Annotated in this window: 101 protein-coding genes (2 of these 101 only partly in view); 56 read left to right on the top strand and 45 right to left on the bottom strand. The window is 67.3% G+C overall.

The features are described 5' to 3' along the window. The 4 genes from J7643_13755 to nadB form a co-directional block, all read right to left on the bottom strand. A protein-coding gene (locus J7643_13755; protein ID MBO9541648.1) for an ABC transporter substrate-binding protein crosses the window boundary here: on the bottom strand, window positions 1-597 show its 5' portion. It extends 969 nt beyond the left edge of the window; only the first 597 of its 1,566 coding nucleotides appear in the window; its start codon is at window positions 595-597; its stop codon lies off the left edge, out of view. A gap of 34 nt (window positions 598-631) precedes the next feature. Continuing rightward, on the bottom strand, window positions 632-1,492 hold the full coding sequence (locus J7643_13760) for a HAMP domain-containing histidine kinase (protein ID MBO9541649.1): 861 nt from the start codon (window positions 1,490-1,492) through the stop codon (window positions 632-634). 80 nt (window positions 1,493-1,572) lie between these two features. Then, window positions 1,573-2,403 carry a carboxylating nicotinate-nucleotide diphosphorylase gene (gene nadC / locus J7643_13765; GenBank protein MBO9541650.1) on the bottom strand — a complete coding sequence of 277 codons (831 nt, stop codon included), beginning with the start codon at window positions 2,401-2,403 and terminating at the stop codon, window positions 1,573-1,575. Beyond that, window positions 2,400-4,001 carry an L-aspartate oxidase gene (gene nadB / locus J7643_13770; GenBank protein ID MBO9541651.1) on the bottom strand — a complete coding sequence of 534 codons (1,602 nt, stop codon included), beginning with the start codon at window positions 3,999-4,001 and terminating at the stop codon, window positions 2,400-2,402. The genes nadC and nadB overlap by 4 nt, the downstream gene beginning before the upstream one ends. A gap of 275 nt (window positions 4,002-4,276) precedes the next feature. Between nadB and J7643_13775 the strand changes: the two genes are divergently transcribed. Together J7643_13775 and J7643_13780 are read left to right on the top strand one after the other, a co-directional pair. Continuing rightward, entirely contained in the window at window positions 4,277-4,495 is a 219-nt protein-coding gene (locus J7643_13775; GenBank protein ID MBO9541652.1) for a hypothetical protein, read from the top strand. Window positions 4,496-4,499: 4 nt separating this feature from the next. Continuing rightward, window positions 4,500-4,937: a hypothetical protein gene (locus J7643_13780; protein MBO9541653.1), complete on the top strand. Its 438-nt coding sequence runs from the start codon at window positions 4,500-4,502 to the stop codon at window positions 4,935-4,937. Here the strand turns inward: J7643_13780 and J7643_13785 are convergent. The 13 genes from J7643_13785 to J7643_13845 form a co-directional block, all read right to left on the bottom strand. Beyond that, window positions 4,934-6,529, bottom strand: coding sequence for a hypothetical protein (locus J7643_13785; protein MBO9541654.1), 1,596 nt, complete (start codon window positions 6,527-6,529; stop codon window positions 4,934-4,936). The genes J7643_13780 and J7643_13785 overlap by 4 nt on opposite strands. Before the next feature lie 105 nt (window positions 6,530-6,634). Beyond that, window positions 6,635-7,765, bottom strand: a complete 1,131-nt coding sequence (gene hemW, locus J7643_13790) for a radical SAM family heme chaperone HemW (protein ID MBO9541655.1) — start codon at window positions 7,763-7,765, stop codon at window positions 6,635-6,637. 25 nt (window positions 7,766-7,790) lie between these two features. Then, window positions 7,791-8,327, bottom strand: coding sequence for a GNAT family N-acetyltransferase (locus J7643_13795; protein ID MBO9541656.1), 537 nt, complete (start codon window positions 8,325-8,327; stop codon window positions 7,791-7,793). Between the two features lie 6 nt (window positions 8,328-8,333). Continuing rightward, window positions 8,334-8,780 carry a hypothetical protein gene (locus J7643_13800; GenBank protein ID MBO9541657.1) on the bottom strand — a complete coding sequence of 149 codons (447 nt, stop codon included), beginning with the start codon at window positions 8,778-8,780 and terminating at the stop codon, window positions 8,334-8,336. 79 nt (window positions 8,781-8,859) lie between these two features. Continuing rightward, on the bottom strand, window positions 8,860-9,489 hold the full coding sequence (locus J7643_13805; protein ID MBO9541658.1) for a PRC-barrel domain-containing protein: 630 nt from the start codon (window positions 9,487-9,489) through the stop codon (window positions 8,860-8,862). 106 nt (window positions 9,490-9,595) lie between these two features. Further along, on the bottom strand, window positions 9,596-9,835 hold the full coding sequence (locus J7643_13810; protein ID MBO9541659.1) for a hypothetical protein: 240 nt from the start codon (window positions 9,833-9,835) through the stop codon (window positions 9,596-9,598). After that, window positions 9,832-10,809: a hypothetical protein gene (locus J7643_13815; GenBank protein ID MBO9541660.1), complete on the bottom strand. Its 978-nt coding sequence runs from the start codon at window positions 10,807-10,809 to the stop codon at window positions 9,832-9,834. The genes J7643_13810 and J7643_13815 overlap by 4 nt, the downstream gene beginning before the upstream one ends. Window positions 10,810-10,946: 137 nt before the next feature. Next, window positions 10,947-11,840 (bottom strand): ABC transporter permease, encoded by an 894-nt coding sequence (locus tag J7643_13820; protein MBO9541661.1) that lies wholly within the window; start codon window positions 11,838-11,840, stop codon window positions 10,947-10,949. A gap of 23 nt (window positions 11,841-11,863) precedes the next feature. Beyond that, window positions 11,864-12,817, bottom strand: coding sequence for an ABC transporter permease (locus tag J7643_13825; GenBank protein MBO9541662.1), 954 nt, complete (start codon window positions 12,815-12,817; stop codon window positions 11,864-11,866). Then, entirely contained in the window at window positions 12,814-14,436 is a 1,623-nt protein-coding gene (locus J7643_13830) for a peptide ABC transporter substrate-binding protein (protein MBO9541663.1), read from the bottom strand. Before J7643_13830 ends, J7643_13825 begins: the two co-directional genes overlap by 4 nt. Window positions 14,437-14,481: 45 nt before the next feature. After that, complete coding sequence (locus J7643_13835) at window positions 14,482-15,507, bottom strand: dipeptide ABC transporter ATP-binding protein (protein MBO9541664.1); 1,026 nt, start codon at window positions 15,505-15,507, stop codon at window positions 14,482-14,484. 3 nt (window positions 15,508-15,510) lie between these two features. Next, entirely contained in the window at window positions 15,511-16,485 is a 975-nt protein-coding gene (locus J7643_13840; GenBank protein MBO9541665.1) for an ABC transporter ATP-binding protein, read from the bottom strand. 124 nt (window positions 16,486-16,609) lie between these two features. Beyond that, on the bottom strand, window positions 16,610-17,188 hold the full coding sequence (locus tag J7643_13845) for a WYL domain-containing protein (protein ID MBO9541666.1): 579 nt from the start codon (window positions 17,186-17,188) through the stop codon (window positions 16,610-16,612). Window positions 17,189-17,348: 160 nt separating this feature from the next. Between J7643_13845 and J7643_13850 the strand changes: the two genes are divergently transcribed. Next, a complete protein-coding gene (locus J7643_13850) occupies window positions 17,349-19,136 on the top strand; it encodes a hypothetical protein (GenBank protein ID MBO9541667.1) in 1,788 nt (595 codons plus the stop codon). Window positions 19,137-19,217: 81 nt separating this feature from the next. Here J7643_13850 and J7643_13855 read toward each other — a convergent pair whose 3' ends face one another. Then, a complete protein-coding gene (locus J7643_13855; protein MBO9541668.1) occupies window positions 19,218-22,196 on the bottom strand; it encodes a PD40 domain-containing protein in 2,979 nt (992 codons plus the stop codon). A gap of 147 nt (window positions 22,197-22,343) precedes the next feature. Between J7643_13855 and J7643_13860 the strand changes: the two genes are divergently transcribed. After that, the gene (locus J7643_13860) at window positions 22,344-23,387 is read left to right on the top strand and encodes a peptidoglycan-binding protein (protein ID MBO9541669.1); all 1,044 of its coding nucleotides are present in this window, start codon (window positions 22,344-22,346) and stop codon (window positions 23,385-23,387) included. A 188-nt stretch (window positions 23,388-23,575) separates the two neighbouring features. Beyond that, window positions 23,576-25,144, top strand: coding sequence for a peptidoglycan-binding protein (locus tag J7643_13865; protein MBO9541670.1), 1,569 nt, complete (start codon window positions 23,576-23,578; stop codon window positions 25,142-25,144). An 81-nt stretch (window positions 25,145-25,225) separates the two neighbouring features. Here J7643_13865 and J7643_13870 read toward each other — a convergent pair whose 3' ends face one another. Further along, window positions 25,226-26,659, bottom strand: coding sequence for a CCA tRNA nucleotidyltransferase (locus tag J7643_13870; GenBank protein ID MBO9541671.1), 1,434 nt, complete (start codon window positions 26,657-26,659; stop codon window positions 25,226-25,228). A 94-nt stretch (window positions 26,660-26,753) separates the two neighbouring features. On the opposite strand from J7643_13870, the gene J7643_13875 reads away from it, so the two are divergent. The 6 genes from J7643_13875 (at window position 26,754) to J7643_13900 (ending at window position 35,619) form a co-directional block, all read left to right on the top strand. Then, window positions 26,754-28,019 (top strand): Glu/Leu/Phe/Val dehydrogenase, encoded by a 1,266-nt coding sequence (locus tag J7643_13875; GenBank protein ID MBO9541672.1) that lies wholly within the window; start codon window positions 26,754-26,756, stop codon window positions 28,017-28,019. Window positions 28,020-28,186: 167 nt separating this feature from the next. After that, on the top strand, window positions 28,187-28,543 hold the full coding sequence (locus J7643_13880; GenBank protein MBO9541673.1) for a DUF5335 family protein: 357 nt from the start codon (window positions 28,187-28,189) through the stop codon (window positions 28,541-28,543). Window positions 28,544-28,547: 4 nt separating this feature from the next. Beyond that, window positions 28,548-29,507 carry an ROK family protein gene (locus J7643_13885; GenBank protein ID MBO9541674.1) on the top strand — a complete coding sequence of 320 codons (960 nt, stop codon included), beginning with the start codon at window positions 28,548-28,550 and terminating at the stop codon, window positions 29,505-29,507. Window positions 29,508-29,520: 13 nt separating this feature from the next. Continuing rightward, entirely contained in the window at window positions 29,521-30,474 is a 954-nt protein-coding gene (gene pfkB, locus J7643_13890; GenBank protein ID MBO9541675.1) for a 1-phosphofructokinase, read from the top strand. A gap of 27 nt (window positions 30,475-30,501) precedes the next feature. Then, a complete protein-coding gene (locus tag J7643_13895; protein ID MBO9541676.1) occupies window positions 30,502-30,783 on the top strand; it encodes a heavy-metal-associated domain-containing protein in 282 nt (93 codons plus the stop codon). A 96-nt stretch (window positions 30,784-30,879) separates the two neighbouring features. Beyond that, entirely contained in the window at window positions 30,880-35,619 is a 4,740-nt protein-coding gene (locus J7643_13900) for a diguanylate cyclase (GenBank protein ID MBO9541677.1), read from the top strand. A 33-nt stretch (window positions 35,620-35,652) separates the two neighbouring features. Here J7643_13900 and J7643_13905 read toward each other — a convergent pair whose 3' ends face one another. Both J7643_13905 and J7643_13910 read right to left on the bottom strand, forming a co-directional pair. Then, a complete protein-coding gene (locus J7643_13905) occupies window positions 35,653-36,618 on the bottom strand; it encodes a hypothetical protein (protein ID MBO9541678.1) in 966 nt (321 codons plus the stop codon). Window positions 36,619-36,698: 80 nt separating this feature from the next. Continuing rightward, the gene (locus tag J7643_13910; GenBank protein ID MBO9541679.1) at window positions 36,699-36,947 is read right to left on the bottom strand and encodes a hypothetical protein; all 249 of its coding nucleotides are present in this window, start codon (window positions 36,945-36,947) and stop codon (window positions 36,699-36,701) included. 175 nt (window positions 36,948-37,122) lie between these two features. On the opposite strand from J7643_13910, the gene preA reads away from it, so the two are divergent. The 3 genes from preA to J7643_13925 all read left to right on the top strand — a co-directional run bounded on the left by preA (window position 37,123) and on the right by J7643_13925 (window position 40,089). After that, window positions 37,123-38,397, top strand: coding sequence for an NAD-dependent dihydropyrimidine dehydrogenase subunit PreA (gene preA / locus J7643_13915; GenBank protein ID MBO9541680.1), 1,275 nt, complete (start codon window positions 37,123-37,125; stop codon window positions 38,395-38,397). Between the two features lie 132 nt (window positions 38,398-38,529). Beyond that, on the top strand, window positions 38,530-39,111 hold the full coding sequence (locus tag J7643_13920; protein MBO9541681.1) for a hypothetical protein: 582 nt from the start codon (window positions 38,530-38,532) through the stop codon (window positions 39,109-39,111). A gap of 12 nt (window positions 39,112-39,123) precedes the next feature. Next, on the top strand, window positions 39,124-40,089 hold the full coding sequence (locus tag J7643_13925; protein MBO9541682.1) for a hypothetical protein: 966 nt from the start codon (window positions 39,124-39,126) through the stop codon (window positions 40,087-40,089). 34 nt (window positions 40,090-40,123) lie between these two features. On the opposite strand, the gene J7643_13930 is transcribed toward J7643_13925, so the two are convergent. Together J7643_13930 and hydA are read right to left on the bottom strand one after the other, a co-directional pair. Then, on the bottom strand, window positions 40,124-40,993 hold the full coding sequence (locus J7643_13930) for an HDOD domain-containing protein (GenBank protein MBO9541683.1): 870 nt from the start codon (window positions 40,991-40,993) through the stop codon (window positions 40,124-40,126). A gap of 62 nt (window positions 40,994-41,055) precedes the next feature. After that, window positions 41,056-42,480, bottom strand: a complete 1,425-nt coding sequence (hydA, locus tag J7643_13935) for a dihydropyrimidinase (GenBank protein MBO9541684.1) — start codon at window positions 42,478-42,480, stop codon at window positions 41,056-41,058. 120 nt (window positions 42,481-42,600) lie between these two features. On the opposite strand from hydA, the gene J7643_13940 reads away from it, so the two are divergent. Beyond that, complete coding sequence (locus tag J7643_13940; GenBank protein MBO9541685.1) at window positions 42,601-42,984, top strand: hypothetical protein; 384 nt, start codon at window positions 42,601-42,603, stop codon at window positions 42,982-42,984. A 142-nt stretch (window positions 42,985-43,126) separates the two neighbouring features. After that, the gene (locus J7643_13945) at window positions 43,127-43,654 is read left to right on the top strand and encodes a hypothetical protein (GenBank protein ID MBO9541686.1); all 528 of its coding nucleotides are present in this window, start codon (window positions 43,127-43,129) and stop codon (window positions 43,652-43,654) included. A 1-nt stretch (window position 43,655) separates the two neighbouring features. Here J7643_13945 and J7643_13950 read toward each other — a convergent pair whose 3' ends face one another. The 3 genes from J7643_13950 to J7643_13960 form a co-directional block, all read right to left on the bottom strand. Continuing rightward, window positions 43,656-44,921, bottom strand: a complete 1,266-nt coding sequence (locus J7643_13950) for a phosphatidylserine/phosphatidylglycerophosphate/cardiolipin synthase family protein (protein ID MBO9541687.1) — start codon at window positions 44,919-44,921, stop codon at window positions 43,656-43,658. 123 nt (window positions 44,922-45,044) lie between these two features. Then, complete coding sequence (locus J7643_13955) at window positions 45,045-47,486, bottom strand: HAMP domain-containing protein (GenBank protein ID MBO9541688.1); 2,442 nt, start codon at window positions 47,484-47,486, stop codon at window positions 45,045-45,047. 19 nt (window positions 47,487-47,505) lie between these two features. Beyond that, complete coding sequence (locus J7643_13960; protein MBO9541689.1) at window positions 47,506-48,297, bottom strand: hypothetical protein; 792 nt, start codon at window positions 48,295-48,297, stop codon at window positions 47,506-47,508. Window positions 48,298-48,521: 224 nt separating this feature from the next. Between J7643_13960 and ligA the strand changes: the two genes are divergently transcribed. Next, window positions 48,522-50,546 carry an NAD-dependent DNA ligase LigA gene (gene ligA / locus J7643_13965; protein MBO9541690.1) on the top strand — a complete coding sequence of 675 codons (2,025 nt, stop codon included), beginning with the start codon at window positions 48,522-48,524 and terminating at the stop codon, window positions 50,544-50,546. Between the two features lie 79 nt (window positions 50,547-50,625). Here ligA and J7643_13970 read toward each other — a convergent pair whose 3' ends face one another. Then, window positions 50,626-50,892, bottom strand: coding sequence for a hypothetical protein (locus J7643_13970; GenBank protein ID MBO9541691.1), 267 nt, complete (start codon window positions 50,890-50,892; stop codon window positions 50,626-50,628). Between the two features lie 259 nt (window positions 50,893-51,151). On the opposite strand from J7643_13970, the gene J7643_13975 reads away from it, so the two are divergent. Together J7643_13975 and ftsH are read left to right on the top strand one after the other, a co-directional pair. Further along, window positions 51,152-52,252 (top strand): trypsin-like peptidase domain-containing protein, encoded by a 1,101-nt coding sequence (locus J7643_13975; protein MBO9541692.1) that lies wholly within the window; start codon window positions 51,152-51,154, stop codon window positions 52,250-52,252. A gap of 110 nt (window positions 52,253-52,362) precedes the next feature. Continuing rightward, window positions 52,363-54,198, top strand: a complete 1,836-nt coding sequence (gene ftsH / locus J7643_13980; protein MBO9541693.1) for an ATP-dependent zinc metalloprotease FtsH — start codon at window positions 52,363-52,365, stop codon at window positions 54,196-54,198. A gap of 8 nt (window positions 54,199-54,206) precedes the next feature. On the opposite strand, the gene J7643_13985 is transcribed toward ftsH, so the two are convergent. The 3 genes from J7643_13985 to J7643_13995 form a co-directional block, all read right to left on the bottom strand. Next, window positions 54,207-54,821 carry a hypothetical protein gene (locus tag J7643_13985; GenBank protein MBO9541694.1) on the bottom strand — a complete coding sequence of 205 codons (615 nt, stop codon included), beginning with the start codon at window positions 54,819-54,821 and terminating at the stop codon, window positions 54,207-54,209. 98 nt (window positions 54,822-54,919) lie between these two features. Next, complete coding sequence (locus tag J7643_13990; GenBank protein ID MBO9541695.1) at window positions 54,920-56,344, bottom strand: PD40 domain-containing protein; 1,425 nt, start codon at window positions 56,342-56,344, stop codon at window positions 54,920-54,922. Between the two features lie 28 nt (window positions 56,345-56,372). Further along, the gene (locus J7643_13995; protein MBO9541696.1) at window positions 56,373-57,056 is read right to left on the bottom strand and encodes a class II aldolase/adducin family protein; all 684 of its coding nucleotides are present in this window, start codon (window positions 57,054-57,056) and stop codon (window positions 56,373-56,375) included. A 126-nt stretch (window positions 57,057-57,182) separates the two neighbouring features. On the opposite strand from J7643_13995, the gene J7643_14000 reads away from it, so the two are divergent. Next, window positions 57,183-58,091 (top strand): GNAT family N-acetyltransferase, encoded by a 909-nt coding sequence (locus J7643_14000; protein ID MBO9541697.1) that lies wholly within the window; start codon window positions 57,183-57,185, stop codon window positions 58,089-58,091. A gap of 262 nt (window positions 58,092-58,353) precedes the next feature. Then, window positions 58,354-59,580 (top strand): S8 family serine peptidase, encoded by a 1,227-nt coding sequence (locus J7643_14005; protein MBO9541698.1) that lies wholly within the window; start codon window positions 58,354-58,356, stop codon window positions 59,578-59,580. Between the two features lie 33 nt (window positions 59,581-59,613). Here J7643_14005 and J7643_14010 read toward each other — a convergent pair whose 3' ends face one another. The 3 genes from J7643_14010 to J7643_14020 are packed head-to-tail and all read right to left on the bottom strand — an operon-like array spanning window position 59,614 to window position 61,496. Then, the gene (locus J7643_14010; GenBank protein MBO9541699.1) at window positions 59,614-60,405 is read right to left on the bottom strand and encodes a GNAT family N-acetyltransferase; all 792 of its coding nucleotides are present in this window, start codon (window positions 60,403-60,405) and stop codon (window positions 59,614-59,616) included. Continuing rightward, window positions 60,390-60,803 carry a zf-TFIIB domain-containing protein gene (locus tag J7643_14015; protein ID MBO9541700.1) on the bottom strand — a complete coding sequence of 138 codons (414 nt, stop codon included), beginning with the start codon at window positions 60,801-60,803 and terminating at the stop codon, window positions 60,390-60,392. Before J7643_14015 ends, J7643_14010 begins: the two co-directional genes overlap by 16 nt. A gap of 9 nt (window positions 60,804-60,812) precedes the next feature. Next, a complete protein-coding gene (locus J7643_14020) occupies window positions 60,813-61,496 on the bottom strand; it encodes a deoxyribose-phosphate aldolase (protein MBO9541701.1) in 684 nt (227 codons plus the stop codon). Between the two features lie 477 nt (window positions 61,497-61,973). Between J7643_14020 and J7643_14025 the strand changes: the two genes are divergently transcribed. The 6 genes from J7643_14025 (at window position 61,974) to J7643_14050 (ending at window position 71,806) form a co-directional block, all read left to right on the top strand. Next, window positions 61,974-64,883 (top strand): IPT/TIG domain-containing protein, encoded by a 2,910-nt coding sequence (locus J7643_14025; protein ID MBO9541702.1) that lies wholly within the window; start codon window positions 61,974-61,976, stop codon window positions 64,881-64,883. A gap of 9 nt (window positions 64,884-64,892) precedes the next feature. Next, entirely contained in the window at window positions 64,893-65,843 is a 951-nt protein-coding gene (locus tag J7643_14030) for an IPT/TIG domain-containing protein (protein MBO9541703.1), read from the top strand. Between the two features lie 26 nt (window positions 65,844-65,869). After that, window positions 65,870-68,779: an IPT/TIG domain-containing protein gene (locus tag J7643_14035; GenBank protein ID MBO9541704.1), complete on the top strand. Its 2,910-nt coding sequence runs from the start codon at window positions 65,870-65,872 to the stop codon at window positions 68,777-68,779. A gap of 12 nt (window positions 68,780-68,791) precedes the next feature. Then, entirely contained in the window at window positions 68,792-69,484 is a 693-nt protein-coding gene (locus tag J7643_14040) for an Ig-like domain-containing protein (GenBank protein MBO9541705.1), read from the top strand. A gap of 10 nt (window positions 69,485-69,494) precedes the next feature. Continuing rightward, complete coding sequence (locus J7643_14045) at window positions 69,495-70,523, top strand: hypothetical protein (protein ID MBO9541706.1); 1,029 nt, start codon at window positions 69,495-69,497, stop codon at window positions 70,521-70,523. A 128-nt stretch (window positions 70,524-70,651) separates the two neighbouring features. Beyond that, window positions 70,652-71,806, top strand: a complete 1,155-nt coding sequence (locus tag J7643_14050; GenBank protein ID MBO9541707.1) for a hypothetical protein — start codon at window positions 70,652-70,654, stop codon at window positions 71,804-71,806. 69 nt (window positions 71,807-71,875) lie between these two features. On the opposite strand, the gene xerD is transcribed toward J7643_14050, so the two are convergent. Beyond that, window positions 71,876-72,757: a site-specific tyrosine recombinase XerD gene (xerD, locus tag J7643_14055; GenBank protein MBO9541708.1), complete on the bottom strand. Its 882-nt coding sequence runs from the start codon at window positions 72,755-72,757 to the stop codon at window positions 71,876-71,878. A gap of 263 nt (window positions 72,758-73,020) precedes the next feature. Between xerD and flhB the strand changes: the two genes are divergently transcribed. Next, on the top strand, window positions 73,021-74,211 hold the full coding sequence (gene flhB, locus J7643_14060) for a flagellar biosynthesis protein FlhB (GenBank protein MBO9541709.1): 1,191 nt from the start codon (window positions 73,021-73,023) through the stop codon (window positions 74,209-74,211). On the opposite strand, the gene J7643_14065 is transcribed toward flhB, so the two are convergent. After that, complete coding sequence (locus J7643_14065; GenBank protein ID MBO9541710.1) at window positions 74,208-74,870, bottom strand: hypothetical protein; 663 nt, start codon at window positions 74,868-74,870, stop codon at window positions 74,208-74,210. The genes flhB and J7643_14065 overlap by 4 nt on opposite strands. Window positions 74,871-75,166: 296 nt before the next feature. On the opposite strand from J7643_14065, the gene J7643_14070 reads away from it, so the two are divergent. The 24 genes from J7643_14070 (at window position 75,167) to J7643_14185 (ending at window position 98,810) form a co-directional block, all read left to right on the top strand. Further along, window positions 75,167-78,613 carry an SBBP repeat-containing protein gene (locus J7643_14070; protein ID MBO9541711.1) on the top strand — a complete coding sequence of 1,149 codons (3,447 nt, stop codon included), beginning with the start codon at window positions 75,167-75,169 and terminating at the stop codon, window positions 78,611-78,613. Beyond that, entirely contained in the window at window positions 78,613-79,203 is a 591-nt protein-coding gene (locus J7643_14075; GenBank protein ID MBO9541712.1) for a hypothetical protein, read from the top strand. Before J7643_14070 ends, J7643_14075 begins: the two co-directional genes overlap by 1 nt. A 14-nt stretch (window positions 79,204-79,217) precedes the next feature. Further along, window positions 79,218-80,159: a hypothetical protein gene (locus J7643_14080; GenBank protein ID MBO9541713.1), complete on the top strand. Its 942-nt coding sequence runs from the start codon at window positions 79,218-79,220 to the stop codon at window positions 80,157-80,159. Between the two features lie 126 nt (window positions 80,160-80,285). After that, complete coding sequence (locus tag J7643_14085) at window positions 80,286-82,313, top strand: MCP four helix bundle domain-containing protein (protein ID MBO9541714.1); 2,028 nt, start codon at window positions 80,286-80,288, stop codon at window positions 82,311-82,313. Window positions 82,314-82,469: 156 nt separating this feature from the next. Next, the gene (locus J7643_14090) at window positions 82,470-82,652 is read left to right on the top strand and encodes an AtpZ/AtpI family protein (GenBank protein MBO9541715.1); all 183 of its coding nucleotides are present in this window, start codon (window positions 82,470-82,472) and stop codon (window positions 82,650-82,652) included. Beyond that, complete coding sequence (locus tag J7643_14095) at window positions 82,649-83,026, top strand: hypothetical protein (GenBank protein ID MBO9541716.1); 378 nt, start codon at window positions 82,649-82,651, stop codon at window positions 83,024-83,026. Before J7643_14090 ends, J7643_14095 begins: the two co-directional genes overlap by 4 nt. Window positions 83,027-83,039: 13 nt before the next feature. Then, complete coding sequence (gene atpB / locus J7643_14100) at window positions 83,040-83,906, top strand: F0F1 ATP synthase subunit A (GenBank protein ID MBO9541717.1); 867 nt, start codon at window positions 83,040-83,042, stop codon at window positions 83,904-83,906. Window positions 83,907-84,004: 98 nt separating this feature from the next. Next, the gene (gene atpE / locus J7643_14105) at window positions 84,005-84,286 is read left to right on the top strand and encodes an ATP synthase F0 subunit C (protein MBO9541718.1); all 282 of its coding nucleotides are present in this window, start codon (window positions 84,005-84,007) and stop codon (window positions 84,284-84,286) included. A gap of 81 nt (window positions 84,287-84,367) precedes the next feature. Continuing rightward, window positions 84,368-84,817, top strand: coding sequence for a hypothetical protein (locus tag J7643_14110; GenBank protein ID MBO9541719.1), 450 nt, complete (start codon window positions 84,368-84,370; stop codon window positions 84,815-84,817). Beyond that, window positions 84,814-85,305, top strand: coding sequence for an ATP synthase F0 subunit B (locus J7643_14115; protein ID MBO9541720.1), 492 nt, complete (start codon window positions 84,814-84,816; stop codon window positions 85,303-85,305). Before J7643_14110 ends, J7643_14115 begins: the two co-directional genes overlap by 4 nt. Next, complete coding sequence (locus J7643_14120) at window positions 85,287-85,820, top strand: F0F1 ATP synthase subunit delta (GenBank protein MBO9541721.1); 534 nt, start codon at window positions 85,287-85,289, stop codon at window positions 85,818-85,820. Before J7643_14115 ends, J7643_14120 begins: the two co-directional genes overlap by 19 nt. Window positions 85,821-85,851: 31 nt before the next feature. Continuing rightward, on the top strand, window positions 85,852-87,369 hold the full coding sequence (locus tag J7643_14125; GenBank protein MBO9541722.1) for a F0F1 ATP synthase subunit alpha: 1,518 nt from the start codon (window positions 85,852-85,854) through the stop codon (window positions 87,367-87,369). Window positions 87,370-87,381: 12 nt separating this feature from the next. Further along, the gene (gene atpG, locus J7643_14130; protein MBO9541723.1) at window positions 87,382-88,260 is read left to right on the top strand and encodes an ATP synthase F1 subunit gamma; all 879 of its coding nucleotides are present in this window, start codon (window positions 87,382-87,384) and stop codon (window positions 88,258-88,260) included. Window positions 88,261-88,277: 17 nt separating this feature from the next. Further along, window positions 88,278-89,708 (top strand): F0F1 ATP synthase subunit beta, encoded by a 1,431-nt coding sequence (gene atpD / locus J7643_14135; protein ID MBO9541724.1) that lies wholly within the window; start codon window positions 88,278-88,280, stop codon window positions 89,706-89,708. 3 nt (window positions 89,709-89,711) lie between these two features. Then, a complete protein-coding gene (locus J7643_14140) occupies window positions 89,712-90,119 on the top strand; it encodes a F0F1 ATP synthase subunit epsilon (protein ID MBO9541725.1) in 408 nt (135 codons plus the stop codon). Between the two features lie 49 nt (window positions 90,120-90,168). After that, window positions 90,169-91,836: a 5'-nucleotidase C-terminal domain-containing protein gene (locus tag J7643_14145; GenBank protein MBO9541726.1), complete on the top strand. Its 1,668-nt coding sequence runs from the start codon at window positions 90,169-90,171 to the stop codon at window positions 91,834-91,836. Window positions 91,837-92,075: 239 nt separating this feature from the next. Next, window positions 92,076-93,086 (top strand): hypothetical protein, encoded by a 1,011-nt coding sequence (locus J7643_14150; GenBank protein MBO9541727.1) that lies wholly within the window; start codon window positions 92,076-92,078, stop codon window positions 93,084-93,086. 27 nt (window positions 93,087-93,113) lie between these two features. Next, entirely contained in the window at window positions 93,114-94,403 is a 1,290-nt protein-coding gene (locus tag J7643_14155) for a hypothetical protein (protein ID MBO9541728.1), read from the top strand. A 157-nt stretch (window positions 94,404-94,560) separates the two neighbouring features. Next, window positions 94,561-94,875, top strand: coding sequence for a winged helix-turn-helix transcriptional regulator (locus J7643_14160; GenBank protein ID MBO9541729.1), 315 nt, complete (start codon window positions 94,561-94,563; stop codon window positions 94,873-94,875). Further along, window positions 94,865-95,548, top strand: a complete 684-nt coding sequence (locus tag J7643_14165) for an SdpI family protein (protein MBO9541730.1) — start codon at window positions 94,865-94,867, stop codon at window positions 95,546-95,548. The genes J7643_14160 and J7643_14165 overlap by 11 nt, the downstream gene beginning before the upstream one ends. A gap of 14 nt (window positions 95,549-95,562) precedes the next feature. Further along, the gene (locus tag J7643_14170) at window positions 95,563-96,789 is read left to right on the top strand and encodes an ABC transporter permease (GenBank protein ID MBO9541731.1); all 1,227 of its coding nucleotides are present in this window, start codon (window positions 95,563-95,565) and stop codon (window positions 96,787-96,789) included. A 23-nt stretch (window positions 96,790-96,812) separates the two neighbouring features. Further along, complete coding sequence (locus tag J7643_14175; GenBank protein ID MBO9541732.1) at window positions 96,813-97,502, top strand: ABC transporter ATP-binding protein; 690 nt, start codon at window positions 96,813-96,815, stop codon at window positions 97,500-97,502. Between the two features lie 15 nt (window positions 97,503-97,517). Further along, the gene (locus tag J7643_14180; protein MBO9541733.1) at window positions 97,518-97,772 is read left to right on the top strand and encodes a hypothetical protein; all 255 of its coding nucleotides are present in this window, start codon (window positions 97,518-97,520) and stop codon (window positions 97,770-97,772) included. Window positions 97,773-97,859: 87 nt separating this feature from the next. Next, window positions 97,860-98,810, top strand: a complete 951-nt coding sequence (locus tag J7643_14185) for an EamA family transporter (GenBank protein MBO9541734.1) — start codon at window positions 97,860-97,862, stop codon at window positions 98,808-98,810. Between the two features lie 68 nt (window positions 98,811-98,878). Here the strand turns inward: J7643_14185 and J7643_14190 are convergent, their stop codons facing one another. The 3 genes from J7643_14190 to J7643_14200 form a co-directional block, all read right to left on the bottom strand. After that, window positions 98,879-99,220: a c-type cytochrome gene (locus J7643_14190; protein ID MBO9541735.1), complete on the bottom strand. Its 342-nt coding sequence runs from the start codon at window positions 99,218-99,220 to the stop codon at window positions 98,879-98,881. A gap of 120 nt (window positions 99,221-99,340) precedes the next feature. Continuing rightward, entirely contained in the window at window positions 99,341-100,300 is a 960-nt protein-coding gene (locus J7643_14195) for a L,D-transpeptidase family protein (protein MBO9541736.1), read from the bottom strand. A 62-nt stretch (window positions 100,301-100,362) separates the two neighbouring features. Then, the gene (locus J7643_14200) at window positions 100,363-101,280 is read right to left on the bottom strand and encodes a DUF882 domain-containing protein (GenBank protein MBO9541737.1); all 918 of its coding nucleotides are present in this window, start codon (window positions 101,278-101,280) and stop codon (window positions 100,363-100,365) included. Between the two features lie 191 nt (window positions 101,281-101,471). Between J7643_14200 and J7643_14205 the strand changes: the two genes are divergently transcribed. Then, window positions 101,472-103,076, top strand: a complete 1,605-nt coding sequence (locus J7643_14205; protein MBO9541738.1) for a diguanylate cyclase — start codon at window positions 101,472-101,474, stop codon at window positions 103,074-103,076. Between the two features lie 186 nt (window positions 103,077-103,262). Continuing rightward, on the top strand, window positions 103,263-105,800 hold the full coding sequence (locus tag J7643_14210; protein MBO9541739.1) for a hypothetical protein: 2,538 nt from the start codon (window positions 103,263-103,265) through the stop codon (window positions 105,798-105,800). 90 nt (window positions 105,801-105,890) lie between these two features. Here the strand turns inward: J7643_14210 and J7643_14215 are convergent, their stop codons facing one another. Next, window positions 105,891-107,096: a DUF4097 family beta strand repeat protein gene (locus J7643_14215; GenBank protein MBO9541740.1), complete on the bottom strand. Its 1,206-nt coding sequence runs from the start codon at window positions 107,094-107,096 to the stop codon at window positions 105,891-105,893. Further along, entirely contained in the window at window positions 107,093-107,476 is a 384-nt protein-coding gene (locus tag J7643_14220; GenBank protein MBO9541741.1) for a DUF2089 domain-containing protein, read from the bottom strand. The genes J7643_14215 and J7643_14220 overlap by 4 nt, the downstream gene beginning before the upstream one ends. A gap of 107 nt (window positions 107,477-107,583) precedes the next feature. Here J7643_14220 and J7643_14225 point away from each other — a divergent pair, with 107 nt between their 5' ends. Further along, the gene (locus J7643_14225) at window positions 107,584-108,336 is read left to right on the top strand and encodes a calcium-binding protein (GenBank protein ID MBO9541742.1); all 753 of its coding nucleotides are present in this window, start codon (window positions 107,584-107,586) and stop codon (window positions 108,334-108,336) included. Between the two features lie 41 nt (window positions 108,337-108,377). Here the strand turns inward: J7643_14225 and rpoD are convergent, their stop codons facing one another. The 4 genes from rpoD to J7643_14245 form a co-directional block, all read right to left on the bottom strand. Next, window positions 108,378-109,406 carry an RNA polymerase sigma factor RpoD gene (gene rpoD / locus J7643_14230; GenBank protein ID MBO9541743.1) on the bottom strand — a complete coding sequence of 343 codons (1,029 nt, stop codon included), beginning with the start codon at window positions 109,404-109,406 and terminating at the stop codon, window positions 108,378-108,380. Between the two features lie 86 nt (window positions 109,407-109,492). Continuing rightward, window positions 109,493-111,328: a DNA primase gene (locus J7643_14235; GenBank protein ID MBO9541744.1), complete on the bottom strand. Its 1,836-nt coding sequence runs from the start codon at window positions 111,326-111,328 to the stop codon at window positions 109,493-109,495. Between the two features lie 7 nt (window positions 111,329-111,335). Then, the gene (locus J7643_14240) at window positions 111,336-112,337 is read right to left on the bottom strand and encodes a deoxyguanosinetriphosphate triphosphohydrolase (protein ID MBO9541745.1); all 1,002 of its coding nucleotides are present in this window, start codon (window positions 112,335-112,337) and stop codon (window positions 111,336-111,338) included. A 44-nt stretch (window positions 112,338-112,381) separates the two neighbouring features. Beyond that, entirely contained in the window at window positions 112,382-113,110 is a 729-nt protein-coding gene (locus J7643_14245) for a MerR family transcriptional regulator (GenBank protein MBO9541746.1), read from the bottom strand. Between the two features lie 109 nt (window positions 113,111-113,219). Here J7643_14245 and J7643_14250 point away from each other — a divergent pair, with 109 nt between their 5' ends. Then, complete coding sequence (locus tag J7643_14250) at window positions 113,220-114,644, top strand: carotenoid oxygenase family protein (GenBank protein ID MBO9541747.1); 1,425 nt, start codon at window positions 113,220-113,222, stop codon at window positions 114,642-114,644. Window positions 114,645-114,713: 69 nt separating this feature from the next. Here J7643_14250 and J7643_14255 read toward each other — a convergent pair whose 3' ends face one another. Then, window positions 114,714-114,855, bottom strand: partial view of a hypothetical protein gene (locus tag J7643_14255; GenBank protein MBO9541748.1) — the final stretch only. The gene runs 1,220 nt beyond the window's last position; the window shows 142 of its 1,362 coding nt (coding positions 1,221-1,362); its start codon lies off the right edge, out of view; the stop codon is at window positions 114,714-114,716.

Below are 114,855 nucleotides of genomic sequence, written 5' to 3' on the forward strand. Positions count from 1 at the left end.
CACCCACTTCACGAAGCGGAAGGGCCCGGTGCCCACCGGGTGGCGCGCCACGTCCACCCCCCATTTTTCGAGGGCCTTGGGCGAGATGATGGCCATGGAGGCGATCGCCAGGTTGCGCAAGAAGGTGGCATCAGGGGTCTTGAGCCTCAGGCGCACCGTCTTGGGGTCGAGCACCTGCACGTCCCGGATGGTGGGGGCGAAGAAGTTGGCCCAGTACTCGAAGACCTGGCCCGGCTGGGGGTGGGCCTGGCGGTCGAAGGAGATCTTGACCGCGCGGGCGTCGAAGGGGGTGCCGTCGTGGAAGCGCACGCCCTCTCGCAGGTGGAAGGTGTAGGTCTTGCCGTCGGGCGAGATTTCCCAGTGGGTGGCGAGCGCCGGCTCGATCTCGGTCGAGTCCTGCTTGAAGCGCACCAGACCGTTGAAGAGGTTCTCGGTGACGGTGGCGCTCTCGGCCTCGTTGATGTCCGCCGGATCCAGGCGGGTGGCGTCCTTGCCCTTGGCGTAGATCAAGACCCCGCCGTAGCGCGGCTTTTCCGCGCGCGCGGTGGGCTTGGGGCCCGAGCAGCCCCCGAGGGCCACGAGGAGGCCGAGGGCCAGGGCGAGAAAGGCGGATCGTCGGGGTTTCACCGGCTTATTTTAGCACCTCGTCCGATTCCTGCCAGACCGGGAGGGTGAAGCCGAAGGTGCTGCCCTCGCCCGGGATGCTCTGGGCCCAGATGTGGCCACCTTGCAGCTCGATCAGGTTCTTGGAGAGCGAAAGCCCGAGGCCCAGGCCGCCGAATGCCCGGGTGGCGCTCGGGTCGGCCTGGAAGAAGCTGGTGAAGAGCATGGGCAACTGCTCCGGGTTGATCCCGATCCCGGAGTCCGTTACTTCGACCCGAACCATCGGGCGGCCGTCAGCCGGCTCGAGTCTGGCGCTCAGGGTGACGGTGCCGCCGACCGGCGTGAACTTGAGGGCGTTGGTCAATAGGTGGCCGAGGACCTGGAAGGCCCGCGAGGGATCGGCGTACACGTAGGGCAGGGGGTTTTCGACCATGCAGCTCAGGAGGATCTCCTTGGGGGAGGCGAGCTTGCGATACTGCTCGCAGACCTGCTGCACCAAGAGTTCCAGTGAGAGCGGCTGGCGATCCAGCTCCAGGGTGCCGGTCGCCAGTTGGCTCATGTCGAGCATCGTGTTGATCAGATCCCGCAGGTGGTAGCCCTCGCTCAGGATCTGGTGCATGAAGCTGCGCTGCTCGTCGTTCAGACGCTCGTTCAGCTCTTCTTCGAGCAGTTCCCCGTAGCCCAGGATCCCCGAGAGCGGGGTGCGCAGCTCGTGGGCCACGTTGGAGAGCAGGTTGCGCCGCAGCTGCTCGAGGGCTCTGAGTTGCTGCTCGATGGGGATCGCCCCGTTGGGCTCGTGCTGGGCATTGCGGCAGTAGGTGTGCAGGGCGGCTCGTTGCCGCACCAATGCGCTCAGGCGGCTCAGTTTCGAGCAGAACTGCGACCTCACGGCGCCTCCCTCCGGCCTGGCTTGCGGCTGCGGGCCCAGTCTACCACCGGGTCGGAAGGGGGGCTAGAAGCGAGGAATAGTTAGGTCAGGCGGTGGATGTCCAGCGAGATGTCCAGGCTGCCCGCGCTGTGGGTCAGCGCACCCACCGAGATGTAGTCCACGCCGGTCTCGGCCGCGCGGCGGACCGTCTCGAGCGAGATCCCGCCCGAGGCCTCCACCTTGGCGCGGCCCGCGATGAGCGCGACGGCCTCGGTCATGACGCTGGGGGCCATGTTGTCGAGCATGATGATGTCGGCGCCCGCGTCGAGGGCCTCCTGGACCATTTCGAGCGACTCGGTCTCGACCTCGACCATGGTGGTCGAGGCGCTGCCGCGGCGGGCGCGGCGGACCGCCTCGGCGATGGAGCCTGCCATCTCGATGTGGTTGTCCTTGATCATGATGGCGTCGGCGAGGCCGAAGCGGTGGTTGCGGGCTCCGCCCGTGCGCACCGCGTACTTCTCGAGCACACGCAGGCCCGGGGTGGTCTTGCGGGTGTCGAGGATCTGGGCCTTGGTGCCTTCCACGGCCGCCACGTAGGTCGACGCCAGGGTGGCGATCGCGCTCATGCGCTGCATGAGGTTCAGGGCGACCCGCTCGCCCATCAGGATGGAGCGGGCGTCGCCCTCGACCACGGCGGCGACGGTGCCCTTCTCGACCCGCGCGCCTTCCGGGACCTTGGCGGTGAAGCTCAGGCTGGGATCGACCCGCTGCCACAGGCGGCGGATCACTTCCAGGCCGCAGACCACGCCGGGAGCCTTGTAGAGGAAGTCGGCTCGGGCGCGCTCGCCCTCGCTCACGACGGTCTGGGTGCTGAGGTCGCCCCAGCCCCAGTCTTCGCGCAGGGCGGCGTCGAGGATGGGATCCAGGATCAGCGGGTGGAGCTGGTCTCCAACACCTGCAGGGATTGCGTGAAGTGCTTCAGCCAACGGGAATCGTCCTTTGCGGCAAAATCGGTGCGGAAGTGGGTGCCCCGGCTCTCCTCGCGCCACAGGGCGGCGCGGGCCACCAGCTCGCCGACCTGCAAGAGGTTGCGCAGCTCGTGGAGGGAGCGATCGGTCGAGACGAGGGCGGCCTCCTCGACCTGGACGCGCCAGGGCTCGATGCGCTCGAGGGCGCGAACGAGGCCCGCGCGGGTGCGCAGGAGCCCGGCGTCCTGCCACATCTCGGCCTGGAAGGCCGTGCGCAGCGCCGCCACGTCGACCGAGGGGGCTTCGGGGGCCGGGTAGTGGGTGATCGCCTCGCCGATGGGGCGGAGGTTGGGCGTGGGCTCCTGGGCGATCGCCTCGGCGGCGCGGCGGCCGAAGACCACCGCCTCCAAGAGCGAGTTGCTCGCCAGGCGGTTGGACCCGTGGACGCCGGTGCTCGCGGCCTCGCCGACGGCGTACAGGCCGCTCACCGAGGTCCGGCCCCAGAGGTCCGTGCGGGCCCCGCCGATGAAGTAGTGGGCCGCCGGCGCCACCGGCAACATGTCGGTGGGCGGGTTGATCCCGTGCTTGCGGCAGAAGGCCACGATGGTCGGGAAGCGGCTCTCGACCAGCTCGGGGGCCATGTGGCGCAGATCGAGCAGGACGTGGTCCTTGCCGTCCTTCTCCATCTCGGCGGCGATGGCACGGGCCACCACGTCGCGGGGCGCGAGCTCCAGCTTGGGATGGTAGCGCGCCATGAAGGCCTCGCCCGCCGCGTTGCGGAGGATGGCCCCCTCGCCGCGCACGGCCTCGGAGACCAAAAACGAGTCGCCCCCCGGCACCACCAGGGCCGTCGGGTGGAACTGCATGAACTCCATGTCCGAGATCTCGGCGCCGGCGCGGTACGCCAGCGCGATCCCGTCGCCGGTGGCGGTGGCGGGGTTGGTCGTGTGGCTCCAGGCGCGGCCGACGCCGCCCGCGGCGAGCACCACGGCCCGCGCGGCGATGAAGCGCACCTGCTTGTCGGCGTCGAGCACCACCGCCCCGCGGCAGCGGCCGTCCTGGACGACCAGCTCGAGGGCGAAGGCGTGCTCGAGGATGTCGATGGCGGGCGTCTGGCGGGCGCGCTCGACCAGCGCGCGCTCGATCTCGTAGCCGGTGGCGTCGCCCAGGGCGTGCACGACCCGGCGGCGCGAGTGGGCGGCCTCCAGGGTGGTGGCCAAGCTACCATCCGCCTCCCGGTCGAAGCGCACGCCGGCGGCGATCAGGGCGTTGAGCTGGGCGGGGCCCTCGTCGGTCAGGACCCGCACGGGCTCTTCGTCGCACAGGCCCGCTCCCGCCTCGAGGGTGTCGTGGAAGTGGAGCTCGGGGTTGTCGTCACTCGCGATCGCCGCGGCGATGCCGCCCTGGGCGTAGCGGGTGTTGGAGTCCATCAGGTTCTGCTTGGTGACGAGCACCACGCGCTCGCCCTGCTCGACCAGCTCCAGGGAGGTCCACAGGCCGCTGATGCCGCTTCCGATCACCAGCACGGGCAGAGGATGGGAGTAAGGGATGGGGCGATTCATGGCGTTCGATCCAATCTCCCGGCGTGCTCGCCGGGCCGATTGCCAGCGCGGTTCGAGCGTCCGACAAGACCGTGCCATCAAGCCGCCACGCGGCCAAACCCGACACATGCCTGGGTTTGTTGGATGCTCTTCGTGTGACGCGTGATTATACCACGGAGCGCGTAATAACGCTTGCCCGCGTGCCACATAGCGGGCGGACCTTCGTGATCGATGCCCTGCAAGAAAGCGGCAAGCAAGGTATCATGGGGGTGCAAGAGAGCGGGAGGATGCGTGGCATGGCCGTCGAACTAGCGACCCCTGAGGTGGAGACCCCCTTCGAACCGATCGAGTGCGAGTACCTCGACGGCGAGAACGTCGGTTGGGCCAAGCGCTACATCGAGCAGTGCCAGGGCAAGCTGGAGGTCGCCGAGCAGGAAGATCCGCGCTTCGCCTCCTACCTCAAGACCGAGATTGCGGCCTGGCAGGAGCTGCTCCAGCGCTACGGGAAGGCCTAGAACCATGAGGCCGCTGCTGGTCGCTCTCCTCGCCGGGACCCTGCTGACGCTCGCCGCACCGCGCGCCGAGGCCGCTTACGGCTCGGCCCAGATCTCGCCCTACCTCGTCTCGGCCCGCCTGCGCCTCGCGCTCGATCAACTGCGCGCCGCCGAGGACCACCTGATGGCCATGCGCGGCGGGGCGGAGGTCGTCTCGCCCTACTACGCGAGCACCCGGCAGAACCTCGCGGATGCCGCCGACCAGCTGGCCTACGCCCGGATGGCGACCATGGACGAGGGTCAGATCCGGCGCATGGACGCCATCCTCGCGGGTCTCGACGAGGTGCGCGAGCTCATGGACACCTCCCTGCTCAAAGCACCCGAGCGCGTGCGGCGCCTCGAGGGCGAGACCCTCGCGCTCGATCGCGCGGTGCGCGCCCAGATTACCCGCCGCGTGCCCTAGGCGGGCGTCGGCGGGTGCAGGGGCAGCGTGAACCAGAAGGTGCTCCCCTCGCCCACCTTGCTCTGAACGCCGATCGTGCCGCCGTGCGCCTCCACGATGCTCTTGGCGATGCTGAGCCCGAGGCCGGTCCCACCCTTTTGCTTACCGCTCTCGAGCTGCGAGAAGCGCTGGAACAGCTTGGGGACGTCCTCAGGGGCGATGCCCGGTCCCTGGTCCACCACCTCGCAGCGTAGGCCATCCCCGTCGAGCCGGGCCCGCACCGTGATCACGCCGTCGGGCGGGCTGAACTTGAGGGCGTTGGTGAGCAGGTTGCTGAGCACTCGTTCGATCCGCTGCGAATCCATGGGGACCGTGAGGGGTGCTTCCGGCAGGTCCATCATGATCGTCAGGTGCCGCTCCGCGGCTTGAGGGGCGAGACTCTCGACCACCTCTTTCACCTTGCACGAAAAGTCGGCTTCCTCGTACTGCAGCTGGAAGGTGCCCGCCTCGATCCGGGCCGTGTCCAGCAGGTCGCTGACCAGGTGCTCCAGGCGCTCGGTGCTGCGCTCGATCTGAACGACGAACTCGCGCTGCTCGGGCGAGAGGGGGCCGGCGAGCTCATCCTCCAGGAATTCCACGTACCCCTTGATCGAGGTGAGCGGGGTGCGCAGGTCGTGGGAGACCGAGTTCACGAACTGGTCCTTGAGCCGGTCGAGCTCCTTGAGCGCCTCGTACTGGGTCTTGAGGACCGCATCCAGTCGCCGCCGCTCGGCTTCCGCGCGATTGAGCGTCCAGGCGTTCCACCAGAGCAGGCCCACCGCGATGACGATGGTTCCCATCGCCATCGCGGCGATCCCCTGGGTCGCGTTGAAGAAGCCGCCCCCCTCGCCCACCAGCCGAAGCAGGCCGAGCACGATCGGCAGGAAGACGAGCACCGGCAGCAGACGCCGAAGCAGCCCACCACCGGGGGCCTTACTCGAAAGGATGCCCATCAGCCCACGATCGGGGCGGGCGCAGAGGATGCCCGCCCCGACGAAGATCAGGCCCACGGCTGTCGTCAGGGCCATGGGGTAGTGCGTGGGCGCGATGATGGAGGCGAGGTTGTAGAGGTAGGCGATGAGGCCGTGCAGGGCGACGGCGACGACCGAGAGGCCGAGCGCCTCCGAAGCCACCGCCCCCACCCCGGTCCGTCGATCCATGAGCAGCAGGGCCCCGCCCAGCATGACGAAGCACAGGGCTGTGCTCAGCGCCATGTGGTCAGGGGGCTGGATGGCGAGCAGCTTTTCCCGGAAAAGGAGTAGATCCAGGTGGAAGCGAGTATCCAGCAGCCGATCGCTGAGGGTGGCGAGGCCGATCGCGCCGACGACGAGCGCCAGGCCCCGGCTGCCCGCGCGCCGATCGAGCGCGAGCAGGAGCGAGAGCCCCCCGGCGATCAGGCAGGCTGCGGTCATGGGGTTGATGACGGTGAAGCCGGGAAGCACTCGCAGGAGGACGACGTGGTCGAGGCCCCAGGCGGCCAGGCCGACGACGCCCGTCAGCATGGCCGCCAAGCTCGCGATCAGGGCGGCGAGCCGGTAAGTCCGTATCGCCGCCGGGTCGGTTTCCTCGTGCATCCCGGGCTCCTGGGCCCGCCTGGTGGCGGGTGATTCGCCTGGCGGCTTCGCCAGGTCCGTCGTGGTGCTATGGTAGCACCTGCTCAGGAAGAAGCGAGCGCCCGATTAGCCGAGGAAGGCCGCGAAGACCTCGTTGGAGAGCCAGATCCCACGGGGGGTGAGGCGGTAGCGATCGCCTGCGTCCTCGACGAGGCCGGCTTCTACCAGCCCCTCGAACACCCCGGGGAAGCTCTCATGCGCACCCTCGCCGAAGCGCGACGCGTAGCGGGCCTTGTCCAGCCCTTCGCGGGTCATGCGCAGGCCCAGGAAGACCGACTCCTCTTGCTCGCTTCGTCGGTCGAGGACCGGCGCCTCGGGCCAGGTGGGCACCGGGTGCTGGATGAAGGCCTGGATGCCGCGGGGGTTCTCGAAGCGGCGGCCCTGCCAGTACGAGTGGGCGCCCGTTCCCAGCCCGATGTAGGGGGCGTTGATCCAGTAGAGGCGGTTGTGGACCGCCTCGAAGCCGGGCTTCGACCAGCTCGAAATCTCGTAGCGCCCGTAGCCTTCGGCTTCCATCCGCTCGGCGAGCCGGTCGCCCATGGCCACTTCCAGGTCCTCGGGCGACAGCGAAAGCTTGCCTTGCCGGTGCCAGGCGCCGAAGACCGTCCGCTCCTCCAGGATCAGGCCGTAGACCGAGAAGTGGGAAGGATCGAGCTTGAAGGCCTCATCCATGGTGGCCTCCCAGTCCGCCATGGTCTGGCCCGGCAGGGCGTAGATGAGATCCAGGCTGACGTTGTCGATCCCGGCCTCCCGGATGGCGCCGTAGGTCCGATGGACGTCCTCCACCGCGTGGTCGCGCCCGATGGCCTTGAGCAGGCGATCGTCGAAGCTCTGGACCCCGAGGCTCAGGCGGGTGAAGCCGAGGGTGCGGGCGGCCTCCCAGAGGTCGGGCCCGCCGGTGCCGGGGTTGACCTCCATGGTGCGCTCGATGCAGGCGCTCGCGTCGAAGTGGGCCTCGATGGCCCGGGTCAGGCGCGTCAGCTGGGGGGCGGCCAGGATCGACGGGGTCCCGCCCCCCAGGTAGATGGTCTGGATGGGCAGGCCCTTGGGGTAGGCCTTGAGCTCGGCTTCGAGCGCGTCCAGGTACGCCTCTACGTGGCGCTCCTGCCCGGCGTAGCAGGCGAAGTCGCAGTAGTGGCACTTCTTGACGCAGAAGGGGATGTGGACGTAGAGGCCGACAGGCGCGTGAGTGGTCATGCGCCCCATGATAGCAAAGGCGCGCCTACGACCGGGAGAACTCCCGGCTCAACAGGCCCATGACCAGGAAGTCGTGGAACTTGCCGCCGTAGAAGCGATGCTCGCGCAGCCGCCCCTCCTCGACGAAGCCCAGCTTGCGGTAGACCGCGATCGCCGCTTCGTTCTCGCAGGCCACGTACAGCCGAGCCTTGTGCAGCCCCAGCTCGTCGAAGAGGTAGCGGCAGAGGGTGCCGAGGGCGTCGGTGCCGTGGCCCTGGCCGCGGTGCTCGGCGTCGCCCAAGTACAGGCCGACCGTGGCCTGGCGATCGCCCGCCTCGTAGGTGCCGTACCAGACGGTCCCGACCAGGCTGCCCTTCGCGTCGTCGATGGCGAAGGTACGTCCCTCTTGGGGGCTGCCCTTGTCCAGCTCCCCTTCGAACCACTGCTCCAGCTCCTCGCTGCCCGAGATGCGGGTGCGCGAGCCGATGAGGGTCCAGAGGGCGGGGTCGTTCCACCAGGTGAAGAGGGAATCCAGGTCGTCGCGCTCCAGGGCGCGCAGGCGGGTGCGGTGGCCGGCAATCATGAAGGGTTAGGAGACCTCGTATCCGAGGGCCTTGGCGCCAGCGTGCACCAGGGCCTGCATGTCGGGGTGGCGGGCCGAGACCTTGAGGGCCTTGGCGAGAGAGGCGCGGGCCTCGTCGGGGCAGCCCTCGCTGTGGGCGACGGCGGCAATCTTGATCAGGCTCGGCGCGTCGATGGCGCTGGCGACGGCGCGCTGCAGGCTGGTGAGGACCTTGGCCCGGTTGCCTTCGAGGGCGAAGGTGCCCACCTTCTCGAGATGGCGGAAGGTGAAGGTCGGCAGCGGCGCGCGCACCACGCTCGCGGGCATCATGTAGGTGACGCCCCGATAGAAGAGCGGCTGTAGCTCGATCTCTGCCAAAGGAGCGGTCGGCGCGTGCGGCGTGACCTGCAGGACCAGCGGAGCGGTTCCGCGCGAGGCGGCGAGCGGCATTTGCTTGCGTGTGGTCGTGCCCATGGACGAAGCCCTCCTCACCAGACGACGGGGACTGATCCGTTTATACCCCAAAGCTTATGAACCCTCAGAGCCGCGGGCGTTATCGCGGGAAGTTTTCGGCCAGCTCCTCGACCTGTTCGGCGGTCATCTTGAGGTGGATGCCGTCCGCCTCGACGTGGTCGATCCAGCCCATGGGGATGGCCACGTCCCGCGCGAAGAGAAAGCCGCGCCTCACCACGAAGCCCAGGGCCTTCTCGGTGTCGGGGTCGAAGAGCAGATCGGCCACGTGGCCGCACTGCTTGTCGGTGCAGAAGACCCGGTCCCCGGCCGAGACGATCGCCTCGTCGGGCGGCACGTTGACGTGCTCGATGGGCAGCGGCCCCGGCGAGATGTTCCAGGACAGGGTCTGGGCGTAGTGGCTCGGCCAGAGGATGTCGGCGTGCTTGTAGCCCGTGGGCGGCCCCCACTCGGCCGAGGGCAGCGAGAAGTCGGTCTCGGAGTAGGGGGGGAACGCCTTGAGCGTCGGGCAATCCACCCCCAGGTGGATCCAGTCCTCGTGCGCCTCGGCGATGGCGGTGCTGGGGACGACCTTGCGCTCGCCGTCGTGCAGACGGATGACCAGGTGCGTCACCATGCGGTGCGCCGGATCGATCACGACCCTGTCGATGTGCCCACAGTCCTCGCCGTCGCACTTGACCTCGGCGTTCATGCGGATCCGCGCTGCCTCCATCGGGGGCCCTCCTCTCCGTCATGCGGGGCCGTGCATGGCGATGATACGCCGGATCGGCGAGTAAAAGCGCCCAAAAAAAAGCGCCCCTTTTGAGGGGCGCTGCCGATTAGGAGTTTTCCATCATCTCTTGGAGGTGGGGGGCCGCCCCCATCAAGCCGCTCGCGGTCTCTTCGAGGCCGTCCGCGAGGATCAGGCCGCTGATCCGCGTCAGGTCCTCCATGCTGAAGGGCCCCTGCGGCATCACGCCGAGCCTCAGGGCCGCGGCGTTCAGGCGCCGTTCGGCCTCCTTGGGTTCCACGACCGAGGCGAACCGTGAAAGAAGGTCCGCGCGGGTGATCTGCTTCATACCAGTCCTCCTGCGCACAGAGCGGGTTGTGGCCCGAACGAGCCGATGGGGACGAAGGCGTCCTTGAGGCCCTCGAACTTCAGGCCGAGGCCCTTGAGGGCCCCGTTCCAGAGGCCGGCGGCCTTGTCGGCGACCTTGGAACCGACGTCTTTGACCTTGTCCCAGTTGTCCACGACGATCTGGGCGCCCGTCAGGCCCAGCGAAACGCCCTTGAGGCCGGCGGCGATCGCGAGCGACGTGCCGCCCGTGGCGGGCGCGAGCATCGTCATGACGTTGGCGGTGAGGCTGGTGGCGTGCGCGAGGGTGCCGAGCACATCGCTGGCGCTCGCCTTGCCGTCGGTCAGCCTGCCGAAGTCACCCACCAGGCCTGACACGTCGGCGATGGACCCCATGATCCCCGGGATCTTGCCGGCAACCGGCGAGTTCTTGACCAGTTCGAGCACGCCGAGCATGCCCTTTGCCATGCCGCCCCCGTTACTGATGAGCTCGCTGACGAACTCGGGATCCTTGAGCTTCTTGGGATCGCTCGTCAGCTCCTTGGCCTGGTCGAACAGCTTGCTGGCCGCCATGACCCCCTGGACGGTGTCGAAGACGCGGGCGAGTTTACCAGCCTTGGTCAGGTCTTTGATCTGCTCGGGGGTGAAGTCCTTGGTCTTGAGCTGTTCGACGATCCCGCCGATCTCGCCGTGGACGTCCTTGATGTCCTTGCCCGAGATGGCGAGCTGCAGGGCCTCGCCCATCAACTTGGATGAGGGGTTGTTGGATTCTGCGAGGTTGTCGGCGACCGGGCGCAGCAGCTCGGTCAGGCCACTCGCTGCGGTGCTCTTGACCTCCGAGTGATCCGTCGCGGCCGGCGCGTTGGCCTTGGCGCCACCCTGCTTGTTCGCGGGGGTGGTCGGCGGATGAGCAAGAGGTCCGGTGGGGGGCTTGAGCGGATTGGTGGGGCGGCGCGGACCGCCCATTTCGATGTTCATCGAGACTCCTCCTGCTTGGATCGGGAATGGCTCTCTTTCGATATGCCGGAGCGCAGGTGGCTCGATTCGTCTTTTACCCGAAACCAAACAGAGATTTGACGAACGGGGTTAGTTTTTTATGGATTTTTAACAAAAGGCTAGCGCTTGAGTTTGGGATCGAGGGCGTCCCGCAGGCCGTCGCCCACGAAGTTGATGCTCGCGACCGTCAGGAAGATGAGCAGGCCCGGGTAGAAGGCGAGCCAGGGGGTCATGATGAGGTACTGCTGGGCATCGGTGAGCAAGTTGCCCCACGAGGGCGTGGGCGGCTGGATTCCGACCCCCAGGAAGGAGAGGGCCGACTCGAGGGTGATGGCGTCGGCGACCCCGAGGGTGGCCGCGACGAAGACCGGCGCCAGCGCGTTCGGGATCAGGTGCCTGAAGATGAGGCCCAGGTGCCCCACCCCCACGGCCCTCGCGGCCTCGACGAACTCTTGCTGCTTGAGGCTGAGGATCTCGGCTCGCACCAGGCGCGCCACCCCGGTCCACGAAGTCAGGGCGATGACGGGCACGATGACGCTCAGGTCGCGGCCCAGGAAGGCCACGAGCACCATCAGGAGCATCAGGAGCGGCACGCTCTGGATCACGTCCACCAGGCGCATGGCGATCGCGTCCACCCAGGAGCCGAAGTAGCCGGCGAAGGCCCCCACCAGGGTGCCGATCACCACCCCGATCAGCGCGACCAGGATCCCCACGGTCATGGAGATTCGCCCGGCGTACAGCAGGCGGGTCAGCACGTCGCGGCCCAGCTCGTCGGTGCCGAGCCAGTGGGCTACACTCGGCTGCCACTGGCCGGTGCGCGAGAGGTCGTTGGCATCGAAGGCGTAGGGGCTCACGAGCGGGCCGACGTAGACCGCGATCGCAAGCAGCAGTAGGACACCAAGGCCCAGGACGGCGAGACGGTGCTTGGCGAAGCGCCTTGCGACCGAGCGCCACTGGGCTTCGGGCTTGGGGGCCTCCGGGGCCTGGGCCTTTTCGGTCGTGGACGGCGGCATGGTGGTCGGCATATCAAGCGCTCCTAATCGAGCTGGATGCGGGGGTCGACCATGGCGTAGAGGAGGTCGGCCAGGAGGTTGAAGAGCACCACCAGCCCCGCCGAGATGAGCAGGATGCCCATCATGACCGGGTAGTCGCTCTTGCCCATGCTGTCGAAGAAGAGCCGGCCGATGCCGGGCCAGCTGAAGATGGTCTCGGTCATCACCGCCCCGCCGAAGAGGGTGGGCATGGCCATCATGACGACCGTCACCACCGGGATGAGGGCGTTACGCAGGGCGTGCCGCGCGATGACCAGGCGCTCGCCGAGCCCCTTGGCGCGGGCGGTGCGGATGTAGTCCATCCTGAGCACTTCGAGCATCGACGAGCGCATGAAGCGGCTCCAGGACGCCACGCTCACGATGGAGAGCACCGTCACGGGCAGGACCAGGTAGGGAATGCCGTCGAGCCAGCTGCCTTCTTGCCCGAGCGAGTGCATGCCCCCGGCGGGCAGCCAGTGGAGGTTGGCCGCGAACACCATCATCAGCATGATCCCGAACCAGAAGGTCGGCAGCGAGTAGCCGAGGAACGACAGGGTGGTCGCGGTGTAGTCGAACTTGGAGTAGGGCTTGAGGGCGGAGAACACCCCGAGCGCGAGGCCGAAGGCGAGGCTCACCACCGTCGAGATGCCCATCAGGACCAGGGTGTTGGGGGTGCGCTCGGCGATCATCTCGAGCACCGGCCGGCCGGTGAAGAGCGAGTTGCCCAGATCCCCGGTGAACGCCGAGCCGAGCCACTTCAGGTACTGGACGTGCAGGGGCAGGTCCAGGCCCATGGCCTGGATGAGGCGCGCGCGGTCGGCCGGGGTGATGTGCGGGTTCATCCCGTACACCGCCATGGGGCCGCCCGGCACCTTCTGCATCAGCACGAAGAGCAGGGCCGAGATCCCGATGAGCAGAGGGATGGAGGTCAGCAGGCGGCGGAGGATGAAGCGCGTCATTCGATGGTCCAGTCCTTCACGTTCCAGACGAAGCGGCTGCTGGTGGGGTTGCCCTTGAAGCCCTTGAGCTGGCGGTTCACCCCGTGCATCTCGGTCCAGTAGGCCAGGGGGATGGTCGGGACCTCGCGGCCAAGGATCTCGGTCATCCGCCAGTAGAGGGGCTGGCGCTCCTGCTTGCCCAGCTTGACGTTGCCCGCTTCGAGCACGCGGTCCAGCTCGGCGTCCTGGAAGCGGGTGTTGTTGACCCCGGTCGGCGGGATCATCCGGCTGTGCCAGCTCGACATGTTGGCGGCCGGGTCCACGCTCGTCGTGTTGGCGTAGAGGGCGGCTTCGAACTTGCCGCCGTTCAAGAGGCCCGAGGGATAGCCCGCGAAGAGCAGCCCGCCCTCCACGTTCTGGATCTTCATCTCGACGCCGATCGCCTTGAAGTAGCCGGCGAGCACCAGCTCGACCTGCTCGCGGATCTTGCGGCCCGCCGTCGAGTTGACGGTGAAGCTGAGACGCTTGCCGTCCTTGACCCGGATGCCGTCGGAGCCTGTCGCCCAGCCCGCTTCGTCCAGGATGGCGCGGGCCTTGGCCGGGTCGAAGGGGTAGAGCTCGCCGAGCTTGGGATTGAAGGACCAGGCGAGCGGATGCTCGGTGCTGTGCGCGACCGGCCAGATGCCCTTGTAGAGGGTCCGGGCGAGCTCCTCTTTATCGATGGCGTGGGCGAGGGCGACGCGCACGGCGCGCTCCTTGAAGACCGGCTTGTCGAGGTTGAAGGCGAGCTGCTCGAAGGTCAAGCTCGGCACGTTGTCGAGGCGGACGTGCTTGAGCTTCTGGGCGGCCTTGACCTGCTCGAGGTTGAAATCCGCGTACACGTCGATGTCGCCGTTGGCGAGCTGGATGAAGGCCGCGTTGTCGTCCGGGACGAACTTGACGTAGAGCTTCTTGAGCTTGGGAGGGCCGTCGAAGTAGTCGGGATTGGCAACCATGCCCACGTGGTCGCCCGCGACCCACTCCTTGAACTTGAAGGGGCCGGTGCCGATGGGCGCCCGGTTGAAGGGATCCCGGTTGATGTCCGGGCTCTTCTCGAGGATGTGGGCGGGCAGGATGGTGCTGAACATTTCCAGGTACGGAGCGTAGGGCTCCTTGTAGTGGACGACGGCCGTCAGCGGGTCGGGGGTGTCCACGCGGGTGATCTTGTCGTAGCCCTCGCGGCTGACGACCAGCACCTTGGGGTCCATGTGCATCTTCCAGACGAAGCGCACGTCGTTCGAGGTGAAGGGCGCGCCGTCGTGGAAGCGTACATTCGGCCGCAGCTTGTAGGTGACGGCCATCCCCTTGCCTTCGCGCTTGACCAGGCCGTTCTCGACGGTGGGCAGGACGGTGGCGAGGTCCGGGTAGTACTTCATCTGGTCGTCCACGCCGACCAGGCCGTTGGTCATGGGCGTGCAGACGTCGACGGTCGAGATCGCGTTGCTCAACGGCTTGTTGAGCTTGTCGGGCTCTTGTTGCGAGCGGATGACGACCGTGTCGGGCGCGTTGCGGCGCCCCACGTGGGCCTCGGAGGAGGCGCAGGCGCTCGCGCTCAAGAAGGAGAGCACAAGCGCCAGGCAAGCAATGGGGCGATGCTTCAAATCAAGTTCCTCGGTCGTGGGCGACGGGATGGGGCTTGATCGGGGTTATGCCTTGGGAACGGTGGTGGTGATGGGGGCGTTCGCCTGGACCATGGGCAGCTCGTTGACCAGGTGGCAGGCCACGAAGTGCTCGCCGCCGACGTCGTTGAAGGCGGGGTCCGCGGTCTTGCAGATGTCCTTGGCGAAGGGGCATCGGGTGTGGAAGCGGCAGCCCGAGGGCGGGTTGACCGGGCTCGGGATGTCGCCCTGGAGGATGATGCGCTCTTTGCGGACCGTGGGGTCCGGCATGGGCACGGCCGAGAGCAGCGCCTGGGTGTAGGGGTGCTTCGGGTTGCTGTAGAGCTCCGCGGCGGTGGCGAGCTCGACCATCTTGCCCAGGTACATGACCGCGACGCGATCGCTGATGTGCTCGACGGTCGCGAGGTTGTGGGCGATGAAGAGGTAGGTCAGCCCGAACTCGGCCTGCAGGTCGTCCAGGAGGTTGAGGACCTGGGCCTGCACCGACACGTCGAGGGCCGAGACCGGCTCGTCGAGGATAATGAACTTGGGGTTGATGGCGAGCGCCCGGGCGATGCCGATGCGCTGGCGCTGACCGCCCGAGAACTCGTGGGGGTAGCGCTCGGAGTACATGGGGTTGAGGCCCACGCGATCGAGCAGCTCCTTGACGCGCTTGGTCAGCTCGGGACCCTTCATCAGGCCGTGGACCCGCAGGGGCTCGGCAATGGACTCGCCGATGGTCATGCGGGGGTCCAAGGAGGCGTAGGGGTTCTGGAAGACGAACTGCATCTCCCGGCGCAGGGCGCGCAACTCGGCGGGCTTGAGGGTGGTGACCTCGCGGCCCTCGAACTGCACCGAGCCGCTGGTGGGCTCGATCAGGCGGAGCAGGAGGCGGCCGGTGGTGGACTTGCCGCAGCCCGACTCGCCGACCAGGCCGAGGGTCTCGCCCTTCTTGATGCTGAAGCTCAGGCCGTCCACGGCCTTGACCGCGCCGACCTGCCGGCTGAAGAGGATGCCCTTGTTGATCGGGAAGTGCTTGGTGAGGTTCTTGACCGTCAGCAGCGTCTCGCTCATGCCTTACTTGGCCTCCTTGGTCAGCCAGCAGCGAACCTGGTGGCCCGCCTCGACGGTCTCGAGCAGGGGGATTTCGCGGCACTTGGCCACGTAGTGCTTGCAGCGGGGGCCGAACGAGCAGCCCTGGGGCAGGCGGGAGAGGGCGGGGGGCTGGCCCTCGATGGGCTCGAGGCGGTCCTGCTTGGAGCCGAGCCGCGGGGTCGAGTTGAGCAGGCCCTGGGTGTAGGGGTGCTTGGGGCTCTTGAAGAGGGTGTTGACGTCGGCGTACTCGACGACCTTGCCGGCGTACATGACGGCCACGTAATCGCACATCTCGGCGACGACCCCCAGGTCGTGGGTGATCAGCACGACGGCAGCGCCCCGCTTGGTGCGGATGTCGCGCATCAGGTCGAGGATCTGGGCCTGGATGGTCACGTCGAGGGCGGTGGTGGGCTCGTCGGCGATGAGCAGCTCGGGCTCGCACGAGAGGGCCATGGCGATGATGACGCGCTGGCGCATGCCGCCTGAGAACTGGTGGGGGTAGTCGTCCACGCGGTTGGCGGCACCGGGGATGCCGACGGCTTCGAGCATCTCGACGGCGCGCTTGCGAGCGGTGGCGCGGTCGACCTTCTGGTGGAGCATGATGGCTTCCATGATCTGCTCGCCGACCGTGAGGACGGGGTTGAGCGAGGTCATGGGGTCCTGCGAGATCAAGGAGATGCGGTTGCCGCGGATCTCACGCATCTCGGCCTCGGAGAGCGAGAGCAGGTTCTGACCCTTGAAGAGGATCTGGCCGCCGACGATCTTGCCCTGGGGGCCTGCGACGAGGCGCATGATCGAGAGGGAGGTGATGCTCTTGCCGCAGCCGGATTCACCGACGATGCCGAGGATCTGGCCCGGTTGGACCTCGAAGTCGACGCCGTCCACCGCCTTGACGATGCCTTCCTCGGTGGTGAAGTGGGTCTGCAACCCGGAAACCTTGAGCAACGCTTCTGCCACGTGTCCTCCATCAGACCTGGCTGGGCCGGGGCGAGGGCGATCGCCTCTGATACGGCCCGCGCGGAAGGGCAATGTTTAACTCGCTAAACGTATCACAGGGACGGGGCCTTGTCCACGCAGCATCTCAGGGGTCGAGGTCGTCAAAGTACTCGCCGATGTGGAAGTCTACCGGGGGCTTGAATCGCGCCTCGCTGAGGGTCGCGGTCTTGAAGCGATCGATGCGGAAGACGCGGCGATCCTCACGCAGGTGGCAGTAGGCGATCAACCAGTGCAGGTCGCCGAGGTTCTTGACGCCGTAGGGGTCGATGCGGCGGACGCTGAACTCCTCGCGGCTCATGGAGTAGTAGGAGACGTCGAGCGAGCGTTCTTCTTTTATCGCCTGCTCGATGACGGGCAGGACGCCATCGACGGCGTACATGGGCAGCGCGTAGCTGGAGTCGGCGGTCATGGCGTCGAGGATGCTCGTTTCGCCGTCGTTGAGGGTCGCCGTGACGATGTCTTCCACGATCTGGTCGGTCATTTCGAGCAGATCGCCGGGCAGCGCTCCCTGGAGCTTGCTCATCAGGCCGCTCATGAGCGCATCTTGCGGCTGGCCGTTGATCTCGATGGCTTCGACCATCTCGTCGAGCAGCTTGAGGCCCACCATGAGCAGCACGGTTTCATCGAGAGACAGCCGAAGGGGCAGGTTTGCTTGATCGCTCATCGGCATGGGGCTCCTTGTCGAAAATGGCCTGGGGGCTTGCTCTGAAGCCTTGGCATCTTAAGGGGGCCCATGGGATCTGTCAAATCGACGGGGATTCGCGATCGCAGGCCACGGGTATGAGGAGAAGGAATGCTTGTCGGCTCGGAGGTCCCTGTCTCAGATGCGATGCCAACGCCTCTCCCGTTACGTGGCCCTCGCCGCGATCCCGCTCGTGATTGCGAGCTGCGCCGACGGCACTTTCCTCATCGAGGAGCTGGGCAACAACTCCAACATCCGCCAGGAGACGCTGCCCGGCACCTACCGGGGCGGCAGCGGCAGCACCACCAACAACCCGGACAACGGCGGCAACGGCGGGTCCGGCGGCTCCACGCCCGAGACCGGCACCAACCCCACCACCATCGCTCTGGCGAGTGACGTGGAGGTCCATCCGCTCTATCCCGACAAGGGCTCTTTCTCGCTCGCCTTTAGCGGTGCCCGCGTGGGCATTGCGGCGGTCAGCTCGCTGAATGCGAAGCAGACCATGAACTTCCAGTTGGACTGGAATGGCGCGGGCGCGCGCTACCAGGCTCAGGCCGCCGAGACGAGCGCGGATGAGCCGTCGGCGTCGCACGAGAGCCGCGAGCGCCGCATCGCCGAGCACATCCGGAGCCTGCCTCGCCCTGCTGCGGCGGGGACGTATCAAACCCAGGCCGGGACGACCTGGGCGAAGAATGAGCGGCGCACCTTCTCGGTGCCCCTTTATGACGCGCAGGGCAGGGCCACTTACGTGCAAGTGGCGGCTGATGCCTGGTTCGTCGAGGATAGCGCCAAGGGCAAGTTCATCATCTGGGTGGCGGACGATTCGATCGATCGCAGCGTGGTCACCCAGCAGAAGGTCGATGCCTTGGGGGCCGAGATCCGCGATCGCATCTACGCGGCGGACGTCAACCTCTTCGGCGCCGACACGACCATGGCCCAGAACAACGCCGCGTCGGCGGCGAACCGGATCGAGATGGCGGATGACTACGTCCACTTCCTCTTCTCGCGCCGGGTGGACAAGTGGGACGGGACCGCCAACTCGAGCGACGGGACGCTCGGCTTCTTCACCCTGGGCGATCTGGTGCCCTACGCGAGCAATCCCAACTCGAACCGCGCCAAGCTCCTCTATATCGCTTCCAGCGCCATGGCCGAGGGGCGTTCGCTCGGCGACCTCCACGCGACCATCGCCCACGAGTTCCAGCACCTGCTCTTCTCGTGTCACCGAGTGCGGGCGGTGGGGCTCTCGGGTCACATGGACGAATTCGGCTCGCAGAAGCTCGCCTGGCTCAACGAGGGCCTGTCCATGCTCGCCATGTTCGCCAACGGCAACGGACCGGATGGTGCGAACCCCAGCCCTTCGGTCTTCCGCCAGATCCGCAACTACCTGAGTAACCCTGGTGCTTTCTCCCTGACGACCTTCTTCAACCAGGGGGCCGTCGGATCCAAGGAGGACGCCTACGGGATGGCGGCCCTCTACCTCCAGTACGTGCGGGATCGGCTGGGTGACGAGGGGATTCGCGCCTTCCATACGTTCAACAACGGCGGCAGCGAGGATGCCACGGATCTGGCCGATCGCGTGATGCGCGCGCGGAACACCTCCATGGGGGCGATGTTCGCCGATTTCAGCGCGGCGCTTGCGCTTGACGGTACCGGGGCCCTCGATATCCTGCCGACCGAGCTGCGCGCGCGCTACAGTATCAGCGGCGTGAACCTGCGCGGCAACTACGCGGGGAAGATCTCCGGCCTGAGACTCAATGAGCAGCGCGCCCTGCAGGGGCCCGCTGCGGACACGCGGACGAGCGCCAATCTGTCCTTGCTGCCTTACAGCGCATCCTTCCTGCTTCAGAGTAACCTCGCTTCGACGGCGGGCCTGAAGGTCTCGAACCTTTCGTCGACGGGCTACGGCACGCGCCTGATCTTGCAGAAGTAACCCGGCTTTTACGATTGATCCCTAATCCCCTAAGCCCCGCCCCGTCAGGGGCGGGGCTTAGGGGATTAGCCCTGTGGGTGTTTAGAAGCTGATGCCGAGCTCGGCGTAGGTCTGGGTCGTGCCGTCGGTGGGGTGCGTGCCGCGCGCCACTCCGAGACGCAGCTCGGTCGCCACGCTGATGATGCTCATGCCGATGCGGGTCTCGGCCCCCACCCCCAGGTGCATGTCGGGGCTCAGACGGTCGGTGCCCACCCAGCCGGCGTCCGCGAAGGTCGCCCCCGCCACCCGGGTGACGTAGACGGGGATGGTGCCAAGCCCGCGCTGGATCTCGGCGATGGGGAAGCGATATTCCAGGCTGCCCATGGCCATGCGGTTGCCCGAGAGCGTGCCGACCGAGTAGCCGCGCAGCGGCGCGGACTGAACGCCCCCGATGTGGCGCCGGTCGACGGTGGTGAGCAAGTTGGTCGAGCCCGTCCCGCCCAGGTAGTAGTCCCCGTCGCGCTTGCCCACGTTCAGGCCGCCTGCGGCCCGTAGGGCGAGCACGTGGTGGCGCCAGGGCATGCCGAAGTAGCGCCGGTAGTCCCCGCTGAAGCGGTCGAACTCGGCCGTGCCCCCGAGCCAGGGGGCCGCCTTCTCGTAGGAGAGCCCGAAGACCGAGCCCCACTCGGGGCTGATGGCGAAGGAGGGCTTGTAGTTGTCGGCGAACTGATAGGTGATCCCGAGGGTGTTGGTCTGGCCTGCCTGCGGGAAGCCCTTGGCCCGTTCGAGCTCCGCCGGTACGGGGCGCAGGGGAGCGGCAGTGCCGCGATCGCGCACGCCCAGGTTCTGCACGCTCAGCCAGCTGTAACCGAGGGTCAGCGACTGGCCGTCGATCCAGTAGGTGTCGAGCAGCTTGCTCGGCATGCCGGGGAAGGTCGCCGCCACCGAGCCGCCCGTCTGGCGCTGCCAGAGGTCGAGCCTGCGGCCCGGCGCGTAGTTGGCGGGGATGTCCACCAGGGAGAGCGAGAGGGTCGGCGGCAGCTGGTCGTTGACGTAGCTCAGGGCGTAGTAGGGGCGGTTCCCCCCGAAGCTCCAGCCCGCGTTGACGAAGGCGTAGTGCTGCATCAAGACGTCGTTGCTGACGGTGTTGACGCCTGCCATGTAGCCGTTCTCGTCGATGTAGCTGACCGGGTACCAGGTCTTGGGCGAGAAGGAGTGCCAGGGGTTGTAGGTCTGGCTCGGGAAGGGGTTCTCGAGCACCGGGAGCGCTTCGCTCTCGGGCACGGGCGGGGCGGCAACGGCCTCGCCCGAATAGGGGGCGTAGGTGGTGGCCGCGTCGAGCGCCACCTCGCGCCAGGTCTCGGGGGCGACGGGCATCAGGTGGATGTCCCAGCCGACGGCCGAGTAGTTGGCGAAGGCGAGGCGCTTGCCGTCGGGTGACGGGGCGGGCTCGGTGGCGCCGCCCACCACGTTGGTGACCTGGAAGAGCTTGCGGTCCTTGAGCCGGTAGGCGAAGAGGTTGAAGACCCCGCCGCTGCGATCCGACGAGAAGTAGAGCCACTGGCCGTCCGGCGAGAACTTGGGGTGCACGTCGATGGCGCTGTCACGCCAGAGCGGCTGGGGCTTGGTCTCGCCCGGCCGGAACCAGTAGAGGTCCCGCGCGCCGTCCTTCCAGGCCGAGACCACGACCTGCTCACCGTCCGGCGACCAGGTGGCGCCCGAGTACTGGGTGCCGTCCTTGTTGGCGGTCAGGCGCCGAAGCAGGGTGCCGCCGCTGTCGAAGAGGCCGAGGTCGTTGGTGCCCGACCCGTTGAGGGTGGCGATGAAGTGCTTGCCGTCGGGCGACACCGCCGGATCCAGGGCGCGCTTGCCGTCGGTGAGCAGGTCGAAGCGCTGCTCTTTGGTGTCGTAGCGATACACGTCGGCGAAGGTGTTGAAGCGCCCCACCTCGCGGCTCGCCGAGAGATAGACGTAGCGTCCCCCGGCGAGCGAGTAGCTGCCTTGCGGGTAGAGCTTGACGTAGCGCTCGGAGGGCTTGCCGTCGAGGGGATCGAGCACGAGGCCCGCGGGGCGCTGGTCGGTGAACTCGGCGTAGACGAGCTTGCCGTCCGGGGTCCAGGCGGGATGGTGGTGGTAGCGGCCCGTGGCGGTGAGGCGCTGGCTCTCGGTCAGGGGATGCTGCTTGATGCGCGCGAGCTGGCGCTGGGCGCGATCGCGCAGGTAGGCGTGCAACTCGTCCCATAGGGCGTAGGCGTTCTTGCCCGGCAGGGCGCGCTCGATGGCCTTGTTGATGCCGAACCAGGGCCACTCGCCGTAGGCGTGGGAGATCTTGGAAGGGGCGTCCTCGCCGTAGCGCTCGATCAGGTACTGGTAGAAGTACGAACCGTAGATGTAGCTGGGGCCGAGCGGCCAGCCACCGTAGTTGAAGACGCTCGCCTGGTCGATGCTCAGGAGCTTGTTCTCCAGGGCGGCGGCACGAAGGATCATGTCGTACTCGCCCTCTTTGGCCCGGCCGCCCTGGGTGAAGCGGGATTCGGCGGTGACGGCGAGCCCTTCGATGAGGAACCAGGGCTGGAGGAAGTTGGGGTAGATCGCCCGGCCCAGGACCTTGTTGACCATGGCGGTCAGGCCGCCCGTGGCCTCGAACTGGGCGGCGTGGGTGAACTCGTGGAGGATGATCTGCTTGAGCCAGCTCTCGTAGCGGCCGGTGAGCATGTTCTGGTCCGGCGAGGTGAGGTAGACGTAGATCTGGCTGTTGGGGTAGGGCAAGGCGAGGCCCTGCACCTGATCCTCGTGGTCGAGCAGGGTCAGCTCGGTCTTGTCGCTCGGGGCACTCTTGAGGAAGGGCACGACCTTGGCGTAGGCCTCTTCGGCGAAGACGGCCGCGCGCTGGGCGATCGCCTCGTGCCGGGCGTCGTAGTTGACCCTAAAGTGCGGCGTGTCGAGCGTCCGCCAGGGGATCTGCGGATCGAAGAGGGTGGCGGCCTGGGCCGGTGCAACGAGCGAGACGCTCAGGGCGACGGCGCAGAAGCCTGCAAGCAAGCGGGCCCGCAGGCCTTGAAACGATGGTGCGATCGGCATGCCCTTATTCTACACGGATTCCCATGCGAGCATTTGGTGAAAGCTTAAGTGAGGCTTTCCTTGCTCTTAACGCTTTTCGAACAAGATCCCCGAGGGCGGGCCGGATAAGGATCGAGAAGAGTTTCAAGCCTCGATGGAGGGCCCGTCATGATCTCAGGCGTTTCGAACCAGGTCCGCAGCTACCAGGCGCTTCGCAGCCAGCCTCAGGCGGCGCAGGCTCCCCAGGTGAAGAGCACCATGGCCGCCGACTCGGTGGCGGTGCGGCTGCCCCAGGCGCCTGTGCAGGCGGGTGGCGGTTCGTTCGACGCGGCCAGCCTGATGGACGGCATCAAGAAGATGTTCAAGTCGATCAGCAGCTTCTTCGTCGGCCTCTGGGACAGGATCACCGGCAAGAAGCCCGTCGACAACGCGGGCCCCATCGACGAGAACACCCGTGCGCTGGCCGAGCAGTACAAGCTCCAGCCCACCAAGGAGAACGTCGACGCCTTCCTCGCCGAGGTCCAGGGCTACGCCTCGCCCGGCCCCAACGGCTTCCAGACCCTCGGCCCCGGCAACCCCAACGCCGAAGCGATCACCCAGATCCAGCAGCTCATGAAGTCCTGGGGCTACTCGGTCGAGCCTACCGGTCAGTACGATTCGGCCACCCAGGCCGCCGTCCGTTCCTTCAAGCAGTCGAACGGCCTCCACCAGACCTACAAGGGCACCGACGGCAACTTCGCGGTCAACGAGTACCTGGACTACCAGACCTACCAGAAGATGGAGGCCATCGTGAAGAGCGGCGGCACCCCTTCGACCCAGCCGCCCGCGACCACCCAGCCCCCGGCCGAGAACGGCACCCTCAACTGGCAGGCGATCGCTTCGCAGTACAAGCTCTATGCCTCGCAGGACAACGTCAACGCCTTCCTCGCCGAGGTCAAGACCTACCAGATCGCCGACGCCAACGGCTTCCGCGCCCTCGGCCCCGGCTACCCCAACCAGGACGAGATCAAGGAAGTCCAGGGGGCGCTCGCCCAGGTCGGCTTCCCCATCCAGGCGAGCGGCACCTGGGACGCCGCCACCGCCAAGGCGGTCATGGACTTCAAGGCGAAGTACGGCCTGCACCAGAACTACCGCTCGTCCGATGGCAACTGGGCCATCAATGAGTATGCCGACCAGTCGATGTTGCAGAAGCTCGCATCTCTGCTCGCTTAACACCCCTCGCTGAACCCGACGAGCCCGATCCCCCGGCCAAGAACCGGGAGATCGGGCTCGAAGATTTAATGCACAGATCAGAAACTTTTACCCTGGATTTAAACGGATCCGGCGACGCGCTTCCTATAACCTGATCAAGAGGCCCGCAGGGCGGGTGATGAGACGGATCAGTCAAGGAGGTTGCAGCGATGAACATTGGTGGAGTGCCTCAGAACCGGCTTCCCCAGAACCGTCCCGTGAAGGCGGGCGGTGGCGTCGATGCCCCTCAGCAGGCTCAGACCGTCGCTCCCCAGCTGCCCCAGCAGCAGCCCGGCGCCGATGTCCAGGTGATGAGCAACGCTCTCTCGTCGATCTTCACCGGCATCGTCAACTTCTTCAAGAGCGCCTTCAACTGGATCGCCAACCTTTTCAAGGGCAACTCGGGCACCTCGACCGCGGGCACCGTTCCCGTGAGCCCCCAGCCCCCCGTCGTGACCCAGCCGCAGCAGCCGGTGGACACCACCCAGCCCCAGCAGCCCGTCAACCCGGCGCAGCAGCCCGGCGCTAACTGGCAGACGATCGCGAGCCAGTACAAGCTTCAGCCCACCGAGGCCAACGTCCACGCTTTCCTCGCCGAAGTCCAGGCCTACCAGACCGACGGCGCCCTCGGCCCCGGCAGCGCCGACGCCGGTGCGATCAAGGACCTCCAGAGCGTGCTCGCCAAGTGGGGCTACCAGGTTTCGGCCACCGGCCAGTACGACGCCGCCACCTCGCAGGCGATGATCGCCTTCAAGCAGGCCAACGGCCTCAAGCAGACCTACCTCGCCGCCGACGGCAACTTCGCGGTCAACGAGTACGCCGACAAGGCGACCCTCGAGTTCATCATGAAGAAGCTCGAGGCCGAGATGGCCCAGCAGCCCCAGGCTCCCGTCGTCCCTCAGCCCGCCCCTCAGCAGCCCGCCCCTCAGCCCCAGGTCAACTACGCCGCCGTCGCGGCCCAGTACAAGATCGAGGCGAGCGAGGCCAACGTCAACGCGTTCCTCGCCGAGGTCAAGGCCTACCAGACCCAGGGCACCCTCGGCCCCGGCAGCGCCGACACCGCCGCCATCCGCGACCTGCAGGACGCCCTCACCCGTCTCGGCTTCCAGGTGCCCATCACCAGCCAGTTCGACGCGGCCACCTCCCAGGCGGTCATGGCCTTCAAGCAGGTCAACGGCCTCCACCAGACCTACAAGAACCAGAACGGCAACTGGGCCATCAACGAGTACGCCGAGCCCCAGACCCTCCAGGTCATCATGGCCAAGCTTCAGGCCCAGATGGCTCAGCAGCAGCCCGCCGCTCAGCCCGCTCCCCAGCCGGCTCCCCAGCCCCAGGCCCCCGTCGCTCAGCCCGCCCCCCAGCAGCCCGCCGCTTCGCAGGTCAACCACGCCGCCGTCGCCGCCCAGTACAAGATCGAAGCGAGCGAAGCCAACGTCAACGCCTTCCTCGCCGAGGTCAAGTCCTACCAGACCGACGGTGCCCTCGGCCCCGGCAGCGACCAGAAGCAGGCCATCACCGACCTCCAGACCGTCCTCCAGAAGTGGGGCTTCGCCGTCACCCCCAACGGCAGCTTCGACGACGCGACCACCAAGGCCGTGATGGAGTACAAGAAGCAGAACGGCGTCCACCAGACCTACAAGAGCGCCGACGGCAGCTGGGCGGTCAACGAGTACGCCGACAAGGCGACCCTCGCCCACATCATGCAGAAGCTCGAGGCCGAGATTAAGAAGGCGTCGTAAGCAAAGCCCCAGACACCAAGCATCCCCGGCGATTCGCCGGGGATGCTTTTTCGTGACGGTGTTTTTGCTGGCTGGGCGCGCTCAGCCTTGGTGGAGGCGCTGAGCCAGGGCGATCGCCTCGTCGCGGCTTGCGATCTCGCCGCGCAGCTGGGCTTCGAGCACCTGCTCCAGTAGCACGCCGACGTGCTTGCCGGGCTTCACGCCGAGCGCACCCATGAGACCCTGGCCGTCCAGCAGGCGCTGGGGCTTGGTCAGCATCTGGTCTGCTCGGAAGTAGCCTGCAAAGGCGCGTTCGAGACGGCCTTCCAGCTCGGGGTCGCGCCGGCCGAGGGCGGTCTCCCGGTCGGCCATGGCGACGAGCAGCAAGGCGACGCTGGAGTCGCCCGCCGAGCGGAAGAGACGGTAGAGCGCCACCGGGTCCGCGGCGTCGAGGGCGAGCGGCGCCGTCTGGTACCGCACGAGCTTCTCCATGAACTCCCGGGCCTTGGCGCTGAGCTTGAGGCGCTCGGCGATCGTGCCGATGCGCGCGCCGCCTTCGGTCTCGTGCCCCTCGAAGGTGAGGGCCCCGTCGGGATCGTAGGCGAGGGTGAACGGCCTGCCGATGTCGAGCAGGAGGGCGGCGAGCTTGACCAGGGCGCCGCGGGTGCTGCCCGCGCCGAGCGATGCTTCCAGGTCCTCGCGGATGGCCTGGGCGTGCGCGGGCCAGCGGGTTTGAAGCGCGTTGACGATCGCTTCGAGGCGGCGGGTGCGCGTCAGGGCGTGGGCGAGGCCGTCCAGCCAGCGCCCTTCGAGGATCGGTACCCGGCGCAGCATGGTGAACTCGGGGGTGAGCACCCCCAGGATCCCCAGGCCGAAGAGGCGCTCGATCCAGCGGTAGGCGTCGGGCAGGACGAGGATCTTGAGCAGCTCGGCGGTCGTGCGCTCGTAGGCGGCTTCGAGGAGCTTGCGCTTGTAGGTCTCGACCCATTCGAGCGTCTCGAAGGCGATCGCGAAATCGAGGGTGGCTGCGAAGCGCAGCACCCGGATGAGGCGCACCGGATCGGCGATCAGGTTCTCCAGGCTGACGGCCCGGACGGTGCGCGCTTCGAGATCCGCGAGCCCGCCGGTCGGATCGAGCAGCGGGGCGTCCACCAGAACCTCGCTGCCCCGGACCAAGGGCAGGGCGATGGCGTTGATGCTCAGGTCGCGCCGCGAGAGGTCCTCTTCGATGGTTTCGCCCTGCAAGCGCGCCAGATCGAGCACCACCCCGTCCGCGAGCACCACCCGGGCGACGCCGAAGTCCGGGTCCAGGACGACGAAGTGGCCCGCAAGCGCTTTGGCGATCGCGCGGCCGAGCGGCTCGGGATCGCCCGACGTGATGAGGTCGGCATCGAGCGAGGGGCGCCCCAACAGGGCGTCGCGCACGTAGCCGCCTACCAGGTGGACGTCCACGCCGAGGGCCGCGGCATGGCGCGCGACCGTATCGAAGAGCGGAGCGGGGTACAAGGGAATTGACGGGTGCGTGGGGCTTGGCATGGGGCCCCATCATGCCACCGGCAAGCAGGCCTGTAAACCTGGCGAGAAGTGGTATGATCCACCCGTATTCACCACAAGAGCGAAGGGAGCGTCAATGGCCACCGAGACCCACCCCGTTGCGATCAACCAGCTCGAGAAGGCGCGCCTTCAGCTCGAGAAGTGCGGCGACTTGCTCGATCTGGACCGCGGTCTGCGCGATCGCCTCGGCACCCCCGACAAGGTGGTCCAGACCCACAGCCCCGTCCGGATGGACGACGGCTCGGTCCGCATGTTCGCCGGCTACCGGGTGCAGCACAACAACATCCTCGGCCCCTACACCGGCGGTATCCGCTTCCACCCCAGCGTGGACATCGACCGCATCACGGGCCTCGCCATGCTCATGACCTGGCAGTGCTCGCTGGTGGGCCTGCCCTACGGCGGCGCTAAGGGCGGCGTCACCCTGGACCCCCACCAGCTCTCGGTGCGCGAGCTCGAACGCGTCACCCGGCGCTACACCACCGACATGGTTCAGGTCTTCGATCCCCACAAGGACATCCCCTCGCCCGACATGAACACCGGCCCCCGTGAGATGGCCTGGATCATGGACACCTGGAGCAACAACCACGGCTATGCGGCCCCCGGCGTGGTGACGGGCAAGCCGACCGCCGTCGGCGGCACCGTGGGCCGCTCCAGTGCGACCGGCCGGGGGGTGGTCCTCGCCCTCGAGGAGCTGCTCAAGTATCAGGGCCGCAAGCTCCAGGGCCTCAGGGTCGCCATCCAGGGCTTCGGCAAGCTGGGCTCGGTCACGGCCAAGCTTCTGCATGAACGCGGCGCCAAGGTCGTCGCGGTCTCGGACATCACGGGCGGCCTCTACCGCGAGGACGGCCTCGACGTGAAGGACCTGCTCGGCTACACCAAGGTGCATCGCTTCCTCAAGGGCTACGCCGAGGCGACTCCCATCACCGAGGAAGAGGTGCTGTACCTCCCCTGTGACGTCTTGATCCCCGCCTCTCTCGGTTCGCAGATCCACGTCGGCAACGCCCATCGCATCCAGGCGCCGATCGTGGTCGAGGGGGCGAACGCTCCCGTGACCTTCGAGGCCGATCACCTCCTGGAGCAGCGGGGCGTCCTGGTGCTTCCCGATATCTTCGCCAATGCCGGTGGCGTCATCGTCAGCTACTTCGAGTGGGTCCAGGGCTCCCAGCAGCTCTTCTGGACCGAGTCCGAGGTCAACGCCCGCCTCCAGGACGTCATGGCCCGTGCCTTCAAGAACATGGTCGCCAACGTGGAGACCCGGGGCCTGTCCTTCCGCATGGGCGCTTATGTGGAGGCGGTGGGCCGCGTGGCCAACGCCCTGACGCTGCGGGGCCTCTACCCCTAAGCGCTGCTCCCCCCCCTCGTGCAAGGCTCGACGGCTTCCGAATGCCGTCGAGCCTTGCTTTCGCGTTGACCTTTGCGCCAGGCTCCGGGTAATTTACATCTCGTTACAATCTGGTCGTGGGGCGAAAGAGCGCTGCTCGCGGCCAGCCGGATCGCAAGGAGGGTGGCATGACGACGCGCGAGATCGAGCGGAGCAAGTGGAACGACTACATGGCGTCGCTGACCAACATGTGCCTCAACCGGCCCGTGACCATCCAGGTCAACAGCGAGGAGCTCGGCGATCAGGTGGTGGTGGAGCGGGCGCCCTTCCTCGGCATGGCCCCCGAGCTCAAGGGATCCGAAGCCTGCTCGGTCGACATCGAGGTGGGGAAGGCCGGTTCGACGGATGCCTTCATGCACGAGGTCAAGTGCGCCGACCGCGTGATGGTCCGCGAGGACGACAAGGGTACGCCTTTGGCCATCGACATCGAGGGCGAGGATCCGGGCTCTCACGTCCGCATCAAGACCATCCTCACCTGGGTCTAGGGCGGTGGGCTACTACATCATCGGCATGGACCTGGGCGGCACCAAGATCGCCTCGGCCCTGCTCGACACCGATCTGGACGTGGTCAAGAGCGACACGGTCTACACCCGCACCGATGCGGGGCCCGAGGGAGTCGCCGACCAGATGGCCGAAGCGGTCGAGCGGCTTACCGAGGGGATCGGCAAGGAGTCGGTGCTCGGGGTGGGGGTCGCAAGCGCAGGCCTGGTCGAGCCGGGGACGGGCAACGTGCTCTACTCGCCCAACCTCCAGTGGCGCGACGTGCCGCTGCGTCGCATGCTCAGCGAGCGCCTCCATCAGGAGGTCTACGTCGACAACGACGTGAACATGGCGGCCCTGGGCGAGCTCCACTTCGGAGCGGGCAAGGGCGTGCGCCACATGGTCTGCGTCTTCGTCGGCACGGGCATCGGCTCGGGCATCGTCATCGACGGCCACCTTTACGAAGGAGCGAACGGCTTCGCGGGCGAGGTAGGGCACACGACCATCCAGTGGGACGGCCCCCCCTGCCCGAGCGGCAATCCCGGCTGCTGGGAGTCCTACGCCTCCGGCACGGCCATGGCCCGTCGGGCCCGTGAGGCCCTGGATCGCGGGGAGCAGTCGCTCATGCCGGAGCTCGTCGGGGGGGACCTGAGCAAGCTGAGGGTCGAGGTGATCTCCGAGGCGGAGCTGCGCGGCGATGCGCTCGCGCGCAGGATCATCGAGGAGACCGGGGAGTTCCTGGGGGCGGGGCTCTCGAATCTCGTCAACACCCTCAATCCCGACCTGATCGTGCTGGGGGGCGGGGTGATCCGCGGGGTACCGCAGCTCTACGAACTCGCACAGGCGAGCGTGCGCCGACGGGCGCTGCCGGATGCGGTCGAGGCCCTGCGCTTCGCCAAGGCGCGCTTCGGCCGCGAGGCGGGCGTGATCGGGGCCGGGGTCCTGGTCAAGCTCGCCGGGCGGCCATGAGAGGAGCGCGGCCATGATCGCGACGGTGACCCTTAACCCTTCGCTGGACCGGACCATGACGGTAAACGCCCTGGTCTCGGACGATACCAACCGGGCGCTTGCGATCCGCTCCGATCCCGGCGGCAAGGGGATCAACGTCTCGCGGGTGGTCCGCGAGCTCGGCGGGCGCACCCTCGCGCTGGGGCTCCTGGGGGGCCACAACGGCCAGCTCATTCATCGGGCCCTGGAGGACGAGGGGATCACCTCGGCCTTCAACTGGATCGAGGGGGAGACCCGCGAGAACCTGATCCTGCACGATCTGAGCACCGGCGAGCCCTACCGGATCAACGCGCCGGGCCCCTACGTCCGGCCGGAGGAGGGGGACCGGATCCAGCGCAAGATCGCAGGCTGGGCGGAGCGGCCCGACTTCATCGTCTTCTCGGGCAGCGTCCCGCCGGGGTTGCCCAAGGAGATCTACCGCGGCCTGATCGAGGAGGCCCGCTCCAAGGGCCTCAGGACCGCCCTCGACGCGGACGGGACGGCCCTGTCGGCGGGGATCGAGGCCCGGCCCACCCTGGTGAAACCCAATCGTTACGAGCTGGAGCGCTTCACCGGCCGCACCCTCGAAGGGGAATCGGCTTTTCTGGCCGCAGCCGAGGACGTGATCAAGCGCGGGATCGAGATGGTGGTCGTCTCGGACGGCCCGCGCGCGGCCTACGCCATGAGCGCGACGGAGGCCTGGATCGCGACGCCGCCTGCGATCGCGCCCCAGTCCTCGGTCGGAGCGGGGGATGCGATGGTCGCGGGGATCGTCCATCGCCTCTCGCTGGGCGAGAGCCTCGGCGAGGCGCTGTTGTGGGGGGTGGCCGCGGGGGCCGGGGCGGCCATGACCCCCGGCACCGAGCTGTGTCACCTCCGGGACGTGTCGCGCCTGGTCGAGCGGGTCAAGCTGCGCCGGGTCGGGTCGCTCGCCATCGGTGGAACCTAGACGAGATCAGTAAGGAGGAGGCAGGCTATGCTGCACCATCGGGAAGTGTCTTTCTTCGTCGAGGACATCACGTGCAAGGTGTGCGTGCGCCGGATCGTCGACGGCCTGCGGGCCCTGGAGGGCGTGATCGCCGTCAGGGCGAGCAGTGGTCCCTTCGAAGAGGACACCGGGCTGACGGGCCTCGGGGTGGTGACGGTCAAGTACAACCCCGAGTTCATCACCCACGGCCGCCTCAAGGAGGTGCTCGAACGGGATCTGGGCTTCAAGGTCGCGGAGATCCGCGAAGAAGGCCAAGCGATCAGCACCTGAGCCCCGCTGGCGCTCGATTGCCTCGCCAACGCTAATCTGTTAGCATTGCTCCGAGCTTCGAGGGCGTCTTTCGCCCTGCGTGTTGGCGAGGGGTCGATGATCGAGCAGCTTACCCATCGGTACCGCGTCCTCTCCCTGCTTGGACAGGGCGGCATGGGGTGTGTCTACCTCGCCGAGGATCTGACGAACGGCAGCCAGCTCGCCCTGAAGACCTTGGCGGTGCAGCAAGCGACCGATCCCGAGGACGCCGCGCGCCGCTTCCGGCAAGAGTTCCGGGCCATGGCGCGTCTGCGCCATCCCAACCTGGTCGAGGTCTACGACTTCGGCACCCAGGAGGACGGCACCCCCTTCTTCACCATGGAGGTCGTCCCCGGCGACGGCCTCGACGCGCTCTTGCCCCTCTCGCCCGACCAGGTCTCGCAGGTCCTCGCGCAGCTCGCGCAGGCCCTCGCTTACATCCATCAGCAAGGCCTCGTCCACTGCGACATCAAGCCCGAGAACATCCGGCTGCGCCCTGATGGTCGTCTCAAGCTGATGGACTTCGGCCTGATGGGCCCCTCGGGTCAGCCGGGCGGCGGTATCAAGGGCACCCTCGCCTACATGTCGCCCGAGGTGGCGCGCGGCGCCAAGCTCGACGCCCGCTCGGATCTCTACTCGGTCGGCGCGCTCGCCTACCACCTCTTGACCGGTCGCGTGCCCTTCGAGGGCGACGATCCGGTCGCGGTGCTGCGCGCCCACCTGGAGGAGACTCCGGATCCGATCACTCCCCTCTGCCCGCAGGTATCGCCCGAGCTGGAGGCCGTCGTCCTGCGCCTCTTGGCCAAGGACCCCCTCGCGCGCTTCCAGTCGTGCCACGACCTGCTCGCCGCCCTCGGCGTGGCCCAGGACGAGGACGAGGCCGGCATGCTCGGGGCGAGTCCCTTCGTGGGCCGCCACGAGGCGCTTGCCGCCTTCAACGACGGGCTCGAAGCCCTTTCGCGCGATGAGCGGACGACCCTCGCTTTCACCGGGGCCCCGGGCCTCGGCAAGACGCGCCTGCTCGAAGAGCTGCGCTTCCAGGCGCAGCTTGCGGGCCGGTCGGTCCTGAGCGCGAACTGCCAGGAGGAAGGGGCTCCCTACGCCGCCTTCGTCCCGGTGCTGCGCGCGGCCGTCGCCGCGCTGAGCGAGGAGGCGCGTGCTCCTTTCTGCCTGCCCCTGTCGAGCCTGTTGCCCGAGCTGATGCCCGATGGGCGCGCCGTCGGGCTCGACCCCCAGAAGGAGAAGGCCCGCCTTCAGGGGGCCGTCGTCGAGCTGTTCGCCACCCTGTCGCGCGCGGGCGGCCTCGTCCTGCTCCTGGACGACTGGCACTGGGCGGATGCGAGCAGCCAGGAGCTGCTGGGAGCGATCGCCACCAAGCTTGCGGAGCACCCGCTGCTCTTGGTCACGGCGGGCCGCGAGGAGGCGGCGGGTGCCCTGCCCTTGCCGTCCCTGGCCCCTGCCGAGGTGCGCGAGATGACCGAGGCGATCCTCGGCCACCGCGACCTGGCGGATGGTTTCGTGTCGCAGCTCGAGAAGGCGACGCACGGCAACCCGCTCTTCGTCGAGAGCGCCCTGCGCCACCTCCACCAGGAGGGCCTCCTGCGCCGTCGCCAGGGGCGCTGGCAGACCGAGGGCCTCTCCATCACGGCGGCGGAGCTGCCGTCGAGCATCCACGACCTGCTGCTGCGCCGTATCGAACGCCTCAGCCCCCTGGCGATCGCGATCGCCGAGGTCGCCGCGGTCATGGGTCAGCCCTTCCCCACGGCGCGCCTGCTGCGCCTGGTCGCTTGCGACGAGGACGCGCGCTTCGAGGCGCTCGCGCAGCTTGCGGCCGAAGGCGTCCTGCGCGAGGACGAGGGGATGCTGCGCTTCATCGGCGGCCAGTTCGCCGAGCTTCTTTACGCGCGCCTCGACGCGCCGGCGCGCATTTCCCTCCACACCCGCGTCGCCGACGTCCTTGCGATCGAGCTCTCGGGCGACGATCGGCTGGAGGCCCTCTTCGAGCTGGCGCGGCATCAGCTTTCGAGCGACGCCCCCGCGCGCGGGGTGCCGGCAGCACTCGCCGCGGCGCGCAAGAGCCTTGCGATCTTCGGCCTCGACCAGGCCCGGACTATGCTCGAGGCGGGCCTGCCCCACGCAACCGAGGCGATCGATCGCCTCGGCTTCCTCCAGGGCCTGGGGGATCTGGCGCGCTTTTCTTCCGAGTTGGACGCGGCGGCTGGCCATTACCAGGAGGCCCTCGCCATCGCGCGCGCGCTGGGCGGCACCGGCCGCGAGGCCTCGCTGCTCTACAGCCTGGGGATCCTGCACCAGGTCCGCTCGCAGTACGATGAGGCCCTCGCGCGGATGGAAGAGGCCCTCGCAGCCCTCGCCGAGCACCCGGATCCGGCCGAGGGGGCGCGGGTGCGTTTTGCGATGGGGCGTCTTCACAACTTCAAGGGGGACTCGGCGTCGGCCGTCGCGCGCATCGAAGAGGCGCTCGCCATCGCTCGCGAACGGGGCGACCAGGCCATGATGAGCTCGTGCCTCGGCCTCCTGGGTCTGCTCTACGTCCAGGGGAATCCCGAGCGTGTTGCGACGGGCCTCGCGTACCTGGACGAGTCCCGCGCGGTCAAGGAGCGTCTGGGGGACAAGCCGGGCCTCAACGACACCTTCAACCTGCTCGGCAATGCCCAGATGTCGGTGGGCCGCTATGCGGACGCCCTCGCCTCCTTCGATCGGACCCTGGTCCTCTGCCGCGAGCTGGGGATCCGCGACGACGAGATCTGTGCCGAGATCAACCTGGGGATGGCCTGCTACGAGCTCGGGCGCTTTGCTCAGTCGGCCCGGCACGCCCACGTGGCGGCCGAGGGAGCCGCGGCTTCGGGCAACCCTCTCTACGAGGGTATCGCGCTGGTGGTCGAGGCCGTCGCGCACGGCCACCTGGGCGCCGGTGCCGAGGCGGCAGCGTGCTTGAAGGCCGCTGAGGCGGTCGCCGAGCGGACCCGTAATGCGTACCTGGACGTGACGGTGGCGAGCTACGCGGTGGAGGTCGAGCTCTTGCTGGGCCGTCTCTTGGCGGCGCAGGCCCGGGCCGAGGCGGCCACGGCCCTCAGCGACTCGACCGGCATCCATGAGTACGACGCCAAGCTGCTATCACTCGGGGCCGAGCTCGAAGCGCGTTTCGGCGATACGACTGCCGCTCTCGCGCAGAGCGATCGCCTCGCGGCGTGGGCCGAAGAGAACCAGGCCCACGGCGCCAGGGCGCGAGCCTTTGTCGCCCGCGCCTGGGCGCTGCGCGTGGCGGGTGAGGCGACTGCCGCCGTCGAGGCGCTGGACGCCGCGATCGCAGGTGCCAATTCGTGCGGTGCTGCTCACGTGGAGGGCGTAGCCCACTGGCTGCGTGCCGAGGCCCTGGGGCGCCTCGGCAACGTGACTGGGGCCCGCGAGGCCTTCGAGCAGGCCGCTCGCTTGGGGGATTCGGCCCGTCTCGCGCTCTTGGCGACTTTCGGCCGCGCGCGGCTCGAAGGCCGCTCGGCGGAGGCTTATCGCCTCTTGGCCGAGGCCCGCGGGGCGCTCGAAACCATCCTGTCGCGCTGCTCCGACGAGGCGGCGCGCGAGGATCTGCTCTCGCTCGATGAGCTGTGGCGGGTCCAGCGCGGGGACCTCTCGCCTGCCGAGCACGCCGGGGCGGGGGCGGCCGACGGCCGTTACCTCGCAGCCCTCAAGGAGCTCGAAGCGGCGCGCGCGCAGCTCGTCGAGGCCCGCAAGGCCCAGGCGGTCCAGGCCCAGACCAATCTGCGCCTCGACGCCGAGCGCGAGGCGCATGCCCGCCAGCTCGAGATGCTCAACACCCTGGCGCGGACCGTCTCGACCACCCTGGTGCTCGCAGAAGTCATCGACAACGTCGTCGACTTCACGCTCAAGCTGACGGGGGCCGATCGCTGCTTCATCCTCCTGACCGAGGACGGCGAGCAGCTCCGCTTCCACCACGCCAAGGACCGCGCGGGCAACGTCCTGACGGATTCGGGCGAGAAGGTCTCGGGCAGCATCACCCAGCGGGTGCTTGCGACCCTCGAAGCGGAATGCGTGCTCGACACCAAGGACCACGCCCAGTTCCAGGCCCAGCAGTCCATCCTCGACCTCAACCTGCGCACGGTCATGTGCGTGCCCCTGATGGTCAAGCAGGAGCCCCTGGGGGTGCTGTACGTGGACTCGCAGGCGGTGGTCAACGCCTTCGGCCCGCGCGACCTGGACCTGTTGCAGGCGATCGCAAGCCAGGCCTCGGTCGCCATCCAGAACGCCAAGCTCTACGAGCGGGCCACGGTGGATGGCCTGACGCGCCTCTTCGTGCGCTCGTACTTCGAGCAGCGGCTTGCGAGTGAGGTGCGCCGCGCCCAGCGCTACGGCTCGTCGCTGAGCCTCGCGATGATGGACATCGACCACTTCAAGAAGTTCAACGACACCTACGGTCACGCGACGGGCGACGACGTCCTGAGGCTGGTGGCGGCCGTCATCAAGGAGCAGATCCGCGAGAGCGTGGACATCCCAGGCCGCTTCGGCGGCGAGGAGATGCTGGTCCTGATGCCCGAGACCGACGAAGAGGGGGCCATGGTCCTCGCCGAGCGCCTCCGCGAGGCGATCGCCTCCACCGACCTGACGGGGCCGAAGGGCGAGATCCTGCACGTTAACGTTTCGATCGGGGTCTCCACTTTCGGCGCGTACGCCAAGACGCCGGTGGAGCTGGTCGAGTTCGCCGACCAGGCCCTCTACGCTTCCAAGCGCAACGGCCGCAACCGGGTCACCCGCTACGGCCCGGACATGGGAAGCACCCCCTGATAGGGAAATCCCCGCCCCCTCGGGGGCGGGGATTTACTTTCCGAAGAGACCCTTGAGCTTGCCGAGCAGGCCGTTCGGGGTGATGCTCGTGTCGGCCTGAGGCTGGGTGATGGGTTGTACGACCGGCTGGACCAGGGGGCCGGTGCGGGCGGGCGAGGCGTTGAGCGGACCGGTCGCGCCGCCGCCCCCGTTGTTCGGGGCCGGGAAGACCCGGTTGATCACCGGGTCGTGCTTGAAGTTCTCGTAGAAGCCGCAGATCGCGTAGGCCTTCCCCTTGAGCCGCTCGACGCCGAGCAGGGGCAGGCGTTCCCAGGCGGCACCGTAGTCGCAGCCGTAGATCTCGTCCATCAGCTCCGAGGCCTCGCGGTGGCTCTGGAGGGTGTCGTCGTACTGGTACAGGGAGACCATGGCGCGCTGCTTGAGCCTGGGGTCGCGCCGCAGCACCTCGGCCACCTCGTGGGCGAGGCCGCGCTGAGCGGTGGTCAGGCTGCGAAAGGGAGCGGGCGTCGGGTCCTCGGGCTCGGGCATCGGCGCCTCGTCACCTTCGGCCTCGAACAGCATCGCTTCGTCGCTCTCAGCCTCGGACTGCGTCGCCTCGTCGTCCTCAGCCTCGAATAGAGGCGCCTCGTCGCCCTCGGCTTCTTCCGCTTCGGCGAAGGCGTCCGCTGCGAGAGGCGCTTCGGCCTCCTCGGGGATCACCACGGGTGCAGGGGGTGCGTCCACCAGATGGATGGCGTAGCGCAGGAGGGTGACGGGGGCCGCGAAGAGGGTCGTCAGGTGTCGGACGTAGTCCAGGTCCTTCTGGACCTCGGTGAGCCGTTGCGGCACCAGGGTCCTGAGGGCGTCGGGCGACAACGGCTGGAGGGGGCGCGTGCCGCGGGTATTGGCCGGAGCGGCAGAGCCGCCCGACGAGACGAAGCTGTCCGACAAGGGACGGGTCGAGGGCTGCCGGAGGGGTTGGGTGCCCCGCTGGGGCGAGCCGTTTGGTGGTTGCTGCATACGTTCGATCCCCCAGCGTCTTCCTCGATCCGAGAGGAAACGCTAGGGGATCTTGTTCCCAGGGGCTTGCTCGTTTAAAACTACTGGCGCGAGAAGCCCACGGGGCCGCGGGTCTTGCCTTCGTCCGAGATCTTGGGGCGGCGGAAGATGAAGGGGGAGGCGCTCACGAGCATCCAACCGTCTTTGCCAAGTTCGTTGAGACGGGCCTTGGGGTCGCTGCCCAGATCCTGGAGGTACTCGTACTCCCATTCCTGCTGGGTCTTGTTCTCGTTGGCCACGGCAGGCACCAGCGGGGCGCCGGCTCCGCCGCCGGCTCGAAGATGATCCATGAAGCCTCTCCTTTTGTTGCGATGGAACGCCTGGTCCCGGGAATTTTACCACCGATCGGGACGGGTCACCAGGCGCCCGTTTCACGCTCGGCTGAGCGACATGGTAGGCTTTTCACCTGGTATGATCTTGGCCAAACGGTCGTCTTTCAACGACCGGCCCGATCGGGAGGCTTGAATGTCCCTCAGTATTTCGTTCGCCGGGGTTCGCTTCCCGAACCCCTTCACCCTCGCTTCGGCCCCGCCCACCACGACGGGTGAGATGATCATGCGGGCCTTCGAGGCGGGCTGGGGCGGCGCCATCATCAAGACGGCGGGGCCCGCCCACGAGCGGATCGACAACGTCAGCCCCCGCTTTGCCGCCCTCAACGTCGGCAATCGCCGCATGTTCGGCTTCGAGAACATCGAGCTGATCAGCGATCGCCCCCTCGAGGTGTGGCTCGAAGAGTGCCGCCGGATCAAGGATCGCTTCCCCGAGCAGGTCCTGATCGGCTCGGTGATGGCCGCCGGCACCAGCGAGCACGACTGGAAGGAGCTGGTGCGCCTCTTCCAGGAGGCGGGCTGCGACATGATCGAGTGCAACCTGGGCTGCCCTCACGGCATGCCCGAGCGGGGCATGGGCTCGGTCTGCTCGCAGGATCCGGTGGTGACGGGCAACATCGCCCGCTGGGTCAGCGAGGTCGCCACGGTCCCCGTCATCATCAAGCTCTCGCCCAACGTCACCGACATCACGGTACCGGCCGGCGAGGCCTTGGCGGCGGGCGCCCACGCCATCTCGGCCATCAACACGGTCAACGTCCTGATGGGGGTCGACCTTGAGGACTTCTCGGTCCGTCCGAGCGTCCAGGGCCGGACCACCTACGGTGGCTACTCGGGCGTGGCCGTCAAGCCGATCGCCCTCAAGGCCGTCAGCGACATCGCCCGCAAGTACCCGGGGGCCGCCATCTCCGCGACCGGCGGCATCGCCACCTGGCGTGACGCGGCCGAGTTCCTGGCGCTGGGGGCGACCAACCTTCAGGTCTGCACCGAGGTCATGCTGCGTGGCTTCGGGATCATCACCGAGCTCACGCAGGGCCTCGAAACTTACCTGGAGCGCAAGGGCTTCTCGAGCCTCGACGACCTCGTGGGCCGCGCCCTGCCCAACCTGGCGGATCACTCGGCGCTCGACTTCGACTACCGTCCCAAGGCGGTGATCGACGAGGCCAAGTGCATCAAGTGCGACAAGTGCGTCACCGCCTGCGGCGATGCGGCGTACCAGGCCATCACCGTGCCGCACCCCGTCGGCACGCCGATCAAGGAGCGCGGGCTGCCGCAGGTCCACCTGGATCGCTGCACGGGCTGCTCGCTGTGCTCGCATGTCTGCCCGGTGGACTGCATCGACATCGTCGAGGTCGCAGGGGCCCCGCGCGAGGTGACGCACTACAAGCAGCTCACCGTACCGCTCTCACCCTAAGCCATCCTCTCTTTGGCCACCCGGAAGCAGACGCTTTCGGGTGGTTTTTGATTTTGTTACGATTTGTCGTTAACGGGTATTACTGATATTGAAATGATTAATTGAAATAAAATCAAAAAGAAAGGGGGCGCCATGCCGTCGCGCGTGAGGAGGACGATCGGTCTGGGACTCGCCGTGCTCGCGCTTGCGGGCTGCTTCGTCGCCGAGGAGGACGACGCCCTCATCCCGGTTCAGGCCCTGCCCGATGGCGGCGGGCAGGCCGATCCGTCTCTCAAGGGCGCGCTCTCGCCCGGAACCGTGCAGGCGACCAACAGCGCCACGCCTGCGCCCACCCCCACGCCTCCCGATACCCCCTCACCCACCCCCAAGCCAACGGCCGCTCCGTTGGTCGCCATCAGGGCGGTCCAGGTCTCGCGAACACATCTGGTGCTCTTCTTGCCGCCGCGGGATCCGGCCCTGGGCCTCGGCCTGGTGACCCAGCACCAGCTCACGGGCAGCGCCACGCGCGCCGACGGCTTCCCAGCATCCATCCAGTGGGTCGACCGATCTTCCGGACAGCTCGCGCTCAGCCCCACGGGCCTGGTATCGACCAAGCCGACGACCGTGGCGGGCGACTACCGGGTCCGGTGCGCGGCGCTCGACGACCCCCACGTCTTCCAGGACGTGACGATCGAGGTGCGGGCCACCAGCGCGTTGACCGTGATCGTTCAGTAAGGAGGAGCGCCCATGCGACGCCATTTCTTGCCCTTGGCCCTGGCGCTCTTCGTGGCCGGCTGCCGTACGGCGACGCCCCAGGCCTCGTCGTGGCCGCTCGCCATCGAGCCGGCACCGGGGGGAACCCTGCTGCTAGGTGTCCAGTGGCCCTATCGCGCGGTCCAGCAGATCCCGCTGAGCGCCGAGACCATCCGGGTGCGGGTGCGCAAGGGCGAGACGATCCTGCGCGAGGTGCAATTGAGTCGCCCGGAGACGGGCGTGTCCCGGACGGCCACGGCGAGCCTCACGCTCGAAGCCGCCACGGGCCTGGTCGTTCGGGCCGAGGCCTTCCGGGCGGGGCAGGCCTCGACCAGCGTGCCCATTGCCTCGGCCGAGGCGACGGGGGTGGGCCTCTTCCCCAACCAGCGCACCACCGTGGCGCTGGACCTCGTCCCCCAGAGCGCTCCGAGCGGCCTCACCTTCACCCCCGACAACGGGGGGCCCGGAGTCACGGTGGAAGTCCGCGGCGCGTTCGGCGATCGCGGCCCCTACGCCCTGGCCCTGGGCGAGGCCCGCAGCGCCGCGGTCCTCAATGGCGGGGTCCTGCGGGCCCCGGTGCCCGCCGGGGCCATGAGCGGTCCGCTCACGGTCCTGGCCGACGGCATCCCCGGCACGAGTGCGCAGTCCTTCAGGGTCCTGTCGCGCCTGGTCATGCCGGCGGCCGCGCCGCGATCGCTCACGGTGGGCGAGCTACTCGCCGTTTCGGTCTCGGGGGCCCTCGACACCGGTGGGCAGGTGGTCTCGAACCCCACCCTCACCCGCTGGGAGGTGATGGACCCTCGGCGCCTGGGCCTGCCGGGCTCGGTGACGAGCGGCGTCGGCCGCATCGAGGGGCTCGGGGCCGGGGCGGTCTTCACGGCGGTCGAACCCGGCACGGCCTGGATCGTGGCCTGGTCCGGAGCGCTCTGCGCGACCATGTCGGTGGAGGTGAAGCCCTGAAGGGCGGCTGGGTGGAACGGTGCCGTGAGGCGCGCTAGGTGCTCGGCAGGATGAAGCTGCCGCTGGTCTTGGCCTTGGAGAAGATCTCGGCGGTCTGCTTGGCGCAGAGGGCGAGGGAGTCCTTGCTCAGCTCCATCTTCTCCAAAAGGGCGGTGTCGGTCTTGAAGAGGGCGATGCCGAAGGGCAACCGGGTGCGGTGGCACTCGATGGCCACGTCGGCGAGGTGGACGATGCGGGTCAGCTTGTGGTCCACCTGGGCCTCGTAGGGCTCGTGGTGATGGCGCACCGCGTCGAGCACGACCGGGGGCACCCCCCAGGCCTCGAGCACCGTGCTGGCGACGTAGCCGTGGTTGCAGCCCACGGCCATGTCCTCGGTGTGGTCGCGCGGGGCGAGCAATTCGGGATCGAGCTTGAACGCTTCGACCAGCTCCTCCTGCGAGAAGCGCTCGAGCAGCGAGTGGCCCAGGTCGTGGAAGAGGCCGGCGCTGAAGGCGGCCGGGAGGTTGGGGTACTCGAGCCGCTCGGCCAAGAGGTGGCTGCAGATGGCGACCTGCTGGCTGTGGTTCCAGGACTTGAGGCTGAGCAGCTTGTGGATCTCCGGGTGGAGGCGGTTGGTCAGCTCATTCTCGGCGCAAAACCAGGCGATGTAGGCCGTAAAGGCCCCCATCCCCATCAGCTTGATGGCCTGGTCGATGTCCTCGACGCTGCGCTTGGAGTGGCCCTGGGTCGTTTCCACCAGCTGACCGGCGAGCTGGGGATCGAGCGAGATTAGATGAGCGAGCTCCTCGACGCTCACGTTGGGATCGTCGAGCAGATCCAGGGCGTCGTAGAGGATGGGCGAGACATCGAGCTTGGGAAGGGTCTCGAGCCTGATGTCTCGTAGCGCTTCCACCGAAACGATCATGAGCATCCCCCATTGAGAAGGCGATAGCCGGCACGCAGCCTTCTATACCCTTGGTGGTTTGCTCAAAAACCGGTCGCGACCCCTTCCAGGTGTCCGGTGTTTCGGACGGTCGTAGAGGGCTTGCGAGGCAGGTAGCGGCCGGTGCCCGGCTCGCCCACGTACTTGCCGCCCTCGACGGCGAGCTGACCGTTGATCAGGACATGAGTCGGCGCCCCGATGGTCTCGAAGCCCTCGAAGGGGTTGTAGTCCACCCGCTGGTGATGGGTGGAAGCCGAGATCCTCCCCTTGATGGTGGGGTCGAAGACGACCAGGTCCGCGTCCGCGCCCACGGCGACGGTGCCCTTGCGGGGGAAGAGGCCGAAGATCTTGGCGGGGTTGGTGGCGAAGACCTCGACGAAGCGGTTGAGCGAGATGCGGCCCGGCACGACCCCGTAGGTGTAGAGCAGGGCGAGGCGGTCCTCGATGCCGGGCGCGCCGTTCGGGATCTTGGCGAAGTTGTCCCGGCCCATCTGCTTGGCGCCCTGGAAGTCGAAGGGGCAGTGGTCGGTGGCGACGGTCTGGATGTAGCCCGCGGCGATCGCTTGCCAGAGCGCCTCGTTGTCCTTGGGCTTGCGCAAGGGGGGGCTCATGACGTACTTGGCGCCCTCGAAGTCGGGGCCCTCGTAGCGCGAGTCGTCCAATAGCAGGTACTGGGGGCAGGTCTCGGCCATGACGTGCTGGCCCCGGCAGTGGGCGTGCTTGACGTGGGCGAGGGCCTCGTCGCAGGTCAGGTGCACGATGTAGAGCGATCGCGCGTTGATCTCGGCCAGGGCGATCGCGCGGTGGGTCGCCTCGGCCTCGGCCAGGGCCGGCCGCGAGAGGGCGTGGTAGCGGGGGTGGAGCTTGCCTTCGGCGACCATCTCGCGCACCAGCCCGTCGACCACCTCGGCGTTCTCGGCGTGGACGGTGACCAGCGCCCCGAGATCGCGCGTCTTGCGCATGACCTGGAAGAGGCCCGCGTCGTCGATCCCAATGGAGCCCTTGTAGGCCATGAAGGTCTTGAAGGAGGTGATCCCCGCCTCGACCACTTGGGGCAGCTCGCGGCCGACCGCGTCGCTGTAGTGGGTCACGGCCATGTGGAAGGCGTAGTCGCTGACGGCCTTGCCGCGCGCCTTGGCGTGCCAGACCTCCAGGGCGTCCAGGAGGGGCTGGCCGCGCTCGGGCATCACGAAGTCGATGACCCCGGTGGTGCCGCCGATGGCCGCGGCCCGGGTGCCGGTCTCGAAGTCGTCGGTCGAGACCGTGCCCATGAAGGGCATGTCCAGGTGGGTGTGGACGTCGATCCCGCCGGGGAAGACGTAGCAGCCGCTGGCGTCGATGACCCGGTCGCCGGGCTTGGCGTCGAGGGAGGATGCGATCGCCTGGACGATGCCGTCCTCCACGTAGACGTCGGCGCGCATGCGCTCGGTGGCCGTGATGATGTCGCCGTTCTTGATCAGGGTGCCCATCGCGTTCTCCTTGGGGTCGGATCCAGCCTCCAATTTACAGCATGGCCCGAAAAAGGCTAGAATGAGGCGTCTTTCAGCAAGAGGGCTGGCATAGCCACGTACCACTCACGAGGAGGCGCGATGTCGGAAGGTCCCCGCAAGGAGCGTCTGGGGCAGGTCTTGGTCTCGCAGGGCATCATCACCGACGCCCAACTGGAGCACGCCCTGGGCGAGCAGGCTAAGAAGCCTTACATGCGCCTGGGCGAGTTGCTGTTCGGTCTGGGCTACCTGACCTTCTCGCAGCTCGAAGGCCAGCTCGAGCAGCAGTACCGCGACATGCGCCTCGGTCAGATGCTCGTGCGCCGCGGCTTGATGACCCCCGAGCAGCTCGAGGAGGCCGTGCGCGAGCACGAGCAGACCGGCCTGCTCTTGGGCCACCTGGTCATCCGCCTCGGCTTCTGCACCCTCGAGCAGGTCTCGAAGGTCCTCGAAGAGCAGCGCGCCCTCGCCTCCAACTACCTGTAGGCGCTCGCTTCCCGTCTCATCGCTCTCCCCGTCGACAACGGCGGGGAGATTTTTCTTGGGAATTGCCAGCGGAATCGATCGGGTGTAAGAAGGGGGGAGGAGCCGGGATGGGCCGGTTCCCCGTTGACGATGGAGTCACGCCATGCCGGTACTGCGCACGCGTTTTCGCCTGACGCCTGCGCGGCTCAGAGGGCCCCAGGCCCTCGAGCTGCTGCTCGGGGCGCTCAGCGACCTGCTCCCCTATGCCAGGGTCACGGCCCTGGAGCTGGACCATCGCTGCTTCCAGATCGCCACCGAGCGCTTCCCGGATGCCATCTGGCACCGGCTATTGGCCAACCGGGCCTGGCACCCCAAGCTCGTCGATCACCTGCTCGAGAGCCTGGCCGAGCCGGATCCCGCGCGCCGCGCCCGCGAGCGAGCCCGCTTTTTGCGCCGCTCCCGGAAGCCCCACGCGCGTCTTGCCCTCTGGGGCGTGTTGCCCTACGACACCGAGAGCACGCCGGGCCTCTTGACCTCGGTGGTCTTCCCCCGCATGCGCGATCGCGCCTGCAAGCTGCACATCGAGGCCTTCGCCGACCTGGTGCGCGCCGGAGAGGCGCCGCCCCCCTTGCAGGTCATCATGCTCCAGCGCCAGCTCTACGAGGCGCCGGGGGTGCTGTTGAGCCGTTGAGCTAGAGCCAGCTCTTGATCCCTTCGAGCAGCGGGAGGGTCCAGCCCTGGGCGGGCGGCGGCTCGAACTCGGCCGTGTGGGCGATGTGGTGCGCGCTCTCCCAGAGAGGCGCGTAGACCAGCTTGTCGATCGCCTGCACCGTGCGCCGGCGCATGAAGAAGACGTTCAGCTCGTGGTTCTCGATCAGGCTGCGCGTGTCCCCGTTCGCCGATCCCAGGCTCGCCCACTTCCGATCCGCCGCCAGGTACTTGAGGTGCAGGAACTTCTCCTTCACCAGGGCGATCTGGGCGCCTGAGGCCGCCAGGCGCCTTGCGCTCGATTGGTTGAGCAGGTGGAGGGCGTCGAAGCGCCCCCAGTCCGGGAGCAGGACGCGCACGCGGACCCCCCGCTGGGCGGCCTCGGCGAAGGCCGAGACCAGCTCTTCGTCCCAGAAGTACGGGAAGGCCGCATCTAGGCTCTCGCTGGCGCCGTGGGCCGCCGTGAGGTAGGCGTTGCGGATCTCGTGGGCCTGGGAGGTGCCGGGCGCGGCCAGGGCGATCTGCAGCGGCTCAGAGCCCGGAGCGGGTGCGGCGTCCTGCTCGAGCACCTGGGCGGCCAGGTCCTCGCCCCAGGCCTCTTGGAAGACCTGTGAAATCTGGCGGGCGGCATCCCCATCGATCTCGAGCATGGCGTCGTAGTAGTGGTAACGGTACTCGTCGCCCACGTTGACCCCACCGGTCAGCGCCCGGCGCTGGTCCGCCACGAACAGCTTGCGGTGCGTCACGTTGAAACCGGTCGGGCTCCAGTACCAGGGGTTGTGGGTCTGGACCCGGACCCCGCCCTGCCGCAGGTAGTCGAACATGCGGTAGTCGGTGCGGGCCCCCTCCACGCCCAGCGAGTCCAGTCGGATCCGGACGTCGAGGCCTTCCTTGGCACGGGCGATGAGGGCGTCGGCGACCTCCTTGCCGGTGGCATCGTCGTGGAAGATGAACATCTCGACGTGGAGCGAGCGCTTGGCCGATCGGATGAAGGCGAGCATCGCCTGGTGGGTGGTCTCGCCGCCGAGGTGGATCTGCACCCGGTTGTTGCGGGAGGTGGGCAGCAAGCACTCGCCTGCGACCAAGCGCCGGATGTCGGCCCCCGCCGCGCGGGGCGGCTCGAAGCGCGGCACCGGGAGCTTGAAGCAGCCGCTCAGGCACGACGCGACGACGAGCGTCAGTGCGAGGGACCGAAAGGACGCGCGCGGGAGAAGGGCTTTGGCGAAAGAAAAGCGGTCGAACTGCATCATGGGCCTGTCTCGGGGGCCAAGGGGGCTCGAACGCCTTTATATATAGACCATGGTCTAAATTTTCGCCAGCCTGCTATGCGCAAGCCGCCCAGGTATGCACCTGGGCGGCTTGCGAGGGGTGGACTAGCGCTTGGCGCTGGCGAGCAGGCGCGCCTGGGGGACGGCGCCGAGCTCGGGCTGGGCCTCTTCCACCTGGAAGAAGGCCACGGTCTCCTGCAAGGCATGGGCCTGCTCGCGCAGGTCCTCGGCCGCGCCGCTGACCTGATTGGTGGCGTTGGCGGCCTCTTGGGCGCTGCGGCTGAGGCTCTCGACGGCGAGCACCACCTGCTCGGAGCCCTGGCGCTGCTCGCCGGTGGCGTAGGAAACGCTGCGGGTGAGCTGGTTCATCTCCTCGACCGCGCCGGTGACCTGCCGGTTGATGGCGGCCATCTGCTCGGTGGCCGTCACGATCTGGCCGCTGGCGCGGGTCTGCTCGCCGGTGGCCGAGGCCACCTGGCCGAGCAGGTCCTTGACCTTGAGCGCGGCGGTCTTGATCCGGCCGAGGGCCTCACCCGTGTGGCTTGCGAGCTGGACCCCCTGCTCGACCTTGCGCGTGCCCTCCTGGGTCACGTGGACGGCCTGCGAGGTCTCGGCCTGGATGCCCTTGATGAGCGTCCCAATCTCGCGGGTGGCCTTGGCCGAGCGCTCGGCGAGCTTGCGAACCTCGTCGGCGACCACCGCGAAGCCCCGGCCCGCCTCGCCGGCACGCGCCGCCTCGATGGCGGCGTTGAGGGCGAGGAGGTTGGTCTGCTCGGCGATGTCGTCGATCACCTCGATGATCGCCCCGATCTCGGCCGAGCGCTGGTCCAGCACCTGGATGGTGGTCCGGATACCGTCCATGGTTTGGCTGATGGCGGTCATGCCTTCGGCGGCCTTGACGACGGCTTCTTCGCCGTACCGGGCTGCCCCCGCGGCCTCCTCCGAGACCCGGTTGGCGTCGTCGACGTTGCCCGCCACCTGCTGGATGCTCGCCGCGAGCTCGGCGATAGCACTCGAAGTCTGGGTGACGGCCGCGGCGAGCTCATCCGACTGCTGGCGGATCACCTCGGCCTTGCGGCTCAGGTCCTGGGCGCTCGAATCCACCGACTGGAGGTTGGCCGCCATCTCCTCCATGGCCGCCGAGGTCTCCTCGGCGCTCGAGGCCTGGACGTGAACGGTCTGCATCAGCTCACCGCTCGAGCTGCCGATCTGCTCGGCGCCCTGGCTGACCACGTCCGAGGCGGTGCGGACCCGCGAGACCACGTCGCGCAGGTTGGCGGTCATCCGGGCGAAGGCCTGGCCCAGCGTGTCGGTGGCGCCCTTGGGGGTGACGGTACGGCTCAGGTCGCCCGAGGCGATCGCCTCGGCCGCCTCGGCCATGGCCTGCTGGTGGGCGACCATGGCCTGGAAGGCATTGCGCAGGTGCGCCATCTCACCCTCGGTGGCCTTGGGCAGCAGCCCTTCGACCTTGGTGTCGCCCCGGGCCATGTGCTCGGCGGCCTTGCTGAGAAGGCTCAGGGGCTGGGCGATCTGGTTGGCGAGCATCAAGAGCAGCGCGACCAGGATGACCAGCGCGACGCCCAGGGTGAGGTAGCCGAAGGCCTGGAACTTGGCGAGCGGGGCGAGGATCTCGCTCTCGGGTACGACCATGGCGAGGGTCCAGCCCGCCAGCGGGATCTGCTCGACGAAGGCGAGCGCGGGCTTGTCGTTTTGCAGCTTGAGGTGCACCACGTCCCCGGGCTTGGCCTCGGCGAGAGCGGCGTAGCGCCCGCCGTCGGCGGTCTGGACCGTCTTGCCGGGGCCGTCCTTGCTCACCAGCTGCGCCTGGTCGGGGAAGGTGACAAGGTTGCCCGCCTTCGAGAAGAGGAAGGCGAAGCTCTCGGTCTTGTCGCCCGCGTCCTGGGCGGCGAAGTGGAGCTTGGCGATGCTCTGGCTGAGCGAGTCGAGCTTGAAGTCGGAGCCGGTCACCCCGATGAAGCGCCCGTCCCGCTCGACGGGCAGCGAGACGCTGACCATGGGCACCTCGGTCGAGCCGGCGTCGAAGTAGGGCTCGGTGACGCTCAGCTGGCGCGTCTGCTTGGGCAGGGCGTACCAGCTCTGCTGGGGGTCGTGGAAGTCGTAGTTGAGCGGGGTGCGGTGCGGGAGGCTCGCGCGGGTGTAGGTCGCGTTGGAGCGCGGGTCCCGGTAGCCCCGGTCGTCGTAGAAGAAGTAGAGGTCGTAGAGCTCATCGGCCGGGGTGTTCGTCAAGGACTGCTTGATGTAGCGATCGAGCTGATCGAACGAGAGGTCGGGGATCGAGGTTACCAGCTGGCCGACCTGGAACGGGACCTTGCTGAAGCGCATCAGCTCGCCCTGGACCCGGGCGGCGGCGGCCTGCGCCTGGGCGCGGGCGGTGGCTTCCGCCTGGGCCTCGACCATGGCGGCGGCCTTCAGGTAGTACACCATCGCGACGGCCAATAGCAGGGCGAAGGCCGCGCCGCCGATGCGCCGGACCAGCTTGCCCCTCAGGCCGTAGCCGGTCATCAGCTTGTGGGCGGTCTGTTTCATGGCGATGCCTTCCTTTCACTCAGCGGTGGCCGAAGGCCTTGAGGACGTCCCAGCTGGCCGAGAGGTAGAACCACACGGAGTCGCCGTTGGCGACGGTCCGGTCGTTGGACAGGGCGTAGATCACCCCCGCGTAGGTGCCCGGGACGGTCTGGAGGTTGAGGGCCGCGAAGGTGCCGCCGACCTCGCTGATCCCGCCCAGGTGGTCCACCGCGAAGTAGCAGGGCCCGAAGGCGGGGGACTCGTAGCCCGCCAGCACGAAGCCGTTGGAGGTTCCGCTGAACGGGGCGGTCGGCACGAAGAGACCGGGGCTCGCCGGGGCGTTCTGGCCGCCGCCCAGGGTGAGGCGACCGAGCCCGGTCTCGCCCCAGCTCAGGGTCTTGGAGAGCGCGGCGTAGGTCATCGCGAGGCTGCGGTCGGGGGTGAAGAGGGCTTGCTGCATGGTGCCGACGGCGACGCTGGGGACTGCGCCCTGTTCGCTCAGCAGCTGGAGCTTGGCGTTGAAATGTAGCTTGATGGGCGGCGTCTGGCCGACGAAGCTCGCGGCGTCGCAGCCGACCTCGAGCCCGCCGAAGCTTAGCCCGCTCACGCCGTAGGGAAGGCTCGGCAACAGGCCCACGTTGACCCCTTGCCACGCGACGGGGTTGCCCCCGTAGAGGCCCGTCGACATCAAGAAGGTGGCCTGTCCCTGCCCCTTGGCGTCGCCCGAGGGGGCGAAGACGACGGCGTTGGGGTAGGCGTGCGCCGCGCCGGCACCGAGTGTGGTGGCGATCGCGGCGGCCAGGGTGGCGGCGCGCAGGAGGGAAGTGCGCATTGAAGAGGCTCCTTTGACACGGGTGAAGGCATGTCGTTTATAGCCAGCGAGTAAGGCTGCGACCAGGGACAAAAGTCCCGGTTTGGGCGGGGGGAGGGCCCCCGGCGCGTAAAGATTTAGCATCCAAGCCTTCGAGGGTGCTCGCTTGCCGTCGTGGTGCGGATCTCGCTAGAATGGACGGACCCCCAGCAGAAGGGTCCCTGAACGCAGGAAAGGAAGCCGCCATGTCGACGGAGGCCGTCCAGGCCGAGATCGAGCGCCTGTCGCGTGAGATCGACGAGCATAACTATCGCTACAACGTGCTTAACCAGCCGATTATCAGCGACGCGGAGTTCGATCGGCTCTTCCGGCGCCTGCAGGAACTCGAGGCGGCGCACCCCGCGTTCGCCCTCCCCGACTCGCCGACCCAGCGGGTCGGCGCCCCCATCCAGACCGGCTTTGCGAGCGTCACCCACCGGGTGCCCATGCTCTCCTTGGCCAACGCCTTCGACGACGCGGAGCTCACGGCCTGGGATACGCGCCTGCACAAGCTCCTGGAGCGCGAGGGGGATCTGGCCTTCACCCTCGAGCCCAAGATCGACGGGCTCGCCGTCTCCTTGATCTACGAGCGCGGACGCCTGGTGCGGGCCTCCACCCGCGGCGACGGGGTCACGGGCGAGGACGTCACCGCCAACATCCGCACGATCCGCGACATCCCCTGGGATCTGCCTCCCTACGCCTCGGACCACCCCATCGAGGTGCGCGGCGAGGTCTACATGGCCAAGGCCGACTTCGAGGAGATGAACGCCGAGCGCGCCGCCCAGGGCGAGAGCCTCTTCGCCAACCCCCGCAACGCGGCCTCGGGCGCTTTGCGCCAGCTCGACCCCCGCATCACGGCCAAGCGCCCCCTGCGCTTCTTCGCCTACGCCACCCTCGGCCTGGAGGGGATCACCACCCAGTACGGCGCCCTTGAGCAGACCGGTCGCCTGGGCTTCCCGGTGTACGAGGGCATTCGCCTGGTCAACGGCCTGGAGGCCGTGATCAAGGCCTACCGCGACTTCGGGGCCGAGCGTGATGCCCTGCCCTTCGAGATCGACGGGGTGGTCATCAAGCTCAACAGCCTCGCCGACCAGGAGCGGTTGGGGGCGGTCGGGCGCGAGCCCCGCTGGGCGATCGCCTACAAGTTCCCCGCCATTCAGGCCACCACGCGCCTCGTGGACATCGAGATCCAGGTGGGCCGCACCGGCACCCTGACCCCGGTCGCGCACCTGGTGCCGGTCGAGATCGGCGGGGTCACCGTCAGCCGCGCCACCCTCCACAACGAGGACGAGATCCGGCGCAAGGACCTGCTCATCGGCGACTGGGTCGTGGTGCAGCGCGCTGGCGACGTGATCCCCCAGATCGTCAAGTCGATCCCCGAGCGGCGCGACGGCACCGAGCGCGACTTCGAGATGCCCAGCCACTGCCCGGTCTGCGGCTCGCTCACGGTCCGCCTCGAGGGCGAGGTCGCCCGCTACTGCACCGGCGGCCTGAAGTGCCCCGCCCAGGTGGTCGAGAGCATCAAGCACTTCGCCAGCCGCCGGGCCATGGACATCGAAGGGCTCGGCATCAAGGTGGCCGAGACCCTGGTCGAGCACGGCCTGGTCAAGGACGTGGCGGACGTCTACTACCTGACGCGCGAGCAGCTCCTCTCGCTGGAGCGCTTCGCCGAGAAGAGCGCGGACAACCTGCTTGCGGCCCTCGATTCGAGCAAGCAGCAGCCTCTCGAGCGCTTGATCTTCGCGCTCGGCATCCACGAGATCGGCGAGCAGACCGCGCGCCTCTTGGCCCGGCGCTACCGCTCGATCGAGCGCCTTTCGCAGGCGACCGCCCAAGAGCTGCAGGCCATCCCGACCATCGGCCCCAGCCTCAGCGAGAGCCTGGTGGACTTCTTCGCCGAGGCCCACAACCAGGAAGTCCTCGCCAAGCTGCGCGCGGCCGGCGTGGTGATGGAGCTCGAAGGCGAGGCGGACGTGCCCGTGGTGGGGCCCCTTGCAGGCAAGACCTTCGTCTTCACGGGCAAGCTGGACCGCATGAGCCGTCCCGACGCGGAGGCCCTGGTCCTGAGGCTCGGTGGGGCGGCCGGCAGCAGCGTCACCAAGAAGACCGACTACCTGGTGGCGGGCGCCGACGCGGGCTCCAAGCTCGAAAAGGCCAACAAGCTCGGCATACAGGTCCTCAGCGAGGACGAGTTCCACGACATGGTCGAGGCCCTGACCGTCGAAGCATGACGCGGCGCCCCCGGGAAGCAACCAGGCTTCCCGGGGGCGCAACCGTTAGGGGACGCTTCCGACGTAAGAGCCGCAGGCGCTAGTCCTGGCCGAGGGACTTCTTGCCGGCGTTGATCAGCTCGCGGACCTTGTTGCCGCCCTTCTTGCCGATCTCGGAGTAGAACTGGGGGCCGTATTTCTGCTTGGTGGTATTACCCCCCTTGCGACCCCCGATCTGACCGCCCTTGTGGCCGATCTCGGCGTAGAACTCGGGGCCGTACTCTTCTTTGACCTTGTTGCCGCCCAAGCGCCCGGCCTCGCGGGTGGTCATGTCCCCTTTTCCCTTGCTTGGGGCCTTTCTTGCCATCGTTGCCCTCCTTTACGAAACTTCACCGGCAGTCTATGAAGCGAGAGGGGGGGCTGTCAATCGTCGCTAGGCTCCTTCGCGCGGGGGACGTGGCCCGTGCCACGGGATCTCGGCCGGTTCGCCCAAGAGAAATTTGGCGCTCTGGAATGGGCCTCCCCGCTTCGGGGGTGCTACCGTGGGCCAGGGCCGCGGCCTTCTGGTGGGGGCGCGAGACCCGGCAAGACCCCGTGAGACCCTGTGAGACCAAGCGAGGACACGCATGGCGGGATCAGCGCGCGCCGCGGCGCACCTCAAGCGATGGCTTTTTGGGGCGGCCGTGCTGCTCTTCGTCGCAGCCCCCACCCCGTCGGTGGCGGCGAAGCCGGCCCCGCCGCCCCAGCCGCCCGCGAACTTCGTCGCCCTGGTCAACCGGGTCAGCCCCGCGGTCGTCAACATCGACGTGGAGCAGCAGGTTCGCAGGCGCTTTCCCGACTGGTTCGGGACCGGCGAGGGCGCGACCACCCGCATCAAGCGCGGGGTCGGCTCGGGCTTCTTGATCTCATCCGACGGCCTCATCGTCACCAACAACCACGTGGTGCAGGGCCAGAGCAAGCTGGTGGTCACCCTGTGGGGCGGTCGTACGCTTCCCGGCCGACTCCTCGGCAGCGATCCGCTCACGGATCTGGCCCTGGTCAAGATCGAGGGCCGGGGCCTGCCCTCGCTGCCGCTGGGCAACTCGGATCGGGCCCAGGTCGGCGAGTGGGTGCTCGCCCTCGGCAGCCCGCTCGGTCTCCGACGCACCGTCACGTCGGGCATCGTCAGCAGCACCAACCGCGAGGTCTCGATCAACGAGCGCCTCGGCTTCATCCAGACCGATGCGGCCATCAACCCGGGCAACTCGGGGGGGCCCCTCGTCAACATGGCGGGCCAGGTGATCGGCATCAACGCGGTGATCGCGGCCGAGGCCCAGGGCATCGGCTTCGCCATCCCGGTCAACGCCCTCAAGCTCATCCTCGACGACCTGCGCACCAAGGGCCGGGTGGAGCGGGCCTGGCTCGGCATCAGCTTCGCGGGGATCACCCCCGACCTGATCGAGCAGTTCCCCGAGCTGAGGGGGAAGGAGGGCCTGGTGGTGGCTCGGGTCGCGGCCGGCAGCCCCGCCCAGCGCGCCGGCCTGAAGCCCGAGGACGTGATCGTGGCCTTCGAGGGCAAGAAGGTGACGGCCGCTCGCGACCTGATCGCGGATATGGCCCGCCACAAGCCGGGCGATCGCGTCACCCTGACCGTCCAGCGCGGCAAGCGCCGCCAGGAGGTCACCCTGACGCTCGGGACCATGCCCGAGCGCGAGGCCCAGCCCGCCGCCCCCGACGAGGAGCCCTGATCGCGTCCCTTTGCGCCTGCGACCCGCTTGCCGAGCTTCTCTCTTGACCCTCGAAGGGGCTTTCCCTAGACTCGGGGCGCTTCGCGCGAAAGAGCTGGAAGGGGCGAGCGATGGAAGAGGGAGCTGGCAAGCTCTGGTGGTACCTGGCGGTGCTCGTGCTGGTCTGGATCGGCTTCATGTTCTTCTTCCCGACCGGCAGCCCGAAGGCCGAGCTCGCCTATTCGGCCTTCCGCGCCCAGGTGGAGGCGGGGAACGTCACCCAGGTGACCCTGCAGGGCCACAAGGCCGAGGGTGATTTCGCCCAGCCCGTGACCGTGACGCAGGACGGCAAGCGCGCGCCCTATCGCCAGTTCGTCACCCAGCTGCCCCCCATCGACGACCCGCGCCTCTTGCCCATGCTCGAGGCCAAGGGCGTCCAGGTCGCCGCCAAGCCCGAGGCGAGCCGGTGGTGGCTGGACCTCCTGCTGGTGGCGGCTCCGATTCTCCTGCTGTTCGTGATCCTGGGGCGGATGGGCGCGGGGGGCGCGGGCCAGCAGACGGCCTTCACCTTCGGTCAGAGCAAGGCCAAGCTCTACACCACCGAGCGCCCCAAGGTCACCTTCGCCGACGTGGCGGGCGAGGACGAGGCCAAGAAGGAGCTGGTCGAGGTGGTCCAGTTCCTCAAGGAGCCCGCCAAGTTCCGGAAGCTGGGGGCCAAAATTCCGAAGGGGGTCCTGTTGGTCGGGCCGCCCGGCACGGGCAAGACTCTCTTGGCCCGCGCGGTGGCGGGGGAGGCGGGGGTGCCGTTCTTCTCCATCTCGGGCACTGAGTTCGTCGAGATGTTCGTGGGGGTGGGCGCCAGCCGGGTCCGCGACCTCTTCGAGAAGGCCAAGAGCCGCGCGCCGGCCATCATCTTCATGGACGAGATCGACTCGGTGGGTCGTCGGCGCGGGGTGGGGATCGGCAACGTCAACGACGAGCGCGAGCAGACCCTCAACCAGCTCTTGGCCGAGATGGACGGCTTCGACCCCCACCAAGAGGTCATCGTCATCGCCGCCACCAACCGCCCCGACGTGCTGGACCCGGCCCTGCTCAGGCCCGGTCGCTTCGATCGAAGGGTGGTGGTGGGCCTGCCGGATCGGGCCGGGCGCGAGGCGATCCTCGGGATCCACGCGGCCAAGGTGCCGCTCTCGCCCGACGTGAAGCTGCTCGAGATCGCCTGGGAGACGCCGGGCTTCTCGGGGGCGGACCTGGCGAATCTCGTGAACGAGGCGGCGCTCGCGGCGGCGACCAAGGGCGAGCAGACGGTCTCGGCCGCTGACTTCGAGGAGGCCAAGGACAAGATCATCATGGGGGTGCGCCGCAACACCATGCTCGACCCCAAGGAGCGGCGTCTGGTCGCCTGCCACGAGGCGGGTCACGCCCTGGTCGCTCACCTCTTGCCCAACGCCGATCCCTTGCACAAGGTGACCATCGTCCCCCACGGCCACGCCCTGGGCGTGACCCAGATGCTGCCTCAGGACGAGAAGTACTCCTTCCCGCGGGCGTATCTGCTCGACAAGATGACGGTGCAATTAGGCGGGCGCGCCGCCGAGGAGCTGGTCTTCGGCGAGGTCACGACCGGCGCCGAGAACGACCTGCTCGAGATGACTAAGCTCGCGCGGCGGATGGTGTTGCGCTGGGGCATGGGGACGGGGCTCGGACCCCAGGCCTACGACCTGGAGGCCGACAACGCCTACCTGGGCCTAGAGGCCCCCGTGGGCGAGAAGCCCTACTCCGAGGCGACCGCTTCCATGATCGACCAGGAGGTCCGGCGCCTCACGACCGAGGCCTACGACCGGGCCAAGGCGCTGCTCGCTTCCAACCGGGACAAGCTGGACCGGCTCGCCGAGACCCTGCTCGCCGAGGAGGTCCTTGACGCCCACCAGATCGAGACCCTGGTCGGGGCCAAGGTGGGCCCCGCCTAAGGCGGCCTCTAGTGGTCCTCATCAAGATAGCGGGAAGTCGCCTCGTCCAGCAGCCTCAGATACTGCTCGTGCATTACCATCGAGGGGGAGGTGTAAGGCCCGCTCCAATCCTGGTTGTATTGTTCGATGGTTAGTTCGGGGAGCAGTTTCTTGAGGTCTGTGTAAGAACTCGGTACCCCGAGCCATTGCCGGTTGTAAGCTTCAATGCTGCGTTCCGCGAAAAGCTTGGTGACGGCGGATGAAAAAGCTCCCAGAAAATCGCTAATCGGGCACGTGGCATCGAAAAATACGTCCACGTCCTCACCGATATCAGACTGGCCGACCATCAAGTCATTTGGGTACCCGATCCTGATGCGCATCAAGTCGTTCCAGTGACCTGATACACGATCGAGCCGAAGAATAGGCTGAGTGCCTTCCGTCTCGAACATGACCGATTGGGAGGTTTCTAGCGTGCAAAATGCGGCGACAGCGAGGATTAATTCCGCCACTCCAGCCGCTCTGCTTCCAATCTCACTGCTTGATACCGTCAAGTTGATCTGTTCGGAGCCGACGGCGATATCAATTTTTAACCAACCGCTCGTGCCGGGTGACAGTCGAAAGCTGATGGCGCAGTTTGATTCCATGCTGGTGTGCCTTTGCTCGCTTGCATCCCGGGAAGGTCATCGAACTGCGGAGCAGCTGAAGCCTTGGGATTTGCGGATGCTAGCCCACCTTGGGGCGTTCAGTGCCAGCTGAAGGTCGAGGCGCTGAAGGGGCCGTAGGTGAGGTCCGACTCGTTGATCCGCAGCGAGGGGATGGGGCTGTTGAACTCGGTCCACTGGCGGGCGGCTTCGCTCGACGGCTGGAGGCCGTTGACCGACTGGCGCCAGACGGTCGCCTGAACCACGCTCGACGACTTGGGGCTGCCGAAGGCCCGCAGGTAGGCCACCTGGTTGCCCGAGAGGCTCCAGGTGGGAGAACTCTCGATGACTGCGTCGGTGAACTCCATGGGGTTGAGGGGGATGTCCGAGCCCGCCTGCATGGTCACGTCCCTGAGGAACACCCGCTGCCGCTTGGTCGAGCTCGCGCCGACGGTCATGGGGCCGAAGCGGGTGTAGGCGATCGCCTGGCCGTCGGCGCGCCACTGGGCCTCGAAGGCGTAGTCGTCGAGGTTGGTGAGGTTGGTCAGCTTGCGCAGGGGGCGGCCCGAGGCGATGTTGTAGAGGTAGAGGTTCCAGGCGGCGGTGGTCCCGGCGTTGTCGGTGGGGTAGTCGCTGTTGGAGAGCACGCTCGCCACCATGGTCGAGACCCGGTCGGGGTTGAGGCTGGGGTTCCACGCGGGGAAGCGCTCGTCCACCTTGCTCGCGGTCACGGCGATGGGGGTGTTGTTCTCGCCGGTGGTGCTGACGCGGTAGATGTCGAAGTTGCCCTTGCGGTCCGAGGAGAAGAGCAACTCGCGCGAGCTGGGGGACCAGCTGGGATCGAAGTTGAAGCCGGTCGACTCGCCGGCGTTGACCACGGTGAGCACCCGCCCGCCCGCGTCGATCACCCGGATCGCGGTGCTCGGCATGTTGGGGGCGTAGTCCACGTAGGCGATGTAGCGCCCGTCGGGGGAGACGGTGGGCTGGGCGCCCCGGATCTCGCGGCCCGAGGAGTCCTTGAGCGCGCGCTGGTGGAGCACGGTCATGCCGTTGTCGTCGGTCGAGGCCAGCATGATGGTGCCCGCGCCGTTGGTGTCGCCGTTGGTCACGTAGGCGACGGTGCTGCCGCCCAGGTTGATGGTTTCGTTGCGGGGCTTGGAGGTGAAGCCGTCCTCGACCAGGATGCGCAGGGTGTCACCGCCCGCGAGGTTGCCGGCGGCGTCCGGCGAGCGCGAGGTGAAAGGGGCGTAGTAGACGAAGTTCTTCTGGTCGGTGAAGCCCTGGGGGGAGACCCGGCCGCGCTCGGCCACCACCTGGTAGCGGAGGCTGCGTCCCGGCAGGGTGGTCGCCTCGATGGTCAGGCGGGTGGTGGTGCCCACGTTGAGCGAGGGGTTGTCGAGGGTGACGGTCTGGATCTCGAGGCCGGTGTTGAGGAAGGCGCAGCCAGGCAGGGCCAGGGGGGCCGCTGCGGCGGCGAGCATGCCCCCGATGATGAGACGTCGGGTCCAGAAACGGGTTGCGGCCACCATCCTCACTCCTCTTGAAAGCTGATCCCTACATACCCGAGCCGGGCAAGCGGGTAACCGGGATCTCCCGCAGGCCCATGGCCCGCCGGGTGCGGGCCAGGGCCTCGACTTGGTCCTCGCCGAGGGGCCGAGGGCCGCCGAGGGTGTGGGCGGCGAGGGCGACCTTGGCGGTCTGCTCCAGCGTTTCCATCCGGTAGAAGGCCTCGAACAGGTCCTGCCCCACCGTGACGGCCCCGTGGTGAGAGAGGATGCAGCAGTCGTAGTCGACCAGGAGCCGGGCGACCCCCTCGCCCACCTGGGGGGTGCCCGGGGTGGCGTAGGGGGCGGTCGGGATGGCGCCCAGGCCGATCACCACCTCGGTCAGGATCGGGGCCATGAGCGAGACGCCCGCCACCGAGAAAGCCGTGGCCGTGGGGGGATGGGCGTGGACCACCGCCTTGACGTCGGGCCGGACCCGGTAGACGGCCGCGTGCATGCCGAACTCGCTCGAGGGCTTGCGGCGCCCCTGGAGCGCGCGTCCTGCGAGGTCCACCACCACCAGGTCCTCGGGCGACAGGAAGCCCTTGCACATGCCGGAAGGGGTGGTGAGGAAGCGCTCGGCATCGATCCGGCAGCTCACGTTGCCATCGGCGGCGACAATCAGCCCCCGCTCGTACAGGCGGCGGCAGACGTCGATCAGGGCGTGACTCAGGATTTCGAGTTCGTCGGACATGCTTCCATTATAGGAGCTTCCAACCAAACCAGGCATGTGACCTCCGTTGGCCGCCCTAACCCCGCTTGCCTTCGAACGGGGGCGCGGGGTATAGACAGAGTGCCCCCGTTCCGTCTTGAGGAAAGCGTGAAGCCGAGCGTCCGTCTAGCCACCGAATCCGATTGGCCGCGCCTTGTGGCCCTCCTGGCGGCAGGCCATGGTGGCAACGGCTACCACGCAGCCGTCTACCAGCGCTGGCACGCCGAGTGGCCGCAAGTGCTCAATGAGTTCGAGGCCCTGCTCATCGTCGAGACCCCACGCGGGCTCGCGGGCTTCGCCGGAATCCAGCGCCACCCCATCCCTTACACGGCGGGCCTCTTTCGAGCCCTGGCGGATCACTTCCTCGCCCCTGACCTGGATCCGGGCGAGGCGATCGTCGCGTTGGTCGACGGCCTCGCGGAGTGGGCGCGCGAGCGGGGTTTTGCCCGGGTGACCCTCAACATGGAGCCCCAGGAGGCCGATTTGCTGACGGCCCTGGCGGAGGCGGGGGGCTTTCCCGAGCGGGTGGCCATGTTCACCAATCGCTTCCCCAACGAACCCCTGGATCCGACCATCCGCCCCATGCGCGACGAGGAGGCCGACCAGGTGGCCGCCATGGGCGCGGAAGTGGCCGCGTACCTCGCGACCTTACCCGGCTCCTTGCCCTCGCCCACGGGCGAGGCGCTGGTCGACCTGACCCGCGAGGGCTACAAGGAGTACGGGGAAACGCGGCCCCATGCCTTCTTCGTGGCCGAGCGCGAGGGACACCTGGTGGGCTTTGTCTTCGCCGTGGTCGAGCCCCCGGACGGGGGCCTCATCTACGACCTCTACGTCATGCCTGCATGGCGGCGCCAGGGAATTGCCCGAGCCCTCTACCGGCAGGCGGCAGGCTGGCTTGTGCAGCAGGGCGCCGAGTGGCTCACCCTGTCGGTCTACGCCCTGAACCGCCCCGCCTACGAAGCCTACGAGCAGTGGGGCTTCTTCCCGTTCTTTGTCGCCTGGGAGCGCAATCTCTGAAGTGCTCCTCTCGTCGCGGTTGCGTCGCCTGGGAGCGCAATCTCTGAGGGGACAACGGCTGATCTCGCCGAAAGTAACCCACGTCTTTTGGCGGATCCGCACGAGGTCTGATGAGGCGCGGGGCCCTATGATAATTGGTATGAACCGACCCCCTCGGCGGCGCCGCCGGGGGGGTCACCTTTTTGGGGGTGAGGCCCCTTGCTCCGGGGAAATAGATCCTTTAAACTCCTCTTAATATTTTCATAAAAGAGGAGTTTGAGAGATGCAACGCGCTCGTCTTGCCATCGCTGCCCTGGCCCTCGTCCTTGCCGGCTGTGCCGCCGCCCCTTCCATCACGGGGGCTGGGGGTGAAGCTTCCCGGATTTCGGGCCAGGCGATCGCAGGCGAGCACATCATCCGCCTCAAGGCCGGCGTCTCTCCCTCGGCCTACGCTCGCAAGCACGGCCTCCAGCTGGTCCAGGCCCTGGGCCTCGGGATGCATCTCTTCCGCGGCGAACGCGCCCTCTCGATCCTGGAGGCGGACCCCGAGGTGGTGTTCGCCGAGCCCAACCGCACCATCCAGCTGCCCGCGCTCAAGGCGCAGCCGGCGCCGAATCCCTCGACCCGCGCCGCCTCGCCCAACGACCCGCTCTTCCCCGCCCAGTACGCCCCGGTCATCACCGGCGCCGAGAAGGTGTGGCCCAAGCAGAAGGGCTCCGCCGAGGTGATCGTGGCGGTCATCGACTCGGGGATCGACGGCACCCATCCCGAGTTCGAGGGGCGTCTGTTGCCCGGCTACGACTTCAGCGAGAAGCAGGCCGTTGCCGGCGGTGACCGGGACGGCTACGGCCACGGGACCCACGTGGCGGGCGTCATCGGGGCGCGGCAGGACAACGGGGTGGGCGTGACGGGGATCGCCCCCGGCTGCAAGCTCTTGCCCGTGCGGATCTTCAACAACTCGGGCCACACGACCGACGGCGCTTCGACCGCGGCCATCATCTGGGCGGTGGACCACGGCGCCAAGGTCATCAACGCCAGCTGGGGCAGCCCCTCGGACAGCGAGGCGGGCCGCGCGGCCATCAAGTACGCCCAGGACAAGGACGTGGTCGTGGTGGCGGCCGTCGGCAACACCGGCAAGGAGTGGGACCCCAGCTACCCCGCGGCCTGGCCCGGGGTCGTGGCGGTGGCGGCGAGCAACGACCAGGACGGCTGGGCTTCGTTCTCGACCTGGGGGGACTGGATCACGCTGGCAGGACCCGGTGATGCCATCCTCTCGACCTATCCGCTCTCCAAGGGAAACGGCTACCGCATCATGTCGGGCACCTCGATGGCGGCCCCGGCCGTCTCGGCGGTGGCGGCCCTGGTGCGCAGCCAGCACCCCCAGCTCTCGCAGGCCCAGGTCATCGAGCGCCTCTACGCCACGGCCCGGGACACCGTCATGACGGGTAAGGACAAGTACGTGGGCCACGGCCGCGTCGACGCGCTGCGCGCGGTGCTCGACCCGCTCTAGACGGGATGAGCAAGGCCTCGGGCCTGGTCGGCTTCAGGGGGCTTTCGAAGGGATGCGGGCCCAGACGGGGCCCGCGGCGGTCGCCATCATCCCGAAGCGCTCGTAGAGGGCGCGTGACGAGAGGTTCGAGGCCTGGGTGGTGAGGCCCACGGCCTTGGCGCCTGCCAGGTGGGCGGTGGCGAGGGCGTCCGCCAGGAGGATCTTGCCCCAGCCCTGGTTCTGCCGGGCGGGATGCACCCCGATGGCCCCCAGGTGATACCGCTCGCCGAGCGGCTGGAGGATGGTGAAGCCGATCAGGCGTTCGCCCTGGCTCACGACGCGCACCATCGAGACTTCGAGGTGGACGGCCATTTCTTGCCGGCTGCGCTGGAAGGCGGCCGGGAAGGCGGCGCGATCGAGCGCCACCAGGGCCTCTAGATCGCGCGCCTCGGCCTGACGGACCGAGGGATGCTGCTCGAGCGCAGGCAGTGGGTCCAAGAGGTAGTACAGGAGCTCGTCGATGCGGGCGAAGCCGTGCGGTGCGAGGAGGTGCCCCTCGGTGCCCTTGGCGACGATCAAGGCGGACGGGGGCAGGTGCGCGGAGATGCGCGGCCACTCCCGGGCGATCGCGGCTTCGAGCCCATGGGCGTCTTGGCTGGCCTGATAGAGCTCGATCAGTTCCTCATGGGCTTCGAGCGGCACCAGCATGGCGTCGTCGCCCACGTAGGCGCGCTGGGGACGCGCCAGCACGTCCCGCTCCATCCAGGAGAGGGTGCGGCTGCCCGCCACACACCCTCCGTGGGGGAGGCGCCGCCAGCGCTCGGCGAAGGTCACGGACGCTTCCATGGCAACCCCAATACGAAGTCGATGATCTCGAGCGCCGTGCGCACGAGGCCCTTGCCTTTGACCTGGGTGACGAGCACCCGCTGGATCTCGATCCCATCGAGCCACGTGCCCCCGCAGCGGGGGCACACGTCGACCGCCGCCTGGCCGAGCTGGGCGGGACGGGCCCGCTTGAGCGCGACCCCGCAGGAGGGGCAGTCGGGGACGCTGGTGATCCGCACCGCGGGGATCTTGAGGGTGGCGTACTGGTCGGCGAAGTAGCTCACGGTGGGCGACTTGAGGAAGGCGGCGAGCTCGCCGCGCGCAAACCAGTGGCCCAGGCACGCCGGGCAGCGATCCACCGCGGTGGCGCCGAGGTAGGTGCCTTCGAGGTAGGCGTCGTCGCAGCGCAGGCAGTGCATCGATGGTCTCTAGTAGCCCGCGGCGGCGGTCCCTTCACCCGAGGCGATCGCCACCGAGGCGCTCGCTCCGATCCGGGTGGCGCCGGCCTCGACCATGGCCAGGGCGGTTTCGCGATCGCGGACGCCGCCCGAGGCCTTGACCCCCATGTCGGGGCCGACGGTCCGGCGCATGAGGGCCACGTCGTGGACGGTCGCACCACCGGTCGAGAAGCCGGTCGAGGTCTTGACGAAGTCCGCGCCCACAGCCTGGGCCAGGAGGCAGGCGGTGACCTTCTCGTCGTCGGTGAGCAGGCAGGTCTCGAGGATGACCTTGGTGATCACGCCTTCGGGGCAGGCGTCCACCACCGCGCGGATGTCCTGCTGGACCCGCTCGGGCTGGCCGCTCTTGAGGGCGCCGACGTTGAGGACCATGTCGATCTCGCTGGCCCCGTCCTTGATGGCCTGCGCGGTCTCGAAGGCCTTGACCTCGGGGGCCGAGGCGCCGAGGGGGAAGCCGACCACGGTGCAGACCTTGACCTCGGACCCTGCGAGCAGCTGGGCGGCGAGCGCCACGTTGGCGGGGTTGACGCAGACCGAGGCGAAGACGTGCTCGCGCGCTTCGGCGCAGAGCTTGCGGATGTCGGCCTCGGTGGCATCAGCCTTGAGCAGGGTGTGGTCGATCATGCGGGCAAGAGGGAGTTCCTCGCGGACCATGGCAGGCTCCTTGTGTCGATGAGGCCCGGGCAAGAGGTGGCCGTCGGCTTCGCATGCTAGCACATGCCCGGGCGCTTGCGCAGCGATCGCCGCACCTGCGAGGCCGTTTGAAGAGAATGCCTGCCCGAAGTCGCGCTTGATTTACAAGCGGAAGCCTTGCTCGATTGTCAGTACTTGTATAGGTATCGCCTCTGAAAGCAGGGGTATGGGTGGTTCGTTGCTTCAGGAATGCGTTGCGCTTCTCAGGGTCAAGGGGTCTTCAGGGCTACGGCCGAGCGCAATGTGCGAAATATTGGACAAAAATTCACTTGATCCACATATGTTCAATATAAAGATTAGGTTCACCTGCCTGAGGCAAGGGTAAGTTCAGCCTTGAGCCGAGCATTCAATTCCCCTGTACCTTCAGCTTTGCGGTTCGACAAGGTTCCAGGGCTCGCGGATGGCGTTATTGATTCACTCGACAGGAGGGGAGACGTGGTGCGTTTTTCGCGCGTATTCGCGCTGAGCCTCATGCTGGTCGGCTGCCACCTCCCTGCTGCGGTCAAGCAACCCGTGGCGCCGCCCACCGGCGAGCGCGCGAGCGCACTTGATGCCCAGCGGTCGCAGGCCGACTTAGCGGTCGATTCGAGCGTCAAGGGGGTCGCGGCCTTCCCGCAGCCGCTCGCCGCCCAGGCCGCCCCCGGCCACGTGCTCAACCAGGCGGTCGTCTTCCTGGTGGATCCGGACACCCGCCTGACGGTGACGGTCGGCAAGACCGACGCGGCGGGCAACTTCACCCTCGCGCTGAACGACTACGTCCCGGATCCGGCCAAGATCTACCTGCTCGAAGCCTACAAGGGACTTGCGGCCAACGCCGCGGGCGCAGACGCCGCGCGCCTGCGGACCTTCCTGAAGTGGACGGGCAGCTCGTGGCAGAGCATCACGCAGGGCGGAGTCGTCCTCACCCCCCTGACGACGGCCCTCGCCCTGATGAACAGCCTCAACCCCGCCGTCACCCGCACGAGCCTGCTCGATAAGGTCAACGGCAGCGGCGCGCTGACCAGCCCCCCCGCGGGCTACACGGCGCTCGAGGTCAACGGCCTCGCCGGGGCCATCCAGCGTTACCTGGCGGGTGATATCGATCCGGTGTCGAGCGTCTCGGGCCTCGCGCCGGCCGTGACGAGCCTGTCGCCCGCGAGCGCCGTGCCGCTCGCGGCGATCGCCATCAACGGGACGGGCTTCTCCCCGGTGGCGGGGGACAACGTCGTCACCTTCGGCGGTAACGTCGTGGGCGCGGTCTACATGGCAAGCCCCAAGCAGCTCATCGTCGTGGTCCCCCAGGGCGCGACGTCGGGCAACATCAAGGTCACGACCCGCTCCAAGGACAGCAACCTCGTCAACTTCGTCGTCACGGGCGGCCAGGGGCCGGCGGGCTTCGTCATCTCGGACCTCTCGCCCAGCATCGCCATGCCGGGCGAGACGATCAACATCCTCGGCGCGGGCTTCAGCCCGACGGCGGCCGAGAACGTGGTGACCTTCCAGCAGGGGGGCGGTGGCACCGTCACGGCCACCCCGACCCAGGCGGCGCCGCACAGCCTGATGGTGCAGGTCCCCGCGGGGGCCATCTCGGGCCCGGTTTCAGTCACGATCAACGGCAATACCACCAATCGCTTCTACTTCAACGCCATGACCCCCGTCATCACGGGGATCAGTCCCACTTCGGGTACCGTCGCCACCGCCGTCAAGCTCGACGGCCGCAGCTTCGGCTCTCAGGGCCTCCAGAGCGCCGTCCGTTTCAACGGGGCCGTCAACCAGGGCAGCATCGTCTCGTGGGGCACCAACCAGGTGGTGGTCAAGCCGCCGGCTCCTTCCTTGATCTCCAAGGTGAGCGGCCCGCTCTCCGCCGTGATGCTGACGGGCAGCGTGAGCCAGCCCTTCGGGAACTTCACGGCGAACGCCTCGGTGGTCGAGGGCTTCACGGGCGCGCCGGGGGCTGGGACCACCGCCTCCTGGACGGGCGGGATTCTGCAGGCGGGGGTTGCGGACACGGCCTTCACCCAGACCAACTTCAGCGCCAACACCAACACCGGCAACTTTGTCGCGAACGCCTCGGGCCTGACCGTCACCCCGGTCACGGGCACCTTCCCCATCGCGGTCAGCGGCTACCAGTACGATGCCGGCACCAGCTACTCGGCGAGGACCCAGCTCGGGGTGGACGACGCTTACTTCTTCGCGCCGGGCACCTCGGCCAAGAAGGTGCGCCGCTACAACCTCTACACCGGCGCCTTCGAGGACGAGACGGCCCTGAGCTACGGGGATGCGGTCATCTGGAACCCCAACAACGGCTACGCCTCGCTCGCCGCGAGCGCGTACCAGGCCTTCAAGCTCGGGACCACCTGGGGCGGGGCGGCCTTCACCACGCCGACCGATTCGAGTGCTACGAACCTGGCCAACTCCACCCACGCCATGTTCGCCACCGACGGCACCACCTACTACCACTACGACTGCGGCGCCGGCCACAAGGTGAGCCTCTTGAGCAGCGCGCTCGGCGATCTCGGATCCTGGCCCGGCGTGTCCTACGGCTGCGGCTCGGGTCCCGCCTCGGCGGCGGGCTTCACCGGCCTGAGCGAGGTCTTGACCAACCCGGGCAACGCCACCAACAGCATCACGACCCTCGATCGCGTCAACGGGAGCAGCTGGAGCAAGAATGCGGTGGCGCTGCCCTTCGCGCTCGACGGGACGGGGGTGAGCGGGGTCAATGTTCCGCTCATCGGCTCGAACGGCGTCCACCTCTTCGTCCTCGGGCGGAACCCGGGCTATAACGGCAACGCCATCAGCCTGTTCCGGTTCACCTACTCAGGCGGGGTCCTGACCCACCTGACCTCGGGGGGCAGCGCGACCTCGACCACGGCGGCGATCGCGTTGACCGCCAACTCGGTCTGGAACACGGTCACCTTCACCCGCAACGTCCCGGCGAACTCGAACTGCACCATCGACGTGCTGGACGGGACCTCGGGGGCGGTCCTGAAGAGCAACATCGCGAGCGGCGCGAGCATCGGGGACCTCACGGCGAGCTCCATCAAGCTCCGCGCGACCGTGAGCATGGGCGGCACCGGCACCGCCCCGACCGTAACCAACTGGTCGGTGACGACCCGCCGGGCCTACGCCGTCTCGCCGGCTTACGACAGCGGGACCAACTTCGCGACCTACCAGGCGCCGACCATCACCAGCAACGGGGCGGCAGTCACGCACTACACGATCACCTACTCCGACAGCGCCGATGGGATCGCCTGGGGGGCGGACGTCTCCAACTTCGCCACCTTGACCCGCCGCTACGTGCGCTTCAAGGTCAATCTCAAGCAGCCCACCACCCAGATCACCGGGATCGCCCTTCCCTACCAGTACTGAGGTGGCACGATGCGACACTTTCTCTTGATCTCGCTCCTTATGCTGCCTGGCTGCGCCGTGATGGCTCCCGAGCCGCCAAGCGCCCTGCCGCTTTTCGGCCAGGTTTCCTTCCCGACCGAGCGCAGCGCCCAGGCCGACCTCAACGACGTCGCCGTCTCGGCCACGGTTTCGCTGATCCGCGCGGACACCAACGAGACGGTCCACACCGCCCTGACGGACCAGAATCGCAAGTTCGTCTTCTCGTTCGTCAAGTGGCAGCCTACCGTGGACGCGCTCTACTACCTGGAAGCCCTCAAGGGCCTCGGCTCGAACCAGGCCGGCAACGCGGTGATCCGGATCAGGACCCTCGCGCAGTACACCGCCACCGGCTGGCGGAGCCTCGGGGCGAGCGGCAGCGGCGTCCAGCTGACGGCGGGCACCACGGCCGTGACGATCGTCGCAAGCCACCTGGGGCCCGCTCAGGTGCCGCCGCTCGGCCTGCTCGGCAAGATGACGATCGGCGTGCCCGATCCGAGTCTCGTTCCCACGACGCCCGACACCCTGGACCCCACGGGGACGGGCATCAGCAACGCGCAGTACCACGCCGTGTACGACCTGGTGGCGCGCGCCCTCGACCGGGACGCCGATCCCCTGGAGCGCGTCTCCTACAACGGTTCGACTTTCGCCATGAAGGCCTACGCCGTACCGGGGATCTCGGCCGTGGTGCCGTCGGCGGCGGCCATCGGGGCCACCGTGACCCTCCAGGGCAGCAACTTCGACGCGGTGCCTGCGAACAACACGGTCTTCTTCAACGGGGTGCCCGCCATTCCCGCCACGGGGAGCGCCACCCAGCTTGTCGTCACGGTGCCGGCGGGCGCCACCTCGGGTCCGGTCTCGGTCACCACCGGCGCCGGGCCGGCAGGGGTGACCCAGAACTTCTCGGTGATTCAGCCTCCTTCGGGCGTCCTCACCGCACTCTGAACCCGGCGACGGGAGGAGGGTCTACGATGCGTTTTCAGATGGTATGCGCGCTGAGTCTCGCGCTGACGGCTTGTCACCTCCCCTCGTCGACGACCCGGGGGCCCGAGGTGAGCGCCGCTCTTGGCCCCGGCGTCACCGCGCAGCCCGTGCGGCCGATCGCAGAAGCTGCGGTCGAAACGAGCATCAAGGGCTCGGTAACCTTCCCGCTCGGCGTTCGCGCGCAGGCCCTGCCCGCCGAGATGGTCGCGCACGCGGTCATTTCCCTGATCGACCCGGACAGCAACATGACGGTGGCGCTCGGCAAGACGGACGGCTCGGGCAACTTCACCCTCGCGCTGAACGCCTATCCCCCCGAGGTCGGCAAGGCCTACCTGCTCGAAGCCTTCAAGAGCTACGGGAGCGACGAGGCCGGCCAGGACGCCGCGCGCCTGCGGACCTTCTTGCGCTGGACGGGCAGCGCCTGGGAGAGCATCACCCAGGGCGGGGTCGCCATCAACGCCCTGACCACGGCCCTCGCCCTGATGAACAACCTCAACCCCGCCGTGACCGCTGCGAGCCTGATGGGCAAGGTGAGTGCCGCAGGGGCTCTCGTCAGTGCGCCTGCGGGCTACACGGCAGGTGAGGTCAACGCCCTGGCGGCCTCCATCCGCGACTACCTGGCGGGGAACATCGACCCGGTCTCGAGCGTGTCGGCCCTCGCCCCCGAGGTGACGGGCTGCACGCCGCCGAGTGCCGTGCCGCTCTCGGCGATCGCCGTGCGCGGGGCGGGCTTCTCGCCGGTGGCGGGCGACAACGTCGTGACCTTCGGCGGCGGCGTCACCGGGACGGTCTACATGGCCTCGCCCAAGGAGCTCATCGTGCTGGTGCCCCAAGGGGCGACCACGGGGAACCTCAAGGTGACGACCCGCTCCAAGGACAGCAACCTCGTGAACTTCGTCGTCATGGGCACTGGTGGCGCCGCGGGCCTCCAGATCGCCCGCCTTTCGCCGAGCAGCACCGTCACGGGCGACACCATCACGATCGTGGGGGCGGGCTTCAGCCCGACGCCCGCGAGCAACACCGTCACCTTCCAGAAGCTCGGCGGCGGCACCGTCACGGCCACCCCGACGACCGCGGACGCCACGAGCCTGTCGATCCAGGTGCCCGCCACGGCCACCTCGGGGCCCGTCTCGGTCACCGTCGGCGGCAAGACCACCAACCTCTTCTACTTCAGCGTCCTGACGCCCATCGTCTCGGCCTTCAGCCCGTCTTCGGGCACCACGGCCACCAGCGTGACGGTCGACGGCAGCGGCTTCGGGATCCAGGCAAACCAGAGCGCCGTCAAGTTCAACGGGGCCGTCGATCAAGGGAGCATCGTCTCGTGGGCGGCCAACCAGCTCGTGGTCAAGCCACCCGCCCCGTCGCTCGAGGCTCGGGTGAGCGGCCCGCTCGTCGTCTCGACCCTGATGGGGGAGATGAGCCAGCCCTTCGGCAACTTCACGGTGAGCACCTCGCTGGTCGAGGCCTTCGCCGGGGCAGGCGGCGCGGGCACGACCGCCTCCTGGACGGGCGGGGTGCTCCAGCCCAACAGCGCGGTGACGACCTTCACCCAGACCAACTTCAGCGCCAACAGCAACACCGGCAACTACGTCGCCAACGCCTCGGGCCTGACCATTAACCCGGTCGTGAGCGTCTTCCCCCTCGCGGTCGGGACCTACCAGTGCGACGCCGGCACCAGCTACTCGGCGAGGACCCAGCTCGGGGTGGACGGAACCTACTTCTTCGCGCCGGGCACGACGGCCAAGACCGCGCGGCGCTACAGCCTCTCGACCGGCGCCTTCGTGGATCAGACGACCCTGACCTACGGGGACGCGGTCATCTGGAGCCCCAATAACGGTTACGCCTCGATCGCCGCCAACGCCGATCGGGTCTTCAAGCTCGGGACCACCTGGGGCGGAGCGGGTTTCACCACGCCAACCGCCCAGAGCGTTTCCGCCCTCGCGGGCTCTACCCACTCCATGCTCGCCACCGACGGCACGACCTACTACCACTACAGCTGTTCCGAAAACCACAAGGTGTGCCTGTTGACCAGCGCGCTCGCGACCGCCTCGCCCTGGCCCGGTAGCGCTTACAGTTGCGGAGCGGGGCCCGCCTCGGCGGCGGGCTTCACCGGCGTCAGCGAGGTGCTGACCAACCAGGGCACCGCCACCCCCAGCACGGCGCTCGATCGCGTCAATTCGAGCGGGTGGAGCAAGAACGCGGTGGCCCTGCCCTTCACCCTCGACGGGACGGGCGTGACGGGGAGCAACGTTCCGCTGATCGGTTCGAACGGGACCGATCTCTTCATCCTGGGGCGCAACGCCGGCTACAACGCCAACGCCATCAGCCTGTTCAAGTTCAAGTACGCGGGCGGGGTTTTGACCCACTCGACCTCGGGGGGTAGCGCGGCCTCGACCACGGCGGCGATCGCGCTGCCTGCCGGATCCGCCTGGAACACGGTCACCTTCACCCGCAACGTCCCGGCGAATTCGACCTGCACCATCGACGTGCTGGACGGGACCACGGGGACGGTCCTGAAGAGCAACATCGCGAGCGGCGTGAGCATCGGGGACCTCACGGCGAGCTCGCTCAAGCTCCGTGCCTCGATGAGCATGACCGGCACCGGCACCGCCCCGACCGTGACCAACTGGTCGGTGACGACCCGCCCCATCTACGCCGTTTCGCCGGCTTACGACAGCGGGACCAACTTCGCGACCTACCAGGCGCCGAGCCTCACCAGCACCGGCGCGGCCGGGACCGACTACACGATCACCTACTCCGACAGCGCCGACGGCGTCACCTGGGGGGCGGACGTTTCCAACTTCACCACCCTGACCCGTCGTTACGTGCGCTTCAAGGTCACCTTCAAGACGATGAGCACCCAGCTCACGCGCGTCACCTTCCCCTACCAGTATTGAGGCGTATCACCCATGGCACACCAATCCGGCAGATCCAACCGCCTCCTCGGCACGCTCCTGGTGCTCGCGCCCATGGCGCTCGCCCTGCCCGGCCTGGCGGGCTGCTCCGACGACCCGGAGACCCTCGGCCTCGTCGGGATCACCCCCGCGACGGCGACCCCCAAGCTTCAGGCAAAAGAGACGCCGACCCCCGATCCGTTGCCCAAATTGTCGCCGACCCCGACCGCGACGCCCTCTTTCGCGGCGACGGCGACGCCTTCGGCCACACCGACGGCTACTCCGTCCGCGACGCCGACGGCAACGCCCACGCAGAGCCCATCGCCCACCCCTTCCCCGACGCCCAGTCCGACTCCGACGGCATCCCCGAGCCCGACGCCGACGCCCGTCACGGTGAGCAACGTGGTGGTCTCCCCTAACGCGATGACGCTCTACGTGCCGGCTCCCGGCGGGACGAACGCACCGGGTTTCGTCTCGACGTACACCTTCAACGCGTCGATCCTCTTGAGCAACTTGACGACCTCGGGGGACGTCGTCTGGAGCAGCTCCGACGATAGTCGAGCGACCGTGAGCCAGGCCGGTCTCGTGACGGCCGTCGCCGAGGGGACCGTGACCATCACGGCGCGTGCCCGGACGGATGCCGGCAAGTTCGCCACGGCCACCGTCACCATTCTGTCGAAGGGCAAGGTGCAGATCATTGTTCGCTAGGAGAGGCACGATGCCGGTTGTATTCAAGCGTCTTTCCGCCGCGGTGGGCCTCGGGCTCTTGGTCTCGCTGACGGCCTGTCACGCGCAGGCTCCCGTCTTGAGCGGGCCGGCCGAAAGGGTGGAGGCGCCCGTCGTGGCCGGTCATCAAGCGCACGGTAGCGTCTCGTTGCGGGTCCTGTGGCCGGTGCGCGCCGCCTATCGCACCCAGGCGATCCCCGCCAACGCGAACTCGATCGTGCTCGAGGTCCTGAGCGAGGACGGCGCCAAGCTCCTCGCGCGGGGCGTGGTGGAACGGCCCCCTGGCGGCGCGCTCGTATCGGAAGCCACGCTCGATGAGGTCCCCGCCGCAAGCAACCTGCTGGTGAGAGTCACGGCCTACCTGGACGAGAAGCCGGGGCTCGGCTCGCCGGTGCTCGCCCTGGGCACCGCGCGGGTGAACGTGCTGCCGAGCAGCGTTTCGGTGATCGAGATCGAGCTGACGGCCCTGAACGGCCCCATCATCACGAGCATGCCGGCCAACTCGGGGCCCAATACCTTCATCCTCGTCTCGGGCAGCAACTTCGACAGCGACACGCCGGTGAGCGTCACCTTCGGCGGGGTGCCCTCGCCCCAGATCCTGGGGGGCGGGAGCGGAGCACCCTTGCAGGTGCTGGTCCCCGAGAACGCGCTCGACGGCCCCCTGGTCGTCACGGCCAACGGGGTCGCCGGGGCCGGCGCGTTTCCCTTCCGGATCATCCGCAAGCTCGCCCTGTCCCCCGATAGCGCCCCGGTGAGCGTGGGGGTGCCGGTTTCGTTGAACGCGGTCTTCGCGCTCAGCGCGAAGACCGCCTCGGGCGACGCCATCCCCAATCCGGTCGTGACGTCATGGTCTTGCGGCTACGTCGTCCAGCCCGGCGGGGTCGAGGACAAGGAAAATCCGCTGCCGGCCTTGCCGAGCGTCACGGCCGACGGCGTTCTGACCGCGAGCCAGGCGGGGACCTTCCGGGTCTCGGCCTGGGCGGGCTCGGTGGAGGCCACCGCCGATATCGTGGTGAACTGACGCGCCGGTCGCTGTCGCGACTCGGTAGGCTTTTCGATTCATGGGGTATGCAAGGATTTGAAAGGCTCCCTCGCTTGAGGTGACCAAAATCCCGCTGGTACGCGCGCGCGGCAGAAAGGGGCAAGGGCATGAGCAACACGAGCATCACCTCGGGCGGCATCACCGCCATCATCGCGGAGGCGGTCATCGGTCGCAAGACCGAGGAGATGGAGCCCGTTGCCAAGCCCATCGAGGCCATTACCGCCGACACCATCGAGGACCGCTCCGGCGCCACTCAGGACGTCCAGGAGTTCAAGCCGGGTGGCGAGGCGAGCGAGCTCGACCTGGGGGGCTTCCGCGAATTCGGGAAGGCGGCGGGCGGCAACGATGATCTGCTGCCGAAGGATCTCCTGAAGGGCCTCGACCCGGAGCTGCTCGCCCAGATCTACCGTAAGCGTGATGCTGCGCTCAAGGGCGAGGTCGATACCTCGCCGATCACCGCCAAGGGAGCGAGCGCCAAGGCCCAGCTCAGCACCGGTGTCGACGGGCAGCCCATCAACACCTGGAGCCAGGCGGGCGCCAAGGCCATGGAGCTTGCCAAGGAGCTGATGGCGACGGGCAAGTACGACGGTCCGACCATCAACCTCGGCGACCACAACGCCTTCATGAACTTCGCCAACAACGAAGCCAATCGCGGCTGGGGCCTCCAGGCGGCGGCCATCCACAGCAACGAGTACGCCAACGGCAACGAGACCGTCAGCAAGGCGGCCCTCCTCGAGGCCTGGGATATGGTCGTCGGCGAGGCCAAGGCGAACGGCAAGGAGCTCTGCGACCCTTTGGTGTTCGACCTCAACGAGGACGGGGACACCGACGCGACGGTGGACCAGCGGGGCATCAACGTGGACGGTTCCACCGCCACCAAGTGGGCCGAGAAGGGCGACGGCGTGCTCGCCATGGGCGACACCCCCATCGCCACCACCGACTCGAAGGGCGTCAAGCACAAGGACGCTTACGAGACCCTCAAGGCCGAGGCTCAGTACGCGGGCATCGACATCAGCAAGGGCTACCTCGACGCCAGCGACATCAAGACCCTCGAAAGCAAGGGCCTCACCATGCTGGTCTCCAACGGTGACGGCACCAACCAGCACATGAAGCCTTCCGAGCTCGGCATCACCAAGATGAGCCTCGGGGGCAAGGCCGTCGACAAGAAGGACGCGGCGGGCAACAGCATCACCACCGAGGGCTCCTTCGAGCGCAACGGCAAGTCGGGGCTCGTCAACGACATGTGGCTGAAAACCCTCTAGCCTTCTCAGGTCTTCAAACGAAGAGGCCCGCCGACGATCGGCGGGCCTCTTCGTTTGCTTGCAGTGCGCTCAGTTGGCCGAAACCCGCCGGTGGGCGGCGTTGTAGACTTCCTTCATGCGGCGCTTGGAGATGTGGGTGTAGAGCTGGGTGGTCGAGATGTCGGCGTGGCCGAGCATCTCCTGCACCGAGCGCAGGTCCGCCCCGTTCTCGATCAGGTGGGTCGCAAAGGAGTGACGCAGGGTGTGCGGGGTGATCTCCTTGGTGATCCCGGCGCCCTGGGCGGCTTCCTTGACGACCTTCCAGATGCCCTGGCGCGTCAGGCGGCGACCGGCGTAGTTGAGGAACAGGGCGCGCTCCGGGCTGCGGCCCTTGAGCTTGGGCCGCACGTCCTCCATGTAGGCGCCGAGCGCCTTGATGGCGGCCTGGTTGATGGGCACCAGGCGCTCCTTGGAGCCCTTGCCGAAGCAGCGGACGTAGCCGGTCGTCAGGTTCACGTCCTGCACGTTGACCCGGGTCAGCTCGCTGACGCGCAGGCCGCCGGCGTACAGCAGCTCGAGGATGGCGCGATCGCGCAGGTCGGTGGGGTGCTCGACCAGGCGGGTGATCTCGCTCTGGTTGAGGACCTTGGGCAGGTAGCGCGCGGTCTTGGGGCGCTCGACCTCGATGCTCGGGTCGCGCTCGATCAAATGCTCGCGGACCAGGAATTGGTAGAAGCTCTTGAGAGCGGCGATCTTGCGGGCGATGGAGCTCGAAGCGAGCCCGCGCTCGCGCAGCTCCTTGGTGAAGCCCGTGATGGTCATGCGGGTGGTCTGGCTCCAGCCGTCGATGCCGTGCGCCTTGAGGAAGTCCATGTACTGGCGGAGATCGTTGTGGTAGGCCGACAGGGTGTGCTCCGAGAGACCCCGTTCGACTGATAGGAAGTCGATGAACTCCGAGACGTGCTGGTGCATGGCGATGGTTCTCCGGGCGGGGGCCTCCGCGCGCACAGCGAAACGGCCTTCGCCGAGGGCGAAGCGCTGGATCGGGCCGTGGCGACGATCGCGGGGACCCGCGGCCGCTCCCCTATTGGGTTGACGCGGCCTTGGGGGTGTGTGGGGTATAGTAAAACCGGCGTGCCGAAAGTTCCGTGCTTTGGGTCACGCGATCGCGTGACCAGCCGCGGGCGCTGCTTTGGGTCACGCCAGGATGCGCCGAGGAAAGGGGGTGAGGCTGAGTGTCGGACGAAAAAACAGAATCAGCCACAGACCATAAACGCCAGGAAGCGCGAAAATCGGGTAACGTCCTCAAGAGTCAGGACGTGATCGTCGGCATCCTCCTCTTCGGCCTCGCCTACAGCATCAACTTCGCCGGCCAGAACGCCTTCAAGTATCTCTACGGTTTCTTCGTCGAGACCTACGAGCAGCTCTACCTCTTCACCGACTACGACCTCAAGGGGGTCCTGGGCATCCTGCTCAAGGCCTGCCTCATCATCATCCTCTGCAGCGCGCCGCTGGTCGCGATCGCCTTCTTCCTCACCTGGATCGGCAACCTTCTTCAAGTGGGCGTGCTCCTGACCCTCAAGCCCCTCAACCCCACCGAGGGCTTCAAGAAGATCAACCCCATCAAGGGGGTCAAGAACATGTTCTCGATGAAGAAGGTCATCGAGCTGGTCAAGAGCATCCTCAAGATCATCATCATCGGGTGGATGACCTACGGCATCGTCAAGGACGCCCTGGGCCAGATCCTCCTGACCTCCGGGATGGCGGTCCCCGCCTCCATGGCCTTGCTGGGCTCCTTGGTCCTGGCCATCTTCCAGAAGGTCGCCCTCGCCATGATCGCCTTGATGATCCTGGACTACGGCCTGCAGAAGTGGCAGTACGAGAAGTCGCTCAAGATGTCCAAGCAGGAGCAGAAGGACGAGTACAAGAAGCTGGAAGGCGACCCCCACGTGAAGGGCCGCATCCGCCAGAAGCAGATGGAGATGGCCATGAACGCCGGGCGCGGCTCGGTCTCCGAGGCGGACGTGGTGATCACCAACCCCACCCACTACGCGGTGGCCATCGAGTACAAGCCGAAGAAGGGCCAGAAGGCCCCCATGGTGCTCGCCAAGGGCAAGAACGCCTACGCCCTCGAGATCCGCCGGATCGCCGAGGAGAACTTCATCCTGATCGTGGAAGACCCGCCCCTGGCGCGCATGCTCTACGCCCAGGTCGAGGTCGAGCAGCCGATCCCGCCCGAGCTGTTCCAGGCGGTCGCCAAGATCATCGCGCTCTTGTACAAGGGGCGCCGTCGGCCCCAGGCCCAGCAGCCGGTGCTCACCGAGATTCCGAGCATGGCCCCGCCTGCCGACGTGCAGGCGCAGCTGGAGGCTCCGAGCGAAGAAATCCCCCCGCCCCAGCAGGGGGCAGGGGGAACGGAGGCTTAGCCGCCCAGCGAGAGGCGGCCGGTGCCGCGCGGCACCGAGGTCTGCTGGGGCGGCGGGAAGAGCCGCCACAGCATCTCGTCGTCCTTGAAGACCTCGTAGAAGTTGCAGATGGGGTAGACCTTGCCCTGGAGCTTGCTCAGCCCAAGCCCGTCCAGCGCGTAGCCCGCCGCATAGGGGTCGAGCCCTGTTAACCCGGCGAGCTTGGTCTCGGCGAGGGTCAGGGTGCTCAGGGCATCGTCGAACTGGTGCAGGGCGATCTCGGAGCGGCGCAAGAGATCGGGCTTGGCTCCGAGGCGCTGGGCGAGATTCTCGATCATGGCGCGATCGCCTGCCGCCTGTCGCGCGGGAGGGGCGGGCTTCTTGGCGCCGAAGCCCAGCTTCTTGGGAGGTGGCGGCGCGGCGGGCTTCTTGAGGTGCTCCACGGCGCTCTTGAGGATGCCGATCCGCGGCTCGAACTGCTCGAGGATCGTGCGGCACATGGCGAGCTGCTGCTCGGCGTCCGTGATCTGCTGCGCCACCGACTCGGGACCCGCTGCGAGCGGGCGAGTGCCCTTGCTCGTCAGGGGCTGGGTGGCGCTACGTACGAACTGGTCCGAGTAACCCGGCCCCCCGAAGGGAGCGCTGCCCGGTTTCTTGGCCGAAGAATGGAAGGCGTCCATGCAGGGGTCCTCCTGTCCATGGAATTCCCGCTTCTGGCGCGTTCGTAACACATAAGGGTCGACGAAGGCTGAATGATGCGTCTTTGTTCAATTTGTCAGTAAGTGTTGAGGTTTGACCCTCAAGATTGTGGCATACCGTATGTGGTGAATGATGGCCGTGCACGCACTCTAGCTTTCTTGGGGGCCTCAACTCCAGCAGAGACTTGCGGTTCGCCTTTGCGATGCCCGCTTTGCCATGGCCCCTCGCCACTCGATTTCTTGCGATCGCTCCGAGAAAGGTGACAAGGATGTCGCGCTTGAGCTTCCGGAAGGGGCTTCCCCTTCTCCTGATGCTGGTGCTCCTCATCGGCTGCCGCTATCCGTTCGGGATGGCCACCTCGCCGACCGCGAAGCCGCCCGAGGCGCAAGCGGAGCAGTTGCGGCCCCTGGAAGGCCGCGTCTCGTTCGAGCCGAGAGCGGCTCAGGCCGACCTGAAAGACGTTGCCAAGGCCGCGACGGTCTCGCTGATTGATACGACCACCAACGTCACGGTGGCCGCCGCCGTGACGAGCGCGAACGGCCAGTTCTCATTGGTCTTCCCGAGGACCTTCCGGCCCGATCCCGCCGTGGCGTACTACGTGGAGGCGATCAAGGGTCTCAACAGCAACCGACCCGGCAGCAACACGGCGAGAATCCGCACCATCGTCAAGTACCGCCAAGGGGACTGGACCTCCTTGACCGTGGGCAAAGTCGGCGTGACGCCGCACACCACGGCGATCGCGATCGGCGCCGCGCTCCGCCTGGGCACCGACCGTCCCGTGGACTTCGACGCCCTGCTCGGGAAGCTGAGCGGCGCGACCTACGAGCCGGTCACCAACCTCTCGCAGGCGGATCTCGACGCCATCCTCGCCCTCGTCGAGCAGGGCCTGCTCGCCGATCGGGACCCGGTTTCGAAGGTGGGGCTCAACCTCTCGACCGGCGCGTGGGTCGAAGTGGCGCCGTCGCTCGCCATCACTGGCATGAGCCCGACCTCCGCCACGGTCGGCACCCTCGTCACCGTGAACGGTAAGGGCTTCGATCCCACCCCCGCCAACAACGTCCTGCGCTTCAACGGCGCCCCCGCGAACGCCCAGTCGGTCTCGGACGGCACCCTCAGGGTCGAGGTGCCGCTGGGGGCGACCTCGGGCCAGACGACGCTCCAGGTGGGCGAGCTGATCGCGCTCGGCCCCATCTTCAACGTCCAGCTCGTGGTGAGCGGGTACGCGCCGATCTCGGGCAGCCCCGGCACCAGCGTCACCTTCACGGGCTCGGGCTTCGACGCCTCGATTCCCTTCAACAACACCGTCACCTTCGACGGCGTGAGCGCCACCATCACCCAGGTGACTCACACGAGTATCACGGCCACGGTGCCGACCGGGGCCCTGAGCGGACCGGTCGTCGTGACGGTATCGGGTGTCAGCCTGAGTCCCGGCTCCTTCAGGGTGCCGGTGGTCATCTCCAGCATGGTGCCGCTCTCCGGCGTGTCAGGCACGAGCGTCACCCTCACGGGGTCGGGTTTCAGCCCAGCGCTCGCGGGCAACGTCGTCAGCTTCAACGGCAAGCTCGCCACGATCGCCACCGCGAGCCCGACGGTCATCGGCGTGACGGTGCCGGCTGCCGTCACGACCGGGCCCGTGACCGTCACGGTCGCCGGCGAGGTCGGGACGACGAGCCCCCAGAACTTCGTGGTCGCCTCGGGCCTGAAGGGCAGCGCGACGATCCAGACCCTCGCGGGCACCACCCTGCCGCCTGCCGGACGTGCCGCCACCAACTGGGGCATCACCGCCGGGTGGGTCGCTTCCGACGCGGCGGGGAACCTCTACACGAATCACGGCAGCAAGGTCTACAAGATCGCGACGAACGGCGTGATCACCCACGTGGCGGGAACGGACACGGCCGGTTTCTCGGGAGACGACGGGCCGGCGACCAGCGCGCAGCTCAACAGCCCTCAGGGCGGTGCGGTGGATAGCGCCGGGAACCTGTACATCGCCGACTATTCCAACCACCGCATCCGGAAGGTGACTCCCGGTGGGATCATCACCACCGTCGCCGGGAACGGCAGCGCGGGCTACACGGGGGATGGCGGGGCCGCCGTCACGACGTCGCTCAACAATCCGCGCCGCATCGCGATCGATTCCTCCAACAACCTGTACATCGCGGACACCTCCAACTACCGCATCCGGAAGGTGACCCCCGGTGGGATCATCTCGACCATCGCCGGAAACGGCAGCTCCGGCTCCTCGGGTGACGGCGGATCGGCCACCGCCGCCCAGATCGGCAGCATCTACGGGGTCGCGGTGGACGGCGCCAAGAACGTCTACCTCGCGGACTACGGTAATTGGCGCATCCGGAAGGTGACCTCTGGCGGCATCATCTCCACCTTCGCGGGCACCGGCTCTCCCGGCGCCTCGAGCGATGGCGGGGCGGCGGCCAGCAGCACGCTTTACTACGTCTATGACATTACGGCGGACACCACGGGCAACGTTTACATCGCGGACAGCAATGGCAGTCACCGGATCCGCCTGGTGAACACCTCGGGGATCATCTCGACCATCGCAGGCAACGGCTCGCCGGGGTATTCCGGTGACGGAGGCGCGGCGACCAGCGCCCGGATCAATTATGCGGGGGGCGTTGCGATCGACAGCACCGGGAACGTGTACATCGCGGACACCGACAGCTGCCGCATCCGCAAGGTCACCAAGGCCACGGGCGTTATCACCACGCTGGCGGGCATCACCACGAGCTCTTTCTCGGGGGATGCCGGGACGGCGCTCACCGCCCAGCTGGCCAGCCCTCAGGGGGTCGCGGTCGACTCCTCCAACAACGTCTACATCGCCGATACGAGTAACCACCGCGTCCGGATGGTGAACACCTCGGGCACCATCACCACCTACGCTGGCGGCGTTTACAACGCCAACTACGTGACCACCAGCGGCTACGCTGGTGACGGTGGGGCCGCATCCGCCGCCCAGCTCAGCAGCCCCCAGGGGATCACCCTGGACGGCAGCGGGAACGTGTACATCGCGGACTCCGGCAACCACCGCATCCGAATGGTGACCAAGGCCACGGGTATCATGACCACCGTGGCGGGCGACGGCAATGCCGCCTATACCGGCGATGGCCTCGCGGCGACCGCCACGTCGCTCAAGAGCCCGCGAGGCATCGCGGTGGACTCCTCTGGGAACATCTACATCGCGGACACCGGCAACCACCGTATCCGCAAGGTGACCAAGAGCACGGGGAAGATCTCCACCCTGGCGGGGACGGGTGGGGCCGGCTACTCGGGGGATGATGGCCCGGCGGTCAGCGCCCAGCTCAACAACCCCTACGACGTCGCGGTGGATGCCGCCGGGAACGTGTTCATCGCGGATACCAGCAACAGCCGGATCCGGAAGGTGACCCCTGGCGGCACCATCACCACCGTGGCGGGCGGCGGCACCAGCGGTGACGGAGCGATGGCGATCGCCGCCTCTCTTTCGAGCCCTCGGGCCATCGTCCTGGATACCGCGGGGAACCTGTACGTTTCGACGAGCAGTTCCGTTCGGAAGGTCGATACCTCGGGGACCATCTCGACCATCGTCGGCGGGACGAGCGGCTTCGCGGGGGATGCAGGCGCGGCCTCCGAGGCTCGTCTGAGCAGTCCGTACGGCCTCTTCGTCAACGGCGCGGGGACGATCCTCCACATCGCGGACACCAGCAACCACCGCATCCGGAAGGTGCAGTGATGCGGCGCTTTCCTAGAACCATCGCGGTGTTGGCCGTGACCCTGCTGCCGCTCTTCGGGGGGTGCACCCTGGACGAGGAGTCCGATCTGCCGCTGCTGGGGGGTGCGCCCGGTGGCGGGCAAGGCGCGCAGAACGGCGGGATCGAGGGCGGCATCCAGGATTCGCACGCGGCGAGTCCGAGCGCGACGCCCAGTGCGACCCCGTCGCCGAGGCCCGCAAGCCCGCAGCCGTCGCCAACTTCCAAGCCCACGGCCAAGCCTGAGGTCGCCATCACCGCGCTCGAAGTCTCGGCCATGCACGTCGTCCTGTTCCCGCGGCCCGTGGCCGAGGAGATGGGTCTCGGTTTCGAGACCGAGTGCCGACTGACGGGCTTCGCCGTGCGGGGCGATCGCTTCCTGGCGCCCGTTCAATGGCTCGATCGCTCGGTGGGGCAGCTGAGCGTGGAAGCCTCGGGCCGGATTGCGACCACGCACCTGACCCGGCCCGGGCTCTACATGGTGCGCTGCCAATCGGTGGACGACCCCAGCGTCTACAAGGACGTGGCCGTCGAAGTCCGCGCGACCAGCGAGTTGGGAGTGGTGATCCAGTGAGAATTGAAAGGTTCATGCGGCGCAGTCTCGTCGCGCTCGCAGCGTGTAGCGTCCTGCTCGGGTGTCGCACCGTCGTGCCGGCGGCCTCGCCGTCATCCCCGGGGCGCGGAGCCGCCATGGAAGTGGCGGTCCGCTGGCCCCTGCGCACCACCCAGGTCATCCCCCTCAGCGCCGAGACAATCTGGCTGCGGGTCGAGAAGGACGGCGAGGTCTTGCAGGACGTCTTGATCCCGCGCCCCGAGGAGGGGACCGAAAGCCTCGTCGCCACTTCGAGCTTTTTCATGGACGCGGTGACGGGTCTTCAGGTCTTCGCCGCCGCTTTTCAGGCGGGGCAGGCCACCGCGGACGTGCCCATCGCCTCCGACATGGTGGCGGGCGTCGATCTGTACCCGAACCAGCGCACGGTGGTGACGCTCGACTTGAAACCGGCCGTCAAGCCGCTCGTCTCGTCCTTTTCCCCGAGCAACGGCGGCCCCGGCGCGCCCGTGGTCGTGCGCGGCGCCTTCGGTGCGAGCGGTTACTACCAGCTGGCCATCGGCCAGACCAGGCGTAGCGGCTCGCTCGATTCGGACGGCAACCTGGTCGCGAGCGTCCCGGCCGGGGCGCTCACGGGTCCCCTCTCGGTTCTCGCCGACGGGGTCCCGTCTGCCGAAGCCGGGACCTTCCGGGTCCTCTCCGCCTTGGCGCTCGCGCCGTTCTCTGCGAAGCTCAAGCCGGGCCAGCAACTGACCTTCGCTGCGGCGGCCCTCGATACCAAGGGGGTGGCCGTCTCCTCGCCCGCCATCACGCGCTGGGAACTCCTCGACCCGGAGAAATTCAGCTTGCCTGGCTCGCCCGAGAGCGACATCGGCACCCTCACCCCTGAGGGTGCCTTCACGGCCACATCGCCCGGCGTCGCCTGGATCTACGCCTGGTCGGGCTACCTCTTCGCCACCGCGTCGGTGACGGTCGAATAATCACCCGAAGTCGCCCCGCTCCCCGCGCCATTCATCGTTTTTTCATGATCGCCGCCTATCATGCGGCGACGTAAGGAACGCAGCGACCGATATCGGTCGCGATGAACAGGCACGACCGGAGGGTGTATGCGGCTTACGATTGGCAAGAAATTGACCGGTGGGTTCCTGGCGGTTTCGTTCATCGCATTGTTGGTCGGGGGCTTCTCCATCTCGCAGCTGAACGCCCTGAACGGGGCGACGCGCGAGATGGCGGACAACTGGCTTCCTGCGTCGATCACCGTGGGCAAGATCGACACCTACGCCTCGGACTTGCAGCGCCTGGTCTTGCGCAACATGATCCACCGCAGCCTCACGGACAAGCGTAACGACGAGCAAGAGATCGAGACGGTCCGCTCGAAGCTCGAGGCGCAGATGGACCGCTACGCGCCCACCATCACCTCCGAGGCGGAGCGCAAGGTCTTCGAGAAGATGAAGGATGCCTACCGCGACTACTGGCAGGGGATCCCCTCGCTGTTGGCCATGAGCCGCGCCGGGCGGGCTGACGAGGCCTATCAGGACTACAACCAGCGCGTGAACCCCCGCTACGCTCAGATCAAGACGACCATGGACGAACTGCTCGCCGTCAACGTCAAGGGCGGGGCGGCTGCGGCCGAGCAGTCCAAGCAGACCTACTCGCGGGCCTTCGGCCTGAGCATCACCGCCAACATCCTGCTCGTCTTCGCCTCGCTCGCTCTGGGTGCCTTCCTCGCCCGCCGCATCACCCGGAGCCTGGGCGCCATCTCGCAAGGGGCCGAGGCCATCGCGGGCGGCGATCTCGGGGTCAGGGTGCGCGTTTCGAGCAACGACGAGCTGGGGGACATGGCCCGGACCTTCGAGCGGATGACCGAGAGCCTTCGCCGGATCGTCGGAGAAGTGCGCCAGGTCGCCGGCAGCGTGGCGGCAGGCAGCGAACAGATCGGCTCCGGGACCGAGGAGCTCGCGCGCTCGGCCCAGGCCCAGGCCGCATCCGCCGAGCAAACGTCGAGCTCCATGGAGGAGATGGCCGCGAGCATCCAGCAGGTCTCGGGCAACGCCCAGGAGCTCGCCCGCAACGTGGCCGACACTTCGGCCTCCATCGAGGAGATGAGCCAGAGCATCCAACAGGTCGCCGGCAACGCCGACACCCTGTCGGCGGTCGTCACCCAGACCTCGGCCTCGATCGAGCAGATGGCCCAGAGCATCCAGCAGGTGGCCGGCAACGTCGAGGAGGCCAACGACGCGACCAAGCGCGCCGGAGCCGTGGCCGAGGGCGGTGCAAAGGCCGTTGAGCAGACCATCGACGGCATGGGGCGCATCGACGGCGCCATGCGCCAGGTCGTCACGGTCATCGACGGGCTCGGTAAGCGCTCGGCCGAGATCGGGGCGATCATCGCGGTGATCGACGACATCGCCGACCAGACGAATCTCCTGGCGCTCAACGCGGCGATCGAGGCAGCCCGGGCGGGTGAACACGGCCGGGGCTTCGCGGTCGTGGCCGACGAGGTCCGCAAGCTCGCCGAGCGCTCGGCCAAGGCCACCGGCGAGATCGCAAGCCTCATCAAGGCGGTTCAGCAAGAGACGAACCATGCGGTCGCCTCCACCCGTCAGGGCGAAGAGGCTCTCGTGGCGGGCACCCAGCTGGCCCGGAGCGCCGGTGAGGCCCTGCGCTCGATCGTGGACTCGGTTTCGCAGGTCAGCCTGCTCATGGACCAGATCGCCCAGTCGAGCCGCGAGCAATCGAGCGCTGCCGGCCAGATCACCGGGGCGGTGGAGCACATGAGCACCCTGACCCAGCAGACCAACCAGGCGACCCGTGAGCAGGCCAAGGCATCCCAGCAGATCCTCGCGGCCGTCGCGGCCATGAACCTCATGACCCAGGAGGTGAGCACGGCGACCGTCGAGCAGCGCAAGGGCGGCGATCAGGTGCTCCTGGCCGTCGAGAACATCAGCCGCTCCACCCAGGAGGCCGCGAGCGCGACCAGCCAGATCTCGCAGTCGGCGGACGATCTCCGCGCACAAGCCCACAAGCTGCTGGAAGCCATCGCCTTCTTCAAGGACTCCGCAGCCCCGAACAACCCCGATGCGTCGCTGACGGTGGCACGGGCGCCCCAGCTCCTCGCCGGCAACCGCTATTAGCGGCAAAGCCCCCATCCTCGCCTCGGATCAGGTGCGCCGTTCGCCTTGTCGGGCGGCGCAATCCGTGTTACAACTGGGTTAAATCTCGATCAAGTTGACCTCGGATCCGCAAGGCGAGTCGCTCCGGCTTCGATAGCTGGAAGAGAGGGGGGCGATTTGAAGGGGATTGAGGCCGCTTACGGCTTTGCCGGTGCTCTCTTGGGGGGCACCGCGCTCGGGTATCTGGTCGACCGTTGGCTTGGCGTGGCCCCTTGGGGTCTGCTCACGGGCGCGGTGCTCGGGTTCGCGACCGGTCTCTACGCGCTGTACGTGGCCCTGATGCGGCAGGACGGGAAATGACGCTTTCGCGCTTGCAAACGACCCTGACCGCTCAAATGGCTCTCGCGGGCCTGGCGTCCGCCCTCGTCGGCTGGATCGTCCGCGCGCCCGAGTGGGGACTTTCGGCCGCGCTCGGCTTTTGGGCCAACGCGGCCTATTTCTGGCTCCTGCGCGTGCAGGTGGACCGGATGGTCGGCCGCGAACGGCGCCCCGGGCTCCTGATGACCATGGTCTCGGTGCTCGGGCGTCAGGTGGTTTGTCTTTTGGCCTTCATGGTCGCCTTCCTGCTCTGGGGAAGCGCCTGGTGGCTTTGTCTCGGGGCGATCGTGCTCGGCCGCAACTGGGCCATGATCGTCAATCACACGCAGGGGACGCTCAAGAGCGAAGCCTGCTGAGGAGGACTCGGGTTTGTCACAAGCATTCTTGCTGGCTGAAGCGGAGAGCGCCGAGCATGGCGCTCACGCGGCCGAGCACGGCGCTGCGGCCTCGCACGCCGAGGGCCACGGCACCAGCCACACCGCCGAACTGAGCATCATCCCCGACCACTGGAAGATGGAGACTCCCTACGGCGTGGTCCACGCGGACACCGTCCTCTCCACCGTCTTCGCCATGGCGATCGCCCTGATCGCCTTCGGGCTTCTGGGCCGCTCGGTCGCCATGCGCCCGGCGGACGTCAAGGTCAAGCGCGCGAGCGCCATCGAGCAGATCCTGGGCTTCATCCAGAAGATCCTCGACGACTTCGTCGGCAAGGGCTCGAGCCAGTACCTCTGGTACATCGGCTCGCTCTTCATCTTCATCCTGGTGGCCAACTGGCTGTCCCTGCTGCCCTGGGCGGCGTGGCAGCTCTCGGGCCTCGGCAACAGCCTGGCTGCGGCGCTCCACATCAACGCGCCCCACGGCCTGGTCTACCACGCCCCTACCGCGGACCTCAACACCACCGTGGCCCTGGCTCTGTTGAGCCTCGCCATGTACTGGGTGGCCGGCATCGCCAAGAACGGCATCGGCGGCTTCCTGGGTCACCACTGGTTCGCCAAGCCCTTCATCCTGTTCCCGCTGCGCATGCTCGAGGACATCACCCGTCCCGTTTCGCTCGCGCTGCGACTGTTCGCGAACATCCTGGCCGGCCACATCGTGGGCACGGTGCTCCTCGGGATGGCGCTGGTCGGCGCTGCCGCCCTGCTGCCCCTCGAGATGTTCGTCGGGGCCATCCAGGCCTTCATCTTTGCGACCCTCTCCGCCTCCTACATCGGCGGGGCCGTCCAAGAGCATCACTAGTACTAGTGTTCTAGTCGGTTATCCTACCACTCGACCTCGTTCCGAATCTGAAAGGAGATTCCCCCACCATGGCTATTGATCCTACGACCGTCACCGCGATGGCTTCGCTCGGCGGCTTCGCTGCCCTCGGCGCCGGCTTCGCTATCGGCGTCGGCATGTTCGGTCCCGCGCTCGGCGAAGGCAACCTCTTCGGCAAGACGATCGAAGGCATCGCCCGTAACCCCGAGGCCCAGGGCCGCCTCCAGGGCACCATGTTCATCACCTTCGCCCTGCTCGAAGTTCTCGCGCTGTTCGCGTTCGTTATCTCGATCATGCTCGTGACCCAGATCGCGACCCCGATGGCCACCCAGCTCCTCGAGATCGCCAAGACCTCGATGTAAGCTCGCCTCGCCGGAGAGGGCTGATGCCCTCTCCGGCGACGCTTCCCTTTTATCCAGCTCACAGAACAGGAGTCATCCTCGATGTTGGAGTTCAACCTGACCCTGTGGATCCAGATGGCATTGTTTCTGGTGTTCGCCGGGCTCATGAACGCCGTCTTCTTCCGCCCGGTCACCAAGGTCCTCGAGGAGCGTCGCGCCTACGTCGCCTCCAAGCACGCCCAGGCCAAGGACGACCTCAAGACCATCCAGAACCTGCAGGAAGACTACGAGGCCCGTCTCAAGGCGGCTCGCCTCGAGGCTCAGGAAGCCGTCTCGACCGCCGTCAACGAGGCCGAGCGCAAGCGTCAGGCCAGCATGGCCGCGGTCAAGAGCGAAGTCGAGCAGCAAATCGCCGGCGCCCGTGAAGCGATCCGCACCGAGCGCGATCAGGCCCTCTCGAGCCTGACGGGCGACGTGAATCAACTCGCCGCGCAGATCGCGCGCAAGGTGGGCGCTGAGCCCGCCGTCGTCAGCGGAGGAGCCGAGGCGTGATCCTGCAAATCATCTTTTCTGTCGTCAACTTCCTGCTGATCGTCTTCTTGCTCTACAAGGTCGGCGGTCCCAAGGTCTCCCAGCTCCTGCGTGCCAAGCACGAGGAGAACCGCCTCGCCCTCGAGGCCGCCGAGACCGCCCAGGCCGAGGCCGCCAAGGAGCTCGCGAGCTACCGCGATCGCCTCGCCAACGTGGACGCCGAGCTCGCCGAGATCGTGAGCAAGGCCAAGCAGGTGGCCACCCAGGCCGCCAGCGACATTCACCAGAACACCGAGGCCGACGCGGCGCGCCTCAAGCAGCATGCCGAGAGCGAGATCGCTCGCGAGAAGGCCAACGCCCAGCTCGCCATCCGCCAGGAGATCATGCGCCAGGCCGTCGCCGCCGCCGAGGCCGAGATGCGTCGCAGCATGAACGCCGACACCCAGCGCAAGCTGGTGGCGACCTTCATTGAGAAAGTGGGAGACGGTTCATGCGCAATCAAGCTGTAGCCCAGCGTTACGCCGAGGCCCTGTTCCAGGTCGCTTCGGCCCAGGGCAATCTCGACAAGGTCGACGCGGAGCTTGCGGGTCTCGCCCAGGTTCTCTCCGAGAACAAGGAGCTCGTGAACTTCCTCTCGAGCCCCATCGTCGAAGCCTCGGACAAGAAGCAGGTCGTCACCCAGCTCTTCACGGGCAAGGTCGACCCCATGGTCTTCAACACCATGCTTCTGATGCTCGACAAGAAGCGCGGTGAGGCCCTCTCGGCTCTGCACGAGGCCTTCCGCACCCTGTTCAACGACTATCGCAAGCGCACCAAGGTGCGCGTCGTCAGCGCCCTGCCCATGGACGAGCAGGAGATGGCCGGGATCAAGCAGCAGCTCGCCAAGGCGACCTCGCGCGAGATCGAGATGGAAGTCGCCGTCGACCCCGAGATCATCGGTGGGCTGGTCGTCTCCATCGGTGACCAGGTCATCGACAGCAGCCTGAAGGGTCGTCTGGAATCACTGGCCCGTACCTTGGCCTAAGCTTACGCGTTCGAAAGAGGAGCACGCCATGATTGGCATTCGTCACGATGAGATCACCGCTGTCCTGCGGCAGCAGATTGAGAAATACCAGACCGAGATGACGGTCACCAACACCGGGACCGTCCTCGAAGTGGGCGACGGCATCGCCCGCATCCACGGCCTCGAGAAGGCCATGGCCGGCGAGCTTCTCGACTTCGGCAACGACGTCACGGGCATGGTCTTCAACCTCGAAGAAGACAACGTGGGCGCCGTTATTCTCGGCGACTACAAGAAGATCAAGGAAGGCGACGTCGTCAAGGCCACCGGCCGCATCGCTTCGGTGCCCGTCGGTGACGCCCTCTTGGGCCGCGTCGTCAACGCCATCGGCATGCCGATCGACGGCAAGGGTCCCATCCAGACCGACAAGTTCCGTCCGGTCGAAGGCCAGGCCCCCGGCATCATCGCCCGTAAGTCGGTCCACGAGCCGATGCAGACCGGCATCATGGGCGTCGACGCGATGATCCCCGTCGGCCGCGGCCAGCGCGAGCTGATCATCGGCGACCGTCAGACCGGTAAGACCGCGATCGCCCTCGACACGATCATCAACCAGAAGGGCAAGGACGTCGTCTGCATCTACGTCGCGGTCGGCCAGAAGGCCTCGACCGTGGCCCGCGTCGTCAAGGCGCTCGAAGACGCCGACGCCATGAGCTACTCGATCGTCGTCGCCGCGACCGCCGAAGAGGTCGCCCCCCTGCAGTTCATCGCCCCCTTCGCGGGTGCTGCGATGGGCGAGGAGTTCATGTACAACGGCAAGCACGTCTTGATCGTGTACGACGACCTCACCAAGCAGGCCTGGGCCTACCGCGAGATGTCGCTGCTGCTCCGTCGTCCGCCCGGCCGCGAAGCCTACCCCGGCGACGTGTTCTACCTCCACAGCCGTCTGCTCGAGCGCGGCGCGAAGCTGTCCGACGAGATGGGCGCCGGTTCCATGACCGCCCTCCCCATCATCGAGACCCAGGCGGGCGACGTGTCGGCCTACATCCCGACCAACGTCATCTCGATCACCGACGGCCAGATCTTCCTCGAGTCCGACCTCTTCAACGCCGGCTTCCGCCCCGCGGTCAACGTCGGTATCTCGGTCAGCCGCGTCGGCGGTTCGGCCCAGACCAAGGCCATGAAGTCGGTCGCCGGTAAGATCAAGGGCGAGCTCGCCCAGTACCGTGAGCTGGCGGCGTTCGCGCAGTTCGCCTCGGACCTGGACAAGGTCACCCTGGCCCAGCTGTCGCGCGGTCAGCGCCTCATGGAGATCATGAAGCAGCCCCAGTACAGCCCCCTGTCGGTCGGCCAGCAGGTCATGGTCATCTACATGGGCACCCAGGGCATGCTCGACGACGTCGAGGTCAAGGACGTGCTCCGCTTCAAGAACGAGTTCCTGGCCTACGCCAAGAACAACCTCGGTGCGATGCTCGACGAGGTCAGCACCAAGGGTCAGTTCTCCGACGACCAGAAGAAGCAGATCGACGAGGCCGTCAAGACCTTCAAGTCGACCCTCTTCACCGCCAAGAAGTAGGAAGGACCCCTCATGCCGCTTAACGCAAAAGAAATCCGGCGGCGGATCAAGGGCTTCGCGAGCACCCGGCAGATCACCAAGGCCATGGAAATGGTCGCGGCGGCCAAGGTCCGCCGCGCCCAGGCCCGGGTCACCGCTGCCCGGCCCTACGCCGAAGGCATCAAGGGCATGTTCGCCGCGGTCACCGCTCAGGTGCCCGCCGGCGACATCGAGGCCAAGCTGCTCGAGCGCCGCGAGATCAAGAACGTCGCCGTGGTCGTCGTGACCTCGGACAAGGGCCTGTCCGGCGCTTACAACTCCAACGTCCTGCGCGCGGCGGTCAACCGCCTGCGCGAGTGGCGCGAGAAGGGGATCGAGCCCAAGCTGATCATCATCGGCACCAAGGGCGTCGGCTTCTTCAAGCACTCCAACTTCGAGGTGCTGTCGCGCTACACCAACCTCCCCCAGATCCCGACCTTCACCGAGGCCACGGTCATCTGCGAGGAGATCGCCAAGCTCTACACGGACGAAGCCGTGGACAAGGTGGAGCTCGTCTACACCCAGTTCCACTCCATGCTTCGCTACACCCCCGAGGTCCTGGACCTACTGCCCGCGACCCTGCCCGAAACCGGCGCGGTCAAGTCTCAGCAGACTGACTACATCTTCGAGCCTTCCGCTGGCGCCATGATCGAGGAACTGATTCCCAAGTACCTCGAAACCGTGGTCTTCCAGTCCCTCTTGGAGAGCACCACGTCTCAGCTGGCCAGCCAGATGGCCGCCATGAGCTCGGCCACCAAGAATGCGGGTGAGATGATCGACCAGCTGACGATCGTCCTGAACAAGGCGCGTCAGGGTGCGATCACCCAGGAAATCCTCGAGGTCGTCGGCGGCGCCGAGGCGTTGAACGCATAAAGGAGAGAGATTCACACATGACTGCTACGGCAACGAAAGGCAACCTGGGCGAAGTGACCCAGGTCATCGGGCCCGTGATCGACGTCTTCTTCGCCGATCACCTGCCTGCCATCTACAACGCCTTGAACATCGAAGGCACCACGGACTCGGGCGTCAAGGTCAGCCTCGTCGCTGAGGTCCAGCAGCACCTCGGCGACAACCGCGTCCGCGCGGTCGCCATGAGCTCGACCGACGGTCTGACCCGCGGCATGAAGGTCCTCGACACCGGCGCCCCCATCTCGGTGCCCGTCGGTGACCTGACCAAGGGCCGCATCTTCAACGTCCTCGGCCAGCCCGTCGACGAGAAGCCCGCGCCCGAAGGCGCCCCCATGTGGTCCATCCACCGCTCGGCCCCCAAGCTGGTCGATATGGAAGTGACCCCCCAGGTCCTCGAGACCGGCATCAAGGTCGTCGACCTGCTGGCCCCCTACCTCAAGGGCGGTAAGATCGGTCTGTTCGGCGGCGCCGGCGTCGGCAAGACGGTCATCATCCAGGAGCTGATCAACAACATCGCCAAGTTCCACTCGGGCGTGTCGGTGTTCGGCGGCGTGGGCGAGCGCACCCGCGAGGGCAACGACCTCTACCACGAAATGACCGACTCGGGCGTTATCAAGAACACCTGCCTGGTCTACGGTCAGATGAACGAGCCGCCCGGTGCGCGTATGCGCGTCGGCCTGACGGCGCTGACCATGGCCGAGTACTTCCGTGACGAGCAGAAGCAGGACGTGCTGCTGTTCATCGACAACATCTTCCGCTTCACCCAGGCGGGTTCGGAAGTGTCGGCGCTGCTGGGCCGTATGCCCTCGGCGGTCGGCTACCAGCCCACCCTCGCCACCGAGATGGGCGGCCTCCAGGAGCGCATCGCGTCGACCAAGGACGGTTCGATCACCTCGATCCAGGCGATCTACGTGCCCGCGGACGACTACACCGACCCGGCTCCGGCCACCGCGTTCCTTCACCTGGACGCCACCACCAACCTGAACCGCGCCCTGACCGAGATCGGCATCTACCCCGCGGTGGATCCCCTGGCCTCGACCTCGCGCGCGCTCGATCCCGGCGTCGTCGGCGAAGAGCACTACGCCGTCGCCCGTGAAGTCCAGCGCATCCTCCAGAAGTACAAGGAGCTGCAGGACATCATCGCGATCCTGGGTATGGAAGAGCTCTCGGCCGAGGACAAGATCACGGTCGGCCGTGCCCGCCGTCTCCAGCGCTTCCTCTCGCAGCCCTTCTTCGTCGCGGAAGTCTTCACCGGCAGCCCCGGCAAGTACGTCAAGCTCGCGGACACCATCCGCAGCTTCAAGGAAGTCTGCGAAGGCAAGCACGACGACCTCCCCGAGCAGGCCTTCTACATGGTCGGCTCGATCGAGGAAGCGGTCGAGAAGGCCAAGCAGCTCCAGGCGAAGGGCTAAACTATGCCGTTCAAGCTTGAAGTCATCTCGCCCGATCGGGTGGTCTTCGCCGAGGACGTCGACTTCATCGCGGTGCGCGGCGTCGAAGGGGAGCTGGGCATCCTGCCCAGCCACACCCCCCTCTTCACCAAGCTCAACGTGGACCTCCTGACGGTCCACCAGGGCGACAAGCGTGAAGTGGTGGCGGTGATGGGCGGCTTCCTGGACGTCCAGCCCGAGAAGGTCACCATCCTCACGGACGCCGCCGAGCGCGCCAGCGAGATCGACGCCATCCGGGCCCGTCAGGCCAAGGAGCGCGCCGAGATCCAGGCCGGCAAGGTCAAGGACGTCGAGGCGGAGGCTGCCCTCCACCGCGCCGTCATCCGTCTGAAGGCCGTCGATCTGATCGGCGCCGCGCGGGTGATGCGGTAACGCCTCAATTAAATACAGCCCCCACTGCTCGTCATGAGAGGTTCGACCCTTGAAGACTCATAAGCGCAAGTTGGCGGCGATGATTGGCACGGCTCTGCTCCTTTCGGGGCAGGGCTTTGCCGTTCAAGCCGCTCCCGAATCGGTCGAGCTGACGCTGCTCGGCACCACCGACGTGCACGGCCACGTCTACCCCACCACCTACTACACGGACAAGGACGAGGCCCTGGGTCTCGCCAAGGTCCACACCCTGATCAAGCAGTACCGCGCCAAGAACCCTCACACCCTCCTGGTGGACTCGGGCGACATGCTGCAGGGCTCGCCCCTGCCCTACGTCCAGGCCAAGGTCCACAACGACCGCGGCCCCAACCCCATGATCCAGGCGATGAACGCCATGAAGTACGACGTCTTCGGCGTCGGCAACCACGAGTTCAACTTCGGGATCCCGCACCTCAAGCAGGCCGAGAAGGAGGCGCAGTTCCCCTTCGTCAGCTGCAACATCTACTACACCGGCACCGACAAGACCCTCTTCAAGCCCTACGTCATCAAGGAAGTGGCCGGGGTCAAGGTCGGGATCCTCGGCTTCACCCCCCCCGGCATCGTGCTGTGGGACAAGGACAACATCAAGGGCACGCTCGAGGCCCGGGACCTGATCGTCTCGGCCAAGCGCTGGGTGCCCGAGATCAAGGCCAAGGGCGCCGACATTGTGCTCGCCATCCCGCACGCGGGTCTCGGCGGCAGCTACGTGCCGGCCTACACCGGCTACTCGCCCAGCTCGGGCCTGCCCCCCGAGAACGTGGCCATCGAGCTGGCCAAGCAGGTCCCCGGCCTCGACCTGATCTTCGCCGGCCACTCCCACCAGGACGTGCCCAGCGAGGTCGTCAACGGCGTCGCCATCGCGCAGGCCTCCCTGTGGGGCAAGCGCCTGGTGGTGGGCGACGTGAAGCTCACCAAGCATGACGGCCGCTGGCAGGTCGTCTCCAAGGCCACCACGACCCTCGGGGTGGACGGCGTGACGCCCGACCCGGAGGTGCTCGAAGCCACCAAGGTCGCCCACGATGCGACCGTCAAGTACGTTCACTCGCCGATCGCGCGGACCAATTCCGAGTGGTCGGCCAAGGAGAGCGTCATCAAGGACACGCCGATCCTGGACCTCATCAACGAGGTGCAGCGCAAGGCGACCGGCGCCCAGCTCGCCTCGGCGGCCTCGTTCAACCTGGACGCGGTGCTCGCCAAGGGCAACATCACCATCGCGGACATCGCGGGGCTCTACCCCTACGAGAACAACATGGTGGCGATCAAGCTGAACGGCAAGAAGCTGAAGCAGTACCTGGAGTTCTCGGCCCACTACTACCTGCCGTTCGATGGCGGCCCGGTGAAGATCAACCCCGAGGTCCGGACCTACAACTACGACATGGTCTCGGGCGTCGACTACAAGATCGACCTGAGCAAGCCTCTCGGCAGCCGGATCGTGGGCCTGTCCTACAAGGGCAAGCCGGTCAAGGACAACCAGGAGTTCACCATGGCCCTCAACTCCTACCGTCACAGCGGCGGCGGGGGCTACGAGATGCTCAAGGACTGCCCGGTCGTCTACGATCGTCAGGAGAGCATCCGCGAGCTGATCATCGACTACCTCAAGACCAAGAAGACCATCCAGCCCAAGGATGTCTTCAAAGCCAACTGGGAACTGCTGCCGGCTGCGGCCGCGAAGCTGCCTTAAGCGAATCGAACCGATAAAAGAGAGGCTGTTTCAGCATGCTGAAACAGCCTCTCTTTTTATGTTTTTGATTAAATAACGACACTTTCATAAAAACATTGAGACGTGGAGCGCAATAGGCAAAAATGCCTAAAGTTCATGAATTTTCAGAAAAATAAGCATTTTTTGGGAATAGGAGGAGCAAGCGTTCCGGTTTATGGAGCGCGCGCATCGCGAGTCGCGTCTTGAACAAGGAGCTGCCCATGAAAGCAACATGGTTAAGCCGAACCCTCACGATTGGACTTTCCGCTGGTATTCTCACCGCTTTTGCCGACCAGAGCTCCGCGACCAACTACACGGACCTGCCGAGGCCCGGAGAGGTGGTTTCGGGCAACAGTCGCACCGTCACCACTCATCAGACGACGAGAGGCACGCAAAACGGCGTGCGCGGCAGCTGGGTCACGGTCACCCAGCAGTCCTTCAAGAAGAGCTACCCCTCCTGGGTGACGGAGGAGGCCTACAACGACGCGGTTCGAAACGCCGCCGGCGGCGACGTGAGCGGCCTGAACGACAACGACTGGCGCCGCGTCATGGAGTGGTGGCCGAACTCCATCTCCTCGGCCTGGAAGAGCGAGATGGGCTCGAACTGGGCCTCCCCCGGTAACGCCCACCAGCGCACCATCGATCCGCTGGTCCTCGACCTGAACGGCAACGGCGAGATCGACGTCACGGGCAAGAGCGCCGCCAAGTTCCGAGCCAAGGAGAACATGACCTTCGTCGCGCAAGGCTCGGTCATGTTCGACCTCAAGGGCACCGGCAAGCCCATCCGGACCGAATGGATCAAGCAGGGTGACGGCTTTCTGGTCGATAACCGCAACAACCGGGCGGTAGAGATCGTCAAGCAGGGCAAGGATCTGAGCATCGTGAACCTGTTCGGCGACGATGGGGGCCACCTGAGCGGCTTCCGGAAGCTCGCCTACCTCTTCGACCCCAACGGCAAGGTCGCTTCCACGGACAACCCCCTCTCGATCAACCTGGGCGTCCTCAAGGGCAAGACCCTCGACGACATGCTCGTCTGGATCGACGACGGCGACGGCAAGGCGACCGTCAAGGAGCTTCACACCCTCTCTTCGCTGGGCATTACCGAGATCAAGCTGCCCTCGCGCGTCGTTCAGAACCAGCAGGGCGAGTACCTGGAGCGTGCGACCTTCACCCGCAAGGGCAAGGTGTTCAACATCCAGGAAGTCTGGTTCGCGAACCAGGACGAGGAGTAGGCATTCGAGAGTGGGGAGAAAAACGCCATGAGAAAGCATCATTTCGGTAAGGTGTTGCTCGCCCTGGTGGGTGCGGCGACCGTCGTCCTGCCGGCCGGCCCCGCGCTGGCCAACTGGCAGCTGACGGGGACCAGCAGCAACACGTACTTCGTGCCCGACGTCTATCAAGGCCGCAAGCTGGCGAATTCCGCGGTCGATACCCGCTACGTGCCCGCCGGCACCCAGCGCTTCGACGGTGCCAAGCAACTGGTCTCGAAGACCCCCCGCGAAGTCAGGACCGACCTCAAGAATCCCTCGAAGGAGCGCCTCGACAACGGCATCTACGAGGTTTACAAGCTGGTAAAGTTCGACCTGTGGAATGACGCCCAGTACCAGACCCCCTGGACCCTCTACAACATGAAGCAGAAGCAGTCCCAGACCACCAACTTCTTCGTCTTCGAGTGGCGGGACCAGATCAGCGGGGCGATCATCCGCGACAACGACCCCAACTTCGAGGTGGGCCCCTGGACCAACATCGGCAGCACCGAGAAGGACACGGTCGCAGCCACCGGGGCGGACCTCTGGCCTCAACTGGTGAAGGAGGACTTCCGGAGCGAGAACCGGGACGTCATGCTCGCCCGCGTGCCCCTCTCGCTGGCCTCGAACGAGGCGGCGAAGGCCAAGAGCGCGACTTTCCTCTCGGATAGCGGCAGCGGCGGCAACGCCACCGCGGTTTCCGGCTCGCAGAAGCGCGTGACCTTCAAGGCGGACGAGGCCATCGTCTCGGAAACCAAGAAGGAAACCACGGGCGGGTCCGGCGGCATCGGGAGCGACAACCTGATCGGGGGCGTCGGCACGGGTGTCGGCGGCTCCACCACCGGCAACGGTAACGCCAACGGTACCGGTAATGGCAATGCTACCCCGGCGCCAAGCCCGACTCCGACCCCTGCTCCGGTCGTCAGCACCGACAAGGGCTTCGCGATGGAGGACTGGTACGGCACCTGGCAGAGCAAGGGCAAGTCCGGAAACGGCTACGACTACCAGATCGTCATCAAGAAGTACAGCAACAAGACCTTCCAGTACAACTTCGACAGCTGGTTCAACGCGGACAAGTTCGATCGGATGCCTGCGACGAGCTTCTCGTACAACGGCGCCTTCACGAGCGACAAGAAGGAGCAGTACAAGGACAGCGACGGCTGGCTCAACTGCGAGCTGAAGCTGGAGCGTGACAAGAGCGGCAAGCTCAAGCTGAAGGGCAAGGTCACGATCTACGAGACCGACCTCCTCGGCTTCAAGACCAAGAACAAGAAGACCTACGACGTCGAGCTGACCAAGTAGGCTACCGCCAAAGCAGGAGGGCCCCCCATCGATGGGGGGCCCTCCTGCTTTGTAGCCCTCAGAGGGTGCTCATCGAATTTTTTGAGCGCTTGACTGCTTTTGGGTTGCTTGGGTATATAGATATTTAGGCAAGCATCTAAATGATGGAGGTGTGCGAATGCCCCTTTCCGAGGTCTTCAAGGCTCTGGCCGATCCGACCCGTCGCCAGATTCTCGACCGTCTCAAGCACGGTCCGCTCTCGGCGGGCGAGATTGCGGAAGGGTTCGCCATGTCCAAGCCGTCGGTCTCGCACCACCTGGCCCTGCTCAAGGGAGCGGGCCTCATCGAGAGCGAGAAGAACGGCCAGTTCGTCATCTACGCGCTCAATCTCTCGGTGTTCGAGGAGGTGGCGGCGATGATGTTCGACCTCTTCTCGGTGGAGCCCGCCAAGCATCCTGCCCCCGACGTCAAAGGAGCCGCCCATGAAGCTTGATTGGCGCGCCCTGGCCCTTCCTCTCTCGTTGCTCGCCTTCAACCTGGTGATCGGGCTGGGGGCGCTCCTCTCGGGACGCTTGCCGGATCCTGCCCCCAGCGGCTGGTGGCAGGGCGAGCCTGTCGCCTTCGCGCCCGCCTGGATGGTGGCGCTGCGGGTTCCCGGCTTCATGCTCGTGGCGATGCTGATGATGGGCGTCGGCCTGCGCTGGGACCCGGTGCTTGTCGCCGATGCGCGCAAGCGTCAAGGAGCCTGGGGGCCGATCCTGAATCTGGTGCTCGCGGTCGCGTCGCTGACCAATCTTAAGTTGCTCTCAATGTTGGCGAACGGTCAGGTCAATCTCAGGCTTTCAATCTGGGACTGCGTTGCCCTGGGGGTGCTCTTCATCGGGATGGGCAACTTCATCGCCAAGAGCGGAAGCAACGGCTTCTGGGCTTTCCGGACGCCCTGGACCTCGCGCAGCGAGAAGGTCTACCGCGAGACCCAGCGGTTGGCCGGGTGGCTTCTGGTGGCCTGGGGCCTGCTCTCGATCTTCGGCTCGCCGTGGCTGATGAGGCTCTCGAACGAGCTGCTGGGGGGCCTCTTCGTGGCCTTCCTCGTGTTCGACTGGCTCGTGGCCATGGGCTTCTCGTTCTGGCTTGATCGGCAAGAGCGCGCCCGGTGCGCGTCGTGACGAAAGGATCCACCTTGAGATTCCTGACGCTGGCCTGGCGCAACCTGACGCGCAAACGCCGTCAGACCTTCCAGAATGCCTTCGGCCTGGTGGTCGGGCTTGGCCTCTCCTTTTTGATGATCAGCTACATGGAGGGGATGATGCTCGGCATCGTCGAGCAGGTGAGCAAGACTCAGTCCGCCCACCTCAAGATCCAGGCCAAGGGCTATCAGGAAAGCTCGCGGGCCCTGCCCCTCGACCTGTCGGTGGCGCACGACCCGCAGCTTTTGGCCTCGCTGGCCGAGCGTCCCGAGGTCGAGGCCGTCGCGCCACGCCTGCGCTTCGGGGGGATGGTGAAGAGCGGGGCGCGCTCGTTCAGCATCATGGGCAAGGGCATCGTGCCCGAGCAGGAGCAGGCCATGGACCAGCTGCGTCTCAAGGACGTGGTGGGCCGCCTGCCCACCGCCGCCTCCGAGATCCTGCTCGGCCAGAAGCTCGCCGAGGACCTCAAGACGCGGGTGGGTCGTACCGTCACGGTGGTGGTCAACGACGCCGAGGGGCGCCTGCGGATCAAGGACTACCGGGTGGTAGGGACCTTCCGTAGCGGGGTCGGGAGCCTGGACGGGAGCGTCGCGTGCTTCGAGCTGGCCGACGCGCAGGCCCTGCTCGGGCTGCCGGGGCGCGTCAGCGAGATCGGCGTCATGCTGCACCACAAGGAGGAAGTCGCCGCCCTCGCCGAGACCCTCAAGGCACAGCTTGCATCCGAGGGCTCCCTGGAGGTGCTCACATGGGAGGAGCTCAACGAGGAGCTGCTCGCGCCGCTGCGCCGGATGCAGCACCTTCCCAAGGCCGTGGCCGTCTTCACCCTCTTGAGCCTCATCCCTTCCATCATGAACACCCTGGTCATGAGCGTGTCCGAGCGCTTCCGCGAGATCGGCGCCCTGCGGGCCATGGGGATGCACGTCCACGAGGTGATCGGCCTCTTCTTGGCCGAGGGCTTCTTCCTCGGTTTGCTCGGTAGCGGTATGGGGGGCCTGTTGGGCGGTGGGATTACCTACCTGCTCTCGGTGAAGGGGATCCCGAACCCCAGCTTTGGCCTGGGTGGGCCGATGGGCAACATCGCCACTCTGCACCCGACCTTCAACCCCAGCCTGCTTGCGACCTTCTTCGTCTCGGGCCTCGCGGCCTCCATCGTGGCCTACTACTTCCCCGCCCGCATGGCGGCGAGGCTCGACCCCATCAAGGCCCTGCGCTCGAACTAGCCTGAGCTTCCAGGAGGCACCGCATGTCGCACGTCGTCGAACTCGAACACATCACCAAGACCTATGCCATGGGGACCGGCACCGTCACGGCCCTCGACGACCTCTCGCTCACCATCGATGCGGGCGAGTTCGTCGCGCTGGTCGGCAGCTCGGGTAGCGGCAAGAGCACGCTCCTGAACCTCATGGGCGGCCTCGACCGCCCTACCTCAGGCACCTTGCGCCTGGCGGGGCGTGACGTGGGCAAGCTCAAGGAGCAGGAGCTGACGGCCTTTCGTCGGCAGCACCTGGGCTTCGTGTTCCAGAATTTCAACCTGATCCCCATGCTCAGCGCCTGGGAGAATGTCGCCTTCCCACTCGATCTGCGCGGGGTCCCGAGCGCGCAGGTCAAGCGCCAGGCCCTGGAGATGCTCGATCGGGTGGGGCTTGCGGGGCAGGCGAATCATCGCCCGGACGAGCTCTCGGGCGGCCAGCAGCAGCGGGTGGCGATCGCCCGGGCCCTGGTGGCCAGGCCGCAGCTGGTGCTCGCCGATGAGCCGACGGCCAACCTGGACTCGAAGACCGGTGCTGAGCTCGTCGCCCTCATGCGCCAGCTCAACGAGGCGGAGGGCACCACCTTCGTCTTCGCCACCCACGACCCCGGGGTCGTCACGCAGGCCAAGCGGGTGATCCGCATCCTGGACGGGCGGCTGGCGCTCGAGCCCGCGCACGCATAGCAAGGAGGCGTCGAGATGGGATTCCTGATTGTGGTGTTCGGGCTGGTGGGGGGCTTCTTCGGAATCACCTGGCTGACGGACAAGCTCGGCTGGACGACGCTCTACCAGAAGCGCGACGCCTCGGGCAGCGGCACCATGGGCGCGGCGTTGCTCGGGGTCGAGCACCTCTTCGCCGACGAGCACAAGCGAGCGGCCATCGTCTACCGCAAGGACGAGCAGAAGCAGGTGCGCCGACAGGAGGCCGGGGAGCCGCCCGACCTTGAAGTTTGATTGCGATCTGCGCTGGGAATGAGACAGCGCTTGCGGGTGGCGCCTAGACTGGAGGCTTCCCGCACGCGAGAGGAGAGTCCCCTTCCCATGTTTCAGGCCCTCACGCGGTTCGTTCCGCTCTTCCAGCTGATCCTGGCGACCGTCTTCTGGGGCGGCGTCTTCAGCACCGGCAAGCTCCTCGCGCCGCACCTGCCCCCCTTCACCGTCACCTTCGCCCGCTACGGCTTCGCCGCCCTGGTCCTGCTGCCGCTCGCATGGCGCGAGTTCCGCGCGGTCCGGCGCGAGGACGTGCCCATGCTGATCATGGTCGGCCTCTTCAGCAGCACCCTCTTCAATGCCTGCCTCTTCGTCGGTCTGCGCTTCGCGCCCGCCGGGGACGCGGTCCTCGCGCCGGCGGCTTCGCCCCTCATCGTCGCGATCATCACGGCCCTCTTCATGGGGGTCCGGCACGGGCGGGCCAAGCTCGCGGCCCTCGCGCTCTCGGCCTTGGGGGTGGCGCTGCTCTTCTTCGCCTCGGCAGGGGATCAGGGCGGCGGCCGTCTCTTCGGCGATGCGATGATCCTGCTGACCAGCGCCTTCTGGAGCTGCTACCTGGTCCTGTCGGGGCGCTTCACGGGTCGCTACTCGCCGCGCCTGCTCTCTGCGGTGACGGCGCTCGCGGGTACGCTTTCGAGCCTGCCCTTCGCGGCCTGGGAGGGCGGCTTCTCCAAGTTCGCGACCTTGCCGCCCTCGGGCTGGGCGGTCGTCGCTTACCTCTCCATGCTCGGCACGGTGGCAGCCTTCCTGCTCTGGAGCCGGGGTGTGCAGCAGGTGGGGGCCGCGCGGGCCTCGCTGTTCATGAACCTGATCCCCGTCTGGATCCTGCTCGGGGCGGTGGGCTTCCTCCACGAGCGCTTGCTGCCCCTGCAGTGGGCCGGGATGGCCGCCCTGCTCGCGGGCCTGTTCGGGGCGAACCTCGCCGAGCGGTACCAGCGCGCGCGCGCGGTGCCGGTCGTCTCGCCCTTGGCGCCTGCTCAGCCCGAGAAGACGCGCGTCTAATCCCCTTTCAAGCATCACGCCCCGGATCGAAAGCGATCCGGGGCGTGATGCTTGAAGCCGGAAAGGGCTTACTTGCCGCCTTCCTTGAGGATCCAGTCGACCATGGCGTTGAGGTCACCGGCCGAGAGGGCGGGGTGGGGGCTCATGGCCATGGCGCCCCAGTTGCCGCCGCCGCCCTTCTTGACCTTGTCGGCAAGCTTGGCGGGGGCCGTCTTGTCGTTCTTGTACTTCTTGGAGACCGCTTCGAAGCTGGGGCCGAGCTTCTTGGGCTCGGAGAGCTTGAAGCTGTGGCAGGCGAGGCAGTCGCTCTGCTTCATGAGATCGAGGCCCTTGCCGGCGGCGTGGGCGTTGGGGGCGACGGTCGCCGTGAGGGCGATCGCCGCGGCGAGAATGGCGATGGTACGTGCCAAGGGGAAGCCTCCTTGTTAGAGGGATGGGGGGCTGGATGAGGATCGTCTGAACAGAGCGTCCCCGCCTCATTATAGAGGGCCAATCAGGCGAGGGCATCCGCAGGACCTACGGATGCTCTGTTACGACGGCGCGCGTACCGCCTGGACAGGGGCGAGGGGCGGGAAGGGGGCGGGAGCGCCACGCTCGACCCGGATGCTGACCCCCCAGCGCTTGCGGACGGCCTGGGCGACCCGCGCCGGGTCCACCCGATCGAGCACGCCCGCCTGCGCGAGGCGCTTTTGGGCCAGGGCCTGGAGGTCGGGGAAGCGCGCGTAGGGGTCCCAGGCGACCTCGAGCCACACCGCGGAGCCGTCCGTCATGACCTTGATCGGCTCGTACGCGAGGCGCACGACGTCCCCCAGCTTCACCGCCTTGAACACCTCGGCGACGTGCCCCGGCTTCATGCGAATGCAGCCGTGTGTGGCGAACTTCCCGATGCTCGAAGGGGCGATGGTCCCGTGGATCCCGTAGCCCCACTTGGTGAGCCCCAGCCAATACTTCCCCAGCGGGTTCTCGGCCCCGGGCGGCATCCGGGTCATAGCTTGCTTTCCTTCGGCCTCCCGCTCTTCCTGGATGGAGCGCGGGATGTTCCAGGCGGGGTTCGCACGCTTCTCGGCGATCTTGAAGGTGCCCGAGGGGGTTTGCCAGCGCCTGGGCTCCTTCAGCTGACGCTCGTCATGTGGCTCGCCCAGGGAGACCGGGTAGTGGGCCACCAGGCGATCGCCCTCGAAGCGGTAGAGCCTCAGGTCGGGGATGTTGATGAGCAGCTTGCTGCCTCGGCTCGAAGGCACGATGTGGCGGTTGCTCAGGTGGAGGCGCTGGCCGGCCTTGAGGCGCTGACCCGGCTTGAGGCCGTTGAGGGCCCGGATGCGCTGCGGGCTGAGCCCGTGGCGGCGGGCGATGCCGTTCAGGGTCTCCTTGGGCTTCACCTCGTGGATCCACGCTTGCCCCACGAGGACCGGCGCTGCCTGGGCGCCGGCTTGCCGGGCGCAGAGCAGCGCGAGGCCAACCGAAAACAGGGTCGCGAGGCGTCCTCTCATAGGGGCATCCTTGTGCGCGAGGTCGGCGACGAGCCCCCTTATGGTATAACGCCGTCCTCAGGCTACCAACGAGCGGCCTTGCCTCGCGTGTCCACGTGGACGAACCAGCCGTGGCTTGTGGTTGGCTTGTAGAGCGAGAGGCCGCCCGTGAGCCCGGTCGTGCGATCCAGCTTGTCGGCGATCCGGTGGAGGATCTCCGCGTCGCGCCGGGTGATCGCCCCGTCGCGGTCCCAGTCGTCGGCGAGCACGTCCGCCGCGTCCCCGTAGGTGTGGCGGCTCAGGGTCGTCTTGTTGCCGATGCCCGCGTTGTAGGCGGGTGTCCGGTAGCCGCTCATGATGCGCAGGGAGCGCGCCGGGTAGCCCTGCGCGTTGAGGGCGTCCACGATCCGCTCGAGCTTCTCGAGCAGGCGGGGGCTCAGCATCATGTACTTCTCGGCGCGCGCGCCGTCCTTGACGGCGAACTGGCCGAGCTTGAACGAGCGGCTGACGGGCGCCTGAGCACTCTCGGCGTCGAGCCGGATGAAGCCGCTCGGCAGCATGGCGAAGGAGCGGGCGCTGCGGCTCGCGAGCGCCGGGTAGCGCCCGACCCGGTACCCGTTGATGGCTCCGTCCTTGGCTTCTTCGGACGGGACGGTGACGAAGGCGCTCACCACGCGCCGGAGCGTGCGGCCGTCGATCTCCGCCCGCCCTTCGAGCCGGTAGAGTCCGGTCTGGGTGGGGGCCTGCCACACGGCACCCGTGTCCTGGTCGCGCACCTTTCCGGCCGGAGCGCTCCAGCGTACCGAGAGTGGGCGCTTGGTGATGGGATCGAACGCCTCCAGGGCCACCACGCCGCCCGGCAGCACCGGGATCATGGCGATGGGGTCGGCCAGCCCGCGCAGCGAGAAGCCTTGAGCGGTGGCGGCATGGGCCGGCGGGGGGCTCGTCATCAGCAGGGTCAGGCAGGCGAGGATGGGGCCGAGAAGCTTGGGGCTTTGCAACGCGCTCTCTTTCGTACGGATCGTCCGGGGGATCTTCATGTACGACGCGCGGCGCCGAAGCTAACGCGCCAAGGGGGCATTTGCCGGGCCTCTGGCGGGGCGAGGGGAGTCCGCTTTTGTGCTGCGCGGAGCCTGACATCATGCGGGATGCCGCCTATAATGAACCCCGGAGGAGCGCCGGATTCAGAGTTATGCTTGATCGCCAAGACGCCATCATGGAGCAGATTCGCATCATCAGCGAGCGCTTCGCCCTTCAGCTGCCCCAGAAGATCGCCGACTTCAGGGCCGCCTACGCGCGCGTGAGCGCAGCACCCCACGATGCGGGCGCCTTGCGCGAGCTGCATGGCCTCGCGCACCGGATGACCGGTGCGGCCGCTACCTTCGGCTTCCCGGAGTTGAGTGTCGCCGCGCGCTTGGTCGAGCAGCCCCTTCGAGCGATTCTGGACACGAACGCCCCCCCTGCACCGGCGGAGCTTGTGAGGCTGGATGGGGTCGTCCAAGCGTTCCTTGCGTGCGCGAGCGGCAATTCGACCCCTTGCGCGCACGAGTTGCCCGCGCTCGGTGCCTCGCCGCCTCGCATCCTGCTTTGCTTGCCGGGCGCGCCGGAGCTGCAGGCCGAGCTGAGCGTTCAACTCGTGCAGTTCGGCTATCAGGTGGAGACCGTCGCCCACCGTGAGGCGATCGCCCATACCGAGCGTCCTGCCGCCATCGTGGCCACCCTGCCCGAGGACGCCGAGGCGGCCCGCGAGGTGGGCAGGCATGCCCAGGTGCCCGTGGTCTACGTTTCGGCCTGCGGGGACTTGCCGTCGCGCCTGCTTGCGACCCGCGCGGGGGGGAAGGCCTTCTTCGTCTTGCCCCTGGATACCCACGCCCTGATCGACAAGCTCAACGTCCTCACCCACCTGAAGCCCCAGGAGCCCTACCGGGTGCTCCTCGTCGACGACTCCCCGCTCGAAGCGACCATGCACGCGCTGATGTTCGAGGGCATGGGGATCGAGACCCGGGTGGTGACCGACCCCATGCAGGTGATGGCGCCGCTGGCCGAGTTTCGCCCCGAGCTCATCCTCATGGACCTGGTCATGCCCGGCTGCACGGGCCTGGATCTCGCGGCGGCCATCCGCCAGCAGGACGCCTACGACAGCATCCCCATCGTCTTTCTGACGGCGGACGCCAGTGCCGAAAAGCACCTCGCGGCCCTCGAACTCGGCGGGGACGACTACCTGCTCAAGCCGCTGCGTGCCGAGCACGTCTCGGTGAGCGTGCTCAGCCGCCTGCAACGCGCTCGCTTGCTGCGCACCTACATGACCCGCGACAGCCTGACGGGTCTCTACAACCACACCCACCTCCAGGAGCAACTCGAGCTCGCGCTGGCGCGGGCGCGCCGCCACGGCGGCCTGTTCGCCTTCGCCATGGTGGATCTCGATCGCTTCAAGTCGGTCAACGACACCCACGGGCACCTGGCGGGCGATCGCGTCATCAAGAGCCTCGCGACCCTGCTCAAGCAGCGCCTGCGCAACACGGACCTCATCGGCCGCTACGGCGGCGAGGAGTTCGCGGTGATCCTCGGCGGGGTCGACGCCGCCGGGGCGGTGCAGGTCCTCGACGAGATCCGCCGGGCCTTCGAGGGCTTGCGCCACCGCACCGCCGACGGGGGCGAGTTCGCCGTGACCCTGAGCGCCGGCGTCGCCGCCTATCCCGGCCACGGCGAGCTCAGCGAGCTCATCGAGGCGGCCGATCGGGCCCTCTACCGGGCCAAGGAGCAAGGGCGTAACCGCATCTTATCCACCAGCCCGTAGTTCTTCGCCTCTTCAGCCCTGCGATGCCTCAGCCACCAGAGCGCGTCGGACCTGGCGGTTTCTATTGCTTGGTATTCGGGCATAGAAAGATCACTTTCCCCTTCCTGCTGTCTACCAAAGGCTGTGCGGACGATGAACATTAACTCAACCTCACAGTCGCCCCGGGCTACCGGCCCGTTAGCGCGCATGGCCACAGGGCCACTCACCGGCGCTCCCGTGACGCCGCCCCAGCGGACGCCGGCGCCCACGCTGGTATCGGATACGGCATCGATCCAGGCCGGTGCGCGAGACCCGCAGGACGAGGCCAAGCGCCTTGAGGCGCTCGTCAATCAAGTCAAGGCGAAGGCAGCCGAGCAGGCTAGCGCTATCGAAGCCGCCGCGGCCCAGGCCACTGACGGCAACCTGGTGGCAGAAGGCTTCAACTCCCTGGTCAACGTGTTCAAGGGCAACCGAGACGCCCTGGACTCCACCGTTTCCCAGTCCCTGCACGTGCTGCGCTCGGAGCTGCCGAAGGATCTCGAAACCTTCCACGGCATGATGGAAGCGGCGAATGGGGATCCGGCGAAGCTTCAAGCGGCAAGCGACTTCCTGCAGGGGGCCCTCACGAAGGCCCAGAATTCACGCGAGAAGTTCGATCGACAGCTTCAAGCCTTCTCCTCGACCAACAAGTTCTGGTCCGGGCTGACGGCAGACGTGTCGGTAGGTTTGCTGACCGTCGGCGGGGCCGCCCTGGTCATGACGGGGTTGGGAGCACCCATCGGAGCCGCGATGATCGCGGGAGCCGCGGTGGTGGGTGGGGCGGCCACGGTCGGCGCGCACGCCCTCCTGGACAACCAGTACAGCCTCAAGGAAGAGGGGATGAGCAACTTCTTGCTCGGTGGGTTGAACGCCGGCGCGGCCGTTTTCACGGGCGGCCTGTCGGCGGGGCTCACCCAGACCGCGGCCCGGAGCGCCGCCCTGCAGGGTGGTATCGCGGGCATGACGGGGTTGGCTCAGGAGGGATCCCAGGGCTTCCAGGAAGGATGGCTCTCGCGGGTCGCCGTGGGCGTCGGGGTAGGCGCGGCAGTGGGCGGGGCCGTCCATGGCGCCGGGAGCAAGCTCTTGGGCGAGGGCCTTGAGAATGCGATCGCCGCCAAGGGAGCCCAGGCGGCCTTGGGCGGTGCCTCGGGGGCGGCCGGATCGGGGGGAGCAGCCCTGCTCAACGAGGCCAGCGATGGCTTCCGCGAGGGGTGGCAAGACCGGGTGAAGGATCAGACCATCGGGGGTGCCCTGGGGGGAGCGGTAAGCTCGCTCGGCCCCAACCTCGCCGCTCGGAACGTGGACGCCAAGGGGCGGCAGATGCTGCGTCACGGTGCGCGGGATATGGGGGCTGCGGATCGCGCCTCCATCGCGAGCGTGGCAACCCCTTACGGCAAGCCCTTGCCTGCAGCAAGTGAGCCCTTGCCGAGTCCCGGCGCTCGCAGAGCGTCGAATGTCGCGATCGATCACCCCAACCAGCCTGGCCAGAAGCTGATCCTGCCTGAGGCCGAGTTCTCGGGCTTCACCCTGGGCAAGGACGGCGAGCTGGGCTTGCGCATCGTCGATCAGGGCATCAGGGTGGGGAAAAAGCTGACGGTTCAGGCCAGCCCCGAGCTGATGGAATCCTTCGGGCTCACGCGCCCCAACCAGCTTGGCAAGACCGTCACCGGCGTAACGGTGACGGATCAGAACGGCGCTCCCGTTTCGCTGAAGGAGGCCAGGATCACGGGGATCGCGGCCGATGGACAGTCCGTCACGCTGACGGACCCCGCGGGCAACTCCTACGCGCGCGTCCCGGCCACGGCCATCGACCTTCCTGCAGCCCTGCGCCCGGCCTCGCGGCAGCAACTGGCGGACCAGAACCGCCTTCTCAAGCAGCTTCAGGAGCGCGGCGCCGGGTCGCTCAAGCAGATGTACGATCACCTTTCGGGTGACCTCTCGACGCGACTCTCGAAGAGCGCCGCGCTGCCCGCGGCCTTCCGGGAGGCGGGCATGCCGATCAGTGCTTGGAATGAGGCGCCTGCGGCATGGGAGCGACTGAGTGCCGATCAGCGCCTGAAAGTGGCCCAGAAGCTTGGTCAAGCCGTTAGCGCAGAGGTGGCGGATACCTTCAAGTTCCCCGCGCCGGCCGTCGCATTCGAGGCGACGGAGAACCTCGCGGGATCCTATAAGGACGGCAAGATCACGCTCAACCCGCGCGAACTGCAGGGCCCCCTGGTGAATGTGCTCGATACCCTCGTGCATGAGCAGACCCATGCCTACCAGGGCTTCCTGGCGCGCGAGGGGCATCAACTCGCCATGCCGCTGGAGATCCGCGAGGAGGTTGGCAACTATCAGCGGGCCTTCCAGCGCGAGAACTACGTGAATCCTGCTCCTGACCTTCTCAAAGCCGGCCCTCAGGCCACCTTCGCGGCCGAGCGCATGGTCACGCGCCATTCCCAGGAAGCGTTGTTCCTGAAGCTCATGAACTCCGGTCTTTCGAATCGTGAGCGACTCTTGGTGCAGGAGTGGCGCTTCAAGTGGGCCAACAAGCCTCAGACGGGAAGCGAGTACCTACGCCTCAACCGCGATCTCTACGAGAATTGGACGAAGACCTACAAGAACCAATCCCTCGAGGGGCATGCCCATCGCGTGAGCAGCACCGTCACCTCGAACTTGCTGGGGAAAGCGCGCCGGATCGACCTCGAGATGGGCCTGCGCCGCTAGGCCGTACACGGATGCGCAAATCATGCGAAAGAGGCTGTGGCATGACCACAGCCTCTCATTCATCGCTGGCTAGGGCAGCTGCTACGCGGTCTAGCGGATCGTGACGTCGCCGCTGATGGTCGAGTAGGTGAGCGCGGCGGTGCCGTTGTTGAGCTTCCCCTTGATGTGACGCTTGGCGAAGATGGTCTCCGTCAGGTCCTGCTTCATCTCCAGGTCGCCTGAGCGGGTCGAGGCGTCCACGTAGCCGCTCGAGCCGCTCGCGAGGCGCACGTCGATGTTGCCCGAGGTGGTGCTCGCGCTCATGGCGAAGGCCGCCTCGACCTCGGCCTCGATGTCGCCGCTGATGCTCTTGAGCTTGAGGTCGCCCGAGAGCTTGCCGTCCAGGTCGATGCTGCCGCTGACGGTGCTCGCGCTGCCCGAGAGCCAGGCCTTGCGCAGGATTACGTCGCCGCTGATGGCGCGGGCGTCCATGTGGCCGGCGCAGTCGGTGGCGGTCAATTCGCCGCTGACGGTGTTGAGCGAGAGGTTGCCCTCGATGCCCTGGACCTGGATGTCGCCCGAGACGGTCTTGAGGTGGCCGTGGCCCCCGTAGCGCAGGTCGTCGGCGTGCAGGTCGCCGCTGATGCTCGCGGCCTGCGGCACCAGGTGCCGGGGCAGGCGGCACTCGAAGTCGTAGCGGTGGCGCATCATCAGCGCGCCGATGGGGTGGCTCTGGGAGAGCGAGGTCGGCGGGGTGAGGCGCAGCTGGGCGCCCTCGCGCCGCAGGGTGACGGGGTGCTCGGCGAAGAAGCTCTGGGCGGCCTCGTAGGTGGCGCCGGGGATATGGGCCACCACCTTGATGGCGACGTCCTCGCGGTCCTCACCGATCAGGCGGATGGTGCCGTGGGTGTTCTGCACGTCGAAGCCCACCAGATCGGCCGTCTCGCTGAAGGCGAGGGTCTGCTCGAAGGTGTGGGTGGGCTGCAGGTGGCTCTCGATCATGCCGAGGCCCTGGTTGAGCAGGCCCGAGAGGACGTCGACCACGCGGCTCACGCCCTTGCCCACCTTGGGCAGGTGCTCGGTGGCGATCTGCTCGGGGAGGCGATCGAGCACCTTGTTGACCTGCTCGAAGGCGGGCGCCATCTGGTGCGCCAGCGAGAGGGGCGCCTGAGGAGCCTGTGCCTCGGTCGCAGGGGTGCTCGGGGCCTGGGCGGTGGGTTCGGACTTGCCGAGGGCCGTCAGCAGGGTCGCCGCCTCGGCGGCGGTGATCTTGCCCTCTTCGAGCATGGTCAGGACCTTCATGCGTTCGTCGTTCATGCGTTGATATCCTCTAGCTTGGCGATCGCCTCGGCGGCGCTGAGCTCGCCGCGCTCCAGGGAGGCGAGGATCTCGGCACGGCTCGGCTGCGCGCTCGGGGTGACGGTCGGGGTGCTGCGCCCGAGGGCCTCGATGGCGCTCTCCAGGCGGTTGCGGACGGTGGGGTAGCTGATCCCGAGGGCCTTCTCGACCTCGCGGATGTTGCCGCGGCAGGTGACGAAGGTGACGATGAACTCCTGCAAGTCCGAGGGCAGCTGGGCCAAGAGGGGCAGGCCAAACGTGCCGCGCAACTGGGTCGCGCAGCCAGGGCAGCCAAGCTCGGTCACGCGCAGGGCGTCGGTGCAGACGGGACAGCGGGAAGGGAACTGGTTTAATTTCATGCTTGAAAATTTAAAGCATGAACTTGAAAAAGTAAAGACCCATGATCGAGCGCTTCCGGACCGGGTATACCGGAGAAGGGGCCAGGAGCCCCGCAAGGAGCGGACGGATGGCCTTTACTTCAGGCAGGAATCAGAAGCGGCGACCGGGAGCCTGGGCGCTTTTAGCCCTCTTGCTACTCCCGGCGTGCGCCGGCGGGGACGAGGATGCACGCCTCAAGTCCACGGCGAGCGCTGCGCCGTCGGCCGCGGTGAGCGGCCTGCAAGAGGACTGGGAAGGCTTCTCGCTGGGGAACTGGGTCGAGCCCTCGGAGCACGGCGCCTGGCGCCTGGCCTACACGGGCTACGGGCGTGTCGGTATCGCCGAGCGGGGCGGCAAGGTGCTGGAGCAGGCGCCAATGGCCTCGACGCGGCCCGACGAGACCCATGCCTCGCTCGTGACGACCCGCGAGCGCTTCGGCGACTTCAGGGCTCGGGTGAAGCTGCGCACCGTCCAGCAGTTGCGCACGGGCTCGGCGCCCAATCCCTGGGAGGTGCCCTGGCTCATCTGGCACCACACCGACGAGAACCACTTCTACTACGCCCTGCTCAAGCCCAACGGCTGGGAGCTCGGCAAGGTGGTGCCCGGCGCGAACGGGCCCGAGCAGCGCTTCTTGGCGACGGGCGAGACGCCCTTCTCGCTGGAGGCCTGGCACACCCTTGAAGTGGAGCAGCGCGGGGGCGTCATCTCGCTCAAGGGCGACGGGGTCGCGCTCGGCACCCCCTACACGGACCCCACGCCCTACGCGTCGGGAGTCATCGGCCTCTACAACGAGGATGCCCACGTCGCCTTCGACGACGTGCAAATCGATCGCTTGGACTAAGCAAAGCAGAAGGGGCGCCAATCGGCGCCCCTTCTGGGTTCTTACTCGATGTACTCGCGCAGGCGCTTGTTGCGGTTGGGGTGCCGCAGCTTGCGCAGGGCCTTGGCCTCGATCTGGCGGATGCGTTCGCGGGTGACGCCGAACTGCTGGCCGACCTCTTCGAGGGTGCGGCTGCGGCCGTCGTCCAGGCCGAAGCGCAGGCGCAGGACGTCGCGCTCACGCGAGCTGAGGGTGCTCAGCACGTCGTTGATGTCCTCGCGCAGGAGCTCGTGGGTCACGGCGTTGACCGGGGCCTCGGTCTCCTTGTCCTCGATGAAGTCCCCGAGCCTGGAATCCTCTTCCTTGCCGATGGGGGTCTCGAGCGAGACGGGCTCCTGGGCGACCTTGATGATCTCGCGGAGCTTCTCGACGGTGACTTCCATCTCCTTGGCGATCTCTTCCTCGCTGGGCTTGCGGCCCAGGTCCTGCGCAAGCTTGCGCGAGACCTTCTTGAGGCGGTTGATCGTCTCGACCATGTGCACCGGGATGCGGATGGTGCGGGCCTGGTCGGCGATCGCGCGGGTGATGGCCTGGCGGATCCACCAGGTCGCGTAGGTCGAGAACTTGAAGCCCTTCTCGTGGTCGAACTTTTCGACCGCGCGGATCAGGCCCAGGTTGCCCTCCTGGATCAGGTCCAGGAAGAGCATGCCGCGCCCGACGTACTTCTTGGCGATCGAGATCACCAGGCGCAGGTTGGCCTCGGCGAGCTTGCGCTTGGCGCGCTCGTTGCCGGCGGCGATCTTGCGGGCGAGCTCAATCTCCTGGGCGGGGCTCAAAAGGGGAATCGAGCCGATCTCGCGCAGATACATCCGCACGGGGTCGTCCGTCGAGACGCCCTTGGGGATCGAGAGGTCGAGGGCCGGCTCGTCGCCTGACTCGCCAGGCTCGTCCGAGGCCTCGAGGCCATGATCCATGAGATCATCGCCCTCATCATGGGGTTCTTCCGGTTCGGGGAAGACCTCCAGGATGTCGTCCACACTCGCGTGGCTCTTGTCCTTGAGGCTTTCCGTCTTGTTGGCCAAGTTATTCATCTCCGTAGGTCCACCCTCACCGTCAGCACTGGATAGGGATGGTCACCAGGCAGCGTCCGATACCCCGCTGGGGGCCCCATGATTGGTTACCCGATCTTATGGGTTGGCAACACGCTACCACTGCGCGATTTTAGTTCTTCCTTGCGCGTGAGCGCATGCTTGTACTGCCGCAAAACTTCGTTGATTTCGTCCGGGGGGGCGCCGGCGCGCATCGCTTCTTCCAGGAGCTCCTTGCAGGTGTCGTGCTCCTGGGTCCAGAAGCTGATGGCGATGGTGTGGATGATCGAAGTCGCCGCCTGCGCCACGTCGTGCCATTTCTCCGAATCCGCGCCGAAGGCGAGGCGGGAAATGAACCCCTGTTCTTGTTCCCCAGTGTATTCGGTAAGTAACGCCTCCCAGCTCAATTCCTTTTCGGCCGGCCAGGCTTCGATCGTCTCTCTGAGCCATTGACAGTCCTCATCGGTGAAGGGGATGCCCGCCAACTGCTCAGCGACGTCCTGTCGGACGGTGTTATGTTCGACCATCAGGGTCAACAGATCCGCTTCGGCCTGACGGAAACCGTTCCGTTTTGCCAAGGGGATACCGTGCGACCTTCGGGGTGCTCTATTATGCCGGAACTCTTTCCCGATTTCCAGTGAGAGGGCGTCACGGCTGACGTCGAGCCGCTTGGCGAGCTGGGCGTAGAACTCGTCGCGCAGCACCGCGCTGGATACCCGGCCGAGGATTTTCTTGCACGCCTGGACGGCGGCTTCCTTGCCTTCGGGGCTGTCGAGGGTGTCGCCGACGCCCTCGATGGCGCGGTCGAGCTGGTACTGGATGAGGGTGGTGGCGCCCTCGATCAGCCCTTCGAAGGCCTCGGGGCCGTGGTGCTTGAGGAACTCGTCGGGATCCTTTCCCTCGGGGATGCGCAGCACCCGCACGTCCAGGGCGGCAGCGCCCGCGACCTCTTCGAGGGTGGCGATCCCCCGGTCGGTGGCGGCCTGGCCGGCCTTGTCCGCGTCGTAGGAGACGACCACCCGCTTGGAGTAGCGCAGGAGGCTCTTGGCCTGAGGCGGGGTCAGGGCGGTGCCAAGCACTCCGACCGCCTCGGTGAAGCCCGAGCGGTGGGCGGCGATCACGTCCATGTACCCTTCCATGAGGAGGGCACGATCCTTGCGCTTGATGCCCTCCTTGGCGAGCGGCAGGGCGTAGAGGTGGCGCCCCTTGTGGTAGAGGGGGGTGTCAGGGCTGTTGAGGTACTTGGGCTCGTCACCTTGGTGGATGGCGCGGGCGCCGAAGGCGATCACCTGGCCCAAATCCCCGGTGATCGGGAAGATGACCCGGCCCCGGAAGTAGTCGTAGAAGCCGTTCCCCTCCTTGCGCGCGCGCACCAGCCCCGCGTCCTCCTGGACCTTGGCGCTGACGCCCTTGCCGGTGAGGTAGCGGTGCAGGGCGTCCCACTCGCGCGGGGCGTAGCCCAGGCTGAAGGTCTCTTGCAGCTCGGGGCCGACCCCGCGGACCTCCAGGTAGGTGCGGGCGTCCTGGGCGGCCGGGCTCTCGGAAAGGAACTTGCGGTAGAAGGCGGCAGCCAGCTCGTTGGCCTCTCGGATCAGCTTGCGCTCGTCGGCCATGGGGTCCGACTCGGCCATGGCGATGCCGTAGCGCTCGGCGAGCACCTTGAGGGCGTCGCGGAAGCCCAGGTTCTGCTGCTTCATGACGAAGGCGAAGACGTCGCCGCCCTCGCCGCAGCCGAAGCAGCGGAAGATGCGCTTCTCGGGGTTGACGTTGAAGGAGGGGGTCTTCTCGCCGTGGAAGGGGCAGAGGCCCGTGTAGTTGCGGCCCGATCGCTTGAGTACGACGCTCTCGCCGATGATCTCGAGGATGTCGGCGCGATCGCGCACGAGCTCGACCGGATCGAGCCCTCCGGGAAAGTCCTTGCTCATGGGTGGGTTATTGGGATCCGTTCTTGCCGAAGATGGTCCAGGGACGGGGGATGAAGATCTCCTCGTAGACGCGGATCGCGTAACGATCGGTCATGCCGGCCACGTAGTCGACCACGTGCTGGGTGTGCTGCTCGGGGTTGTAGGCCTCGCCCCAGATCTGCTGCATCTTGGCGGGCTGCTCCATGAAGTGATTGAACAGGTCGGTGACCAGGCGGCGGGCCTTGCTCTCCTCGGATTTGGCCTGGGAGTTCAGGTAGACCTTCTGGAACATGAAGATGCGCAGCTCGGTCTGGATGTCCCACATTTCGGGGCTCATCTGGATCTTGTCCTGATTGAAGCTCGAGACGACCAGGTCGTGGATCATGGCGCCGATACGCTGGGCGTGGCTGGTGCCGAGGGCCCGGTAGCGCGCGGGCAGATCCTCGAAGCGCAAGAGGCCCGCGCGGATGGCGTCGTCCACGTCGTGGTTGAGGTAGGCGACCCGGTCGGAGATCTTCACGATCTGGCCTTCGAGGGTGTAGGGGGTCTCGACGCCGGTGTGCCAGCGGATGCCGTTGCGGACCTCGTCCGTGAGGTTGAGGTCCATCAGGACGTCGGCGACCCGCAGGCTCTGGGCGTTGTGCTGGAAGCCGCCCGGCACGCAGCGCGCCAGGGCGTGCTCGCCGGTGTGCCCGAAGGCAGGGTGCCCCAGGTCGTGGCCCATGCAGATGGCCTCGATCAGGTCCTCGTTGAGCCTCAGCGCCCGTCCGATGGAGCGTGAGACCTGGGAGACCTCGAGGGTGTGGGTCAGGCGGGTGCGATAGTGGTCGCCGTCCGGCGAGATGAAGACCTGGGTCTTGTGCTTGAGGCGGCGGAAGGCCTTGCAATGGACGATGCGGTCGCGGTCGCGCTGGAAGTCCGTGCGGTAAGCGCAGGGGGCCTCGGGCTTCTGCCGGCCGCGGGTCGTCGCGGCACGGGCGGCCTTGGGCGACAGGTAGGCGGCCTCGAAGGCCTCCTGCTGCTCGCGCATGTAGAGGCCGGGCACGTGCGGGGCTTTCGGATCAATCATCGGCGCTACTTCCGGTCGGTCTTACTCGGGGGCTCTGGCGTCAATTGTCCCATCCCCGGGCGATCGCAGCAAGTTTCGGGCTTCGGCGCCCCCTCGGCCTGCCGGGTGGGGTTGGCCAGATGCTCGTGCGCCAGGCGGCGCAGGGCGATGATCGCCGGCTCGAAGAGCATGGTGCCGAGCACCACCTCCTCGATGGCCCGGGTGGCGTCGCTCCTGACGGCCTCGGCGGTGTAGGCGACCTCTTGGCTGGCGAGCGCCTCGACCGCCTGGGCATAGGGGAGGAGGGTCTCGACGGGCAGATTGGGGCTCAGCAAGCGGCGCATGGCCAGAAGGGCATCCACCAGGTCTTGCTTTGCGGCAGCCTCTGGGCGGGTCTGCCAGCCGAAGCCCGCAAGCAGGCGATCCACATCGGCCTCCGCCGAGAGGCGCGCCGCATCGGCCGGCTCGATCGCAGCCTCTCGCTCGCTCAGGGCATCCACGGCCACGCCGAGTACGTCCCAGACGGGAGCGTCGGGCTGGTCCACCAGCGCGGTGACCTTGCGGATGCCGCCGATCGAGAGATGGCCCGCCTCCTTGAGCGCGTGGATGAGCGCGAGACGCCGCAGGTGCTCGTCGGTGTAGGTGGCCTGGTTCGGACCGGTGGGAATGCCGGGCATCAGCACCCCCTCGCGCAGGTAGAACTTGAGGGTGGCGAGGGGCACGCCTGAGCGCTGGCTGAGTTCGGAGATTTTCATGGCGGGTCTTTCCAAGGCGCTTGACAGTCTAATCAGATAGTCTTACTATCCGCCAATGAGATGGATAGTGAGACTATCTGATTCTAGCACATCGAGAGGAGGGCTTCCCATGCAGACCCCTGCAGTTGCAACGCGCCTGAGCTCAAGGGCTTTCGAGGACCTGTGGGAAGAGGTGACGGATGTTTCCTTGCCCATCACGGGGACGTTGCCCGAAGGCCTGGCCGGGACCCTGTACAGGGTCGTGCCGACGGCCTTCGACTGGCCGAAGGGGAGCTTCCAGCACTGGTTCGACGGCCACGGTCAGCTCCATGCGATCGCACTCGACGGCCGAGGCGGCGCGCGCTACCGCAGCCGCTTCGTTCAGACCGAGGCCCTTGCGCGATCGCAAGCGACAGATCGCCCGGTGGGATGCTTCGGGACCCGGCCCTCGGGAATGCTGGGCGGGGTGCTCGGCAACGGCTACATGGGCACGGCCAATACCAACGCCCTGCGCCTGGGCGATCGCCTCTACGCCCTGCAAGAGGGGAGCCGCCCTGTCGCGCTCGACCCCGTCACCCTCGAGACCTTGGGCAGTGAGGATCTGGGGGCCCTCACGGGGGGCGAGGGCTATAGCGCCCATCCCCACTGGGACCCCGAGCGCCGCGAGGCGGTCGCGGCCTGCCTCCAGTTCGGCCGCGACCCCAAGGTCATCGTGACGAGCCATGGGGCCGCGGGCAGTCTCGGCCGCCGCTTCGAGCTGGCGCTTCCCTACATGCCAAGCCTGGTTCACGACTTCGGCCTCTCGGAGCGCCACATCGTCGTCCCGCTCTTCCCACACGTGTTCAACCCCTTCAAGTTCCTTGCGGGGATGGCATCCCCCGCCGAGGCCGCGCGCTGGGAGCCCGAGCGGGGCACTTGCGTCCTGGTGACCGATCGCGACGGCGGGAACCTCCGGCGCTACGAACTGCCTGCCATGTATTCCTTCCATGTGCTCAACTGCTTCGACGAGCAGGACACGGTGGTGCTGGATCTGGTCGCGTTTTCGAGCGGGGCGATCCTGGATGCGGTCGGTGGGGTCCGGACCCGCGGCTTCTCGGCCTTCGAAGCGGGGCGCCTCGAGCGCCTGCGCCTCTACCGCGACGGCCGGGTCGCGGCCGAGACGCTGCATCCGGGGACCTTCGAGTTCCCGCGGATCGATCCCAGGCGCCAGGGGAAGGCGCACCGCTATGGCTATTTCGTCTCGAGCCGCCAGGATGCACCCGAGACTCAGGGGGAGCCGTTCGGAGCGGTTGCGCGCCACGACGCGAAGACCGGCCGGCTGGAGCGCTGGTGCGCGCCTGCGGGGCATCTGGTCGGCGAGGCGGTCCCTGTCGTCAAGGAGGGGAGGGCGCAAGAAGAGGCCGTCTGGCTCCTGTCGATGGTCTACGACCCCGAGGCCCATCGCAGTCGCCTGGTGGTGCTCGACGGCGAGGACTTGGCCGGGGGCCCGGTCGCCGAGGCCCTCTTGCCGAACCATCTGCCGCTTGGCTTCCACGGCAACTTTCACCGGAGCTGAGGCACGAGCGCGGCCCCGGCATCGCCCCGAGTCGGGGCGATGCCGGGGCCGCGTGATGTTCGGTAGATGCTACTTCGAGAAGAGGCGCTGAGGGTAGACGACCAGCTGGATGAAGTCGTACTCCAGCCCGCCCAGGTCGAAGGCGCTGCCCTTGCCGGTATCGAGCGAGAAGGAGGGGGTCCAGCGCAGGTTGGTACGCAACAGCCAGGCA

The sequence above is a fragment of the bacterium genome, from assembly GCA_017744355.1.
In the GTDB taxonomy this organism is placed as follows: Bacteria; Cyanobacteriota; Sericytochromatia; order S15B-MN24; family UBA4093; genus JAGIBK01.

Bases quoted from the DNA above. Each gene is read 5' to 3' on its own strand.
- nadB (MBO9541651.1), bottom strand. From the start codon at position 4,001: ATGAATCGCCCCATCCCTTACTCCCATCCTCTGCCCGTGCTGGTGATC.
- J7643_13775 (MBO9541652.1), top strand. From the start codon at position 4,277: ATGGCCGTCGAACTAGCGACCCCTGAGGTGGAGACCCCCTTCGAACCG.
- J7643_13780 (MBO9541653.1), top strand. From the start codon at position 4,500: ATGAGGCCGCTGCTGGTCGCTCTCCTCGCCGGGACCCTGCTGACGCTC.
- J7643_13785 (MBO9541654.1), bottom strand. From the start codon at position 6,529: ATGCACGAGGAAACCGACCCGGCGGCGATACGGACTTACCGGCTCGCC.
- hemW (MBO9541655.1), bottom strand. From the start codon at position 7,765: ATGACCACTCACGCGCCTGTCGGCCTCTACGTCCACATCCCCTTCTGC.
- J7643_13795 (MBO9541656.1), bottom strand. From the start codon at position 8,327: ATGATTGCCGGCCACCGCACCCGCCTGCGCGCCCTGGAGCGCGACGAC.
- J7643_13800 (MBO9541657.1), bottom strand. From the start codon at position 8,780: ATGGGCACGACCACACGCAAGCAAATGCCGCTCGCCGCCTCGCGCGGA.
- J7643_13805 (MBO9541658.1), bottom strand. From the start codon at position 9,489: ATGGAGGCAGCGCGGATCCGCATGAACGCCGAGGTCAAGTGCGACGGC.
- J7643_13810 (MBO9541659.1), bottom strand. From the start codon at position 9,835: ATGAAGCAGATCACCCGCGCGGACCTTCTTTCACGGTTCGCCTCGGTC.
- J7643_13815 (MBO9541660.1), bottom strand. From the start codon at position 10,809: ATGAACATCGAAATGGGCGGTCCGCGCCGCCCCACCAATCCGCTCAAG.
- J7643_13820 (MBO9541661.1), bottom strand. From the start codon at position 11,840: ATGCCGCCGTCCACGACCGAAAAGGCCCAGGCCCCGGAGGCCCCCAAG.
- J7643_13825 (MBO9541662.1), bottom strand. From the start codon at position 12,817: ATGACGCGCTTCATCCTCCGCCGCCTGCTGACCTCCATCCCTCTGCTC.
- J7643_13835 (MBO9541664.1), bottom strand. From the start codon at position 15,507: ATGAGCGAGACGCTGCTGACGGTCAAGAACCTCACCAAGCACTTCCCG.
- J7643_13845 (MBO9541666.1), bottom strand. From the start codon at position 17,188: ATGAGCGATCAAGCAAACCTGCCCCTTCGGCTGTCTCTCGATGAAACC.
- J7643_13850 (MBO9541667.1), top strand. From the start codon at position 17,349: ATGCGATGCCAACGCCTCTCCCGTTACGTGGCCCTCGCCGCGATCCCG.
- J7643_13855 (MBO9541668.1), bottom strand. From the start codon at position 22,196: ATGCCGATCGCACCATCGTTTCAAGGCCTGCGGGCCCGCTTGCTTGCA.
- J7643_13860 (MBO9541669.1), top strand. From the start codon at position 22,344: ATGATCTCAGGCGTTTCGAACCAGGTCCGCAGCTACCAGGCGCTTCGC.
- J7643_13865 (MBO9541670.1), top strand. From the start codon at position 23,576: ATGAACATTGGTGGAGTGCCTCAGAACCGGCTTCCCCAGAACCGTCCC.
- J7643_13870 (MBO9541671.1), bottom strand. From the start codon at position 26,659: ATGCCAAGCCCCACGCACCCGTCAATTCCCTTGTACCCCGCTCCGCTC.
- J7643_13875 (MBO9541672.1), top strand. From the start codon at position 26,754: ATGGCCACCGAGACCCACCCCGTTGCGATCAACCAGCTCGAGAAGGCG.
- J7643_13880 (MBO9541673.1), top strand. From the start codon at position 28,187: ATGACGACGCGCGAGATCGAGCGGAGCAAGTGGAACGACTACATGGCG.
- pfkB (MBO9541675.1), top strand. From the start codon at position 29,521: ATGATCGCGACGGTGACCCTTAACCCTTCGCTGGACCGGACCATGACG.
- J7643_13895 (MBO9541676.1), top strand. From the start codon at position 30,502: ATGCTGCACCATCGGGAAGTGTCTTTCTTCGTCGAGGACATCACGTGC.
- J7643_13900 (MBO9541677.1), top strand. From the start codon at position 30,880: ATGATCGAGCAGCTTACCCATCGGTACCGCGTCCTCTCCCTGCTTGGA.
- J7643_13905 (MBO9541678.1), bottom strand. From the start codon at position 36,618: ATGCAGCAACCACCAAACGGCTCGCCCCAGCGGGGCACCCAACCCCTC.
- J7643_13910 (MBO9541679.1), bottom strand. From the start codon at position 36,947: ATGGATCATCTTCGAGCCGGCGGCGGAGCCGGCGCCCCGCTGGTGCCT.
- preA (MBO9541680.1), top strand. From the start codon at position 37,123: ATGTCCCTCAGTATTTCGTTCGCCGGGGTTCGCTTCCCGAACCCCTTC.
- J7643_13920 (MBO9541681.1), top strand. From the start codon at position 38,530: ATGCCGTCGCGCGTGAGGAGGACGATCGGTCTGGGACTCGCCGTGCTC.
- J7643_13925 (MBO9541682.1), top strand. From the start codon at position 39,124: ATGCGACGCCATTTCTTGCCCTTGGCCCTGGCGCTCTTCGTGGCCGGC.
- J7643_13930 (MBO9541683.1), bottom strand. From the start codon at position 40,993: ATGATCGTTTCGGTGGAAGCGCTACGAGACATCAGGCTCGAGACCCTT.
- hydA (MBO9541684.1), bottom strand. From the start codon at position 42,480: ATGGGCACCCTGATCAAGAACGGCGACATCATCACGGCCACCGAGCGC.
- J7643_13940 (MBO9541685.1), top strand. From the start codon at position 42,601: ATGTCGGAAGGTCCCCGCAAGGAGCGTCTGGGGCAGGTCTTGGTCTCG.
- J7643_13945 (MBO9541686.1), top strand. From the start codon at position 43,127: ATGCCGGTACTGCGCACGCGTTTTCGCCTGACGCCTGCGCGGCTCAGA.
- J7643_13950 (MBO9541687.1), bottom strand. From the start codon at position 44,921: ATGATGCAGTTCGACCGCTTTTCTTTCGCCAAAGCCCTTCTCCCGCGC.
- J7643_13955 (MBO9541688.1), bottom strand. From the start codon at position 47,486: ATGAAACAGACCGCCCACAAGCTGATGACCGGCTACGGCCTGAGGGGC.
- J7643_13960 (MBO9541689.1), bottom strand. From the start codon at position 48,297: ATGCGCACTTCCCTCCTGCGCGCCGCCACCCTGGCCGCCGCGATCGCC.
- ligA (MBO9541690.1), top strand. From the start codon at position 48,522: ATGTCGACGGAGGCCGTCCAGGCCGAGATCGAGCGCCTGTCGCGTGAG.
- J7643_13970 (MBO9541691.1), bottom strand. From the start codon at position 50,892: ATGGCAAGAAAGGCCCCAAGCAAGGGAAAAGGGGACATGACCACCCGC.
- J7643_13975 (MBO9541692.1), top strand. From the start codon at position 51,152: ATGGCGGGATCAGCGCGCGCCGCGGCGCACCTCAAGCGATGGCTTTTT.
- ftsH (MBO9541693.1), top strand. From the start codon at position 52,363: ATGGAAGAGGGAGCTGGCAAGCTCTGGTGGTACCTGGCGGTGCTCGTG.
- J7643_13985 (MBO9541694.1), bottom strand. From the start codon at position 54,821: ATGGAATCAAACTGCGCCATCAGCTTTCGACTGTCACCCGGCACGAGC.
- J7643_13995 (MBO9541696.1), bottom strand. From the start codon at position 57,056: ATGTCCGACGAACTCGAAATCCTGAGTCACGCCCTGATCGACGTCTGC.
- J7643_14005 (MBO9541698.1), top strand. From the start codon at position 58,354: ATGCAACGCGCTCGTCTTGCCATCGCTGCCCTGGCCCTCGTCCTTGCC.
- J7643_14010 (MBO9541699.1), bottom strand. From the start codon at position 60,405: ATGGAAGCGTCCGTGACCTTCGCCGAGCGCTGGCGGCGCCTCCCCCAC.
- J7643_14015 (MBO9541700.1), bottom strand. From the start codon at position 60,803: ATGCACTGCCTGCGCTGCGACGACGCCTACCTCGAAGGCACCTACCTC.
- J7643_14020 (MBO9541701.1), bottom strand. From the start codon at position 61,496: ATGGTCCGCGAGGAACTCCCTCTTGCCCGCATGATCGACCACACCCTG.
- J7643_14030 (MBO9541703.1), top strand. From the start codon at position 64,893: ATGCGACACTTTCTCTTGATCTCGCTCCTTATGCTGCCTGGCTGCGCC.
- J7643_14035 (MBO9541704.1), top strand. From the start codon at position 65,870: ATGCGTTTTCAGATGGTATGCGCGCTGAGTCTCGCGCTGACGGCTTGT.
- J7643_14040 (MBO9541705.1), top strand. From the start codon at position 68,792: ATGGCACACCAATCCGGCAGATCCAACCGCCTCCTCGGCACGCTCCTG.
- J7643_14045 (MBO9541706.1), top strand. From the start codon at position 69,495: ATGCCGGTTGTATTCAAGCGTCTTTCCGCCGCGGTGGGCCTCGGGCTC.
- J7643_14050 (MBO9541707.1), top strand. From the start codon at position 70,652: ATGAGCAACACGAGCATCACCTCGGGCGGCATCACCGCCATCATCGCG.
- xerD (MBO9541708.1), bottom strand. From the start codon at position 72,757: ATGCACCAGCACGTCTCGGAGTTCATCGACTTCCTATCAGTCGAACGG.
- J7643_14065 (MBO9541710.1), bottom strand. From the start codon at position 74,870: ATGGACGCCTTCCATTCTTCGGCCAAGAAACCGGGCAGCGCTCCCTTC.
- J7643_14075 (MBO9541712.1), top strand. From the start codon at position 78,613: ATGCGGCGCTTTCCTAGAACCATCGCGGTGTTGGCCGTGACCCTGCTG.
- J7643_14080 (MBO9541713.1), top strand. From the start codon at position 79,218: ATGCGGCGCAGTCTCGTCGCGCTCGCAGCGTGTAGCGTCCTGCTCGGG.
- J7643_14085 (MBO9541714.1), top strand. From the start codon at position 80,286: ATGCGGCTTACGATTGGCAAGAAATTGACCGGTGGGTTCCTGGCGGTT.
- J7643_14095 (MBO9541716.1), top strand. From the start codon at position 82,649: ATGACGCTTTCGCGCTTGCAAACGACCCTGACCGCTCAAATGGCTCTC.
- atpE (MBO9541718.1), top strand. From the start codon at position 84,005: ATGGCTTCGCTCGGCGGCTTCGCTGCCCTCGGCGCCGGCTTCGCTATC.
- J7643_14110 (MBO9541719.1), top strand. From the start codon at position 84,368: ATGTTGGAGTTCAACCTGACCCTGTGGATCCAGATGGCATTGTTTCTG.
- J7643_14120 (MBO9541721.1), top strand. From the start codon at position 85,287: ATGCGCAATCAAGCTGTAGCCCAGCGTTACGCCGAGGCCCTGTTCCAG.
- atpG (MBO9541723.1), top strand. From the start codon at position 87,382: ATGCCGCTTAACGCAAAAGAAATCCGGCGGCGGATCAAGGGCTTCGCG.
- atpD (MBO9541724.1), top strand. From the start codon at position 88,278: ATGACTGCTACGGCAACGAAAGGCAACCTGGGCGAAGTGACCCAGGTC.
- J7643_14140 (MBO9541725.1), top strand. From the start codon at position 89,712: ATGCCGTTCAAGCTTGAAGTCATCTCGCCCGATCGGGTGGTCTTCGCC.
- J7643_14150 (MBO9541727.1), top strand. From the start codon at position 92,076: ATGAAAGCAACATGGTTAAGCCGAACCCTCACGATTGGACTTTCCGCT.
- J7643_14155 (MBO9541728.1), top strand. From the start codon at position 93,114: ATGAGAAAGCATCATTTCGGTAAGGTGTTGCTCGCCCTGGTGGGTGCG.
- J7643_14160 (MBO9541729.1), top strand. From the start codon at position 94,561: ATGCCCCTTTCCGAGGTCTTCAAGGCTCTGGCCGATCCGACCCGTCGC.
- J7643_14165 (MBO9541730.1), top strand. From the start codon at position 94,865: ATGAAGCTTGATTGGCGCGCCCTGGCCCTTCCTCTCTCGTTGCTCGCC.
- J7643_14175 (MBO9541732.1), top strand. From the start codon at position 96,813: ATGTCGCACGTCGTCGAACTCGAACACATCACCAAGACCTATGCCATG.
- J7643_14180 (MBO9541733.1), top strand. From the start codon at position 97,518: ATGGGATTCCTGATTGTGGTGTTCGGGCTGGTGGGGGGCTTCTTCGGA.
- J7643_14185 (MBO9541734.1), top strand. From the start codon at position 97,860: ATGTTTCAGGCCCTCACGCGGTTCGTTCCGCTCTTCCAGCTGATCCTG.
- J7643_14195 (MBO9541736.1), bottom strand. From the start codon at position 100,300: ATGAGAGGACGCCTCGCGACCCTGTTTTCGGTTGGCCTCGCGCTGCTC.
- J7643_14205 (MBO9541738.1), top strand. From the start codon at position 101,472: ATGCTTGATCGCCAAGACGCCATCATGGAGCAGATTCGCATCATCAGC.
- J7643_14210 (MBO9541739.1), top strand. From the start codon at position 103,263: ATGGCCACAGGGCCACTCACCGGCGCTCCCGTGACGCCGCCCCAGCGG.
- J7643_14215 (MBO9541740.1), bottom strand. From the start codon at position 107,096: ATGAACGACGAACGCATGAAGGTCCTGACCATGCTCGAAGAGGGCAAG.
- J7643_14220 (MBO9541741.1), bottom strand. From the start codon at position 107,476: ATGAAATTAAACCAGTTCCCTTCCCGCTGTCCCGTCTGCACCGACGCC.
- J7643_14225 (MBO9541742.1), top strand. From the start codon at position 107,584: ATGGCCTTTACTTCAGGCAGGAATCAGAAGCGGCGACCGGGAGCCTGG.
- rpoD (MBO9541743.1), bottom strand. From the start codon at position 109,406: ATGAATAACTTGGCCAACAAGACGGAAAGCCTCAAGGACAAGAGCCAC.
- J7643_14235 (MBO9541744.1), bottom strand. From the start codon at position 111,328: ATGAGCAAGGACTTTCCCGGAGGGCTCGATCCGGTCGAGCTCGTGCGC.
- J7643_14240 (MBO9541745.1), bottom strand. From the start codon at position 112,337: ATGCGCGAGCAGCAGGAGGCCTTCGAGGCCGCCTACCTGTCGCCCAAG.
- J7643_14245 (MBO9541746.1), bottom strand. From the start codon at position 113,110: ATGAAAATCTCCGAACTCAGCCAGCGCTCAGGCGTGCCCCTCGCCACC.
- J7643_14250 (MBO9541747.1), top strand. From the start codon at position 113,220: ATGCAGACCCCTGCAGTTGCAACGCGCCTGAGCTCAAGGGCTTTCGAG.